Below are 108,472 nucleotides of genomic sequence, written 5' to 3' on the forward strand. Positions count from 1 at the left end.
ACGCGGAGCGGAAGAGTACGATCGAGCCGGTCTTCGGCCAGATGCGGACGCGCGGCCTGCGGACCTTCATGCTCCGGGGCAAGCGCAAGGCCGGCCTGGAGTGGTCGCTTTGGTGCGCCACGCACAACCTGCTGAAGCTTTGGCGCGCCCGTAATCGGCAGACAACGCCCGCAATGGCGTAAAAGCGCGGGCATGCGCGCTTTGCCCTGCCCTCGGCACCCTCCGCTGCGCCACCAGAGCGACGAATCGCCCTCCGCTCCACCCCGTCCCACCCCTGGCTCCGGCACTGACGCCGGTCGTCGCCCCGCTCTGCCCCGTATTAGAGGTTTGCGGGACACGCTCTCAAACAGCGGGAACCCCCGAACCCGCTGCTGGCGCATCCGGTTCGGGGCTTCAACTGCATCGGGAAAACAAGCCTAGTCCGCCGCAGTCCGCGCAGGCGGACTTCGTGTCTTTTGAGGCGCGGTTTCAACCGCCGGGCCGGAACCCGCCCCCCCACACCAACCTCTCCTCGTCACGAATCTGGGGTGTGCTCCCTCTCCCACGTCTGTTTGTGGGAGAGGGTCGTCGTGCGCAGCACGCGGGGTGAGGGCCACGAGGCGGTGGGCGCGCGCCGGTTGTCCGTTCCCTGCACCGGGGACGGTTGGCAGCTGATTCCGCCTCTCCGCACGAAGCCGCGGCCCGCGGTCCGCGCCCCGTTCTCCGCCTCCCCGCATCCCCGTCCGTCAACCTCCGCGGCACCCGCCGCACCGCCCCCGCCCGCCCATCCGCCGCAAGCGCGGGTGAACAAATGTGTTCGGCGTTCGCTGGACGGTTGAAAGCGGGCGCCCGTTGCGGTAAGTTTTCGGGATGGCAGAAGAAAACCTGATCGTCCGCGGCGCACGCGAGCACAACCTCCAGAACATCGACGTCGAGATCCCCCGCGACCAGCTCACGGTAATCACCGGGCTGAGCGGGAGCGGCAAGTCGTCGCTCGCCTTCGACACCATCTACGCCGAGGGGCAGCGGCGGTACGTGGAATCGCTTTCCGCGTACGCCCGCCAGTTCCTGGGCATGATGGAAAAGCCCGACGTCGACTCCATCGAGGGGCTCTCGCCGGCCATCTCCATCGAACAGAAGACCGCCGGGCGAAACCCGCGGTCCACCGTCGGCACCGTCACCGAGGTGTACGACTACCTGCGCCTGCTCTGGGCACGCGCGGGCACCCCCCACTGCCCCACCTGCGGCAAGCCGGTCGCCCGGCAGAGCGCGCAGCAGATCGTGGAACGGCTCATGGAGCTTCCGGCCGGCACCTGGCTGGAAGTGCTCGCCCCCGCCGTGCGCGGCCGCAAGGGCGAGTTCCGCGACCTGTTCGAGGAAATGCGCCGCAAGGGCTTTACCCACGCGCGCACCGACGGCGAGGTGCACCGCCTGGAAGAGCCCCCCGTGCTCAACCGCCGCTCCAACCACGACATCAGCATCTACGTGGAGCGCAAGGTGGCGGTGGATGGCGAAAACCGCTCGCGCATCGCCGACGCGGTGGAGCAGGCGCTGCGCTCCGCCGACGGCGTGGTGCAGGTTGTGGCGCACACGCCGGACGCCGTCGATCCGGAGCCGGAGCTGTTCAGCGAGCACTACGCCTGCGCGGAGTGCGGCGTCAGCATCCCGGAGCTGGAACCGCGGCAGTTTTCCTTCAACTCCCCCTACGGCGCCTGCACGGCGTGCGGCGGCCTGGGCACGCGCAAGGAGCCGGACCCGGACCTCGTCCTGGCGGACCGCTCGCTCTCCATCCTGGAAGGCGTCGTCCTTCCCTGGGGCGTGCCCCGCGGCCATCTGCGCGGGACGATCCTGGAAGGGCTGGCCGACGCGGTGGGCTTCGACCTCAACACTCCGTGGCAGGAACTGACGGACGAGGTGCGCCGCCTGCTGATGTACGGCGCGGACGACAAGGGCGCGCCCAAGGGTGGCAAGGCCATCAGCAAGAAGCTGAAGTGGGCCGGCATTCTGCGCGACGTGGAGCAGCGCTACAAGGAAAGCAGCAGCGACTCCGTGCGCGAGACGCTGGAAGAGTACATGAGCACCCTGGCGTGCGGCACCTGCCACGGCGCGCGGCTGCGGCCCGAAAGCCTGGCCGTCACCGTCGGCGGGCGCTCGCTGGGCGACATCGTGGCCATGCCGGTGGCGGAGTCGCTGGGCTTTTTTGAGTATGTGGACGGCCTGCCGACCATGTCGCGCGACATCGCCGCGCCCATCCTCAAGGAAGTGCGCGAGCGGCTGTCGTTTCTGGTCAACGTGGGGCTGGAGTACCTGACGATGGGCCGCTCGGCGGAAACGCTCAGCGGCGGCGAGGCGCAGCGCATCCGCCTGGCCACGCAGATCGGCTCGCGGCTGGTGGGCGTTCTCTACATCCTGGACGAGCCCAGCATTGGCCTGCACCAGCGTGACAACGAGCGGCTGCTGGAAACGCTCAAGCAGCTGCGCGACCTGGGCAACACCGTGCTGGTGGTGGAGCACGACGAGGACACCATCCGCGCCGCGGACTACGTCGTCGACCTGGGCCCGCGCGCGGGGCGGCACGGCGGCAAGGTGATCGCCGCGGGTTCGGTGGATGACGTGACCGCGGCGGAGGAGTCGCTTACCGGCGCTTACCTGCGCGGCGAGCGTCGCATCGAGATTCCCGTGGAACGGCGGATCCCGGTGGAGGGGCGCGAGCTCACCATCCGCAACGCGCGCGAGCACAACCTGCGCGGGCTGGACGTCAGCATTCCGCTGGGCTGCTTCGTGGCGGTGACGGGCGTGTCGGGATCGGGGAAGTCGACGCTGATCAACGACATCCTGTGGAATGTGCTGGCGCGCAAGTTCTACCGCGCCAAGACGGTGGCCGGCGCGCACGACTGCATCGACGGGCTGCAGCTGCTGGACAAGGTGGTGGACATCGACCAGTCCCCCATCGGCCGCACGCCCCGCTCCAATCCCGCCACGTACACCGGCCTTTTCACCGTCATCCGCGACCTGTTCGCGGAGCTGCCGGAAAGCAAGATGCGCGGCTACACGCCCGGGCGCTTCAGCTTCAACGTCAAGGGCGGGCGCTGCGAGGCGTGCCAGGGCGACGGCCTGGTGAAGATCGAGATGCACTTCCTGCCGGACGTCTACGTTCCGTGCGAGGTGTGCCGCGGCAAGCGCTACAACCGCGAAACGCTCGAGGTGTTCTACAAGGGCCACTCCATCGCCGACGTGCTGGAACTGACGGTGGATGAAGGGCTTGAGCTGTTCGACGCCGTCCCTCGCCTGAAGCGCTCGCTGCAGACGCTGTCGGACGTCGGTCTCGGCTACATTCACCTGGGCCAGGCCGCGACGACGCTTTCGGGCGGCGAGGCGCAGCGGGTGAAGCTGGCGACGGAGCTGAGCAAGCTGGCCACCGGGCAGACGTTCTACATCCTGGACGAGCCCACGACGGGGCTGCACTTCGAGGACGTGCGGATGCTGCTGGAGGTGCTGCACCGGCTGGTGGAGCGGGGCAACACGGTGCTGGTGATCGAGCACAATCTGGATGTGATCAAGACCGCGGACTGGATCATCGACCTGGGGCCGGAGGGCGGGCCCAAGGGCGGCGCGGTGGTGGCGGCGGGAACGCCGGAGCAGGTGGCGCAGGTGGAGGGATCGTTCACCGGGCGGTTCCTGCAGACGCTGCTGGGCAAGACCGCGCCCGCGGAAACACCGGCCGCCCCCGCGGAGCCGGGCACCCGCAAACGCGGCCGGCCGCGCAAAACTGAGAACGCGTGATGAACTGAGGGCCGCTCTCCGGAGCGGCCCTTCGCGCGTCCGGGGCAGATGGTCGTGAACAGCCGGTCATCGCCGTCCGATGGGGGCGGTGAAAGGCGGTCACGGCCGGCGCGGCTTGCGGCAGACGTTTTCGGCGGATATTCATCCGTTCCCGCTCCGGCCGCGCTTTCGGCCCTCCCTCGTCACCCGATTCTGATTCCATCCGTGCGATACCGCCTGCTGCTTCTGTCGAGCCTTGCCTTTGCCGCCGCCGCGCCCGGTGCGGCCTCCGCGCAGGATTCCCAGCTGCCGCTGGAGCCGGGCTGCGTGCGCGAGCGGATGCCGGCCCGCAGGGCGCGTCCGGACCGCCGCCGGCCGGAGGAGATCCGCCGCGACTCCACGAACAAGTCCATTCGCGACACCGTTCAGGCGCGCATCATGGAGGCGGCGCGGCAGGCCGGCGTCGCGGAACCGTACGGCGACCTGGTGGTGGAGTTCGTGAACCACCAGACCGGCGCCACGCGGGCGTTCGTGGACGCCAACGTGGCGGGCGACGTGGTGCAGGGCGTGCTGGACCAGGCCGCGCCTCTGCTGGCCACGCTTCCCGTGGAAGACGAGTACTTCGTGGTCTCCCTGCCCCAGCGCACCGAGCCGCCCCTGGCGCCGGGGACGGAATACATCGAGTGCCCTCCCGTTCCGGTGAACGGGCCCGCGGTCCGCGCCGCGTTTCAGCAGTTGATGCTGGCCAATCCCGGCATGGACGGCGCCATGAACCTCCGGCTCCGCTTTCTGGTGAGCCGCAACGGGCACGTCCTCTACAGCTATCTCAGCCGCGGCTCGGTGGACCCGCAGGTGAAGCCGGCCTTTGTGGAGCTGGCCCGGCTGTACGTTTTCCGCCCGGCGACGGTCAACTATGAGCCGGTGAACGTCTGGACGGAGCAGCCCCTGTCTCTGGTGAGCGAGCCGTAGCACCTGTGGCCGGCATCCCGGGCCCGGCGGGGCCCGGGATGCGCTCCGCTTCCGCAAGTCCGCCGTCCGCCGTAGCTTGTGCGCAGTGCCTCCCCGCGGTTCCCGCACCCCCGCAGTCCCCATGTCCAGCTCCCACCCGCTGCTGCGCGGATTCGTCCGCGTGCTTTCCGCCACCTCGTTTGCGCTGGGCGCGCTGACGCTCATCGGCTTCGTGCAGGAGGTCCGGCTGAGCGGCGCCGGCTTCAGCATCCATTTGCTGGTGATGATGGTGCTGCTGAGCGCGGGCGGGCCGGCGGCGGCCATGCTGGCGCTGGTGCTGGCGTTCCGCAGCTGGGACCGGCAGGACGCGCGCGTGCTGGCCACCTTTCTGGCCCTGCTCTCGTATCCGCTCGCCGGCGAATCCGTCTGGTGGATGCTGACGGCGAGCGGCCTTCCCCGCTGGGCCATGATGTCGCTGGACACGCTGCTCCCCCTGATGGCCGTGGCGGGAATGGCGATGCTCATCCGCTTCTCCGCCGTCTTTCCCCGCCCGCTGCACCCTGCGGACGTGCAGCCGCGCGCCCGCTCGCGCCCGGCCCGCGCCATCTCGGCCGCGCAGGCGTGGACGATGGATGAGCGGAACCTGCGCCGCACCGCCGCGTGGTTCTGCGCGATCGTCGTCGTCATCCCGCAGATGGTGAACATCGCGATCGAGGGTGGCGGCGCGCGACTGCGGCTGGCGGGCGTGGCTGCCCGGTATGCCACCGTCGCCGCGCTGCTCGCCACGCTGGTGATCGCCCTCGCCAACCTGCGGGCCAGCTACCGCCGCGCGGATGCCCCGGAGCGGCGCCGCATTTTCTGGGTGCTGGAGGGGTGCGTGCTGGCCGCCGCCGTCGCGCTCATCGCCTCGGCGCTCCGGCTGCTGCAGAGCGCCACGGGATACACGCCGCCGGTTCCCTACTGGTTCGCGCTGTCGCTGCTGGCGGGCTTTCTGGGGCTGCTGGCCTGCCTTGCGTTCGCCATGTTCGGCTCGGGCGCGCTTGACCCGGCGCTCGCCATCCGCCGCACCGCCGTCGCCAGCGCGGTGGGATTGATGACGGTGATTCTCTTTGCCACGCTGGAGCAGGTGCTGCAGGGCTGGGTGGGCGCGCGGCTGGGGCTCAGCGACCGGGCGGGGGGCGTGCTCACCGGTGTCGCCGTCGGGCTGGCGTTCGAGCCCGTGCGCACCCGCACCATCCTGCTCGTGGAGCGGCTGATCGGCGCGCCGAAGCCCGCGGCGGACGCGCCCGCCGCCGCGTCCACCGTCCCCGCCGTTCCCGCCGCCCTCGCGTGACGCTAACTCGCGCCACCGTACTCCGCGCCGCCATGCGCTATCTGCTCCTGCTGGGCCTGATCTACGCCGGGTTCTCGCTGCTGATGTGGGTGGCCGCGGACCGGCTGATCTTCATGCCGCCGGCCGCGCGCTACGCCCGTACGCCCGACATCCTGCTGCTGCCGCGCGACGGGGGCGGCGTGGTGGCGGCCGTGCACCTGCGTAATCCGGACGCGCGGTACACCGTGCTGTACAGCCACGGCAACGGCGAAGACCTCGCGCAGGACATGCCCTTTCTGCGCGACCTGCGGGACGCGGGCTTCAGCGTGCTGGCGTACGACTACAGCGGCTACGGCCTCAGCACCGGCCGTCCGTCCGAGCAGGCCGCCTACCGCGACGAGGACGCCGCGTTCGACTACCTCACCCGCGCCGCCGGGGTGCCCGCGGACCGCATCATCGTCCACGGCCGCTCGCTGGGCGGCGGGCCCGCGGCGGATCTGGCCGCGCGCCGCCCTGTCGCGGGATTGATTCTGGAAAGCACCTTCACCAGCGTCGGCGGGGTGTTCAGCCGGGTGCGGGTGCTGCCGTTCGACCGGTTCCGGACGGTCGACAAGCTCCCCCGCGTCACCGCGCCGGTGCTGGTGATTCACGGCACCTCGGACGAGGTGATTCCGTTCGCGCACGGGCAGCGGCTGCGCGCCCTCGCCCCGGGGAACGCGCGCGAGTTCTGGGTTCAGGGCGCCGGGCACAACGATCTCGTGTTCGTCGCGGGCGAGGCGTACTGGCACACGCTGCGCGATTTCGCCGCCTCGCTCCCCGCGCCGCCGCCGCGCTGAATCACTGGTGCGGTTGAGGGTGGATCGGCCGCGGCGTACTCCGAGGCGCCGACTGCCCGGATCACCCCGCCTGAAACCGTGGTGCGCATCCGCCCGTTCTGGATGCCGGATCGCGTCGCGCCCGGCCTGTCTCGGCCCGGCACCCGCGCGGCACCAGCGGGTACACATCCGCCTCGCCCCATCCCCGATCTTCCTGGAGTTCTTCCATGCGCCGTCGCGGTACGCTGTTCCCCTTTCTGGCCCTGGTCGCGTGCGCGGTTGCCGCGTGGCTGTACTGTACGCCGTACCTGGCCATCCGCGCCGTGCAGCGCGCCGCGGAGTCGGGCGACACCCAGCGGCTGAGCCAGCTGGTGGACTTCCCCGCCCTGCGCACCAGCCTGAAGGAGAACGTGCGGTCCGCGGTCTCCAATCAGATGGCCGGCCGCGCGGGATCGCGGATCGGCGCCCTGACGGGGTTCGCGGCAGGCGCGCTGGCCAGCCCGGTGGTGGACGCGGCGCTCACCCCATCCGGCATCGCCGCGCTGACGCAGGGCACCGCGCCCGGAAGCCGCCGCACGCGCGACGAGGATGACGAGCCGCTGCGCGCCAACCTGGACATCGACCGGGGCTACGCGGGCGCCAACCGCTTCGAGGTGCGCTACCGGGACCGCGATTCCGGCGCGGAGCGGCTCGCGCTCATCCTGCACCGCGACGGCCTGGGCTGGAAGCTGGCCAGCGTCCGCCTCCCCGGCGCCGACGTCGAGCAGTAGCTCACAGGTAGCCGGCGGGCGGGCTGATGACGTCCAGGTCCGTTTTTCCGAAGTCGTTCCCGATGTACAGCAGTGCACGGTCTTCGACGCGCGACATGGCATAGCTCAGGCAGTCCCCGAAGTTGAGCCGCGCTCCCTGGCCGCTACCCTTTCCGTAGCGCGCATACGCGGCGGCAGCTACGGGCCAGTGCCGCGACGCGAAATCGATCTCCGCGACTTCATGCCGGCTGAAGAACTCGTCCAACAGCGAGCGCCACTGTCCTTTCTTGCGGGTTACCAGGACGACGCCGCACTCGGCCAGAGTCGCCGTCCCGATGGCCACTTCTGACGCCATTTGCATTCTCGCGATCAGAAATCCGGCTTGCGGCTCCTGCAGGATGATCGCGATCACCGCCGAAGTATCCAGAATCATGCGGTGGCTACCTCCGATTCATTTCCGGACGAGGCTACGACCTCACGATCATTCACCAAGCACCTCCTCTTCATGCGTCTGCGTTAGTATCCGTCCGGGCCGTAGCCCAGGATTTCCTCGCGTTCTTCTTTGGAGATGATCGTCCCTCGAACGCCGGGCGGGAGCTTGGACCAGATGTTCCGCTCCATCCACAGCAGCGAATCGGCGATGTCGCGCGCCTGCTCGGGGCAGACGAGCAGCGCCTGACGGATCTCCGGGAGCTTGTCGGCACCCATCTCCCGCGCCACCTCCCGCGCGATTTCCTCCAGTGCGGGGTCCTGAAACGGCCGGGGCTCCGGCGCCGTGTCTACCGTGATGCACACCACCTCGCCCAGCATGTGCGCGCGCACCCCGCGCTCCGTGCTGCCGATGGTGGCCAGCGCGTCCGCCGTGCGGCGCAGCACGACGGCCCGGTCGCGCAGCACCGTCCGCAGCGCGTCGCCGGGCTCGGCGGACATCCCGCACGCGACCTCGGCGAGCAGCGCCTGGATCTCCTCATCCTCCAGATTCCACACGCATCCGCACGGCTCCACCGGATCGCGGCAGGGGACAAGATCCGGAAAGTGACGGTGCAGCGGCGCGCCGTACTCCATCCGCTCCGCCCGTTCGGCGGGGGAGAGAGCCGGGGGCGCCGGCTCACCGCGCACCCGTGCGCGCCGCCATTCCTCCTCGCGGCGGTCCAGGTACGCGGCCGTGTTCCGGGCCGCGTGCACCTTCAGGCGCAGGGCGGCGCGCAAGGCCTCCGTCCGGCACAGGCCGCTCTCCCGGGCCACGTGGCCGACAAGACACAGCGTTTCGCGGTCGTCGATCGTGATCATGGGGACACTCCTCCGGTTCATTCGGATCGCGCTCCGTCCAGTTTAACAGCGATCCGCTAACCGGTCCAGACCGTCCACAAAACCGGTCCGCAACGTGGCTCGGAGAGAGCGTCTGGCACCCCGCCGCCCGCGCGCCTATCTTGCCCGGCATGGTATCTCTCTTCGACATCCTGGGTCCGACGATGGTAGGTCCTTCCTCGTCGCACACGGCCGGCGCCTGCCGGCTGGGGCTGATTGCGCGCGCCGTTGCCGGCGGAACGCCCGACCGCGTGCGCATTCAGCTGCATGGTTCCTTTGCCGCCACCGGTGAAGGCCACGGAACGCACCGCGCCATCGTGGGCGGGCTCGTGGGGCTGGCCCCCGACGACCTGCGCCTGCGCGAAGGCTACGAGGAGGCGCGCGCCGCGGGCCTCACCTGGGAGTTCGAGGAGATCGACCTGGGCGACGAGGCGCACCCCAACACGGCCATCTTCCACATCGACCGCGCGGACGACAGCCTGGTGGTGCGCGGCGCGTCGCTGGGCGGCGGGCGGGTGGAAGTGTCGGAGATCGACGGCTTTCCCGTGGCGCTGGGCGGCGCGTACCACACGGTGGTGCTGCTGGCGCACGACGAGCCGGGGACCATCGCCGCGGTGGCCACCATCCTTTCCGCCCACCACGTGAACCTGGCCACCATGCGCGTGGACCGCACCGGGCGGCATCAGGACGCGCTGATGACCATTGAGGCCGACGAGCCGGTGAGCGACGCCGCGCTGGGAGCGATCCGGTCGTTTCCGTGGCTGCGGTGGGCTCGGGCCGTGCCGAGGATTGCGTAAAGATCAGGGAATAGGGAATGGGGAATAGGGAATAGGGGGTCCGGCGCGGGGGCCGGCCGGAGCACGGCTCCGACGGGAGGGCAGCCGATCAGACACCGCCGGGATGTCCTCGCACCGCTCTTGCAGCCTATTCCCCATTCCCTATTCCCTATTCCCTGCAGTTCCTCATGCACAAGTCCATCGAATCGCTGCTCCGCGACGCCGAACAGTCCGGCCGCCCCATTCCGCAGGTGGTGCTGGAAACGGAGTCGCGCGAAACCGGCGTTCCCGCCGAGCAGATCCGCGCCCGCATCGCGCACACGCTGGGCGTCATGCGCCGCGCCATCGACGAGGGGCTGGAGGGCAAGGTGCGCTCGGCGTCCGGGATGACCGGCGGGCGCGCCAAGCGGCTGTGGGACAACGGGCCTCGCATGCTGGGCGAACGCGTCACCATCACCCTGGCGCGCGCCATCGCCACGCTGGAGGTGAACGCGGCGATGGGGCTGATCGTCGCGGCGCCCACGGCGGGGGCCGCGGGGGTGCTGCCGGCGATCCTGATCTCGGTGGATGAGTTCGCGGACGGGCTGGGCGAGGAAAAGCTGATCGACGCCATGCTGGTCGCGGGCGGCGTGGGCGGGGTGATCGCGCAGCGCGCCTCGCTGGCCGGCGCCGAGGGCGGCTGCCAGGCCGAAACGGGGACCGCCGCCGCCATGGGCGCCGCGGCCGTCACCTGGCTGCACGGCGGCACGCCGGACCAGATCAGCACCGCCATCGCCCTCTGTCTTCAGGGCATGCTGGGGCTCATCTGCGATCCCATCGGCGGGCTGGTGGAAATTCCCTGCATCTACCGCAACGCCAGCGCGGCCATGCAGGCCATCTCCGCGTCCGAAATGGCGCTGGCCGGGCTGGACTTTCCCGTGAACGCCGACGAAGTGATCGACGTCATGGGCGAGGTGGGGCGGCGCATGCCCAGCGCCTACCGCGAAACCGCCATGGGCGGGCTGGCCGCCACGCCGTCCGCGCGCCGGCTGGTGCAGATCCGCCCCACCAGCCGTCCCTCCGGCGCCAGCTCCTGACCTTCGCCCGCCGCCGGGCGGCCGGCCGCGGGTGAAACTTTGCGCCGGGGCGCGACGTACCCCCGCTGCATGAGAAAACGGACATGGGAATCGTAATCCTGATCCTGGCCGTGGGGCTGGCGGCGCGCATGGTCATTACCGCGCTGCCCCGCTCCACCGGCGACTCGGACATCGCTTCGCGTGACGCCCAGATCCGTGGCCTGCGCGAAGAAATGGACACCCTGCAGTCCGAAGTGCGCCGCCTGAGCGAGGAACAGTCGTTCATGGTGGGGCTGCTTGGACAGGGCCAGACCCGTTCGCCCGGCGCGCTGCCCGCGCCCGGGCTTCCGACAAACAATCCGGAGAGCCGCTGATGGTGAACCGCGAGGACGTGGTGAACTTCCTGCACCGCATGGACCTGGAGTTCGAGGAAGTGGCCGAGGGAATGTGGACGGCCTACCCCGACGAGCAGGACGGCGGGGCGCCCCTGGTGATCAACCACGCGCCGCCGCTGCTGGTGTTTCGCCTGAAGGTGCTGGACGTGCCGCAGGACCAGCAGAAGTGCTCGGACCTGTACCGCGCCCTCCTGCGCGCCAACGCCACCGAACTCGTGCACGCCGCGTACGGGCTGGAAGAGGACGACGTGATCCTCACCGAGTCGCTGGAGCTGGAAAACCTGGACTTCAACGAGTTCCAGGCCACGGTGGATTCGTTTCAGATGGCGCTGGCCACGCACCTGGATTCGCTGGCGGGGTATCGCGACTGCTGATGCGCACGGCCGTTCTTTTCCGCTGACCAGGCACGTCCCCCCGGAGCCGCGCACGCGCGTTTCCGCCCGGGACCTACACGTTGGGATCCGATGGGAATCTTCCAGAAGCTGTCGACCCTTGTCCGGTCGAACCTGAACGACCTGATCGCCCGGGCCGAAAACCCGGAAAAGATGCTCGAGCAGGTCATCATCGACATGCGCGAGCAGCAGACCCGGGCCAAGCAGGAGGTCGCGCTCGCCATCGCCGAAGAGCGCAAGCTCAAGTCGCAGGTGGAGGCCGAGGCCAAGCAGGCGCAGGAGTGGGAGCGCCGCGCCATGCTCGCGCTGCAGCAGGGCCGCGACGACCTGGCCCGCCAGGCGCTGACGCGCCAGCAGGAGTACGCCCAGCGCGCGCAGAGCCTGCACGACACCTGGCAGAAGCAGGCCTCCGACACCGAAAAGGTCAAGGACGCCCTGCGACAGCTGCAGGTCAAGATCGAAGAGGCGCAGCGCAAGAAGAACCTGCTGGTAGCCAAGCAGAAACGCGCCCAGGCGCAGCGCCGCATTCACGAGACGATGGCCGGGCTGTCGGACTCGTCCGCGTTCGAAACGTTCGAGCGCATGGCGCAGAAGATCGAGCACAACGAGCGCCTGGCCCTGGCCGCCGCCGAAGTCTCGGAAGAGCTGAACGGCGATCCGCTGGAAAAGGAGTTCAAGGCGCTGGAAGCTGGCAGCAGCTCCGACGTGGAGTACCGCCTGCTGGAGATGAAGCAGCAGATGGGCATTCTTCCCCCGGCCGAGGCCGCGCCGCCGGCCGCGCTTCCGCAGTCCGGCGCCGGTTCACGGCGGCTGGGCGCGGGACAGGGAATGGGGCAGGACATGACGGTGCAGGACGCGGAGCTGGTGGATGACGACGCTGGCGCGCACACCGCCGCCGAGCGCACCGCCTACGCCCAGCCGGACGCCACCCGCGCGCAGCCGCCCCAGGCCGCCCCCGACGGCGACCTGGCCGCGCAGATCGACGCGCTGAACCGCGCCTGATCATCCGCTGAACGCGCCGCCGCCCTTCCGGGCGGCGGCGCTCCGGCGCGGCCCGAAGGGAGCACCTTTCCGATCAATCCTTTCCTATTCTTCACTTCTCCGGAGCCGCCATGAAGACCATTGCCGCAAGCCTGCTCGCCGGTGCCGTGCTCGCCGGCGCCGCTCCGGCCAATGCTCAGCCGAACGTGGTGCGCGTTCCCGGCAAGGTGGTGGAGGTGCTGGGGCTGGAAGACTGGACGGTACCCATGCTGGAGGAAGCCCTCCGCCGGAAGGGCGAGGTTTCGCTTGCTTCGCACGCGTGCGCGGTTGCGCTGCAGCAGATCGGCTTTCCCGCCGCGACCTCCTCCACGACGATGACGATGGGCGACACAGTCGAGTATGTCACTCTGACGCTGGTGGAGCCGGCGGACTCCGTGCGGGTGCGGCGCCTGTACCTGCCGGACGACACCACGAGTGTCCGGCAGGAATGGAGCGGGCTTCCGGCCCGGCTGCGCACGCAGCCGGGCCGGTACAAGGACGCATTGGAGATGATGGCGTGGGAAGGCCATCTCCCCGACATGTCCCGGCGGGACAGCCTGGAGATTCAGCGCGTCTGGGACTTCTGGAAGTCGCACGGCACGCCGGCGGACCTCGCCCTCGCCCGGCGGGTGCTGGCGGCGGACTCCGGCATGCTGAACCGCGTGGTGGCCGCCTCGCTGCTCGCGTACGGCCCCGCGACGGACGAGGTGCTGCACCAGTTGATGCACTCGGTCCGGGAACAGAACGACATCGTTTCGGGAATGGCGGCGTACTCGCTGACGACGCTTGCCCGCACGCCGCGTCGGGTGGACTGGGCGCCCGCCGTGGACGACATCCACGCCATTCTGCGCGGCACCTCGCTGTGGAACCTGGACGAGGTCATGAACGCGCTCGTGGCGACCGGGGCGGATTCCACCCACGCCGCGCGCTTTCTGGCCGGCGGCGGCGAGGCCGTACTCGCGCGGCTGGACAGCCGCTCCGAGGACGTATCCGGACCCGCGCGCCGCTTTCTGACCGCCCTGCGCGGCGAGGACCTGGGCGCCGACCCCGCGGCGTGGCGGGCGTGGGTGGCGTCGCTGCGCGCGGAGTAGGCGCGGACGGACGCTGGAGGGGACGCCGCCGTTGGCGCGGGGCGCTCCGGATTGATAGCTTGCGCGGGGCCGGCATTCTGCCGGTCCCGCTTTTCGTTTCACGGGACTCCGCCATGAGCGCCAACCCGCCCGCCCGCGAGCACGCCCAGCCCCGCCCGTCGCCCTACGCCGTGATGGGCGCGGCGGTGGGGACGGTGCTGCTGCTGTACTTTCTGTTCAGCGTGGCCGAGGTGCTGCTGCTGCTCTTCATCGCGGCGCTGTTCGCCGTCTACCTGAGCGCCATCACCGACTTTCTGGAAGACCGGCTGCGGCTGCCGCGCGGGCTGGGGATCGTGTCGGCGCTGCTGATTACCGCGGCGGCGGTGGCGCTGGTGGGGTGGCTGGTGCTGCCGCCCGTGGTGGCGCAGACGCAGGCGCTGATCACCGCGCTCCCCGCGCAGATCCAGATCCTGACGCAGACGCTGGTGGACCTGGGCGAGCGCTATCCGCTGGTGAAGGCGGTGCTGCCGCCGGAAAAGATCACCGCGCAGCTCAGCGGCGTCGCGGAAAACGCGGGCCAGTTCGCCACGGGGCTCTTTCCCTTCGTGTTCGATACGCTGCACACGTTCGTGAACCTGGCCAGCGTGTTCGTCATGGGCATCTACATGGCGCTGCGCCCGCAGATGTACAAGGAGGGCGCGGTGTCGCTGGCGCCGCCCGTCCACCGCGAGCTGGTGCGGGACATTCTGAGCGACCTGGGCGTGTCGCTGCGGGCGTGGATCGGCGGGCAGCTGATCGCCATGGTGTGCCTGGGCGTACTGACGTGGATCGGGCTGCTGGTGCTGCACGTGCCGTTCGCGCTGGCGTTCGGCGTGTTCACCGGCGTGGTGGTGATGGTGCCCTTCTTCGGCAGCCTGGTATCGACGCTGCTGCCGGCGCTGTTCGTGTTCGGGCAGGGGAACATTGCCCACGCCATGGGCGTGGTGCTGCTGGGCGTGGTGGTGCACATCATCGAGGGCAACTTCGTTCATCCCATGGTGATGGAGCGGCGGGTGCACCTGCCGCCGGTGCTCACCATCATGAGCGTGCTGGTGATGGCGCACCTGCTGGGCGCGTTCGGCCTGGTCGTCGCCGTCCCCGTGCTGGCGACGGTGATGGTGATTACGCGGCGCATCTACGTGCACCGGCTGCTGGAGGGCAAGGGCTTCCGCCGCTTCGTGCGCGACGCGCCTTCGGAGGTGCGCGTGCCGGAATCCGCCGTGCGGATGGACCCCGGCCCGCTCAGCATTCCCGCCATCCTGGAACAGGCCGGCGCCGCCCCACGCTGATCATACGGGCGGGCGGCCAAGCCCGGCTGCTGGAGCGACTGAAGTTGCCGCTTCAACAGCGGAAAGCCTCACGGTAATGCTGTGAGGCTTCAACCGCGTAAACCAGCAGGCACCCGCGCGGGCTCCTCGGATGCGCGGAACAGAAGCCGCACTGCGGCCGTTGTTTGTCATCCTGAGCGAAGCGCCGAGCAGATCTGTCCGGCACGCCCGACTCTGGCGCGAAGTCTAAGGATCTTGCCACGGCAGATGTGGCGCGCTCGGCAGGCGGGGTCCGAGCCAGACTCGAACCGGGGTGCTCGTGGCCGGCCATGTGGCAAGATCCTTCGACTCGCTGCAACCAACGGTGCCGCCGACACCGCCGTATCGCCGCTCGCTCAGGATGACAAGAAGGGGCACCGTCTCCACCTTCGCCACGAAGCCCGTTCGATGTCATTCTGAGGAAGCGTGCGCCGCTCTCTCCGCCGCGCCGGATTTTGCGCGACCGAAGAATTCCGCTCCGAACCGTGAGCCGAGCCGCTGTCCGGCACCGCGCGTCCGACCGTCCGCCGCGCCTGCCGCTCTGGAGGCGAGTGCGATCCGGCGATCGCGGGCCAGTGTGGAGCGGGATTCTTCCGTCGGCGCCACAGTCTGAGCAGGGCGAATTGTGTCGCGCGGCGCCTCGTTCAGAATGACATGGGACGAGTGAAGCACATTCCAACAAACAAGCACTGGGCACTTGGTACCGGGCCCTGAGCACTTCCCTTCTCCGCCACGTCTGGATGCAGCAGCCTGACCTCACCACGTACCGCTACCTGGTTCTCGCGGAGGGCCACTTCGGCCCGCTGACCAGCAAGACCGCCAACAGCGCCGTCCGCTTCCTTCCGGACCGCGTGTTGGGCATCGTGGATTCCACGCGCGCCGGGCAGACGGTGCAGGACGTCCTGGGCTTCGGCGGCGAAATCCCCATCATGGGATCGATGGAAGAGGGTCTGCGGCTGAACCCGACGGCGCTGCTGATTGGGATCGCGCCGCAGGGAGGCGCGCTCCCGCCCGCGTGGCGGCCCGCGTTGACGGCCGCGATCCGCGCGGGGCTGCACGTGGTGGCGGGCCTGCACGCGTACCTGGCCGACGACGCGGAACTGTCCTCGCTGGCCGCGGAGCACGGCGTGCGCATCCACGACCTGCGCCGCCCGCCCGCCGGCCTGCCGGTGAGCAAGGGCCACGCGCGCAACATCGGCGCGTACTCCGTGCTGACCGTGGGCACGGACTGCAACATCGGCAAGATGACGGCGGGGCTGCGCATTCGCGACGCGCTGCGGGCCCGCGACGCCAAAGTGGGATTTGCCGCCACCGGCCAGACGGGAATCCTGATCGAAGGCTGGGGAATCGCCGTGGACGCCGTGGTGGCGGACTTCATCGGCGGGGCGGCGGAAACGCTGGTCCTGAAGGCGGCGGAGGGGAACGACATCGTGATGGTGGAGGGCCAGGGCTCGCTCGTGCACCCCGGCTACAGCGGCGTCACGCTGGGCCTGCTGCACGGCTCCATGCCCGACGGGATGATCCTGTGCCACCAGCCCACGCGCACCTGCCCGTACGGCGCGGGCAATCCGTACTCGTGGATGCCGCTGCCCAGCGTGCCGGAGATGATCCGCATCGTGGAGGGCGCCATCGCGCCTCTCCGTCCCTCTCCCGTCATCGGCGTCTCGCTGGTGACGTTCGACATGGACGAGGCGGCGGCGCGCGACGAGGTGGCCCGTATCCAGGACCTCACCGGCCTGCCGACCACCGACCCGGTCCGCTTCGGCGCGGAGCCGCTGGCAGACGCCATTCTGCGGGCCGCGGCGCGGAAGAAGGGCAACTGATCATCTCACGCAGAGCAGCAGAGGAGCAGAGGAAAAGCTGTTCTCTGCTCCTCTGCTGCTCTGCGTGAGGCCTTGCCCTGAAAGCAGAACGCCCCGCGAAAGCTCGCGGGGCGTTCCGGTCCATCGAAAAGAAGCGCTACGGCAGGCCGGCTACCACTGGATGGTGCCCTGCTTGCTGGTATCCACCTGGTCCGCCTCGCCGCCGAACAGAAACTTCTCGGTCTGTTCGTACAGCATGGTCTTGGCTTCAGGATCGCGTACGTTGAGGCCGTAGTGGTTGATCAGCATGGTCTGCTGCTTGAGCCACTGCGCCCAGCAGTCCTGGCAGATGGACGCGTGAATGCGCTTGCCCAGGTCGTTGTTGTAGGGCGCAAACGCCAGCCCGGGCTTCGTCTGCCCGCAGCGCGCGCAGGTAACTTCGGCCATCGGTGGTCATCCCTCGCGAAAGTGTGTCCGCGCCGCGCGGGCGCGTTGCCGCCCCGAATCTAACCACGCACGCCGCGCGCGGCCAATCGCCCGTGCCAGGAGCCATGCCCGAGCCCATTCCCGCCCGCCTGAGCGACGACGGCCGCACCGCCACCTGGAACCCCGCCGCCACCTTTGCCGCGCAGGTCCTGGTGCGCGTGCGCGGCGCGTCGGGAGACACGGAGGAGCGCCGGTCGATGAACAGCGGCCGCGCCCGCGTCCGCGACGGCGAGCGCATCGAGGCCATTCTGGCGGATGAACGGCTGTAGCGGGCGATGATCGAGGCGAGGCGCGCCGGTCCGCGATGACCATCGCGCGCTCATTTGCGCCCGGACCTTGCGACGGGGACGCCGGAAGCCGAACTTGCGCGGTTCCCTCACGACCGGCGACATGGATTACGAACTGATCGAAGACCCCGAACGGCTGCGCACACTCGTAAGCGAACTGCGCGCCGAGCCGCTGCTGGGGGTGGATACGGAAGCCGCGGGCTATCACCGCTACTTTGACCGGCTCAGCCTGGTGCAGGTGTCGTCGCGCACGACGCACTGGCTGATCGACCCGTTCGCCGTGGGCGACCTGTCGCCGCTGGGCGAAGTGCTGGGCGACCCGGCGATTGAAAAGATCTTTCACGACGCGGATTACGACGTCCGCATTCTGGACCGCGACGCCGGCCTGCACCTGTCCGGCCTGTTCGACACGCAGATCGCGGCCGCCTTTCTGGGCGAAAAGCAGCTCGGGCTGGGCAACATCGCCGAAAAGTACCTGGGCCTCAAGCTGCCCAAGGAGTTTCAGCGCGCCGACTGGGCCGAGCGCCCGCTGTCCGAGGGGATGAAGCAGTACGCCGCCTCCGACACCGCGCACCTTCCCGAACTGCGCGACCGGTTGCGCGCGGCGCTGGAAGAGCGCGGCCGCCTGCACTGGGCGCAGGAAGAGTTCATCCGCCGCGAGGGGACGCGCTGGACGGAGCCGGAGGACGGCCGCGAGGCGTACATGCGCACCAAGGGCGCGCGCGACCTCACCCCGCGCGGGCTGGCCATTCTGCGCGAGCTGCACGAGTGGCGTGAAGGGGTGGCCCGCGAGCGCGACCAGGCCACCTTCCGCATCTTGGGCAACCAGGCGCTGCTGGAGATGAGCGCGTCGCCGCCGCCGAGCGCGCGCGACCTGCCCTCGGTGAACGGCATCAGCGAAGGGCTGGCGCAGCGCCGCGGCCGCGACATCATGGCGGCGGTGCAGCGCGGGCTGGACGTGCCCGAGGCCGAGCTTCCGCGCTGGCCCCGCTCGCCGCGGTGGGAGCGCGACCCCGAGCAGGAGGCGCGGGTGGAAACGCTGCGCGACGTCCGCGCCCGCGCCGCCGAAACGCTGGAGCTGGACCCCGGCTTTCTGATGTCGCGCGCGCTGCTGGACGAGCTGGCTCGCGTGCAGCCGCGCACGCGCGAAGAGCTGGAGCGGGTGCCCGGAATCCGCGCCTGGCAGGTGGAAGCCGTGGGCGACGTGATGCTCAAGGCGCTCAGCCGCTGAATTCGAACTGACCACGAGAGACGTGAGATGAGAAGCATCAAGGACGATCACGGGCGCGCCTGGGAAGCGGTGGCGCTCCCCATCAAGGTGGCGCACCTGCGCGACGGCGCCCAGCTGGCGTTCCGCCCCGAGTCCGGCGAGCCGGTCACGGCGCCCATCGACTTCAACAGCATCGAGGCGGCCAACTTCGCCATCAGCACCATGGGCGAAAAGGAACTGCGCCGCCGCCTGGAGTGGGCCAAGACCGCCGCGGGCGTAGTCTGAGGGAACCGCAACACCGTTTCACGCGGAGGACGCGGGGGTAGCGGGGGAACGCGGGGGAAGGGCAACAGAAAAGGACCGGGGAACGGGACGAGAGCCATCGTCCACGTTTCCCGGTCCCTTTTTCCGCCGATGCTGTTTCCCCAATGCCGTTCTTCAAAGATACCGTTGCCGTCGATGAAAAAGCCGCCCGCGCCCTCCCCTCCCCCATCCGTTCCCCCGCGCACCTCCGCCACCCCCGCGTCCTCCGCGTGAAACGGTGTCTGCCGAACCGTCCGCCCGACGAAAATCAGCCCCGGCGAACGAGAGTCCGCCGGGGCTGATCGTCATCATCCTGAACAAGGATCAGCGGGAGACCGGCCGGCGGTCCAGCACGTCGATGTTGGCGGATGACGGGCCGCGCTGGCGCTGAATGCGCACGGCCGTCTGCTCCGCGGCGCGCATGGCCCGCAGCACGTTGCCGCCCAGGATCTTGCGCACGTCCGCATCGCTGTAGCCGCGGCGCAGCAGCTCCACCGTCAGGTACGGAAAGCGCGACACGTCTTCCATCCCCTCCGGCAGCGACGTCACGCCGTCGAAGTCCGACCCGATCCCCACGTGGTCGATCCCCGCCGTCTTTACGATGTGGTCGATGTGGTCCGCGATGGTCGCCACCGAGCCGCGCGGCAGCGGGTGCGCCGCCATCCACTCATCCAGCGCGCGCTGCCGGGCCTGCGGATCGTTCGGATACTGCGCGGTGAGCTGCTGCTGCACCGCGCCCAGCCCGGTGATCTGCCGCGCCGCCGCGGGATCGATGAAGCCGGAGTAGAAGTTCACCATCACCACGCCGCCGTTGGCCGGCAGCAGGCGCAGCACGTCATCGGGCACGTTGCGCGGCATGTCGGCGATGGCGCGCGCCGAGGAGTGGCTGAAGATGACCGGCGCCTCCGCCACCCGCAGCGCGTCCTTCATCGTCTCCGCGGATACGTGGCTGAGGTCCACCAGCATCCCCAAGCGGTTCATCTCCCGAACCACCTCTTCGCCGAACGCCGTCAATCCCCCGTGCTTCGCCGAATCGGTTGCGGCGTCGGCCCAGTCCAGCGTGTTGGCGTGCGTGAGCGTCATGTAGCGCACGCCCAGCTCGTGAAACTGGCGCAGCACGTCCAGCGAGTTGTCGATCGCGTGCCCGCCCTCGATGCCGATCAGTGAGGCGATGTGCCCGCGCCGGTGGATGGCGACGATCCCGTCCGCCGTGGTCGCCATCTCCAGCTCCGGCGACGCCTCCGTCATCCGCTTGATCAGCCCGATCTGCTGCAGCGCAAAGCCCGCGGCCTCGCGCCCGGTGCGGTCCACGGGAACGTACGCCGCCCAGAACACGCCGCCTACGCCGCCCGCCCGCAGCCGCGGAATGTCGGTGTGGTTGGCGGGAAGCGAGCCGCGCGGGTCCATGGCGCCCAGGTCGCCCTGCGCCTTTTCGCGGATTTCCCACGGCAGGTCGTTGTGGCCGTCCACCAGCGGCGTGCCGCGGTGCAGGCGAAGGGCGCGCGCCATCAGCGGATCGGCCGCGTTCTGCGCGTGCACGCCGGCGGGCAGCGCCAGGAGCGCCGCCGCCAGCAGGATCGTCTTGTTCATGAACCGGGGGGAAGAAAGGCGGGGCGGTGGCGGGGCGTCAGCGGCTGACGACCCCGCGGAAGATGCCGGCCGGACGCAGCGCCAAGGCCTGCGTGGGGCCGATCCACTCGATGAGGCCCACCACGCGGTGGCGCTCCACGAAGGCGTCGTTCACCACGGGCGTGGCCGCGAACTCGCGCGCCCGCGCCGGCGGCACGATGAGCAGAAAGTCTTCGCGCTGCGTGTCGCGGGTGCTGCCCCACTTGCACTCGGCCGCGGGGATGCGGCCTTCCTGGATCAGGTCGCCCAGCGCGCGGCGCACCGTGTCGCCGCTGACGATGGTGAAGTTTTCCGGCGCCTCGCAGTACAGCTCGGCGCGCACCATGCGCCCCACCGCGGCCTGCCCCTCCACGATGAGCCGCTCGTAGCCGGCCTGCCCGTACGCGTCTTCCGGCGCGCGCCCGGCGGACGCGGCCGGGCCGTCGGACACCGGCGGCTCGATGGCCGCGGTGGAGGTGTTGAGCTGCTCGTCGCGCGCCACTCCCTTGTCGCCGCCCCCGCGCAGCCCGCCCAGCGCAATCACCAGCGCCAGCGCGCCCAGCACGCCGTACGACACCAGCGCCCACGGCTTGCGCCACAGGGGGACGGGAAGACGGCGGTCGGTCCTTCTGCGGTCGGTTCCGCGGCGGTCGCCGCCCCGTTCTCCCCGCGGCCCTTGATCTTGCGAATCGGTCATGACCTTGCGTTGCGTGTGCCTTCGGGAGCGGCCGTCACTCGGCGCGCGAGGGCGAGGCCGGCAGCGTGAGCCGGAAGGTGCTGCCTACGCCCAGGGTGGACGCGGCTTCCAGGGTGCCGCCCAGCGCCGTCGCCAGCCGCCGCGCGATGGACAGGCCCAGCCCGGTTCCCTCGCGCCCGGCGGTTTCGGTGTTTTCTTCGCGCCCCAGCTGCACGAATTCGTCAAAGATGCGCCCCAGGTCTTCTTCGGCGATTCCCGGGCCGCCGTCGGTGACTTCCACCACCAGCCGCCCGGTTCCCGCCCAGGCCAGGTGCACCCACACCGGGGCGCCCGCGCCGTACTTGAGGGCGTTGCTCAGCAGGTTCAGCAGAATCTGCCGCAGCCGCAGCGGATCGGTCACCACGGTGCCCACGTCGTCGCCGCTCAGCCGGCGCATGTCGCTGCCCGCGTGCGCGGCCAGGGGGCGCAGCGTGTCGAAGATCTCGTCCACCAGCCGGGCCACGTCCACCGGCTCCGGCTCCACCTCCGCGCGGCCGCTTTCCAGCCGGGAGATGTCGAGCACGTCGTTCACCAGTTCGCGCAGGTGGCGCGCCGCCCGCTGCGACCGCTCCACCGCCAGCTCCTGCTGCTCGCTCAGCGTGCCGTACACCTCCGCCAGCAGCAGGTCGTTGTACCCCATCACCGCGTTGATGGGGGTGCGCAGCTCGTGGCTCATGGCCGCGTAGAAGCGGTTGCGCGCGCTCAGGGCAATCTGCAGCTCGCGGGTGCGGCGCTCCAGCTGGTGGTTGGACGAAAGAAGCTGCTCCTGCCCGGCGTGCAGCTCCTCGGTCATGGCCAGCAGCTCTTCGTTCTGCGCCTCCATCTCCTCGTTCTGCCCCTGCAGCGTGCGGGACAGGCGCTCGTTTTCCTTGAGCTCGCGCTCCAGCTCGCCCAGGGCGCGCGCCAGGCGCGACTTTTCCTTGGCCAGCTGGCGCTGCGTGTTGGCCTGCTCGCTGTTGACGGCCGCCAGCTCCTCGTACAGCGCGTCGAAGCGGGGGTCGCGCGGGCTTTCCACCAGGTACAGGTGGTCGCCCTCCTCGTCCCACACGGGAAAGAAGCTGTGGGGCGCCACGGTGTCGCGCCCCTCCAGCATGAGCTCCCACGCCTGCGCCGGCACGAACCCGTCCGTGGCTTCGGGGCGCGGCTGGCGGGCCAGAATGGCGTCCAGCTTGCGGCGCGAGGGCCCGTCCAGCACCGAGCCCAGGGGGTGCCCCACCACGCCCCGCTCCAGCTCGCGCTCCAGCCGGCCGTTGGATTCCACGACGACGCCGTCGCGGCGCAGCTCCAGGACCATGCCCGGAAAGCCGCGCAGCGCGGGGTGCACGCCGAGAGCGGTGAGGTTCTTCATGCGGCGAACTTCTCCTTCAATCGCTCGGCCGCCTCCACCGCGTCACGCGCGGTCATGTCGGCGCCAAGGCGTTCCGCCAGCGAGGGGTCGTCCAGAAACGGGCGCCCTCCAACGGCGATCAGCGGTCCGTCCACGGGCACGGCCTCGCGGATGGACCGGATGGTGTCGGCCACGCGCGCCAGGTGCGGCGCGATGGAGGCCGACAGCGCCACCACCTGGGGACGGCGCTCGCGCACCATGCGCACCAGGTCGTCCGTGGGCACCGTGGCGCCCAGAAACAGGGTGTCCCACCCTTCCATTTCCAGCACGTCGCAGATCATCCGCAGACCCAGCTCGTGCCGCTCCTGGTCGGTGCACGCGGCGATCAGCAGCGGCCCGGGAAGGGCGGCGCCGTGAAACAGCTCGTCGTACAGCCGCGCCATGGCCGCCTGGGTGATGGCGGTGGCCAGGTGCTCATCCGCCACGGTGATGCGGTTTTCCTGCCACAGCCGCCCGATGTCGCGCATCACCGGCTGAAACACGTCCAGGTACAGCTCGCGGAGCGTAAAGCCCGCCTCGTGCGCCTCGTCGATGACCTCAAAGGCGGCGCGGCGGTTTCCCGCCACGAGCGCGTCCAGGTAGCGCTCCCGCGCCGCTTCGCGCGTCACGCGGCCTCCCGCGCGGCGCTCAGTGCAGCCACTCCGGCTCGCGGCGCGAGTCCATCAGCACCTCGAACGCCTCGTGGCGCACCTCCGTCCGCCCCATGATCTCCCCCGGTTCGCGCGCGTGGGATTCGGTGTGCTCCCGGCTGCGCATGTACGCGCGAAAGGCCTCGCGCGTTTCCCACGCCGTAAGGAACGTGTGCGTGGCCCCGCCCGCCTGGGGCCGCATCAGCTGCAGGTACAGAAAGCCGGGAAAACCGTCCACCAGCCCCGCGCGCTCCCGAAAGTGCGCCTCCAGGCCGGCCCGGTCCGCCTCCGGCACCGTCAGGTGGGAGATGAATACGAACATCGTACATCATGACGCAGGGGAATTCGCTTCCGGAAGTAAGCGTCCGCGCGCCCGCCGCGCAAGCGTTCATCCGTCTGCCCCGGCACCGGGGCGGCCGCTCCACTCCCACATCGCCAGCGCCGTGGCGACGGGGGCGGAATCGGCGTCGCCGCGCAGAACGCGCTCGCGCAGCTCTTCGGGACGCAGCAGGCACACGCGGGTGTCCTCGCCCTCGTCCAGTTCCTTTTCGCCCACGGGCCGCGCATTGGTGATCAGCACGGTGTGCAGGCGGGTGGTCTGCCAACTGGGGTTGAGCGCCACGCTGCCCAGCAGCCGCGGCGCGTCGCCCTGGTACCCCGTTTCTTCCCGAAGCTCCCGCGCGGCGCCGGCTTCCGGGGCCTCGCCCTCTTCCACGATCCCCGCGGGAAGCTCCAGCGTCACGCGCTGCAGGGGATGGCGCCACTGGCGCACCATCACCATCCGCCCGTCCACCGCCAGCGCGATGACGAGCACACCGTCCGGCGCGTCGGCGACGTGAAAGGTGTGCTCGGAGCCGTCCTCCGGCGAGCGGGCGCGGATGCGGCGGGCGCGGAACACCTCAAAGTCCCGCAGCGGCGTCTCGTCCAGCACCGGCCACTCGCGCGGCGCGCCCTTTTCTTCCCCCTGCATTCCCGCGCTTTCCTGGTTCCGTGGGAGAAGATGCGCCGCCGCCCGGGGCGTCCCTCCGCGTGCTGATCTGCCCGCCCTTGTGCAACACGGGGGCCGGGCTCCCCCGGCGGACAGTTGCCGCCACGGGAGGGACCTGTTCAGCCTTCGGTGACGGGGGTGAGTTCCTCGTCCACGCCGCAGACGCGCATCCCCCACTGCATGGCCGGGCCGATGCCGAAGGCGAACAGGAGCGTGCCCACGCCCACCGGCCCGCCCAGCATCCACCCCACCGCCAGCGCCGACACCTCCACCAGCGTGCGCACCAGGAGGATGGAGCGCCCGGTGCGCAGGCACAGGCCCACGATGAGGCCGTCGCGGGGGCCGTTGCCCATTCCCGACGCCATGTAGAAGCCGGTGAACAGGCCGCAGATCACGATTCCCGCCACGTGCATGACGAGTCCCACGCCCCAGCCTGGCGCGGGCGGCATCACGCCCAGCATGAGGTCGATGAACAGCCCGATCAGCAGCATGTTGGCCAGGGTGCCCACGCCGGGGCGCACCCCGATGAACCAGGATCCCGCCACGATCAGCACTCCCACGAGAATGCTCGCCGCCCCGATGCTGATCCCCATCCGCCGCGACAGGCCCACATGAAAGGCGTCCCAGGGGCCCAGCCCCAGGCCGCTGCGCACCATGAGCGTCACCGAGAACGCGAATCCCGCCAGCCCCACGATCAATTGCAGCCACGCGCGCCACGAGCGCACCGGGCTCTCCGGCCCATGCCGATCCGCCATCCTCACTCCGTACTGTCGTCGTGAACCGGTCAATCTGTTCGCCCCGGCGGCACCGCGCCAGCGTGCCCGGGCGCGGCTTGTGCAAGCGGGAGCCCGCTCGGGGATGGCTTTTCTCTGCACCGGGAGACGGCGATGCACAGGGTACGCGTGGTACGCTCGTTTTACGCCCAGTCCGAGCCGTACGTGGGGCGCGTGGGCGAGGTGATCGGGCACTGGGGCGCGGACAGCAACGAGGACGCGCGCGACGGCTACATGGTGGAGTTCGATGACGGAACGGTCATCGGCGTGTCGGAAAACGAGGTGGAAGAGGCCGCGGACGAGGGTGTTCCGGCGGAAGAGGGCGGCGCCGCTCCCGCGGCGGAAGCCTGACCTTGGAAGCCTGACGGCACTCTCCCCCTCAGCGTCCGCCGTCCCTCCGGCGCGTGGAGCCGGGGCGGATGAGCAGAGTGCATCCCGTCCTCGGCTGAAAAAGGGCTCGTCCTCCGCGGGCCCCTCGCGATGACGCTCCGCCCGGATGCCCGGGAGGAGCGTGATTCCGTCCCGCCCTCCACCCGGAAGCCATGCGCCCGCCGCCATTCCGGATCCTGCTCGCCCTCATACCCGTTCTGCTCGTTCCGGCCTGCATTCCGGTGGTGACGCACGCGCCGCGCGTGCATCCGGGGCTCGCGGTGGGGACGGTGGCGGCGATCGCGACCGATCCCGTGCTGACGGGCGAAGTCCGCACGGGACAGAGCACGGTCACGCCCGTTATCGCCCCGTCCAGCGTGTTCGCGCGGGTGGGATGGACGCCGGACAACTCCGGCGTTCCACTGCCGGTGTCGCTGGGCGTGTCCGTCCCGATCGCGCTTCCCTTCTCCGTCATGCACCCGGAAGCCGACGCATACGTGCAGCTTTCCCCCGCGTCGCACCCGACGCTCGCGGCCGGCGCGGGCGTTCTGCTTTCCCGCAGCTACACGACGCCGTATGCGCAGATCGGGCGGGATCTGGACGATGACGTCAGTCTGTACACGACACAGAGCGTCGCCTTCTTTCATGGCGGAGACCGCGCGCCGGACGCCACACTCTGGATGCCCGCCGCCGCGTTGAAGTTTTCTGAGTATTCCGTGTTCGTGCAGGCGGGGCTTGGGCGCGAGCGGCTGGGCGCGGATTCCACGCGCGCCGTGCGGTTTCTGATGGTCGGCGGCGCGGTGGAACTCCGGGACCGCGCGATCCCCCGGTTCTGAACCGCTCCACGAACGCAATCACCCCCGGTGAGATGGTCTCGCCGGGGGTGATTTGTTTGTTATCCGCCACGGACGACGATCAGCTCGCCGGGATCGTGAGCTTCTGCCCCGGCTGGATGGCGGCATTCTCGCCCAGGTCGTTGGCGCGGCGCAACGCATCCACGGTGATCTCGTACCGCCGCGCGATGCCCCACAGCGTCTCCCCATCCGCCACCGTGTGCTGCCGCGCGGACGTGCGCGATCCAGTGGCCGAAGCCGCGGGGCGCGTGGAAGCGGTGCCGGTGGAACGCGTTGCGGTGGATGACGATCCCGCCGCGGTGCCCGACGGCCGCGTGCCGGCCGATCCGGTTCCCGCCGCGCGCGTCTCTCCGCTGGAACGCGTGGTGCCCGCGGCCGCCGGGCGGGTCGCGGTGGATCCACTTCCCGCCGCCGCTCGCGTTTCGCCGGAGGTGCTCGCGGTGGACGAAGCGCGCGGAATGCGCAGCGTGCGGCCGGGCTGCAGCGACTCGGACTCGCTCAGGTCGTTGGCCTCGCGCACCGCGGCGACGGTCACGTCGTAGCGCCGGGCAATTCCCCACAGCGTCTCCCCTTCCGCCACCTCGTGCGTACGTCCCGCGGGCCGCGAAGCCGTCGTTCCGCTGGCGCGCGGCGTCTCGGACGAGGCGCGGGAAGATGCGGACGACGACCGCGCCGACCCTTCCGTGCGGCTGGCAGACGGACGCTCGGATGCCGATTCCGTACGGCGCGCGGCGGACGACGATCCACTTTCCGCCGGGCTCGAGCGTTCCGACGACGATCGCGTGGACGACGACGAGCGCTCGCCCGTGGCGGATGTGGAGCGGGATGACGCTCCCTCCGATGCGCGGCTGGCCGACCCTTCCGACGAAGCCCGGCGCGTCGCCGATGATCCTTCAGACGAGCGGCTGGACGCCGATTCCGACGAACGCGCCGCACTTCCCTCAGACGACGTCCGGCGAGTGGACGATCCACTTTCTGACGCACGCGTCGAAGAGCCCTCAGAGGAGCGCGACGACGATCCCTCGGACGATGCACGGCGCGCGGACGAGGAGCCTTCCGACGAGCGCGACGAGGAGCTTTCCGTCGTGCCGCGCGTGGCGGACGAACCGGAGGCGCGGCTGCCGGACGACTCGCCATCCGACGAGCGGCTGGCGGATTCCGTGCGGCGCGCGGCCGGGCCTTCCGACGCGCGACGCGTGGCCGAGCCCTCCTCCGAAGACGAGCCAGACGACCTGGCGGACGACGACTCCGACGAGCGCCGGGAGGACGACGAGCCGTTGGTGGAGGCCTCACGCGTGCGGCTGCTGGCGGATTCCGCGTCGGACGAGCGGGCGGGCGACTCCTTTTCCGCATCGCCCGGCACCGGCGGATCCCCCAGCACACGCGGGCGACGGCGGCCGGTGCTGCTGCTCCGCTCCGATGTTTCCGCGCGCGCCACGCGCGGCATGGGGCGCTCGTTCAGCACGCGCGCGGCGTCCGCGAACAGGCGAAGCTGCTGCCCCGGCTGCACGGTCTCGCCCATGGACAGGTTCAGCTGGCGGATGCGCTCCGCCGGGAGTCCCGAAAGCTCGGCGAGGCGGTCCAGCGAATCGCCCTCGCGGACGCGGTACGAATCGTATCCCCCGCGCTGGCGGAATTCGGATGCCGCGTACGCCGGCTGCAGCGCCGCGCCCTGCCCCGCCGGCACCCACACCCAGTAGCGGGGCGGCGCCACCTGCCGCAGCAGGTGCGGGTTCAGCTCCACCAGGTCCGGCAGCGGAATGTCGCCCACCGACGCCAGAACGCTCAGCGGCGTCGCCAGGTCCACGCGGATGCTGTCGAAGCCGAACGACCGCTGCGGTCCGCGCGCCGGCAGTCCGAAACGCGTGGGGTCCTTGGCGATGATGGTGACCGCGTACAGGCGGGGAACGTAATGCTTGGTTTCCTCCGCCAGGTCGCCGCGCTGCGCCAGATCCCAGAAATTGGTGGCGCCGAACCGCCCCAGCCCGCGGCTGATGCGCCCCGTGCCCGCGTTGTACGCGGCGGCGGCCAGCGCCCAGTCGCCGCGGAACTGGCGGTTCAGGTCGCGCAGGTGGCGCGCCGCGGCGTGCGTGGAGCGCACCGGGTCCATCCGCTCGTCCACCAGCTCGTCGATCCGCAGCCCCATCCCCCGGCCCGTCGCCGGCATGAACTGCCACATCCCGACAGCGCCCGCATGGCTGCGCACCGTGGGGCGGTATCCGCTCTCCACCATCCCCAGGTGGCTCAGGTCGCGCGGAATGCCGTACGACGCAAAGACATCGCGCACCCACTCGCCGTAGCGGTCCGCCGCCGTCATCCACCCGGCCACCACGGGACCGCGCTGGTTCACCAGAAAGTCCACCTCCTGGCGCACCCACTCGTTTGCTTCCACCGGCAGGTCGTACCGCGCCGTCCCCAGCAGGTCCGCGCCCACCGCGGCCGGGCGCTCCGCAGGCAGCGTAAAGCCCTCGCCGATCGCCTGCACGGTGTCCGCGGGCGCGGGCGGCGGGGCCTCGGCGGGCACGGGCGCGGTGGCAACGGGCTGGCGGCCGGGCCCGCACGCGGCGGCTCCCAGCGCAACCAGCACCAGAAGGCCCGGAGAGGTCTTGCTGTGCATATGAATTCAGTCTTGGAGCGACGAACCGGTCGCGGTACATGGGCGCAGAAGCGCCGGAGGGTCGAACGTACTACCGGGCGCGGACTTCGGCCAGAGTCATGACGCGCCGCATTGCAGAGGATGGAGCGCCTCAGCCCGGGGTGCCGGGCGAGGTGCGCGGCTCCGCGCGGCGGTCCGGCACGGCGCCCTCCGCCCGCCCCGCGCCGCACAGTTCGCAGAAGCGGCGCAGATACTCGGCATCGCGTTGCGCGTCCGCCTCCGGCCCGAGCGTGATCCCGCGCGCCACCCGCCACCGGTGGAACGCGAGTTCGCTGGCTACGCGGTGCATTTCCCGCCGCGCGCGCCAGTGCCGCAGCCCGCCCCGCCGCCAGGCGCGCGCCGTGGCCTCCAGCCGGGTGCGCACCACGCACAGGCATTCCAGCTCCTCGCCCGAGAGCACGCCGTCCTCCACCAGCGAGGCCAGGTGCCGGCGCACGATGCTCCCTTCGCGGCGCAGCGAACGGTAGATCATCCACAACACGCCAAGGAACGCCGGCACCATCACCATCATGTACAGGATCAGAAACCAGCCGTCGAGGCTGGCCGACAGGTTCCACAGCGCGTGCAGCCCCATGGCTCCGGCCAGCCCGGCCGCGGGCCCCAGCCAGCTTCCGCGCTGTCCGTGGTGCTCGCGGCGGTAGCCCAGCCCCATTCCGAAGATGCTGGTGAACAGCGGGTGCGCAAAGGGCGACATCATCCCCCGCAGCACGAAGACCGCGGCGGGGCTGTCGGCGCCTCCCTCGGCGAAGGCGGCGCCGTAATACTGCACGTTTTCGATCATGGCGAAGCCCAGCCCCACCATGGCGGCATACACCACGCCGTCCACGACGCCGTCAAACTCGTCCCGGAGTTCGCGATACAGCACGAACAGCGCGAATCCCTTGGCCAGTTCCTCCACCATGGGCGCGGTGATCACGCTTCCCAGCAGCGCCCCCGCCTGCGGCCCCAGCACGGCGCCGATCAGGTCCTCGGTGACGTTGTTGGCCACGTACGCCAGAAACACGGCAAAGGTGGCGCCCCACGCAAACGTCTGAAACAGCGTGCGCGGCGGCTCCGGCTCGTACCGGTCCAGCCACAGCGCCAGCGCCACATACAGGGGAACGGGGAGCGCCGCCGCCACGAAGCCCAGAACGAAAGGCTTCCACTGCAGGTCCATGGCGATCAGCGTCAGGATCATGACGCCGCACACCACCGCTCCCCAGGTAAGGAGGCGGTGGCGTCGCCCGCGCAGCATGGCGGGAATGGGCGGAGCGGAGGCGTGAAACGATTGCATCGGCGCGGGAGCGGACCGTTCTACAGGGTGCCGAAGCGTTCTTCCAGCACGCGGCGGCGGTGGCTGAAGATCTGCTCCAGCCGCGGCGTCACCAGCCACTTGCGCGCCACGCCGCCGCCCGGCGGCAGCACGTAGCTCACGATGTCGCGCATTTCCACGCCGCCCTCGATCTCGCGGAACAGGTGCTGGTGGTGCCAGAAGCGGTACGGGCCGAACCGCTGCTCGTCCACGAACAGCCTGTGCTCATCCACATGCGTAATTTCCGTCACCCACGTTACGGGCACGCCCAGCAGCGGGCGGACGCGGTAGGTGACGAGCATCCCCGCGTACATGCGGTCCGGCAGCGCCGACGTGACCTCAAACCCCATGTCCGGCGGGGTGATGCGCTCCAGGTTGCGCGCGTCGGAAAAGAAGTCCCACGCCTGGGCGACGGAAATGGGCAGCCGCTGGATCTGGTCGAGCGTGTGCAGCTTCATCGTGCGTTTCTCCTCATCCGGCTCCGGCCTCCATGGCCGCCGCGGCGTAGCGCCGCCCCTTCCACGTCACCGTTCCCCGCCGCAGCAGGCTCGCCAGCAGAATGCCGCACATCACCAGCGCGCCCAGCGGGGCCAGCGCGGCGTACAGCGGGTTGTGCCCGTCGCGCCGGTACATGCCCGCCCAGAAGCCGACGGATACGGCCTGCGCCACGACCGCCGCGGGAACCCACGGCCATCCCGCCATCCCCAGCGCGCCACGGACGAGCACCAGGGACGGAAGCAGCCAGAAGAAGAACAACCCGCTCAGAATCAGCCACGGAACCAGCAGGGCCAGCGGCCCCGGCGCGGTGCGGCCGGAGGAGCGCGCCAGGTTCTTCCCCCACCCCTCCACGATTTCCGCCAGCGAGCGGTACATGCGCACGCGCAGGTGCGGTTCGGCGTGCACCAGCAGCGGCGCGTGCCCCAACGCGTGAAAGCGCTGTGCGATGGCCATGTCTTCTGACACCTCGTGGCGCACGGCGTGGTGCCCGCCCGCGGCCTCGTACGCGTCGCGGCGAACCAGAATGTAGCCGCCGAGCGCGATCTTGTCGCGGGTGTGCGGCGAACGGTTCACCCGTTCCGGGTCCGGATAGCGCATCAGGAACAGCATTCCCACCTGCGCCATCACCACGCGCTCCCAGAAGCCGCCCAGCACCTGGCGGGGGATGGCGGACAGCAGCGCCGCATCCCTTTGCGCCAGCGCGGCGACGGTGCGGCCCACCAGTTCCGGCCCGGCGCGCATGTCCGCGTCGCAGAAGGCGATCCGCTCGCCGCGCGCGAGCCGGACCCCCTGCTCGCACGCCCACGGCTTGCCAAACCATCCGGCCGGGAGCGGTTCTCCGTCGATCACCCTCACCCGCGGGTCCCCCTCCGCCGCGGCGCGGGCCCGTTCCCCGGTGCCGTCCTCCGAACCGTCGTCCACCACCAGGATTTCCAGGCGCGGATACGTGGATGACCGGAGCGCGCGCACGCAATCGCCGATGTTGTGCGCCTCGTTGCGCGCCGGAACGATGACGGACACCAGCGGCGCATCCGCCTTCGCGGCGGGGGGCCAGCCGTCCAGCACGGGACGGCGGCGGATGAAGGCGGCAGCCAGCACGGGAAGCAGGAGCCAGGGCAGCGACCAGAGCAGCGGAACGAGCAACGGCGACACGGGTGCGAGAGAAAGAGACAGGCGGCAAAGCTATCGGCTGATTGGAGTTGGTGAAAGTGGGCAACGCGCGCCGGGGATCATGATCCGCGCGCCCCGTGGCGGCTTGGGGGACATTTTCCGGCGGAGAAACACAATGCTTGCATCTTCGGATTTTGTTCGGTACATTGAGCGCTCGATTGCAGGCGGACACCGGGCACGGATGGAGGAGCGATGCCGATGATGGGGAGCGAGTGCGGCGGATACGCACGGCAGGGCGGGCGCCCCGATGCGGCCGTCACGTTGGTCGTGGAGCGGGTGTTCGCCGCGCTGCTCACCGGTTCGCCGCCTCCGGAAGCGGCGGATCGTTCGGCCGAGCGCGCCGCCAGGGCGGTTCGGGGCGCACCGGCGCGCGTGCCCGCGTACGCCGCACGGCCGTCCTGGGCGGTGGAACACGAGGAGGATCCGCGGCGCGCCCTCGTTCCCAGCGGGCGTTGAGGTCCGCGCGGTGAATCCTCGAGCATCCGTTGCGCTTTTCCGCCGCGGGTCCGCCGGGGTTCTCCTTTCCGTCGCGTGGGGATCGTCCGGCCCGCGGCGGCGGATGCACGCGCCTTGCCTGCGGATGCGTCCGACCGGAGATTTCCCGCGCCGTGTGATGCCGTGCGGCGCAACCCGAAGCTCGAGGACGGATGGCAAGCAAGACGCTGCTGGTGGGGCTGGCGCACCCGGACGATGAAGTCGGCGCCGCCGGGACGATGCTCGCGCAGCGGGCGCGCGGTGACCGCGTGGTGGTCGTGTGGCTTACGCGCGGGGAAATGACGGAGGCGTTCGGGCCCATTCCGTCGGACGAGGTGGCGGCCATCCGCACGGAGCACGGCCGCATCGCCGGCGAAATCCTGGGTGTGGAGACGCGGTTTCTGGATTTCCACGACTGCTCCGTCCACGCGGACCCGGCGGCGGCGCGGCAGGTGGCGCAGGTGATCGCGGAGTTCCGTCCCGACGCACTGATCACGTGGGGCGATGCGTGGGGACGCGGAATGCGGCATCCGGACCACCAAGCGTCGGGCAAGATCTTTCGTGACGCCATCACTCTGGCGCGCATTGCCAAGGTCGTGGGCCCCACGGTGCCGCACCGGGAGGCGGTTCCCGTCTTTACCTACCGCGGGGCGCACTCCACGCTTCCGGCGGTGGCGGTGGACGTGTCCGCGTATCGCGACCAGATCCACGAACTCGGCCGCTTCTACCGCGAAAGCATCGGCTTTGGCGACGCGGACTGGATCGACCAGCGGCTGCGGATGTCCGGCGAGCCGTTCGGGTTGCAGTACGCGGAGGTGTACGATGCGTGGGAAACGCGCGGCGGGCTCTTTCCCAGCCTGCTCCCCGCCGAACTGGAAGGCGAACTCCGCCACCCGGACCGGCCGCTCTGACCGAGCCGGTCCGCCGCGAGGCATCCGTTCATCGGGACGAAGCGGCGGGAATCCATCCACGCGAGGGATCGGCAATCCCGTCCTGTCCGCGGCGCCGGGCCTGGGTGGAGCACACGGGACTGACGGCAAAGAGACCCTGATCGCGCTTTGTGCGGACTTCGGTGCGCCGCACGGGGCGGCTGGCCGGGACCGTTCGCCGCCGGAGAAGCGAGGTGGGCGCGGACTCAGACCGTGTGCTGCGTTGCCGTGTTTCCTAACAGACGCGATCAGGTGGTGTGCCGGACAGTTCCGCTCAGGGATGCGGGATTGGGTGTCCCCGAAAAAATGCGGATGAACTCAGCGCCTCCTCAGAGGACGGCAATGCGCGCCGTCATCCTCGCAGCGGAGATTGGGAGCGCGGCTGAGGGCCGACGAAGCGGGACGGCAGGATGCCTGGGCAGGATCGCAGGCTGAGATGGCGGGCGGCCAGGGGAATGGCAGGGGATGATGAACCGCGGCGAAGCCCGCGGCTGTGCGTGAGGGATTCGCGCCCGGAGGGCCGAGAGCCCGGTTCGCGCGTGCTTCGATTTCGCTCGGCGAGGTCAACCATGGCGCGAACCGGGGGCTCGGCGCCGTTGGCAACAGCTGTATCGTTGCCTACGGCGCGCGAAGCCCGGCCCCGCGCAGCGGGGACACGCCCAACTCCCGCTCTCGGTCCGTAAGACCTCGACCATCAACAGAACCTTCGTCCCGCAACGCAGAAGAGGCGGCCACAAGGGCCGCCTCTTCAGAAAACCACTCTACCGCAACCGAAAGAATCAGTTGTTGTGGCGGTTGTAGACCAGCCGGTAGGTCAGCGGCTGCGGAAGCCGCGGGCTGGTGATGGTGACGTTCATGTTCATCGTGTTTCCGTCGGGGCTCAGCGTGTACACGTTCACGCGCTGTCCGTCTTCGGCGGTAAAGGTCTGCGTGATCTGGTTGCCCGTGGTCGTCGAGGTCACGCGCACGCAGTCGCCCTTGAGCTGCGTGCAGGTGCGGCCCGTCTCACGCTGCCACATTACCGGGGTGCCGGTGCTGGGGCTGGAAACCGACGGACGGCCCTGCATGTCCACGCGCACCGTGTTGTTCTGCGTGAACACCGACAGGTGCGGGTACGCCGTGTTGGTGCTGCGCAGGCGGGGACGGGCAATCTGCCGCACCACCAGGTTCATGCGCGCCACCGTGGTGTTGATCTTGGCGTTGATGTCGTCACTCTGCTGACGGTTCAGCATCCACGAACCCGTGAACTGTGCCTGCGCCTGCAGGGCCGAAGGAAGCACGCCGGCCAGCACGGCCAGAAGCGAAAGGCTCAGGATGCGTTGACGTCGCATGGCGGATTCTCCAAGATGCAGGAAAGTTGAACAGCGGCGTGCGCTCCCGAACGGTGCGCAGCGGGACTTCGGTCGAACGTTCGGATGGAACCAGGGTGCCAATCTACGGCCCGCCCCGCCCATCCGGAAGGGCGGAAACATAATTTTGCGAGCTTCCGTACCCCGGCACACCCCGCCGTTGTTCCCGCGAGCCGCTGAAACCCATCGCCGCGCGCGACGTATGCCGCGCTGGGGACGCACGCCCGCGTCCCCAGCCAGACCTTCCCAGGCCTCACCGACCATGACCGATCCGGCGCGCGCCACGCGCATTCTTACGCAGATCGACCCGCGCAGCTGGGAGCACCCGGCGGACCGCGCCGCGCTCAACGCCCTGCGCCGCATTCCCGTGTTTGACCAGGTGCTGCGCACCCTGTTCGGCTTCTTTGGCGAAAAGCCGCTGCGGCTTGCGTTCCTGTCCGGCAGCGTGCGCGTGAGCGAAACGCAGTACGGGCGCGTGCACCGGCTGTACGCCGACGCGTGCCAGACGCTGGACGCGCCCCGTTATCCGCTGTACGTGCAGCAGAACGTGGAGCTGAACGCCTTTGCCTTCGGGATGCAGCAGCCCTTCATCGTCCTCAACAGCGCCACGGTGCAGGCGCTGGACGACGATGAACTGCGCTTCATTCTGGGCCACGAGGTGGGGCACGTGCTCAGCGGCCACTCGCTGTACCTGACCATGATGCGCATCCTCATTCAGCTTTCCCACGTGGGATTTCCCATCGTGGGACTGGTGGCCACGCCGGTGCTGCTGGCGCTTCAGGAGTGGCACCGCAAGGCGGAGCTGAGTTGCGACCGCGCCGGCATCCTGGCCGTGCAGAACCCCGAGCCGGCGCTGCGCACCATGATGGCGTTCGCGGGAGGCAAGAACGCCACGGGCAACCTGGACGAGTTCATGCGCCAGGCCGAGGAGTACCGCGAAACCAGCGACATCGCCGACCAGGTGTTCAAGGTGCTGAACGTTCTCTGGCTTTCCCACCCCGCGCCCGTGCTGCGCGCGGCGGAGATGCGGACGTGGTTCGAGTCGGGGGGCTACGAGCGCATTCTGGCGGGCGAGTACCGCCGCCGCGGCGAGCCGGATTCGGCGTACGCGGAGGATCTGCGCGCGGCCGGGCAGAGCTACCGCGAGGCGGCCAGGGAAGGCTTCACCAACGCGCAGCAGGCGGCGCGGCGGGTAGTGGATTCCTTCCGCCAGGGGTTCGGCGCGCGCGAGTAAGTGCGGGCGCCCCACACGGGGGCGCCGCCGCCGCACGCCGCGTCACGCCGGGCGGAACGGAGACGTGCGGCGCCGATCTCTTTACGCCATGCGTGCGGCCGGATCGGGCCCGTCCGGACGGGGATTCTCCCCGGCTGCAGCGGGACCCGGAGGACGGGCGTGAATCCAGCAAGCCTGCCTGTGGCGGGCACTTAGCCCATCACGGGACCGTGCCGGAGCGCAACTGGACGGGGTGCGCGGCGCGGGCGGGTGTGCTCCTCGTGCACCGGACGGCGTAAAGTCCAGCAATCACGCCGCCGGATGTGGAACCGCCCTTGCATCAGGTCCGTTCGGCGAGCCGAGCGGCGCGCTTCTTCTCAACCGCCCACGCGTGGAGAGCACCAATGAACAAGGCGCAGTTCATCGACCAGGTCGCGGACAAGGCACAGTTGAGCAAGGCGGCGGCGCAGCGCGCGGTGGACGCCATCTTCGATACGGCGGGCGGCGCCATCTCGGAGACGGTGCACTCCCTCGGCGAGCTGAGCATCCCCGGCTTCGGCAAGTTCACCAAGAAGACGCGGGCCGCCCGCACCGGACGCAACCCGCGCACCGGCGCCGAGATCCAGATTCCCGAGCGCAGCAGCATCGGCTTTACCGCCGGCAAGAACCTGCGTGAAGGCACCATCAGCGGACGCCGCAAGGCGGCGGGCGCGGTGGCCGGGGCGGCGCTGGGCGCGGCCGCGGGTGCGGCGGCGGCCACCGCCGGCGCTCCCAAGAAGGGCGGCGTCAACAGCGGCGCTTCCGCCGAGGCGAGCACGGGCGACACCGCTTCCTCCGGCGCCAAGGCGTCCGGCGGCGCCAAGGGCACCGGCGCGGCCAAGAGCGGCGGCACGGCGGCCAAGGGCAAGTCGGGCGGCGCCAAGGGCGGCAGCGCCAAGAGCTGAGGCTTTCCGGCGCAGGCACACGAGGCCGCGTCCCGTTTTCGGGGCGCGGCCTCGCTCGTTTTCCGCCGCATGCGGGACGGCCATCGCCCGCGGCACGGAATCCGCCTGTGAGCCCGCGCCGCCCGGAATCTGTACCGTGCGGCCGATTTCGCATGGACCCGCGGACCGGAGGTATCCCCTGCCGCAGTACGACGAAAAACCAGAGCCCCGCATTCCCGACATCCAGATCCGCCGGGTGATCTGGAGATCCGCCGACGTGGCGCGGATCTTTGTGATGGGCATCATCTTCACGTTTCTGTGGCGCTTCTTCTGGCTGGTGCACAACGCCATCTTCATCGCCCTGCTGGCGGTGCTGATCGCCATCGTGCTGCACGCGCCGGCCAAGTGGCTGTCCCGGCGGGGGATCCCGTTCGGCGTGGCGCTGCCGATTGTGATGATTGCGTTCGTCGGCAGCCTGGTGGGGCTGCTGATCGCCATGATTCCGCAGATCGCCGAGCAGGTGCGCCTGCTGGCGGGCGAGCTGCCCAAGACCATGGCGGCGGCGCAGGTGTGGCTGGGCCGGCAGACGGGCGAGGGGCCCAACTCCGAGCTGGGGCGCAGCCTGGGGCAGCAGGCCACCGAGTTCCTGGGCCGCTTCGTCCCTATGGCGTTCAACATGATCAGCACGGTGCTGGGCTCGTTCGCCATCGTGGTGCTAGCCGGGTTCTTCGCCGCGCAGCCGGAGCTGTACCGCGGGCTGATCCTGCGGATGATTCCGCCCGATTCCCGCCCCAAGTGGACGCGCATCTACGACGAGGCCGGCACCAACCTGCGCAACTGGGTGCTGGGCAAGGCGCTTACGATGGCGTTCATCGGGCTGGTGACGTACGTGGGACTGGTGCTGTTCAAGATCCCGGGGGCGCTGGCGCTGGCCGCGTTCGCGGCGATGATGGAATTCATCCCCAACTTCGGGCCCACGATCGCCGCGGTACCCGCGATGATGGCCGGGTTCGCCATGTCGCCCATGACGGCGGTGTACGTGGGGATCTTCTACTTTCTGTTGCAGCAGGTGCAGAACGCCATCACCGTTCCGCTGGTGGAGCGCAAGGCGGTCAACATTCCGCCCGCCGGGCTGCTGGTGTGGCAGCTGATGCTGACCGTGGGGTTCGGGCTGCTGGCGCTGTTCGTGGCCACGCCCATGCTGGCGGTGATCGTGGTCGCCGTCCGCGTGCTGTACGTGGAGCCTTCCGAGGAGCGCCAGCAGTGGGACCGGCGTGAGAACAGCGGGCCGGGCGCGCCCGCGGATACGCTGCTGGAAGAGGCGGAGCGCGCTTCGGAGATGGCGATTGCCGAGCGGGAGCGTGCCCCGAATCCGCCGCGCGAGATGCCGGGATGAACACCAACTGCCCTCACGCGGAGGTCGCGGAGGTCGCGGGGGTCGCGGGGGTCGCGGGGGTCGCGGGGGTCGCGGGGGTCGCGGGGGTCGCGGGGGTCGCGGGGGTCGCGGGGAGCCCGGTGCGGACTCGGACTCCCGAGCGTTGAGACGGATTGTGGATGGACGCGAATCGCCGCCTGTACGGGCGGCGATTCCTGTTTCCGGCACCTTCCCACGACTCGAACGGACGGACGGTCGAGTCCTCTCGGGGCGACGCTTCGATCGAAAACAGTGTAACCTATTGGGGACGATAGGCTTGAGCCTCTCCTGCATCCGCTCTTCCTTGCAGGCGATCGCGCACCATCCCGCGGATCACGACTCCGTCCCGCGGCGGACGATTCTTTACAGGTGCACGCGGAACGCGGACCACCGCGAGGTCCAGTTCCCTCCGCAGGCCGTCCAGCATGGTGCGCGGAACGGAATGCCGTCGCTGTCGCGAAGGCGAAGGAAGAGCTGAATTACGTACATCAGTTGCAGGAGCAGGGGGGGGAATGCACGACGGGGCCCCGCGATGCGCGGGGCCCCGTACGTTTTCCGTCTGCCGCGCGTCAGGCGCGGATCTGCACCGGCACGGGGTCCGAGAGGCCCACCTCGGTGGTGGAGCGCACCCGGTTCAGCACGCGGTGCCACCAGTTGGGCGGCCGCGTAGCCCCGCCGTGCGCCATCACCATGCGCCCAAGCTCGATCACGTCATCGTTGCGCATGCGGATGCAGCCGTGGCTCTCCGCCTCGCCCAGTGAATCGGTGTCGCGGGTGCCGTGGATGTAGTAATCCGGGTTCTGGAAGAAGATCTTGACCTTCCCCATGGGATTCCGCGGATCGCCCGGCTCGCGCGGCTGCTTGTTGCGCGCCCACGCGGCATCGGGCGGAACCCACCGCGGGTTCCAGACCATCCGGCGCACCGCGAACGAGCCGCGCGGCGTGGGGTGCCGCGGCTGGCCGATGGCGACGGAGTACGTTTCCTCCACCTCGTCGCCGTGCATCACGTACAGCTCGCGCTCCGACAGATCGATCACGAGACGGAAGCCCGGAGCCGCCGCGGTCGCGGCCACCGGCTCGGAAGCCTCGGCCGGGGCAACGGTCGCCATCCCGCCCCCCGCAAGCGCGCCGGCCATGGCCGCGGCAAGCGTGAAATTTCTGACCTTAAATGCCCGCATGTCGCCTTCCTTCAACGAGTTACCCTCGACTGATGGAGAAGGGACAACGGAAAGATCGTGCCAAACATCCGGCGCGGACCCACCCGGGTTGCCGGGCGGAGTTGCCGGATCGTTCAACAAACGTCCGCGCGTCCGATCCGCATGCGTGCACGCGGATCAGACGCGCGGGCGGGCGCGCATAGACCAACCGCCAGCCCCGAATAGGCCACATCCACCATCACCTCATCCGCCATCCGCGAGCACGAGGCGCATCACCACGGCGCTTGCGGGACACACGTCGCGGAACTCGCCGGATTCCCGCAGCTCCGCGGGCGCATCCGCCCGCTCCACCCGCGCGAAGCCCAGGCGCGGAAAGAAATTTTCCGCCGTCGTGGTCAGCAGGTAGAGCGCGTCCAGCCCCGCTTCCCGCGCCCACCGCACGCGGTCGCGGGTGAGCGCCTGCCCCAGCCCGGTGCCGCGTGCCTCAGGCGCGACGGCCACGGAGCGGAGCAGCCCGGCGCACCCGTGCACCTCCACCCCCGCGACGCCGGTCACACCATTCCCGTCCGTGGCGACCACGTACGCGTCGCCCCAGCCCTCCCGGATGCCGTCACCAGGGAGCGCGGCGTCGCCGGTCAGCCGCAGCACCGCCTCAAGGTCCTCCGCCCGCGCGGGGCGGAGGGTCCACTGCGTGGCCGCCATCAACCCGTTCCCGTCAGCAGCAGTCCGGACCGGAGCACGCGGGGCCGGACAGGCCAAGCGTGACGAACGCCTGCCGCGGCTTGGTCGCGCGCACGAAGGCGCTCATGAAGCGGCCGTCGATCTCGGTGGAGATGGTGTCCGCGTCCAGTCCCGATTCCGCCAGGAACGTCCGCGCATCCTCCGCCCGGTAGATGCGGGTCGGCTCGATGTCCACGCCCTGGAAGCCGGACTCCGCCAGCAGCCGCGCAAACTCTTGCTCCTCCAGCGCGCCTGCCACGCACCCGACCCACAGCTCCATGCTGCGCTTCATCTCCGCCGGCACCTCGCCGCGCACGACCACGTCGCTCACGGCGAAGCGGCCGCCGGGCTTGAGCACGCGAAACGCCTCCTGCAGCACGCGCCGCTTGTCGCCGGACAGGTTGATGACGCAGTTGGAGATGATGACGTCCACCGAGTTGTCGGGAAGAGGGATCTCCTCGATGTGCCCCTTGAGGAACTCCACGTTGGTGGCGCCGGCTTCGCGGGCGTTGGCGCGCGCGAGATCCAGCATCTCATCCGTCATGTCCAGCCCGAACGCGCGGCCGGTGGGGCCCACGCGGCGCGCGGACAGCAGGACGTCGATGCCCCCGCCGCTTCCCAGGTCCAGCACTGTCTCGCCCTCCTTCAACTCCGCCAGCGCGGTGGGGTTGCCGCAGCCGAGCGAGGCCAGCACCGCCTGCTCCGGGAGCAGCGCCGTCTGCCCGTCCGCATACAGGTTGGAGGTGATGGGGTCGCAGCTGCCGTTGAAGGCCGCGCCGCCGCAGCAGGAGTTGGCGCCGCCCGCCGCCACCCGCAGCGCCGCCTGGCCGTACTTTTCGCGAACCGTGTCGCGGATTGTGGTGTCGCTCATCGCACTCTCTCCTGACAAGAAATGTTGATGGATCACGGTAAAAAAACCGCGGCCTACCCGCAGCATCCGTCCGCGACGGTCCAGCCGTGCTGCGCCTGCGCATTGGCGGGCTTCAGTTCGGCGGCGACGGCGGAGATGGTTTCCAGCGCTTCCGGATTGATCTGGTAGTACACCCACCGGCCCTGCCTGCGGTCGATCAGCACGCCGGCGTCCTTCATGGCCCGCAGGTGAAACGACAGCCGCGACTGCGCCGCGTCCAGAATGCCGGTCAGCTCGCACACGCAGCGCTCCCCGTCCACCAGTTGGCGGAGGATGGCGAGCCGCGTTTCATCGGCCAGCGCGTGAAAGAGGCGCGCGGTGCGGCTCAGGTCGGTGAGGAGGGATGTGCTCATGGGAGAATAGTATCAACAAAAATTGATTCGTCAAGGCAGGCTCCAGGGCGGCCCCCACCCGGGCCGGCACCACCGGCCCACCCTCCCCCAAAAAAGACTGGGGGAGGGTTGGGAAGGGCGGATGGTTCGGCGTGCGGGGCGGAGTTCGGCGCGTAAGCGGGTTTGTTCAAGCGAATAAATCCGCCGCTCAAACAGCGGTAAGCCCCGACACCGGCCGCTGGCGCGTCCGGTTCGGGGCTTCAACTGCATCAGGGGCAACAGACAGCGGAGATCGCGTCGCGAGCCGAAGCCCGATCCCGCGCCGAACGGCTCCCCCTCTCCCGCTTGCGGGAGAGGGGGCTGGGGGGTGAGGGCTGCCTCGGCATGCGCCGAACTCTCCCCGGCGCACCACCCTGACCCGCCCCGCGGCAATCCTTCCGATCGCTTGAAATCGCTTCAGTACGTAAGCAGCGAGTGGACGGGGTGTGGCGCCAGCGCCTGTCGGCCCTGCAGAAAGAGCAGCTCCACCACGAACGCGATCTCGGCGACCGTCGCGCCCACGTCCTGCAGCAGCGCGGCGGCGGCCGCGGCCGTCCCGCCTGTGGCCAGCAGGTCGTCCAGCAGCAGCACGCGCTCGCCGGGGCGCGCCGCGTCCACGTGCATCTCCAGCGTGTTGGTGCCGTACTCCAGCGCGTACTCGCGGCTCACCTTTTCCCCCGGCAGCTTGCCGATCTTGCGGATGGGGATGAAGCCCACGCCCAGCGCCATCGCCAGCGGCGCGCCGAACAGAAAGCCGCGTGACTCGATCCCCGCCACGGCGTCGATCCCCTGATCCCGGTAGCGCGCGGCCAGGGCCCCGATCACCTCGGCAAAGGCGCCGGGATCGCGCAGCAGCGGGGTCACGTCGCGAAACATAATTCCCCGCGAGGGAAAGTCGGGCACGTCGCGGATGAGCGCCTTCAGGTGCTCCATCGGCCTGTCCTGGGCTCAGTGAGTTCGGCGGGAGAGGGTGGCGCGGGGAATGTACGTTCAGCGTTTCGCCTCCAACAGCGTTGACCGGCCGCCCCGCGCGCCGTATCCTGCGCCAGCACCCGCACCGGTCTGAATGCATGTTCTTTTATCGCATCACCGAAGGCATACGCATCACCGTCACGCCGTTCTTCCTGGAACCGCAGTCCGATCCGGGCGAGCCGCGCTACGTGTTCGCGTATCACATCCGCATTGAAAACGTCGGCTCCACCGCCGCGCGCCTGCGCCGCCGCCACTGGCTGATTCACGATCCCGTGGCCGGCGACAGCGAGGTGGAGGGCGAGGGCGTGGTGGGCCAGGAGCCGCTCCTGGAGCCCGGCGGCGTGCACGAGTACCAGAGCTTCTGCGTGCTGCGCGGCCCCGAAGGCCACATGGAGGGTTCGTACCTGATGGAGCGGCCGGACGGAACCACCTTCCGCGCCGTCATCCCGCGCTTTCTTCTTCGTCTTCAGACGCACTGACCCGTGAAGGCTTTCGCCGCGCTCGGCCCCGTTCTGCTGCTGGCTCTGGCCGCATGCCCCACCGCGAGCCCCAACTCGCCCGTGGTCATCATGCGCACCACCATCACCCCTTCCGACACCGTGCGGATGGGAGACTCGCTCAAGATCACCACCTGGCTCAAGAACCCGGAAAAGGAGCCGCTGACGATGGTGTTCGAGGACCAGTGCGAGGTGGAGCAGTACGTTCAGACGCCCGACAAGACCATCGTGTACCCGCCCGGCGGCGGCGCCACCTGCATCAGCGTGCCCACCACGGTGCGCGTGGCCGCGGGAGATTCGGTGCGCTTCGACGCGGCGTGGCTCCCCATGTCGGCGGTGGACGGCGAGTTCATCGCGTACGGCGTGCTTTCCCAGCACCAGCTTACGCGCGGGGACCGCAAGCCGGAGCTCAAGATGGGGCACCGCAGCAACATCGCGATTTTTCACGTGGCGCCGAAGCCCTGAGGGAACGGCCGTTTCACACGGAGGCCACGGAGGATGCACGGAGGGCACGGAGGAACGGATCAACAGATCATCCTCACGCAGAGCAGCAGAGAGGGGACAGAGGACGGCAGAATGTGGCGCCTTGTGTCCTGATCGGGATGGAGGGTGACTGGGAAAGGGTGGATGATGATCAGCCTTCGGCGATGGTGCCGGGGGCTGATTTTTCGTTTTGCGCCACAGCCGGTGCGCGCGGGGGCGCGGCAGCGATCTGCACCGGAAAACGGGCGCGAGCGGGACGATGGGGACGGTATTCGGGGGAATGGAAATGGTTGTGAGGTAGAACAAAATCCCGCGTGGTTGCTGGGCCTTGACCGGGGATGGCGGTATGCACAGTGTAGAGCGGCCGCTCCGCCGCGGCGCGCACGGATGCCGCGACGTCCGTCCGGTTCTTTCCTCCCGCTCCTTCCCTGCCCCGCCCTGCACACCGCCGGAGACGCGTGCCCGAAGTCGCTCATCCACTCGACCAGATTTCGTTGGGAAAGATTGTCCAGATCAGGGAGCGCCTGATGGACGCGGCCGCCACCGGAACGCGGGTGTACCGCTTTGAATCCGGCGACCCCAACTTTTCCCTCGCGCCGCACGTGCGCGACGCGGTGGGCGCCGCCGCCGACGCGGGACGCACGCACTACATCCCCAACAACGGCATCCCCGAACTGCGCGCCGCCCTCGCTCACAAGGTGCGCACCCGCAACGGCATCGCGGGCGTGACCACGGACGACGTCTTCGTGACCAACGGCGCCATGCACGCGCTGTTCGTCACCTTTTCGTGCCTGCTGCGCCCCGGCGACGAGGTGATCGTCCCCGATCCCATGTGGACGGAAGTGGTGGAAAACGTGCGGCTGGCGGGCGGCGTCCCCGTCGGCATTCCGCTGCGCGCGGAGGATGAGTTCGCCTATCCGCCGGAGGCGATCGCCCGGGCCATCACCCCGCGGACGAGCGCGATCTTCATCAACACGCCCCACAACCCCACGGGGGCGGTGCTCAGCGAGGAGCGGCTGCGCGCCATCCTCAACATCGCCCGCGAGCACGGGCTGTGGGTGATCTCTGACGAGGCGTATGAGGACGTGCTCTTTGCGCCGGCCACCCACGTGAGCGTGGCCAGTCTGGCGCCGGACTACGCGGAGCGCATCGTTTCCATCTTCTCATTCTCCAAGAGCCACGCCATGAGCGGGCTGCGCACCGGCTACATCGTGGCGCGCGACCCGGTGCTGCGCGACCGCATTCCCAAGCTGCTGCGCTGCACCATCAACGGCGTCAACTCGCTGGCGCAGTGGGCCGCGCTGGCCGCCGTCAGCGGGGACGGCGAGTACGTGCGGGCCATGGGCGACGAGTACCAGCTGCGGCGCGATCTGATGCTGGAAGCGCTCTCCGGCATCCCTGGCGTGCGCCCGTTCGTGCCGCGCGGCACCTTCTTTCTATGGGTGGAGCTGGATCCCGCGCTGTACGCGCGCCTGGGCGTGAGCGGCGCGGACGAGCTTTCGTCCATGCTGGCGGCGCGTGGCATCGGCAGCGCGCCCGGTGACGCGTTCGGGGAGTCGTGCGCGGATGCCATCCGCTTCGCCTTCAGCTGCTCCACCGAGATGGTGCGCGAGGGGAGCGCCGTGCTGCGCGCCGTGCTGCTGGGCCAGGCGTGAGCGCGCCGCTGCGGGTGGCGCTGGGCGAGTACGACACCGGCTGGCACGATCCCGCCGCGTCCCTCGCCCGCGCGGCGGAGGTCGTCGCTCGTGCGGCGGAGGCGGGGGCGCGGCTGGTGGCGCTTCCGGAGATGTGCACCACGGGCTTCACAATGGAGTCCGCCGCGCAGGCCGAGGCGCTCACCGGGCCGTCCGTGGCGGCATTGGCGGATCTGGCGCGCCGCCACGCCGTCCACCTGCTCGCGGGCGTATCGACGCGGCGGGCGACGGCGGATGGCGAGGCGTTCTTCAACTCCGCGCTCCTCTTCGGGCCGGATGGCGAGCTGAGGGCGGAGTACCGCAAGCAGCGGCTGTTCGGCTACGCGGGCGAGCGCGAGGCGTACTCCGCGGGCGAGGGGCCGCTGGTGGTGGAGGTGGATGGAGTGAAGCTGGCCGTCTTCATCTGCTACGACCTGCGCTTTCCCGAGTTGTTCCGCGCCGTGTCGCCCGGGGTGGACGGGATCGTGCTGATCGCCAACTGGCCGGCGGCGAGGCGGCCGCACTGGGACGTGCTGGTGCGGGCGCGCGCCATTGAAAACCAGTGCTACTTCGTGGCGGTGAACCGCACCGGCAGCGGCGGCGGGCTGGACTACGACGGCGGATCGGTGGCGTACGATCCCTGGGGCGACCCGCTGCCGGGGCTGCTGGCGGACGTCGATCCGGCGGAGGTCACGCGTGTCCGCGACCGCTACCCGTTCGTCACCGACCTGCGCGATCGCGCCGGGTAGAGCCTCCGATCGAACGCGTTCGAGTGCCCTCCGCCTTTGTGGGCAACTGCCGTTTCACACGGAGGTCACGGAAGATGCACGGAGGTCACGGAGGAACGGAGCGGAGGACGCGCACCGAAGCTCGTCGCGCGAGCCGAACGGCTCCCCCTCGCCCGCTTGCGGGAGAGGGGGCTGGGGGGAGAGGGCTGCCTCCGCATGCGCCACATTCCATCGAACCCCGAACCTGGTTGCCTTGCACTTGAGGGCGGGCGGAAGGCCACGCTGGCGGGGGTTGCGCGGACCGGCGCGGGTGGGTTACCCTCCGGGAGCAGGACGAATCATCCAACTGAACGACGGACCATGCGCGCTACCGGCTGCACCCTGAACAACAACAATAATCGGAACCCCCGCACCCTGTGTGCGCGGGCAGGGTGCGACGTGTAGCGCTCTTCCGATCGAGCGCTTCCGAGCCCCCACCTGCCACACGGCAGGTGGGGGTTTTTTCGTTTTCCGTCATCCACCGCACCAGAGAGACCGGCCCATGTGCTCCATTCTCGCCATCCTCGCCATCCGCAGCGATCCCGCGCCGCTGCGTGCCCGCGCCGTGCGGCTGTCACGGCTGCAGCGCCACCGCGGCCCCGACTGGAGCGGTGTGTACGCCTGCGACCGCGCCGTGCTGGCCCACGAGCGCCTGTCCATCGTGGACGTGACGCATGGGGCGCAGCCGCTGCGCAACGAGCGCGGCACCCACGCGCTGGCCGTCAACGGCGAGATCTACAACCATCGCGAACTGCGCGAATCGCTCGCGGCGCCCTATCCTTTCGCGACCGAGTCGGACTGCGAGGTAATCCTGGCGCTGTACGCGGAACGGGGGACGGAGTTCATCGACCAACTGGAAGGGATGTTCGCCTTCGTGCTCTACGACGCGGACCGCGACCGGTACGTGATCGCGCGCGACCACATGGGCATCATCCCCCTCTACAGCGGCTACGACGAGCACGGCAACCTGCACGTGGCGTCGGAGATGAAGGCGCTGGTCCCCGTTTGCCAGACGGTGGCGGAGTTTCCCCCCGGGCACCTGTGGGACAGCGAAGTGGGCGAGCCGCGCCCCTTCTACCACCGCGCGTGGCGCGACTACGAGGCAGTGGCGGGGCGGCCCGCGGAACCGGCGGCGGTCCGCGCGGCGCTGGAGGAGTCCGTGCGCAGCCACCTGATGTCGGACGTGCCGTACGGCGTGCTGCTTTCGGGCGGGCTGGATTCATCCATCATCGCGGCGACGGCCAAGCGGTTCGCGGCGCGGCGCGTGGAGGACGACGGGCGGAGCGAGGCGTGGTGGCCGTCGCTGCACTCGTTCGCCATCGGGCTGGAGGGCGCGCCGGACCTGGAGCACGCGCGCGCGGTGGCGGAGCACATCGGCACCATCCACCACGAATTCCACTTCACTGTCCAGGAAGGGATCGACGCGCTCAGCGACGTCATCCATCACCTGGAGACGTACGATGTTACGACGATCCGCGCCGCCACGCCCATGTACCTGATGGCGCGGCGCATCCGGGCGATGGGGATCAAGATGGTGCTTTCGGGCGAGGGCGCGGACGAGATCTTTGGCGGCTACCTGTACTTTCACCGCGCCCCCGATGCGCGTTCGTTTCACGAGGAGACGGTGCGCAAGCTGGACCGGCTGCACAGCTACGACTGCCTGCGCGCCAACAAGGCGATGGCCGCGTGGGGCGTGGAGGCCCGCGTGCCCTTTCTGGACAAGCGCTTTCTGGACGTGGCGATGAGCATTGACCCCGCGGCGAAGATGGCGGGGCCGGGCCGGATGGAGAAGCACATCCTGCGCGAAGCCTTTGAGGACGTGCTCCCCGCGTCCGTCGCGTGGCGGCAGAAGGAGCAGTTTTCGGACGGCGTGGGATACGGGTGGATCGATGCGCTGCGCGAGCACGCCGAGGCGCAGGTGGGCGCGCGGGAGATGGAGAACGCGCATTTCCGCTTCCCCTACAACACCCCGCCGACCCGGGAGGCATACCTGTACCGCACCTTGTTCGCGGAGCACTTCCCGTTGCAGTCGTGCGCGGAGTGCGTGCCGGGCGGCAAGTCGGTGGCGTGCAGCACCCCCGAGGCGCTGGCGTGGGATGCGTCGCTCCTGGCCGTCGTGGATCCGTCCGGCCGCGCGCTTCAGGGCGTACACCAGGCTGCCTATGGTGCGGCCGCGATCTGAACTGCCGTTTCACACGGAGTACACGGAGGATGCACGGAGGTCACGGAGGAACTGCAACTGAACGCATCACGCAGAGCAGCAGAGCAGCAGAGCAGCAGAGGAAAAGAACAGGACAAGATCAATCATCTGTTTTGCTGTTCTCTGCTCCTCTGCTGCTCTGCGTGAGATTGTTGTTGATCAGTTCCTCCGTGCCCTCCGTGCATCCTCCGTGACCTCCGTGTGAAACGGCAGTTCACCGAGAGTTGGATGCTGAACGACAAAGGGCGCCCCGCGAAGGAGCGCCCTTTCTCATCCGTCAAAGAACGGAACCGGATCAGGACTCGAGATGCGCCTCGAGCTGGATGTCGACGCCGGCCAGCGCCTTGGAAACCGGGCAGCCGACCTTGGTGGCCGCCGCGATCTCCTGGAACTTCGCGTCGTCGATGCCGGGAACCTGCGCGCGCACCTGCAGCTTCATGGTGGTGATCTTGAAGCCCTCGGCCACCTTGTCGACCGTGCACGCCGCCTCGGTCTGCACGCGCGTGGCCGGCGTTCCCGCCTGCTCCAGCCCCACCGCCAGCGCCATGCTGAAGCACGCCGCCTCGGCCGCCGCCAGCAGCTCCTCGGGGTTGGTGCCCGCGGCGTCGCCAAAGCGCGTGCCGAAGCTGTAGCCGCCGCTGATTACGCCGCTTTCGCCCGCGAAGCTGCCCTTGCCCCCCTGCAGCCCGCCCTCCCAGGTCGCGTTCGCCTTCCGTGTCGGCATCTCGGTCGTTCCTCTCGCTGAAATGATCCGCGGCACCCGCGCCGCCCGGAGGCATACTAGGGCGCCGCCGGGCGGGGCGAAAGGCGCCGCGCCGCGATCATCCCCCCGCGCGCACCGGATCGTCGGCCTCGTCACCGGCCTCATCCTCCGCCTCCGGGCCGCCCACCGCCGCCGTGCGGGGAACGTCGCCGGCGTCAAAGGCGGTGCCCTCCTCGGTGCCGCGCGCCAGCTCCGAAAGCCAGGGCGGGCACGACTCGGCGTGCGTGCTGTACAGCCCGCGCAGGGTGTCGATGAGCGCGTACAGCGCCGGCTCGCGCCGCTCCGGGGCCAGGTCGCGCACCAGAGAGCCCAGCGCGGCCGCCATTCCGTCCACCGCCAGCCCCGACGGCAGATTGCTCCGCTCGCGCTGCAGCCAATCGAACAACTTTCGTCGGCTCTTGGCATAGGGGGTCCCTCCCGACAGGAACTTGTCGAGCCCGCTGGGACTCATTCCCACCTGCCGCGCCACGGACCGCAGCGAGGTCGCCTGCACCCGCAGCGACACCGCGTCGCGCAGCCGATCCACCGAAGTCTGCGGCCGCTGGATGTTCATCCCCCACCCTCCCGTCTGTGGACATTGTAGACAGCGATCGCGCATAGTCTACTTTGTCCACTCCAATCGCACAAGTCCAGATGTGTGCACACGGTGGCGAATGCGGGGCGGTCGCATTCGCATGTAGACGGAGTAAACACAAGCGCTTAAAATGAGCCGGAAAGAATGGGCATGCGGCGGCCGCGCCGTGCCGCCCACCCTGTCCGCCCTTGATTGGAGGCCCCATGGATCCGCGCCCCCCCCGGCCGCCCCGCATTACCGAGTTCACCTCGCCGCTCACCATCCCTGGAGGGGGCGTGGCGGGGGCGGAGATCGTTCGCGAACTGCCGCCGGAACTGGCGCTTCCCGTGTGGCAGGCGCTGCGCAGCGTGCTGATGTGGGCGGCCGAGGAGCCGGGCGCGCGCGCCAGTCTGTTCGACCCGCGCGCCATGGAAGACTGGGAGTGCGAGCTGCTGCAGGGGACGTTTGATGCGGACCTGCGCTACCCGCTGGCGGTGCTGGTGGGCGAGCTGGGGCGCGGCGGCGAGGCGCGCAGCGAGCCGGTGGCGCGGGCCTGCCTGTGCGTGACGGAGTGGGCGCTGCCGCGAAAGGCGGTGTCGACGGCGCTGGCGTTCAGCGAGGCGGCGGCGCTGGCGTGGCCGGAGCACCCGCGGTACGCGTGGATGACGGGAAAGCTGCTGCGCCGCTACGGCCGCCTTCCCGAGGCCGAGGCGTGGGTGCGCCGCGCCGTCCGCGTCGCCATCCGCATCGGCGACCCGGAGGGGCACGCCCAGGCGCTGCACAGCCTGGGCGACCTGTTCTACCAGCTGGGGCAGTACGGACGGTCGTCGGAGAAGCTGCACCAGGCCCTGCGGATCGCCCGCAGGCACCGGCTGCGCGACCGCGAAGGCGAGATCCTTCACGACCTGATCGCCTCCAGCGTGGACCGCGGGCGCTATGACGAGGCGGAGCAGTACGCACGCGGGGCGCTGGAGATCTACGGCGACCAGCACCCCGCGCTGGCGCGGCTGGCCTACGACGTCGCCTTCATGTGGGTGCGGCGGGGGTACTTCGGGCGGGCGCTGCCGGTGCTGCTGGAGCTTTCGGTTCTGTTCGACGAGCCGGACGTGCGCGCGCGCGTTCTGGCCTCCACCGCCCGCGCGGCGGCGGGGTGCGGCGACCAGGCGCTGTTCACCCGGCTGTCCACCGAAGCGGTGTCGACGCTGAGCGAGGCGCCGCGCGACCAGAACGGGTTTGCGTACGCCTTCATGCAGCTGGGGATCGGGGCGTCCAGCCTGTCGCTGTGGGACGATTCGCGGGAGATGCTGAACCGGGCTCTGGCGCTGGCCCGCGTACGGTCGGAGTCGGACGTGATCGTCCAGGCGGAGGCGGCGCTGGACGCGGTGAGCGAGCGCCGGATGCTGGATCCGGCGCTCGCTTCATCGGATGGCTTTGCCGCGGAGGACGAGGCGCTTTCTACCCGGTTCGTTCACATGCTGCGCGCCGCGCCGGCCGGGCCGGGCGAGGTGTTCGCCCCGGGAGCCCTCTGCTGATCAGCCCCCGCCGGAGCCCAGAAAGCCGCCGCCCGTGCGCCCGCCGCCCGATCCCAGGAACCCGCCGCCGTTGTCGCCGTTTTCGTCGGTCGGCAGGGTGTCGCCGGGGACAGGGTCCGGGGTGAGGGTGCCGGAGCCGAGCGCGCCGCCCCAGTCGCCCGGGGTCTCCACGGTCGTGCGGCGGGAAGCATCGGGCGCCGCGGTGGCGGTGGGCGACGAGGAGCAGGCACCCAGGACCAGCAGAGCCGCGATGGCGGCAAGGGAAAGGGACTTCATCGAGATCAACTCCTGCGGGTTGCGGAACGTGCGGAAAGAAACAGCCCTGCGCGATAGTTTGTCGTCCACTTTGGCTGAAAACAATCATCCACCCGCCGCAGATGACCGCCCCTGACGGGTCAGCGCTGATACTTAATCCGCGCAAACGCATTCCCCTGCTGGCCCTGAGCCCCGCCCTGCGCACGTTGATGAGCACCGCGGGCGTGCCGTACGAGGTGGCGCAGGACGTGGGATGGGAGGAGCTGGAAGAGGAACTGCGCCTGGCGCCGCCCTCCGCGGTGGTGGTGCTGGACCCGTACGCGGGCGAGCCGTACGGGGCGCTCTTTCCGCGCATCCGCGACCTGCTGCGGCGCTTTCCATCCGTCCCCGTGGTGGCGGCGGTGGAGCTGCGCCCCGAGCTGACGGGCGATCTGCAGACGCTGCTGGAGTGGGGCGTGTCCGAGGTACTGTCGCTGGGGCCGGAATCCACGCCGCGGGCGCTGCGGGCGCGGCTGCGGCAGGCGCACGCACGGCCTTTCAAGCGGGCGATGGAGGCGGCGCTGTCTCAGTACGTGGGGGCGGAGGCGCGCGTGGTGCTGCGGGCGGCGGCGGAGGTGGCGGTGGAGAACGGGCAGGCGCCGGACCTGGCGCGCCGCCTGGGAGTCACGACGCGCACCCTCACCTCGCGCTGCCCGCGCGTGGACCTGCCCGCGCCGCGGCAGACGCAGGCATGGATGCGCGTGCTGCTCGCCTGCATGCTGCTGGATGATCCCGGGCGCACCGTGTACAGCGCCGCCTACGCCAGCGGCTACAGCACCGAGCGGTCGCTGCGGCGGGCGATCACGAGCTTTCTGGGCGTGGACAGCACGGCGCTGCGGCGGGCGGGCGCGTTCGTGACCGCGGCCGCCGCGTTCAACGACCGGCTGCGCGAGGTGCGGGAGCTTGGGCGGGAGCGGCGCCGGCTGCGGAGGGCGCGGGCGGAACTGCAGACGGTGGCGCCCGGAGAGTAGGCGCGCTCACGGCGGCTCCTGCGCGCGGGGATGCCCTTACACCGTTTCACGCGGAGGACGCGGGGGTGGCGGAGGAACGCGGGGGAACTGCGGGGGGGGAACTGCTGGAACTCAAGGGGATCTGGGGAAGAAGGGAAACACGCATCCTTTCCTCCTCGCTTCCCTCACCTGTCCCCGGCCCCGCGCCCTGTGCGATCGCGACGTGCGGAAGCCCGCGGCGGCCCCCCGCGCCCCCCCGCCACCTCCGCGTCCTCCGCGTAAAACGGTTTTCAGCGCGGCGGCCGGCCGGAGCACGGAGGACGCGGAGGAACGCGGGGGAAACACGAACAGGGACCGTCCCCACGGCACATGGCCGCGGGGACGGTCCCCGATCAAGATCAAACTTCCGTGCGGACCGGACTACTCGGAGTACTGCGTCCGAAGCGCCGGGATCCAGGCGGGAATCGGCGTCTGCGTCGAGACGCACCGCCCCTCCACCACTCCGAGCACGTCCAGCATGGCGCCTCGTCCCTGCTCCGGGGCAAAATGCCCCACCAGCAGCTTGAGCGCGTTGTTGGCCGCTTCCGAAGACACGGCCTGCACGTTTCGCTGCGCATCCCGCAGATACCACGCCCGCAGTTTCCGCTCCGTCTTTACGTACGGATCGGCGCCGTCCAGAAATCCGCGGAGCCCCGTGGGGCTCATGCCGATGTCACGGGCAGCCTGGCGAAGCGAGGTGGCATCCACAAAGGTGCGCGCAGCCTCGCGAAGCGTCTCTACGGACGCGGCATCCTTACGCGGCGGCACGTCCCGTCCCCTGTTTTCTGGTGTGGCGCGGCCAGCCAGTCTGACCGATTGGGGGACAGGTTACAGCACGACCCGTCCCTGGACAAGAGGGAGGGAGCCGTTTTCCGTCACAAGCGGTCATTTCCGGCCCCAATCAGCGGGACAGCGCACCCGGACGGGGCATCGGGGCCTCCGGGACCCCTCACCGGCACCGTCCCGCGAGCGCCGGACCGACGTTGCGCACCCGCCTCGCCGCGCCTGCACACCGCGCCGCACGCCGCCAGGGCCGCCGCCGCCCATCCCGCGGGGTTCAATGCTTGATCTTTTCAGCCATCGCGCGTCACTCCGGAGCGGGGCGTCCCCGGCCGCCCGCACGGCTCCGGCGCGCGGGCTTGCGCGTGCGTCGCGCCACGTCGAGTGCCTTTTGCATCCACGGCCGCAGCGCGTCGGGATCTTCCAGCAGTTCGGCGGGAAGCTCGTGGTAGCTCATCAGCATCCGCCCGTCCCCCCACGGATCGAAGGGGCCCATGCCGGCGGCCTCGTAGTCGGGGCGGTTGGTGTCATCCACCTTCAGAAACACCGAGCCGCCGCTGATGAGCGCAAAGAACACCCCCTCGCTGCGCACGCCCACCCCGCCGAACATGGACTTTCCGCTCACCGGCGCCACGCGGCCCATCTGCTCCAGCACGAACTCGCGAAAGTCGGGGCTTACGGCCATGGTGCCTCAGCGGTTCCAGAAGTAGGCGTGCTTGGTCCGCGGATCGATGGCAAGAAAGCCGCGGTCCGGTCCGGTGGTGATTTCCCACACCTTCAGGTACTCGCCCTGACCGCCGGAAAAGGTGCGCGAGCTCAGCGGCCACCACTTGCTCCACCCGGGCGACGGCACGGTGAGTGACTTCTGCCGCTCCGCCGAAACGGGGCGCATGCCGTCCGTCAGCGTGGAAAGCGCGTCGTCGGTGTAGGTGAAGCGCACGAAGCGCTGGTCGCGGTCGCGGTTGAAGCGGGTGTAGATCTCCGTCGCGTTGGCGGGGACGAACGATGGAAGCAGTCCCCGGTCCGTGGCGCGGGCCTCCTGCGCCTCCTGGAATGACCCGAAGTTCTCCTCGGGCGCCTCCATGCGGCGCAGCGAGGCGGGGATGAACGCAAAGCCGATCAGCGCCAGGGTGACGAGGATCAGCGTGCGGATGTTCTTGCGGCGCTGTACCGGATCGTACGGGTCCGGAGCGCCGGGAGCCACCTGGGCCATGGTTGTCCTGACAGACGGATGAGGGCACGGCGGATGAACCGCATCCGCCACGCCGCAAGATAGGGATGCGCCCCGCGCGCCGCGAGCGGGAAATGCCCTACGTGCGGACCGGGTGGCCGCGAGAGGGCCGGCTGGGGCGACTGAAGTCGCGGCAACAACGGCGCGAAGTCCGCCTTCGCGGACTGCGGCGAAAGGTTCGCGCGGCGCCTCGCCATCGGGACTCGCGGGACAGATTCTCGGGTGGCGGGGATCGTGCTACTCGCGATCCTCCGACGGGGCGGCGCACCATCCGCGATCTGCCCGGATGAGCCTGCTCCCGATCACGCAGACGACGGACGGAATGAGATGAGCCAGGATCTGAAGATCCGGTTGGGCGGCGTGCTGTCGATCGTGATCGCAGGGGTTGTTGGGTGGTGGGCCATTCTGCTGCCGCTGCAAAAGGCCCGCGCGGGCGCGCCGGAAGTGTCGATGCAGCTCAAGGCGGCGTACGTGCTGGTGCCGCTCGCGCTGGTGTTCGGCGTGGCGTTCGTGGCGCTGGGCTCGCGCATGCACTACCGGGACACCACCCGCACCCCGCCCACGCTCACCCCGCTGGGCTGGACGCTGTTCGCCCTGGTCGCGGTGCTTTCCGGCGTGCTCTTCTGGGTCGTGCAGAGCCAGCTTTCCGCGATGGGCTACCGCTGACCCGCGCGCCGATGCCGACGACGTCTGCTCCCGCCGTCCGGGGTGGCGGAACGAAGCGGATTCACCCCGCGATCGAGGCCGGTTGAACCCTCACGCCTGTCCGTGAGGCTGTCCGCCATCGTCGCGGCGACGGCGGTTCTCCGCGCCGGGCTGGAACGCGGTGGAAGGACGCAAAGAGGGCCGGGCGGGAGCGAATCCCGGCCGGCCCTCTCCTTCATCCACCCGATGCGCGTCAGTCGGTGCGGACGGCGCGGGTGCTGTCGGCGGTCACGCGGTCGCAGTCGTCCGGCTCGGCGCGCTTGGCCTGCAGCATTTCGCGGAACGCCACCGCGCGGCGGTACATCCCCATGTGCCCGAACATCCCCTCATCCGTCACGTCCGCGCGAACGGTGATGAAGATGGTGCCGTACTCGTTCTCCACCAGGTCGCGGTAGCTGGCGGCCACCGGCCCCGCATCCGTCACCCACCAGCCGGTGCCGCCCATCCGGGGGCCGCGCGCCTGGCCCGGCACGCACGGACTGAAGCTCTGCTGCTCCCAGCTGATGGTGTAGTAGCCGGACACCAGCCGTTCTCCGAACACGTACCGGCTCCCGCCCAAGCTCGAGCTATCGCCCAGCGTGCGGTTGCCGGCCAGGGGAAGGGCGAGCAGCGGGAGCAGGGCGGAAAACAGGGTGCGGATGCGCATCTTTTCCTGCGGCAAGGGGTTGAGCGGGTCGTACACCCCCGTTGGAAGCCGGGTCCGCGCGCAGGGTTGCCCTACTCGCCGCGCTCGATGGCGCGCCGCGCGATGCGGTCCACCACGCCGGGGGCAATCAGCTTGATCCACTGCCCCACCTTGGCGCGCGCCGTCATCACCACTTCCCGCCGCCGCCCGGCCATGGCGGCGATGATGATGCGCGCGCACTCCTCCGGCGTCATCACCCGCGCCTCGTGGACGGGGCTGGATTCCAGCGCGGTGCCGTCCGGCCCCATCGCCCGCTCGCGGATCGCCGTGGATACGAATCCCGGATACACCATCGTCACCGTGACGCCCTCGTCCGCCAGCTCGATGCGGAGCGAGTCGAAGAAACCGGCCATGGCGTGCTTGGTGGCCGCGTAGCCGCTGCGGGTGGGCACGCCGGCGCGGCCCGTGAGGCTGGACACGCCCACGATGCGTCCGCGCGACTTCTTCAGGTGCGGAAGCGCGTACCAGGTGCAGTACACGCTTCCCATGTAGTTCACCCGCATCATCCGCTCGAACGGCTCCAGCGTGGTGAGCTCGTCGAAGCGCGCCCACATGCTGATCCCCGCGTTGTTGACGAGCGTGTCGATGCGCCCGAATTCCGCCACCGCCCGCTCCATCAGCGTCTCGCACTGCGCCTGCACCGCCACGTCCGTGGGGACGACCAGCGTCTGTCCGCCCAGCTGCCGGCACCGCGCGGCGACGGCCTGCAGCTTCGCCTCGTCGCGCGCGGCCAGGACGATGCGGGCGCCCTGCGTGGCCAGCTGCAGCGCCATCTCGGCCCCGATCCCGTCCGAGGCGCCGGTGATGACGACGACGTTGCCGCGAAAGGGAGGACGTGCCATGGACCGCCTGGAGTTGGGAGTGGATCGCGGACGGATCAGCGGCCGCCGGGCGTGGGCCACTCCGCGGCTTCCTGCACACGCTCCATGATCCGGGGCATCAGCGCCTGCATGTACGGGCCCATGATCGTCTGGCTTCCGAGCGAAAGCTCGGCGGTGGTTTCGGCGACGCGCCGGCCGACGGGGGTCTGGTGCCAGGCCGTCATCGCGCGCAGTTCATCGTCCGAGAACAGCCCCGCGTACAGGGCGCTGATCTGCGGCTCCACCTCGGCCCACTTGAACTCGTCCCGGAACGCCTCGCCGACCATGGTCATGAGCTCGGGGGTGGCGGAGTCCCCCGCGCCCTGGCGCACGCCGAGTTCAAACGCGCGGTAGATGCCTTCTTCCACGCGGGCCACGCGAAGAAGTTCGCGCGCCAGGGCCAGCGACTCGGGGCCGGGCTGGCGCACGGTGGCGGCGGTGGCGGCGGTGGCGGGCGCGGCGGCGGGCTGGGCCCACGCGGGGGCGGCGGCCAGCACGAGAGCGAGGAGCGCGAGGATCAGCTTTCTGGTCATCAAGAACACCTGCGGGAAGGGTGCGCCGGGGCGGCGCGGGGAAAAGAGGCGGGCGGGGACCCCGGATAGCGCGATCCCCGCCCGGTTGCGGTGCATCAGCCGCGGCGGCGTTCCAGCAGCAGCAGCATGAGGATGCTGAGCGCCGAGATCCCCTCTTCTTCCGGGGTCAGTTCGGCGAGCTTGTCGATGGCGTACTTGCCTTCCATGAACGCCGGCTGCTTGCTGGCGCGCATCACCACCTGCCCGTCGGGGCGCGTGACGATGTACTTGGGATGAAAGACGTAGCCGGCAAAGATGCCCAGCACCGGGATTTCCGAGAAGAGCGCGTCGCCCACCTTGGCCCAGGGATTTTCTTCGCGCAGATTGAAGGCGAGCTGGTCGCCGTTCATGATCTCGTAGTGCGCCTTCCACAGCGAGCGCATTCCCTTGCGCCGCACCGCGCCGATGGGCGTGCCGTCGGGCGTGGTGAAGTTGTACTGCGCCGACCAGTCGATGACCTTGTTGGCGCGGATGTGATACAGCTCCTGCGTCATGCTCTCATTGGCGAACACCACCACCTGCTCCTTGAGCTTCATGAGCTTCTGCTTGACGTACATGCGCACCGTGCCGGTGGAGTCGCGCACGTAGATCTGCGGAGCGAGGGCAAGCAGCTTGAAGGAGAGCTGAAGGGGATACTGCATCGTCGTGTGTCCTGTGCTGGTGTGTCTGGCGGGTCCCGCGGCGGGAGCGGACACGCTAGCCCGCCGGCTCGCAAACCGCCAGCCCCGGCCAGTGTTTCTGCGCGTGCAGAGCTTTGACGGAACTGCCGTTTCACACGGAGGTCACGGAGGATGCACGGAGGGCACGGAGGAAGGGCAACAGCAATCTCACGCAGAGCAGCAGAGCAGCAGAGAACAGACAGGGACAGGGTTGATGGTGTCCGTGCGTTTCCTCTGCTGCTCTGCTGCTCTGCTGCTCTGCGTGATGAATCCGTTGTTGATCAGTTCCCCCGCGCACATCCGCCACCCCCGCGTCCTCCGCGTGAAAGGGACGAAAGGCATAGGACAAAACGAGAATCGCGGCGGACCGATGGACGGTCCGCCGCGATTTATGTCATCCACCGAAAACCGCCGGGGAGCTTACCGGGCGGCCGCCGGAGCCGCCGCGGGGGTGCGCGGGCCGGCGTTCTTCACGTAGCGGTCCATCCAGTTGATCATTTCCGCCAGCGTGTGCATGGTGCTTTCCCGGGCCCGGTAGCCGTGCGGCTCCAGCGGAAGCACGACGTAGCGCACCGTGGCGCCCTGCCCCTTGAGCGCCGCGTAGAAGCGCTCGCTCTGGATGGGGAAGGTGCCGCTGTTGTCGTCGTTGGCGCCGTGGATCAGCAGGATGGGCTCGTTGATCCGGTTGGCGTACGTGAACGGGCTCATGCGCGTGTACGTGTCCGTCGCCTCCCAGTACGTGCGCTGCTCCGCCTGGAAGCCGTACGGGGTGAGCGTGCGGTTGTACGCGCCGCTCCGCGCGATGCCGGCGCGGAACAGGTCGCTGTGCGCCAGCAGGTTGGCCGTCATGAACGCGCCGTACGAGTGGCCGCCCACGGCGATCTTGTCGCGGTCGGCCACGCCCATCTGCACCACCTTGTCCACCGCGGCCTGCGCGCTGGCCACCAGCTGCTCGATGTACGTGTCGTTGGGCTCGTTCTGCCCCTCGCCCACGATGGGCATGGTGGGGTTGTCGAGCACGGCGTACCCCGCCAGCAGCATGAACAGGTGGCTGATGCCGCCCGGGCGCGAGAAGCGGTTGGGCGAGTCGCTCACCTGGCCGGCCGCCGCGGCGTCGCGGAACTCCGTGGGATACGCCCACATCAGCAGCGGCAGCGGGCCGTCGCGGCGCTGGTCGTAGTTGGGCGGCAGGTACAGCGTGCCGCTCAGCTTGACGCCGTCCGCGCGCTCGTAGCTGATGAGCTGGCGCTGGATTCCCGCCAGCTGCGGCGCGGGATCGGCAAAGCGGGTGATGGCGCGCGGCGCCCCGCCCGACAGGCTGCGCACGTAGTAGTTGGGCGCCTCGGTGATGCTTTCGCGCCGGGTAAGCAGCTGCGTGCCCTCCGGGTTCAGCACGGCCACCACGTTCTCGTAGTACGGGTCTTCGGCGCGCCACAGGCGGCGGCTCTGGCCGGTGCCCAGGTCCATCACGTCCAGGAACGGATAGTCGCCGCGCTCCGAGGCGCCGCCCGAGGTCAGGTACACGCCGCGTCCGTCGGCCGTCATGAGCATGACCGGCGCGCCCGCGGCGTTGGTGGTGAACATGGGCGAGCCCGGATCGCCGTAGCGGTCCTCGTAGCTGCGCTCGCGCAGCAGGCGCGGCGCGGTGCCCGGCGACGACGGGTTCACCACCCAGCGCTTTTCGCGGCGGGTGTTCACCCAGCGCGACCCCACCAGCGCCAGGTCGTCGCGGCCCCAGAAGATGCCGCCGAAGCGCTGGTCCAGCTCGGCCAGCGTCACCGGCGCGGCGGTGAACGGCGCGGTCTGCATGACCACGCGGTCGCGCACGGCGGAGGTGCGGCGCGGGTCGCCGCCGTCCTGCGCCTCGGCCCACACCAGGGTGGCCGGCGCGTCGGAGCGCCACTGCACCTGGCGCGGCCCCGGACGCACGGCGTCAAACGACGACGGCAGGTTGTCGGTCAGCGGGACGTCGGCGATCATCTTGACCGCGCGGCCGTTGCTGGCGTCGAGCACCGCGATTTCCTGCGGAAAGTTGCCCGCCGTCACCACGTAGCTGTACGGCTTCTTGACGCGCGTGACCAGCAGGTGCTGCCCGCCAGGGGCGATGTCGAAGCTGGCGTAGATGCCGGGCGCGCCCAGGTCCGTGCCCCGCCCGCCGGCCAGCGGCACGCGGGTGAGCTGGCTGGTGAAGTAGTAGTCGAACAGCGCCTCGTCGGTGGCGTTGGTCAGCAGGTCCTGGTAGGTGCGCACCGGGGCCGAGCGGCCCAGGTTTTCCTGGATGATGGGGCCGGTGGGCACCTCGGAGGCGCGCGGCGCGGCGCCGCGGCCGGGGCGCACGCGCGCCACGATGAAGCCCGAGTTGTCCGGCAGCCACTCGTACGGCGTGCCCATGGTGGCGTTGAGCTCCGGCCCGGTCACGCGGCGCGGCTCGCCGCTGGCCACGTCCGTCACCCACAGCTCCAGCCCGCCGGTGCCCACGTTCACAAAGGCGAGCCGGCGTCCGTCGGGCGACCACGACGGGTAGCTGATGCGCGCGCCGGCCGGCAGGCGCACCACGCGGGTGGTGCCGCTGGCCAGGTCCTGAAAGGTGATCCCGGTGCTGTACGAGGCGCGGGTGCTGCTGATGCCGTTGGTGCGCGGGCTGATGCGGAACCCGGCCAGCCGCAGTTCCGGCTCGGCCATTTCGGCGATGGTGGGCATCCCCTCGCGGGCCAGCAGCGCCAGCGTGCGGCGGTCGCGGCCCACGAGCACGGCCGGGGTGGGCTGGGCGTTGAGGATGGCGGGGATGGGATCGGGCGGCGTGAGGTAGCCGCCCTGCGCGGCCGCGGGGCCGGCCCCGGCCAGCGTGGCCGCCGCCAGCAGCACGCCCCGCAGGTGAGTGCGCGTGGAGAACATTCGGTACACCAGGATGCGGGTGATTCGAGCGCCACCGCCGGTGGCGGCCCTGGGTTCGCGGACCGGGGACCAGGCCAATCTGCACCGCCCTTGGCGGGTGCGAAAGGAGTAGCACTCCGGGCGCGGAAAGAGGTTGGTATGCGGGTACGACACGCGGCCGGGCGTGAGTGCTGGGAGGAGGGGAAGTGCGTGAGTGCGGGGTGCGGGGTGCGTGAGGGTGGGGATGGTGCCGGTGCGTCGGGCGGGCTTGAGGGCGGCCCCCACCCGGGCTCGTACTACTCGCCACCCTCCCCCAAAAAAAGACTGGGGGAGGTTTTCCCGGCCAGGGCATGCAAGCACTCTCTCTCCCGCTAAGTTGCATGCAATTTGGCCGGTTACACCCTCTCCCCCGGAGCGCGCCAGAAAGGGGGGTGTCAATACTCGGTGCAAAAGACCCTTTCAGGCCATCCGGCGCTGATCGGCAAGGATTTGCATTGCCGTTGCAGCACCTCGTACGGTACTTCGTCGTAGACTTCGCGGAGAATTTCGTGGCTCGTGCGGGGAAAAAGGCGCCTGCGAGCGAAGCGAAGCACATAGGCGCCTTTTTCCCCTTGCTGGCTCCCGGTGTTCGCCGCCCTTTCACGAGGTACCGTGACGCGCGCCAAAGCGTTCTGTCATTGCCCGGCACGTGCGCCGTCCTAACCATGGGTCACACCATCCTCTCATCCGGATTTTACGTGTGGCCATCCACCGCCAACGACAAAGCCCTGTCCCGAAATGCGGGACAGGGCAGGCAGTTGTGCGTTACAGATCTGTATGGTTCAGAGACGGCGCGTGCGATGGCCGGAATGGCTTCCGACAGGCTGCAGGGCACGTCGCGTTAGGCTCGTGTGGTGACCTTTCCCACCCTCGAAAACCCATTCTATAGGCACTGGCGGGTGCGTTCTCTCCGGCGTATTCTGTCGGATAGTGACCTTTTGCCGACGTTTAGGAGCCACCCCCAATTCCCCGGCGGACAATGGCCGACAAACGGCTTATACCGGTGCCCCCTCGCCCACGGCACCGGGAAGGGGAGATCCTGCAGGAGCTTCCGGAACCGCTGGCGTTGGTGCTCTGGCAGCAGGTGAGACACCTTCGCGATTGGGCTGCTGCGGATGAAGTGGTTCGCGGTAAACTCTTTTGTCCAGCGACACCGGACGTCGTAGCCAAGCGGCGGGACGCGTACTCATCCGCACCAGAGTTGTCGCCGCACTTGGATGTGATCTTCGGTGTGCAGCGTGATCCGCTCACCGTGGACGTTAGCCGGGTCGGTGCTGCCTGCGAATCGCTCGCCAGTTGGGCGCTCACGGGAGAGCACGAACAAACCGCTATCGAGTTGGCGGAAACTGGCGCGCTCATAGACGACACCAACCCGAAACTCGCTAACTTAGCAGGGCGCCTCACGCGGAATGCGCACGCCTACGACCGGTCGGAAATCTGGTTTCAGCGCGGAATTAGTTTGGCTCTTGAGCGAAGGAATGTGGTTGAGCGGGTATGGGGGCATCTCGGCTACGGCAGACTGTTTCAGGAGCTAGGCAGGGTGCCAGGGGCACGGAAGCACTTGAATGCGGGTTCACGCCTCGCTTACAAGCACGGGCCGCCTTCACTCGCGGCATCAGCTCAGCACGACTTGTGCGCTCTGTTGATCGTGCGGGGGCACTTGGCGGAAGCAGCGGTCAGAGCACGACGGGCCTTGCTTTGGTATCCGAAGAATCACCCACGGCTTCCGTTGTTCGCAGCGGATGTCGGACTCCTGCTCATCCTAGCCCGCCATTACCGCGCTGCGTCCTGGCTGTTGAAGCGTGTTCTCAAGGTGGTGGATCAAGGGGGAGCACGTGCGGCAGTTGTTGCGCTGGCGGCACGTGCTTCTGCCGGAGCGGGAGACGTGGAAGAAGCAGTCGTGCTGCGCCGCCGCGCTGAAAAGCTCGTCTCCAATCATCCCGTCATGGAACCCGCCGTCCGATGGCACCTCGCGGATTCCCGCCGCCTTTTAGGGGATTGGGATTCTGCCGCGCGAGACGCGGAATCCGCGTTGACGGTCGCACTAACCCGGAACGACAAAGAGGCCGTGCGACTGATTAGACAACTGACGCGGATGGTAGAGCAGCGCACCGTGTCGCCCCCCAAGCAGGGTGTCAGCGGAGAGGTTCGGGACTTCGTTCAGCAGATCGGGCACCGAATTTCGATCTGGTCCCCACGGGTCGGCCCGTGGCCGCCACCGTGGGGAGAGGCTCGGGCCGCCTGAGGCGAAGCAACACCCCTTTAACTGCCAGACCCAAAAGTGACGCCATTTCTGGCCGCCGATCCCGAATCGGCGGCCGTTCTGTTTTCTGAGGTGTCCCCGTCGGAGCGACTTCCGGAGCCGAACGTTACTCCATTGTCGTAAACAGCGCGTGAATCGGGTTCTGCGACGCTCGTTGGAGCGCTGCTGGAACAGCCGTTCAAAATCAAACCGAGGCCAAGTAGCGATACACCCCAAATGCGGCGAGACAGCGTTTTCATGAGCTTCCTCCTGTTTTTCGGGCGCGTAGCTGGGCAGATAGCTGTTTGGGTACGATAGCAGTCCCATACATATTCCGCCAGCTTCGGGGGGTCAAACTGAGGTCATATGCCCCCGTCCGCTGGCGCCCAGCGGTTTGGCTTACAAGGAGCGGCCCTTTAATTTCACGAACAGGAAAATTGCCCGGACGGCGGGCGCACACCGCCATAGGTTCGGTGTGCGGAGCGGAAAAACGTGTCAGAACAGCCGTAGCGGCGAGGAGATTCACAAAGATGGTGAATGACGCTAAACCTGTTGCCCTACACTCAAAGCCGACCAGCGAAGCCCCTGTTGTTCTTGAGCCGGAACAAGAACCGAAGAAAAACTCGCCAGTCAGCGAAACAGGTGACGACCGGCTATCGCCCCGGCTCTACAAGGGTTTGTGGTATTTAGATTTCCCGGAAGACAGGGGCGGGTTTTTCGGGAGTGGCAACTGACAGTCTGGACCGGACGCGGAGACTTCCGAAATGGATGACCCGCCGCAGACAAATGCAATCGCGCCACGACCGCGTAAACGCTCTCGTCAGAGGCAGCACGGTACTCCGCGCAGCTGGTGCGTGCCGCCCGCCATCCTGCACGATCCGGCCGAGACGATGGAGGGCGCCCACGTTCTGTGGGAGTGCAGGGGCGAACTTGGTCTAGTTCTCTGGCGCACGGTGCGGGACCTGTCACTGTGGGCAGCCACCCCGCCCGACAAACGGGGGCATCTGTTCACGATGGAGAGCGTGGTCCGCCGCGTGGAGGAACTGACGGATACGCTGCTGCCAGACGCCATCGCGTCTCCCGTGGATACGCTAAACGGAATGCTGACCCTCGGGGTGGGGGCCGATGCCAGCATCGTCACGATCTGCTGTCTGGAAGTCGCTACCTGGGCGCGTCGTGAGCGGCTGGCACATACGGCGATTGCGTTTGCACAGGCGGGGGCGCTGGTCTGCCCGGATTTCGCGGAAGCGGCGCTTTATACGGGCGTCTGCGCGTCGGAGGCAGAGCAGGACGCCCGCGCCGTGTCGTGGCTCCGTCGTGCCTTGACCCTCGCCCGACGGGAAAAAGACGGGAGAGCCTACGCGGCGAGTCTGGCGGCACTCGGCGCCATATACGAACGCGTACCGGCCGGCATCTCACGGGCTGAATGGTACTACCGCAAGGCGTTCAAAGCGGGGCGGCGCTTCGGTTCCCGTGACGCTCGCGTGCAGGCGCTGCGCGGCCTGCGTCGTATCGCGCTGGCACGCGGTGATGATGACGGCGCCGAATGGTTCGCACTGGCCGCGCGTCGCCAGAGACGGCCCCGCTCGGGCAGTCCCGACAGCTTCCGCGAATCCGCAGACGATACGGAGCACGAGCAGTGACGGAGTTTGACGCAGCTACCTGCGCCAATTGCATCCGCATCCTTCTTAACGGGATGGCAGAGACGCAACGGGACCACGCTGCCGCGTTCCTCATGGCCGAAGTTGAAAGGCTGTACCTGGCCGCCGGGGTCGCACCTCCACCGTGGATCGGTCAACTTCGGAGGCATGCAGACTGGAGTGCCCCGACTCCGCCGCCGCACTCCAGTTAGGCACCGGTTTCCCCGCACGGCAAGACAAACCGTTTTACCCCGGCCCACGCGCGCCGCCTCCCATCCGCTCGGTTGGCGAACTCGCGTGCTGCCGTTCATCCGAAATCTAGCGCGGAGTTGCGAGAAGAGAGCAGCGTAAGCCGGGTATTCTCAATCGATGTGAAGTACGCCCATTTACCTTTCCACGCGGAACGTGTACAATGCAGATGAGATTGCGCCATTTCATTGCAGTCGTCGGATTACTGTCCGCCACGGCTTGTGCGGACGCAGTGACAGCGCCGGAATCGGTTGCTTCCGGGGAGACAAGCGGGGCGGTTGCTCAGCGGGCGGGGGGGGTGCGTTACGTTCCGCAGGGGCAGGCGGAATATACGTGCGAGTTCCAGATCAAGGACAAGACGGGCGTTTTCCGCACGCGCGAAATGCGTGTCCCGTTCCCCACTTCTGAGGTGCATCCGACTGGCGCGGAGCGTGGGTACATCTACCGGGGCTACGCTGGTCGTGAAGTGGTGGTTTTGGCGCGGTGCACGATTCCGGCAACGGATGCTGCGCTTGCGCGCATGAATCGCTGGTTCAAGGTGTCCAGCAAGCAGCAGGCGCAGCAGCCCGCACCGACTCACATGTCTAACCTCGGCACCGGTGATTGCTGCACGCTTCCCACGGTGGTGGTGACCGGGTGCCAGTACGGCGGATTGTCTTACGAGGACGGGGGCTGCAACTCACCATCGCAGCCAATAGAGGACTACACCAACTGCTATTATTTCGGTGAGTGTGGCGGGGGCGGGGGCGGGGGCGGGACAGGTTCGGGAGGCGGGGGTGGTCCGTCCCAGCCGCCCACAGTGACCCCCTACGAACAAGGCCCGGTCGCATTCGCGATCTGCGTTCTCGGTGCGCTCGGGTCATTGGCGGCTTTCGATGCCGTAGCAGGATCGTTTTCCGAATGGTGGTCAGCCCGCCAAGAATACGATTCGGCCCGGCGGATGCTGGATATGATCTACGCAAATCCCGACTACTTGGAGCCCGGAGCAAAAGGACTCTGGGAATACAGGGTAGAACAGGCTAAACTCCGGATGGATGCTGCGATTGGTGCAGTACGGTCGGCGACGGGAGTCAGCTTCATCACCTTGGGGACAGCGGCTACTGCATGTGGCGTCGCCATCGTCCTTCCCACCATCTGATAGCTGAGGAAAAGGATGACTCGTTATCTGGAGCACAGAGCGGAGCCAGAGAACGCAGCAGATGGCCGCAAATGGCGCTATTTCCGCCGTGTGATGTGGGCGGTGGGCGCGGCTTCCATCATCGGGATCGCCGATCAACTCCGCGCGTTAGGCTGGCTCGCTCTGGAGAAGGCGGCGGGTAGTTCCGAACCGTGGAGCGCGACAGGTTGGCCACTGCTTTTCCTTGCAGGGTGGGCACTTCTTGCTTTCTCAGCCTATCGGGTGGTGCGCCAGAACAGGGTGCCTCCCACGTGGGGCCTTGTGGCGCTTCTTGTTATCTCGTACGTGGCGCTGGGGCTCCAGACATTCAGGCGGTGACAGGAACTCAGGCCGTGCATTTCGCGAGAAGTGCGCGGCCTGCCAGTTTCAGAGCTATAGAGCGCCCGCCGCCCGTGAGATGGCGCGTGGCGCCGAACGGCCACGCAATAAGCCACGGCAGGCGAGCGGGGGCTTGTCCCCCCCAAGCCTGCCGTTCCGATTTTTCCGCCTTTCGGTTTCTCGCCGTCGCACGTAAGGCGTCCAGCCTATTCCGGTCGGAATCACTCGTCCGATGTGCCACCCTCACCCTGACGGAATACAGGCGCCAGCACCGAACCCGTGCTAGACGGAAACGGCTACCTGGGAAACGGTGGTCGGAGCTACGACGGAAGTGCGGGCGGCGGATATATCGGTGCGGGGCGGTCTACCGATCCCGGAGCGCCGACAAGCTCCGAATCTGGACTGTCTGACAACGGGCACGGGTTCGGTTCGGGCAATTGACACCGGACACACCAGCCCAGCGGTGCTGCCCGCCGGGCTGGTGTCAACGGAGGTGTCAGTACGCCCGTGCAGGCTGCTTAGAACGGAGGATTTCAGCGTGCAGGTTGCGCGTGCGCCGCAGAAAATTCGTTCTCCCGCCTGCATGTTGCTCCTTTGGCTGCTCCGGTGTAACCTCTGGGGGAGGGTTGTCGGCGGCGGGTGGCCCGGCGTGCGGGGCGGAGTTCGGTGCGTGGACGGAATGGGTGGAACAAAGGAATCCGCCGCTCCGAAAGCCGAAAGCCCCGAACGGCGCGAATCGCGCCGTTCGGGGCTTCAACCGCAACAGACGCGCGGCGGATTGCGGGCGGAGTTCGCTCGTCGCGGGGAGCATGGCGCGCCGCAGGACCGATCGCGGACGAGAAGGTGGCGGGCGAAGATCGATCGCGGACGAAGAGGTTGCGGACGCAGGATGGCACCCCTCGCGGGCGCTCCTGACGCAGTTGAAGCCCCGAACCGGACGCGCCAGCGGCCGGTGTCGGGGGTTCCCGCTGTTCGAGCGGCGGATTCATTCGCTCAACGGGGTTCGCTCACGCGACGAACTCCGCCCCACACGCCGGCCCATCCGCCCGCCGACAACCCTCCCCCAGTCTTTTTTGGGGGAGGGTGGGCGAGTAGTACGAGCCCGGGTGGGGGCCGCCGTGATGCCCGCCCCGACGCACCGGCATCCATCCCCGCCATCCCTCGCACTCACGCACTAACGCACCCCGCACTCACGCACTTCCCCTCCCTCCCTACAGCCAGAACCAGATATACGACGGCTCCGGCTTCTCCGGGCGGCGGCGGCGCGATTCGGCCGTGCGCGGGGCGCGCGCCACGGTCAGCAGGTTCTGCCCCGCCGGCAGCCCCTGCACCGGGATGTGGGCCACGATGCCGCGAATCCCCGTTTCCGGGTCCGTCGCGAAGCGGAACGCCGGCGCGATCGGCTTTCCGTTCAGCGCCACCGGCTGCAGCCGCGTCCAGCACGCCAGCAGCGCGCCGGTCCGCCCGGGTTCCACCGGCACCGCGCGCCCGATCCGGACCCCGCCCTCGTTCACCGGCCGCACCCCCGGGCACTGCTCCGGCAGCGATTCGCCGTGCAGCATGGGAACGTAGGGGATGAACAGCCGCACGTACGGGCCCTCGATCACCTCCGACTGGATGAACGGCGCCCGCTCCCGCACCTCGCCGGGCACGCGCTGGTCGGCGTAGAAGGCGCCCGTCACCGCCATCTCGCCCGCCTCGTCCGGATAAAACGGCGAGCCGCCCACCCGCAGCAGCCCGTACCCGATCATCACGTCGTGCGCGAACACGTAGGCGAACAGCAGGCCCACGCCGGCCATCAGCATCGGACGCCGCATCCCGCGGCGCGCGTTGCTGTACAGCGTGATGAACATCACGCCCACCGCGGGCATGGCGCTCAGGTAGTACACGGCCGCCGCCAGCCCGCGCAGCCCCCGGTGCGCCGGCCCGTCCGGCTTCGCCGCGGGGCCGTACCGCCGGTCCAGCAGCAGCAGCATCGCGGGAAGCACCGCGAGCAGCGCGCCCACGCCCAGAAACACCGGCGCAAACGCGGCCGGAACGCCCATCCCCTTCGAGGCGAGATAGGCCACCCCCGCCAGCAGCCCCATCACCAGCAGGCTGTACAGGCACAGCGACACCAGGGAGAACGCCAGCGGAAACAGCACGCTGCAGAAGCGGTCCGCCGCATCAATCTGGGACTGGATGCGCCCCATCCACCGGCGGTACAGCTCCGTCGACACGGGGCCGTAGGTGGTGTTGTCCCAGTTGATGCCGCGCGGGTACACCGACTCCAGCCCGATCAGCCCCACCCAGTACCCGCGCGCGGCCAGGTGCGTCAGAAAGAAGATGATGAGCGTGTACAGGGCCACCTTGATGTACACGTACAGCATCATGGCGCCCAGAAAGGTGCCGCCGTCCGCGTGCACGCGCGTGCGGTAATACTGGCCGTCCACCCACCCCGGCAGCTGCAGCAGCGAAAAGACGACGGCGCCGGAAATGAGCAGTTCCAGCTCCCACGGGCGCACCTGCGGCTCGTGCGGAGAGCTTTCGGGGAACGAGGGAGCGGCGGGATGGCCGGAGGCGGCGTCCGGTGTCGGGGTCTGCATCGGGATGGGATGGGACGGCGGAAGGGGAGGCGGATTGTACAGGGTTTGCACGCCCCGGTACGAGGCTTGCCGCCCGGCCCCGCTCACCCTGGACTCGGGAGGCGCGGATGGCGGATGAACTGAAGCCCGGCGATCACGTGGAGTGGAACACCTCGCAGGGAAAAACCACGGGGCGCGTAGAAAAGAAGCTGACGCACGAGACGCACGTCAAGGGGCACAAGGTGGCCGCCACGGCGGAGGAACCCGAGTTCCTGGTGCGCAGCGACCGGTCTGGCGCCGAGGCCGCCCACAAGCCCGAAGCGCTGCGCAGGATCTGACCGCCGCGCCGTGGCCGGATGGAGTTTCTCGCGCGGAGCTGCGGAGCCGCGCGGGAGGGAAAAGACGGAAAATTCCCGTCCTCACTTCCCTCCCCGTGTCTCCGCGGCTTCGCGCGGAAGCCTTCCGGGACGGCGCATCCGCCGCTTTTCCACCCTCCGCCCCGCGGGTATGTAAACGATAGTTCCACTGTCTGGACGCGCACGCGCCGGCCGGACGGCGGCACGTTCGGGGATTGCTCTGCGGCGCGCGGCGCGATAGTGTTGCGCCACTGTGCGCGAATCCGCCACCCGCCATTCTCCCCTGGCCCGCGCGGCCTGAGCGCCGTTCCGCCACCCGTTTCCGACCTGCGGACTGCCCTGCGCGGCGGGTCCGCTCGCCCCACTGACACACCCGCACTCCCGCCGAGCATGAGCGGCAACCCCAATCCCCCCCGCTGGCCCGCGGCTCCGCTTTCCCGTCGCGGCGCCCTTGCGCGGCTGGGATCGCTGGCCGGCGCCGCCTTGCTGGCCGGCTGTGACAGCAGCCCCACCGAACCAGAGCCGGTGGTGACCGAGCCCGGCGTGCGCGACGTGCGCGCCTACGGCGCAAAGGGGGATGGCACCACCGACGACACCCGCGCCATCCTTTCCGCCCGCAACGCCGCGGGGCCGGGGGGAATGGTCTTTTTTCCGCCGGGCACGTACCTGACGGGCGCGCTGACCATGCTGCCCGGGCAGACGTGGTCGGGCGCCAGCCGCCGCGGAAGCCAGCTCGCGATGATGGAGCGCGGGGCGCGGTCGCTGGTGGCCATGGAGGGAGCGGACTGCACGCTGCGCGACCTGGGGCTTACCACCCGGCACCGGGAACTCCCCGACGCGGCCCAGCACGCCGTGGGGATGACCGGAACCGGCCACCGCGTGCAGTCGTGCTGGATCGACACCGGCTTCTGGTGGGGCGTGTTCATCTACGAGCAGGCCACCAGCTGCGGCGTCGTCGACACCGAAATCGACGGCACGGTGGGCGCGCACTGCGTGGAGATCAACCAGAGCAGCTACTGCTTCGTGGAGCGCTGCCACCTGCGCAACAGCCTGCACAACGGCGTGGAGATCTATCCGCAGGCCGAAGACGGCTGCTACGGCATCCGCGTCGTGGGCAACCGGCTGGAGAACTGCGTCGGCGCGGGCATCGCCATGTTCGGCGGGCACGGGTGCCTGCTGGACGGAAACTCGGTGGTGGGCAACCAGACGCACGGCATTCTGATGGACGCGGTGGAGCCGCGCCGCCCCGAGCTGTACCCCGCCACCGACAACCGCGTCACCAACAACCTGATCCTGAACTCCGGGGTGGACTCCGGCGGCTTCGGCCTGTGGATGGTGAACACCACGGCCACGCTGGTGCAGGGCAACACCGTGTCCGGCTCCGGCAACGGCGGGATCTACGCGGGCTCCAGCCTGCACTCCCTCATCGCCAACAACTGCACGCTCAACGGCCGCACCGGGATCGTGGTGAACGACTTCGTGACCGGCGTCACCATCATGGGCAACCAGTGCAACGACAACAGCGCGCTGGGGCCGGAGTTCGGCCACGGCATCTCGGTGGCGGGGTCCGCGCACACCGTCACCGGCAACGTGTGCTCCGACACACGCCCGGTGAAGCTGCAGGAGTACGGGATGGTGCTCAGCTGCAGTGACAGCGTGGTGACGGGAAACGTGCTGTCGGGCAACGTGCGGGGCGGGCTGTTCGATGGCGGGCAGGACAACGTCACCGTGGGGAACACCGGGTGATGCGCCCGCGGCGCCGCACGCGCGGGGGACGGCGGGGGCTTCTGGCGTGCGCCGCGCTGCTGTGCGCGTGCGGCGAGCCCACCACGCCGCCGGTTCCGGCCGCGCTGCCCATCGTCTTTGAGCTGGTGCGTCCCGGATCGCTCTACCGCCAGCTTTTTCGCACCACCGGCGACGGCGCGGCGGACGTGCTGCTGACCGGGGTGGGCGCGGCCCCGTCGCAGGCGGCGTGGTCGCCGGACGGCTTGCGCCTGGCGTTCAGCAGCCCGCCGCTGGACCAGCCGCTGCAGCCTTCGCGGCAGATCTACGTGCAGGACCTGGCGGGCTCCCCCGCGGTGCAGGTGACGGACGCGGCGTACGGGGCGCGGTTCCCCACGTGGGCGCCGGACGGGGCGCGCATCGCCTTCGTGGGCGGGGCGGGTGCGTTCAGCACCAGCGTGTGGATCACGGCCGTGGGCGAGGGCGCGCCGCGGCGGCTGCCCAACACGCTGAACGCGGAGACCAGCGCCATCTCCTGGTCGCCGGACGGGGAGTGGATCGCCTTTTCCATGGGCACCAGCCTGTTCCTGACCGACACCACCGGCGAGCGCACCGTGCGCCTCACCGCGCCGCGCCCCTGCGGCGACCGGGAGCCCGCGTGGTCGCCGGACGGCGCGCGCATCGCGTTCGCGTCGTGCGAGCTGGGGTCCAGCGCGGCGGACGTGGCCAGCCGGTCCGTGGTGGTCATGAACGCGGACGGCTCCGGGCGGCGCACGGTGACGCCGGACTCACTGCACGCGTACACGCCCACGTGGTCGGCGGATGGGGGATACCTGGCCTTTTCCGCCACGCGGCGCGGTGCCGGGCGGACGGACCTGTACGTGATCCCCGCGGCGGGCGGCGCGCCGGTGAACATCAGCCTGCACGGCGAGGGCGACAGCTTCTTTCCGCGCTGGAGCCCCGTCATCCCCGCCACGCCGGTTCCGTAGTCCGCGTCGCGGATGGCCGATCGCCGCCGTTCTCGATCGACCGTCGATCGTGGAGCATCGATCAGCAATCATTGATCGGCAATCATCGACCAGGATGGAGAAGAGGCCGCGCTCGTGTGAGTGCGGCCTCTTTTTTCTCGTCATCCACGATTTCGGAGGTGGGACCATCGGACCCGGTTCTGCTTCGGACGGTTTGCTCAACGCCGGCCGGGGAGGCCCCTCCCCCGGCCCCTCCCCGTGCAAACTGCCGCACGGAGAGGGGAGAACTCACACCGGAAACCACGTATTTCGTGAGGTGCGGGCTCACGGCTGGCCGTGACGGCTCCGCGGGTTGGTGCGGCGAGTTCTCATGCGCTCACGCACCTCAGGCCGTGGTTCGGCGGCGTGTGATGAGGCATGATGGGTCGGGGGCCAAGGCATGGCGCTGCGGCTCGGATGCGGGGCTCCGGCCGCTACCGGAGCAGCGGATACGGGTTCTGGTTGACGCCGCCCCAGTACTTCCGCGGGTCCGCCGTGGTGGACACCTCGAAGTGCAGATGATAGTTGCCCGGTCCCGCATCCCCCGTGTTGCCGACGTAGCCAAGCACGTCACCGCGGCGCAGCGCCCGGCCTTCCACCATCCGCGGCGCGTAGCGGTCCAGGTGCGCGTAGTAGTAGATGGTGCGCTGGTCGGGCGCCAGCTGGTACAGCGTAATGCCGCCGCGCTCGCTCTGAAAGCGCTTCATCACCACCCCATCAGCGGCCGCCACCACCGGCGTTCCGCGCGGCGCCATGATGTCGATGGCGTCATGCCGGCGGCCCTGCCCGCGCGACTGGTCGTAGGTGTTCACCAGATCCGCCGCCTTCACGCCCTGCACGGGAATCAGCAGCCGGGCGGTGCTCGCGACGGCCGCGGGCGCCAGCGGCTCCGCCTCCAGAGCGGCGACGGGCGGCGCGGCAGCGGGAGGCACCGCCGGTGCGGCCGGAGCGACGACGGCGGGAGGCGGCACGATCGGCGGCGCGGCGGCGATCAGCGGGGGCGCGTGCGGGGCGACGGCCGGCGCCGGTGCCCAGCCGAGCGCGACGTTCACGCGCCCGAACAGTTCCGGCACGGCCCATCCCGCGGCCATCACCGCCGCGAGCATGCAGAGCGCGCCGAGCGTGAACGGGATCAGGAACCGGGAGCTTCGCATCGGGGCATCGTCCTCACACTAGAACCGCCGGCAAGCTTCCCGGCCGGCCCGGCGCGTTCACGCCGGGCCCCATCGCACTCCATCGTCGGTGGACGGACTGACTTCCCCGCCCCACCGGCGTCATGGGCGAGGACCGGCGGTGGACGCGGATTATTGAACAGTTGGTAAATGAAAGGTAGTGCCCCGTCTCCGGATCACCAAGAAACTTCGTGGACGAGGGGAGCGCGCGTCGCGCCGGAGCCGGGCGCCTGGAGTGGCGGCTGGGCGGGCCCCCCGTCGATCGATCGGGAGGATGAGACTGGCGGCGGACGCACGTTCCGCCATCGACCGGACGAGGGATGCTTGACCGGATACATACATTTGCAACCGGCAGATCCGCTGGCGCGCCGGTTGCTCGGCGCGTGCACCGGCATCCACATGACGCGATGGGCCGCGGCGCACTCACGCACCCCGCACACCGCACTCACGCACTTTCCCCAACGAGTCATCCGTGTCCGATACGCATCTGTTTTCTCCCCTGCGCATGCGCGGCGTGGAGCTGCGCAACCGCATCGGGGTCAGCCCCATGTGCCAGTACAGCAGCAGGGACGGCTTCGCCAACGACTGGCACTACACTCACCTGGGCAGCCGCGCGGTGGGCGGCGCGGGGCTCATCATCACCGAAGCCACGGCGGTGACCGCGGACGGGCGCATCACCCCGGACGACCTGGGCATCTGGAGCGACGAGCACGTGGAGGGCCTCACCCGCTGCGCGCGGCTGATCGCGGAGCACGGCGCCGTGCCGGGCATTCAGCTGGCGCACGCGGGGCGCAAGGCATCCACCGCGTCGCCGTGGAAGGGCGGCAAGACGGTGCCGGTGGAGGAGGGCGGATGGGAAACGGTGTGGGCGCCCAGCGCCATCCAGTTCGGCCGCAGCAGCAAGGTGCCGCGCGAGATGGGCGCCTCCGAGATCCGCGACGTGATCCAGGCGTTCGTGGATGGCGCCACGCGCGCGCTGCGGGCCGGCTTCAAGGTCGCGGAGATCCACGCGGCGCACGGCTACCTGCTGCACACCTTTCTGTCGCCGCTGAGCAACCAGCGCACGGACGAGTACGGCGGCAGCTTTGAAAACCGCATCCGCATGGTGCTGGACGTGGTGGACGCGGTGCGCGCGGTGTGGCCGGAGGACCTGCCGCTGTTCGTGCGGATCTCCGCCACGGACTGGGCGGATGGGGGGTGGGACCTGGAGCAGTCGGTGCGCCTGTCCGAGGTGCTGCGCCAGCGCGGCGTGGACCTGGTGGACTGCTCCACGGGCGGACTGGTGCCGGGGGTGCAGATTCCGGTGGGGCCGGGCTACCAGACGGAGTTCGCCACGGCGATCCGCACCCAGACCGGGATGCCGACCGCCGCGGTGGGGATGATCACCGCGCCGGACCAGGCGGACGCCATCATCCGCGAGGGGCGCGCGGACGTGGTGCTGCTGGCCAGGGAGATGCTGCGCGATCCGTACTGGCCGCTGCGCGCGGGCAAGGCGCTGGGCCACGCCGCGCCCTGGCCCGTGCAGTACGAGCGCGCCGCGGATTGAGGTAAGGTGGAGGCAGGGCGGGCGGATGAGGGCCGGACGCATCGGCGCATGCGGAGAGTGGCCCCCATCCCCGACCCTTCCCCCAAAACCCCTGGGGGAAGGGAGACCTCAGCGTGTCGGCGGCATCGGTTCGCGCCCGCGGCCGTCGTCCAGCGGTTGCGACCGTGCTTTGAAACACACGAGGTCCGCCGCCGTGGACTGCGGACCGCGGATGCGCTTGGTCGCGGGTCGCGATGCGGTTGAAGCCCCGAACGGCGCGCGAATAGCGCCGTGTCGGGGCTTTCCGCTGTTGGAGCGGCGGATTCATTCGCTCAACAGGGCCAGGCGCGAGACAATCGTTTGGGAACGGCTCACGCTCTCAGCCGCGCCCCAACCCTCCCCCGGTCTTTTTCGGGGGAGGGTTGGCCGGTGGTGCCGGCCCGGGTGGGGGCCGCCCGTGAACCCGCCACCCGCACCGATCCCCGAACCCGCATCAATCCCTTCCCGACATCACGCCGCCTGCATGTCCATCACGAAGCGGTAGCGCACATCACCCTTTTCCAGCCGCGCAAAGGCTTCGTTGATCTGCGCGGGCGCAATCACCTCGATGTCGGCGACAATGCCGTGCTCGGCGCAGAACTCCAGCATCTCCGCCGTCTCGCGCGTTCCGCCCACGCCGCTGCTGGTAATGCGGCGGCGCCCCATCGTCAGCAGCACGGGGGTGAAGTCGAACGTGTCGGGAATGCCCAGCGAGCACAGCGTTCCATCAAAGTTCAACGCCAGGAGGAACGGGTCCATCGCGTACGTCGTGGACACGGTGTCCAGGATGAAGTCGAAGCGAAACGCCTGCGCCTTCATCTGCTCCTCGTCGCGCGAAAGCACCACCTCGTGCGCACCCAGCGCCATCGCCTCGTCCACCTTGGCCGCGGAGGTGGTGAACGCCACCACGTGCGCCCCCATCGCCCGCGCAAACTTGATGGCCAGGTGCCCCAGCCCGCCGATGCCCACGATCCCCACCGTCATCCCCGGCCCCACATTCCAGTTGCGCAGCGGCGAGTACGTGGTGATCCCCGCGCACAGCAGCGGCGCGGAGGCGGCGGGGTCCATCCCCTCGGGCAGGTGATACACGAAGCGCTGATCCGCCACGTACAGGTCGCTGTAGCCGCCGCGCGTGCGGGTGCCGTCCACACGGTCCACGCCATCGTACGTCAACGTGGGAAAGGCGCGGCAGTACGATTCCATCTCGCGTTGGCACATCTCGCACTCGCGGCACGAGTCCACGATCGTGCCGATGAGCACCTTGTCGCCCGCGGAAAAGCGGGTGACGTTCGCGCCCACCTCGGTGACTTCGCCCACGATCTCGTGGCCGGGCACCAGGGGAAACTCGTTGCCCCACTTCTGCACGGAGTGGATATCGGTGTGGCACACGCCGCAGTACAGAATCCGCACGGCGACGTCATCCGGACGGGTGGCGCGCCGCTCAAAATCGAAGGGCACGATGCTGCCGCCCTTTTCCATGGCGGCAAACCCGTGGGCGGGGCGTGCGGTGCCGGCCGGTGTCGCGGTCGCTTCCATCTGGTCTCCCGTTCGCATACGTTACACGTTGACGATCACTGTAAAGCAGTTTAACGGATTTACAGATCATGTCAAGTGTAAGCACCCGCTCCGCCGCGACGTCCATGGATCCCAAGGAACGCAGGATCACCGAGGCCGCCATGCGCCTCTTTCACCGCCACGGCTACCGCAAGGTGACGATGATGGACATCGCCGCCGAGTCGGGGATGTCGCGCCCGTCGCTGTACGCCGCGTTCGCCAACAAGGAGGCGGTCTTCAGCGCACTGATGGACGACCACTGCCGTGTGAACGCGGCCAAGGCGGACGCGGTCGTGGCGGGAATGGGCAGCCTGCGCGACAAGCTGGAGGCGCTGTTCGAGATCTGGATTCTGGAGCCGTTCGCATCCGTGGCGGGTTCGGAGAACGGCGCGGACCTGCTGGCCAACTCCACCGTCTACGCGCCCGAGGCGTCCACGGCGCTGTACCACCGGTTCCGCGAGCAGCTTCTGGAGGTGCTGCGGCCGGAGATGGCGGAAAGCGGGGGGATGAGCGCCGGGGACCTGGCGCACTTTCTCATGATGGCCGTCCGCGGATTGAAGGCGACCACCGCGACGGAGGAAGAACTGCGGCGCCTGACCACGACCCTGATCGCCATGGCCGAAGCGACGGCAAACGCCTGATCGCGATCGCGGATGCGCGCGCTGGCCGGATCGGGGAGGGTGATGGATGGATGAGATTGACCGCCCGGGTGGTGCGGATGAGATCCACCGAACGCGAGAAGGGCCGCCCATGCCGGGCGGCTCTTCTGCGCTCCATCCTGTCGATCAGCGAGGCGCGGCGGGCGCCGGCTCGGACGACGGCGGCGGAATGACGAACTCCGTCTCACGCTCCACGCCGTCGCGCCGGAACCGCACGACGAAGCGCGTGCCGGTCACATTGGACCCGTGGAACAGTCCGGGAGCCTCACCCGAGCGCCCGTTCACCGCCATGATGCTGTCCCCGACCTGGAGGCCCGCCCTGTCCACGGTAGAGCCCGGAACCACGTAGCTCACCCTGGGCCTGGTGGGCGCCGACGGAACGATGCGCCCGTCCGGCAGGGTCCGCGCGCTGCCAGTATAGCTGTAGTTCATCCCGAACCGCCGCGGATCCCGGCGCGGAGTGCTGTCCTGCGCGGGACGCGCCGCCTGGACGGCCGGCGCCGGAGCCGGAGCCGGTACAACGGACGCGGCCGGACGAGTGAACCGGACGCTGGCCGCCACCGGCGGGGCCGCGGGGCGCACCGGCGCCGCGTGCACCGCCGCGGGGGCGGTCCGCGTCTCGCGCGCGGGGTCCGCGGCCGGAGCGGCCGGCCGTGCACGGACCACCGCCCGCGGTGTCTGCGCGTCGCGGGCAGCCGTTGCACCCTCCGGCGGCCGCACCACGACCGTCACTTCGCGCTCCACGCCGCCGCGCCGCAGCCGCATCACGAAGCGCTCCCCCGTCACGTCCATCCTGCCGAACACCTCGGGCCGGCGCGCCTCGGCCCCGTTCACCGAAACGATGGTGTCGCCCTGCAGCACGCCCGCCTCTTCCGCGGCCGAGCCCGCCGTCACGTACGCAACGGTCGCCAGGTTGGGATACGACGGATACGGCGGCCCCGCGCTGATGTCGATGGGGCCCTTGAGCGCCCATCCCACGCCAAAGCGGCGCTGCTCCGCCGGGCTCGCCCCGACGCCGACCTGCACCATGCCGGTGCCGCCCTGTTCCCAGTACGTGGCCTCGTTGGCGTGGGTGGGCGGATTGGGGGAGCGGCGCAGCGTCTTCATGGTGGCGACGGGGCCGCGGCCGTCCGCCACGTCGCAGGCGATGACGACGGACGCGGCGCACAGCGCCAGCACGGGAAGGGCGCGCGCACGCATGCGGCGCGGTCGAGGGGTGGTCATGGCGGTGATCCTCTGCTCGAGGTGCGTGGCGGGCTCGCCCCAGGCCAGGGCGAGCGGGGACAGCCGGTGCGAGGCGCCGGCCGTTCGCAGCAGCGCGCGTCCGTACGCGCGCGGGGACGCTTCGCGGGCCAGCACCCGCGCGTCACAGTCAATCTCCAGCGCCAGCCGCAGCCGCCGGTGCTGCCACCAGAGCGCCGCGTTCCACGGTGCCAGCGCCACCAGCACCGCGCTGGCCGCCAGCACCCACGTGTCGCGCGCGGCCAAGTGCTCCTTTTCGTGCGCGATGATCAGGCGCCGCTCCTCGTCCGGCGCGTCCGCCACCCACCGCGGCAGCACGATGGCCGGGCGCAGCACGCCGATGACGGCGGGCCCCGCGCGATCCGCCAGCAGCACGGGCGCGCCGTCCATCACGGCCGGCGTCCACCGCGCGCGGGCCCGGTGCATCCGCGCGGCCGTGACGGCAAAGAGCAGGAGCAGCGCGCCGCTGGACATCAGCCACGCCCATCCCGCCACCTCCGCCGCCCGCTCCATCGCGGACGGGCCGTTGGGCGCCGGGGCCGCCTGCGCGGGGCCCGGCGCGTCACCCACGTCAATCCAGCCGCCGGTCACCGGCGCGGCCGCGGGTGCGCTGAAGCCGCAGCACAGCCGCGACACCTGCGGCAGCAGCGCGGGCGCCCAGAACGCCAGCGCGGGAACCATCAGCGAGCCCGCCAGCGCCCCGAGCCAGATCCACCGGCGCGGCCGGCCGCTCCACGCCGCCACCCGCTCCGCGCCCAGCGCCGCCATCGCCAGCAGAATTCCCACTGCCAGAGTGCGCACGAGGATCATGGGTTCTCCTCTTCTCCAAGGCGTTCATCCAGCAGGTCGCGCATGCGCTGCAGCTCTTCGGCGGGGAGCTGGCGCTCGCTGACGAGCTGGGCCAGCAGCATGGACGCGGAGCCGTGAAACACCTTGTCCATGATGCGGCTGAGCGCGCTTCCGCCCGCGTCCTGCTGCTCGATGACGGGATAGTAGCGGTAGGCGCGGCCTTCCTTTTCATGCCGCACGAAACCCTTTTCCTCCAGCGTCTGCAGGACCCAGAGCACGGTGGTGTAGGCCAGCGAGTCGGCGAACTGCCGCCGCACCTCGGTGACCGTGCCGGATCCGGCGCGCCACAGGATGCTCATGGCATCCAGTTCCCTTCCCGTCAGGCGTGTCTCATCAACCATCCGTGCTCCTCAGTTACGGGTCCTCCCGTAGATTAATCGCGGACGATTCCGTTGTCAACGGGTTTTCCCGTAGATGATGATCCGTCCGTCTCCCAAGGCAGTCCGCGGGTGAAGCCGGAGGCGCTGTTCGTGGTCTGGATGCTGGAGTCGTGCGGGTCCGGAGAACGGCGCGGACCCGCCGCACCGCGACGCACCCGAGGCGTCCGGGGCGCTGTATCAGCGCTCAGGGAGCCGCTATCGGAGGTGCGGAAGCCGGAGACGGCGGAAAGTGGAGGGCCGAGCGCGTCCGTGGCGTAAAGGGTGTCGCCACACCCGGGCGACGGGCGCTCACCCGGACGGCGCGGGCGCGCCAGGACTTCCGCGTCTCGCCCCGCGCGCGGTCAGCCCCGCGAACAGAAACGTCCACGCGGGCGCGCTGACAAACAGGAGCAGCAGCGGCGCGTACGAGGACGTGGCGCTCGCGGCCCGCCACTTCCACTCCGCCAGGTCCAGCGCCGCGGGCACCGCAGCCGCCAGCACGGCCGAGGCAATGGCGATCCGCCGCGCGGCGTGAGGCTCGCGCACACCCGGCCAGGCGCGCACCACCCGCCACGCGCATCCGTACCCGGCTGCCGGCACGGGGAGCAGGACCAGCGCGATGCTCGAGGAGATTGTCAGCGAGAGTTCCCTTCCGATCGCCTCGTCCCAGTACTCGAATCCGTACACCGCGATCACGAGCGCCACGGCGTCCGCGCAGGCCCAGGTGAGCGCAAACACGAGCATCTGCCGCCAGAACCGTCCACGAGCCATGGTCGTTGATCGGATGGAGGTGAAAGGGTCCGGGAGACGCGGCGTTTCAGCCCGGCGCCCGCCCGCCCTTGTTTGAGGCTGGATGCACGGCGGGAACGGCGGCGGCGATCAGGCGCGCCGCCATCGACAGCGCCAGCGCCGCGATCGCCGAACCGAAGATGAACCAAGGGATGAGCACGGCGTCCGGCACCGTCGGCGGCTCCATGAACGGCGGCACGCGCAGATGGTCGTTCACGGCGGGCACGAGCAGCCCCGCGCCGACGGCGATCAGCGCGCCGACGTAGTTGATCCGCGCGCCGGGCCAGGAACGCGCGCGCCACCACGCCGTCCCGAAGCCGACGATCGCAACCGGCTGCACGAACGCGACTTGAAAGAGCAGCGCCAGAGTGTAGCTCGCCGTTTTCCCCACGTCCGGATCGCCCGGGTTGTCGGCCAGCGTGATCGCCACCGATGCCGTGTACGCGATCATGAACAGCGTCACCTGCGGCCAGAACCGCCCGCGCACCACGCCGTTCCTGTCCCCACGCCGTGGGCCGATGGACGCCGGCGAGTGGATCACGTCCGTCGGCGGATGCGCATGCGCTGCGGCCGGCCCGGCGAGCGCCGAGCGTCCGCTCCGCGCCCCCCACGCCGCCGCCCCGGAAAGCATGAGCGCGATGTACGGCGCGGCCAAGAGCCCGAGCGGCGGAATCAGCGTCCCTCCATCCGGTCCATTCATCGCCCGGGACAGCAGCGGCGCCAGCACACCGGTGCCGATCACGATCATCCGGCCCGCGCGCGGATCTGCGGCACCGGGCCAGTGGCGGACGCGCCGCCAGACGATCCAGAACCCGCCAACCGCGATCAGCAGCACCGTCGCCATCCCGAGCGCGAGCCACGGCAGTTCGCCGCCCGACAGGCCGAGTGCCTCCTCCGGCACACGGAGGAGGAGAACGGCCGTCATGGCGGCGCGGACCGCCGCGTACACGCCGGCAAAGACGAGCAGATCAGACGACAGGCGCCGGGGCTGCATCATGCGTTCGCGTCTCGGAGGAGGTGCGGCGGGCGACAGGAGGTTGAGGTCCTGCGCGAAGTCCGCGATCCGTGATTCTACATGCCGGGCGCAGCACGGACGAGTCCCCGGCTGCACGGATGATCAGAGTGCCACTGGTTCGCCAAGGCGGCATCCTGAGGAGGCGCCGAAGGTACCTGCCTCCGCCCTACAGCCTGGCGCCGACGAAGGATCTGCTTTCCCCGCGAGAACGGGCGTGCGTCCCGCGACGTTGGCTCGGCGGAGAGCAGATCCTTCGGTCGCGCAGGACTTGGCGTGGTGGAGAGACCGGCGCGCGCTCCCTCAGGATGACGCCTTTCAGGCGGGGATTTGACGCGAGGGAGGGCTGCGGGCCGGTGCTCGACACGCTCTCGGGCCACGGGCGGGGGTTTGACGGGAGAGAGGGCCGCGGGCCGATGCTCGACACGCTCTCAGGCCGCGGGCCGGGGGCTCGACACGCTCTCAGGCCGCGGGCCGGACCTCGACACGCTCTCGAAACAGCGTGTGAGGCCAGTCCTGGCCAGCCGGGTTTCGCGGCACCCCTTGAGGCCGTCATCCACCCGCGCGTCACACGATTGCCGGTCCGGACGGTTGTACATACGTTTCCTCCTCCCTCCCGCTGCACCTTTCTCCAGATCTCCATGCGACATCTTGCCCGTTTCGCGGCCGTGCTGGCCGCGATCTCCCTTGCCGCGGCGTGCGATTCTCCCAGCGGCAGCGGCACTCCGCCCGCGCGCGAACTCAGCGCCGCCGCACCCATGGACGGCACCGTGCGCGCCGGCTCCAGCGGGGACGAATTCATCATCCGCTTTCCCGACACGCGGTTCCAGATTCAGCTGCAGGCCCGCAGCGGCAGCGCGGCCGACACGCTGGTGGCCGAACTGGTGAACGCCGCGGGCGCCTCCATGGCCCGCGTCACCAGCGTGGGCAACGCCACCGGGTTCGCCGGCGAGACGGCTGACCTGGTGACGCCCAGCGGCGAAACCCTGACGTGGAAGCTGCGCGTACGCGGCCAGAGCGCCAACGACCAGGGTGCGTACTCCGTGCGAATCGTCCCCTTCGCCAACGCGCCCGAAACCCTTTCGCCCACCGTGGTCTTCGGCCGGTGGCTCATCGGCGAAACGCTGGAGCGCGCCGACGACGCCGACGAGTTCCGCTTCTCGGTCACCGGCGAAGAAGACATCCTGCTCCACCTCGCGACCCCCGTGTCGGCGTCGGGACCGGTGCGCATGGTTCTGGTGAACCGCGGGACCGGCCAGGAGATCACCCGGTTGCTGATTGACGGCGGCCTCGCGAACGCCCGCACGCACAAGTATCAGCTGCTCCCCGCGGGAGAGTACGCGGTGCGCGTGTCGGCCTTCCAGCCCACCCAGTACATGGTGGGCACCGTCTACTCGCTGCGCCTGGACCGCATCAACCACGGCCCGGAAAGCGGATCGGGCGCCATCACCCTGGGCGCCGTCTTCGGCGACAGCGTAAACGTGCCGGGCGACATCGACGAGTACACGTTCACCGCGCGCGCCGGGCAGTACATCAACCTGATGATGCAGCCGCTGGACGGGCTGGGGCAGCAGCTGTACGGGCAGGACATCGGCGTGCGCATCCTGTTCAACGGCGCGCAGGTGGCGGAGCTTTCGCCGCGCGCCGCGGTGGCGTCGCTGGACGATTACGGCACCGGGCGCATCCGCCTGGAGCAGGCCGGCGTGTACACCATCCGCGTCGTGGGGCAGGACGAGATCATCCGGCCGGTAGACCGCGTGGGCCGCTACCGGCTGGAGCTGTACCCGGTGGATGAACGGCCGGAGAACGGGGTCCGGCTGCAGCTGGACGGCGGGCTGGTGGCCGGCGCCCTGGAGCGGGCGGGAGACATGGACGAGTACACGTTCACCGGCGCGGCGGGGCAGTACGTGATGATGCAGATCCTGTCGTCGGACACCGCCTCCGGGGCCATCCAGGCGGAACTGCTGGGGCCGGGCGGGGCCTCGATGCGGTGGGTGAGTACCCGCACTCCGCGCAGCCCCCTGCTGCCCGGCCACTACAGCTATCGCGTCCAGCTGGAGGCAGCCGGCACGTACACGGTGCGCGTCTCCAGCTTCCAGTCGTTCTACGCCCGCGGCGGCTATTCGGTGGAGGCCTACACGGTTTCCGACGCGCCGGAGCACATCCCGGCCACCATCCGCGTGGGCGAAACGCTCACGGGTGAGGTCATCGACCGGCCGGGCGACCTGGACATCTTCAGCGTGGTGGATGATCCGCGGCGCGAGGTGAACCTGTTCGCCTGGTACGAACCCGGCGGGTACTTCAGCGCGTACCTGATGATTCCCGGCGAGATCTTTCCCGTGTTTACGTATCGCGGCCCGGCGACTCTGGACGGAGAATCCACCGGCCGGGTGATCGTCCCGGCGGGCACGCGGCTCTACGTGGACCCGTCGGTGGCCGGCGGGCTGGAGGTGGCCCAGGAAATGGGCCGGTACTCCCTGCGGCTATTCAACATCAACCGGGCTCCGGAACGCCGGGCCGCGCCCATCGCCCTGGGCGAAGTGGTGGAGGGCGAGCCGCTGTACCCGGCCGGCGACATCGACGAGTTCATCCTGCAGATCACCGAAACCACGCCCGTGTTGTTCATGTGGGCTCCCGCGGAGGGCTCCGGCCTTTCCGCGATCCTGCGGGATGGGGTTACGGGGCAGCCGGTGTGGCACAGCCAGAGCAGCACCAATGGCGTACCGGAGCGCGAGGCGACGCTCGCCCCCGGCCGGTACCGTTTTCAGGTGCTGAACGAGAGCGTCATCGCTCGGTCCAACCACCACGCCGCCGCCACGCTGAACTACCGCTTTTCCGTCACCCGCAGGTAGCGGCGTGGCTGCTGGATGATGAAAAGCGCGGCCCGGTTTCCGGGCCGCGCTTTCTCGTTTCCTTCATCTCCATCGATCGCACCCATCGTCCACCGCGGCATCGCAACCGTTTCTGGTCGAGGCACCGCACACGCTCCACGGATTCCAAGCCGCCTCCATCTCCCGTGCCGAGCGCACAGTCCGCCGCGCGCGATCGACAGAAAAAGGACGCGCATCAGGTGGTCCGTCGGCCGGCCATGCGCGCCATCCCCGCCCACGATCAGTGGATGGGACGGGATCGCCGCCGGTCATCACCAGCAGAGCCGGCGATCTGCCCCGGGAAGCGCGATCATGCTCCTCCCAAAAAACCGCGATGAACTCCGCACGGGCGCGGAGGGCGGAGCGAACGCGCGCGGCCTCGGCACCCGGGTGAAGCGGTGATCTGATCGCGTCTGTTGGCGGATTCAGGGGCGCAGATGATCGATGCGGACCGGCTCCAGCTCCGCCAGCGCGTCGGCGATGAGGGTGCGATGGCAGTGCGCCGGATCGGCCTCGAAGCAGAGGAGGCATACGCGTTTTCCGCCACGCACTAGGTCGGCCAGGGTGTGCAGCTCCGCCTGCGCTTCCAGCGTGCCGAGGTGATCGGCAAAGATAGCGCGCATCTCGTCATGGCGGCCGGCGCGCGCGGCGGCGCGGCCGTCCCTGGGTGTGCCGAGGGCGCGCAGGTGCAGGTAATCGACCCCGATCCCCCGCACGTTCCCCGACAGCGCCGTCTTGGCGAACCCCGGCCGCCGCGAGCTCGCCACCGCCCGCACATCCACCAGCAGCTCCACCCCGCCCTCCCGCAGCGTCTCCAGAAACCGCTCCACGGTGGTGTTCTCGTACCCGATGGTGCAGACCGTCGTCATTCCGCGCCCGGTTCCGGTTGATCAGTCCCCCTATTCCCTATTCCCTACTCCCTATTCCCTATTCCCTGCCCCTCCGTCACGCCGGCCGCCGCTCCAGCCGGTTGCGGATGCGCGACACCAGTTCCGGCCCCACCACCGGCTTGTTCAGGAAGTCGTCCGCGCCGGCGGCGAACACGCGGTAGATGGTGTCCGCGTCCGACCGCGCCGTCAGGAACACGATGGGGACGTGGCGCCACTCCGGGTCGCTGCGCACCACGCGGCACAGTTCGATCCCGTTCAGGTGCGGCATGTCGATGTCCAGCACCAGCAGATCCGGCTTCACGGACCGCAGCTCCGTCCAGAACCGGAGGGGATCGTTGAGCGTGTGGACGGCAAAGTGCTGCGGCTCCAGGATGGCGCGCAGCCCGCCCGTGACCGCGGGATCGTCGTCCACCGTGAGGATGGTCTGCCGCGCCGCGCCGGCCACCGGCAGCATGCGCTCCAGCGATTCGCCCACGAACCCCGGCGCCAGCGGCGGATGCAGGATCGTGCGCGCGCCCATCTTGAGGGCGCGCACGCGGTCCAGCAGCGCGTCGCGGTCCGTGTACGCCAGCACGGGCACGCCCGGCGCCCGCCGCGCCGCCTTGGCGAACGCGTCCCACTCCGCCTCCCCTTCCCCGCGCAGCCGCAGGTCCAGGAACACCGCGTCCGGCCGCAGCGTGCCGTCTTCCATCTCCGCGTCCGAGGCGGCGCGGAGCCCGCGCCCGCGCACCTCCGCGGACACCTGCTCCGCCAGCGCCTCGTCCGGCGTGGTGATCCACAGCACCGGCGGGTCGTTGGGCGCGGTGGCGACGACCGGGGCCGGTTCGGGGGTGGCCGTTTCGGCCGCGCGCGCCAGCACGTCCGCCTTGAGCCGCGCGGCCAGTTCCGCCATTCGTGGCGCGTGGCCCCGCCCCACGGGGCTGCCCAGGATGTGCTCCAGCTCGCGCGCCTGCACCGAGCCCTGCCCCAGCCCGAACGTCCCCAGCGCGCCGGCCAGGCGGTGCGCCTCGCGCCGCGCGCCCTCGCGCATGGGCTCCGTGAGGCGGTCGCCGGCCACGAACTCCGCCGCGCGCTCCAGCACGGCGATGCGGTCCAGCACGGGGCCGCGCGCCCGCTTCCACACCTGGGCGAGGGCGTGGCTCAGCCGCTCCTGCGTGCCCTCCGCGGAATCCAGCGGCACGCTGGGGCGCTCGGCGGGCGTCACCTGCACCAGCCGCGACACGGCGCGCAGCAGCTCCGACCGGTCCACCGGCTGAAAGAGCAGTTCATCCACGTGCAGGTCCGTCACCAGCCGCCGCAGATCCGCTTCCTTCACCGACGATGCATCCAGTTCCATCGTGTACAGCACCGGCAGGTCCTTGAGCCGTTCGTCGGCGCGGATGCGGCGCACGACGGCGGCGGCGGCGGGATCTTCCACCGAGGCGTCCAGCACCAGCAGGCGCCCGCCGTCGGTGCGGAGCATGTCGAGCGCTTCCTGGCCGGAGAAGGCCATTTCCACCGTCACGCCGGGAAGGCGCTGCGCCAGCCAGTTGGCGGCGCTGCCGGGAAGGCCGGCGATGAGGATGCGGAGCATGGATGCACGGTGAGCGGGAGAAATCGGGCGGCGGGCGGCGCGCGCCCGGAAGGCTGCGGAAAGAGTACGGGTCCCGCGCCGCGCGCGAAAGGCGCGCCCCTCTCGCGCCGCGGGTGAATGAGCACGCCGCGGCGGCGGAATCGGTCGCCACCCGGTCGCGGGCGGAGCTCACGGCGGCCCCCACCTGCGAGAGCGGATGAATCCGCCGCTCAAACAGCGGTAACCCCCGACACCGGCCGCTGGCGCGTCCGGTTCGGGGCTTCAACCACAACGGAGCGCCGCGCTTCGAGCCGCAGTCCGGCGTGCGCGCTGAGGTCTCCCCCTCTCCCGCTTGCGGGAGAGGGGGCCGGGGGGAGAGGGGTGCCGGCCGCCACGCCAAACTGTCCGGAGCACACGTCAATGCAGTTCTCTCCCCTCTCCGTGCGGCAGTTTGCACGGGGAGGGGCCGGGGGAGGGGCCCGCCAGGCCGCCGACGGGCCGACCTTCGCCACTCGGGACGATCCTGGGGTGTGCTCGGGCACCGGACCCGTCGCATGCACCTCATCCACCCGATCGCGATCCCGAAAACCCTCCTCCGCACCCGGTCCGCGCCCCTCGAACAAACGTTCCAGCGCATACCGGTGTCCTATCCGCGTCCCTCCACACCCCCGCACGTTCCGGCACGCCCCACGGCGGAGCCGCGCGCGGGGGCGGCGCGCCCGCCGTGCGCGCGGAGACTGGCCGCGAAGACATCCGCGGCGTACCATTCGGCATCATCCCCCTAACCCCACTGGCAGATCGTGCGAAGCATTCTCTGGCTCGGCCCCGTGGCCGTGGCGCTGGCCGCGGCGTCGTGCGCGCCGGCCACCCGCGGCACACCGGCTCCCGCCCCCCGTGCGGGCGCTCCGGGCGCGGCACAGGCGGGCGCTCCCGCGGCGGGCGGCGCGGCCTCCGCGGCCGGCGGCCCCGGCGGCGGCGCAGGCGCCTCCACCCCGCGCGCCCCGCGCCCCTACGCGCAGGTCATCACCTCGCGCGCCAAGTCCGACACCGGCGGCATCACCGTGCACCGCGTGGACGAGCGCTGGTTCATGGAGCTCCCCGACTCGCTCATGGGGCGCGACTTCCTGCTGGTGGGCCGCGTGGCCGCCACGCCGGAAGACTTCGGCGCGTACATCCCCGCCGGCGCCACCGTGCAGGAGCGCATGGTCAAGTGGGAGCGCCAGGGCGACCGCGCCATTCTGCGCGCCGTGCCCACCGCCGCCTTCGCGGACGACTCGCTCCCCATCGCCCGCTCCATCGCCAGCAACTACCTGGGCGCCATTCTGGCCGCCTTTCCGGTGGCGGCGTACGGCAGCGACAGCAGCGCCGTCATCGACGTCACCGAGTTCTTTGGCGGCGACACGCCGGCGCTCAGCGGCCTGAGCCAGCAGCAGCGCGACCAGTACAAGGTGCGCCGCCTGGACCCGTCGCGCAGCTTCATCAACACCATGCGCAGCTACCCGCTGAACGTGGAAGTTCGCCACACGCAGACCTTTGAGGCCACCGCGCCCCCGTCGGACCGCACCGGCGGCACGGTGACGCTGGAAATGCGCGAGTCGCTGGTGCTGCTGCCCCGCACGCCCATGCGCCCGCGCTTCGCGGACCCGCGCGCCGGCTTCTTCGGGGTGGAGCGCATCAACTACGGCCTGGACGAGCAGAAGGCCGCCACCGAAAACTTCATCTCGCGCTGGCGCCTGGAGCCCAGCGACCCCGCGGCGTACGCGCGCGGCGAGCTGGTGGAGCCGGTGAAGCCCATCGTGTACTACATCGACCCGGCCACCCCCATGCAGTGGCGCCGCTACGTGCGCGAGGGCGTGGAGCAGTGGAACAGCGCGTTTGAAAAGGCCGGCTTCAAGAACGCCGTCCGCGCCATGGACCCGCCGACCGCGGCGGAAGATCCGGACTGGGATCCGGAAGACATCCGCTACTCGGTCGTCCGCTGGGCCGCCAGCACCACCCGCAACGCGCAGGGCCCCAGCACGGTGGACCCGCGTTCCGGCGAAATCATCGAGAGCGACATCGTGTGGTACCACAACCACATGCGCTCGTACCGCAACCGGCTCATGATCGAGACGGGCGCCGCCAACCCGGACGCGCGCTCGCTCAACATCCCCGAGTCGCTCATGGGCACCACCATGCGCGAGGTGATCACCCATGAGGTCGGTCACGCGCTGGGGCTGCCGCACAACATGATCGCGTCCGCCTCGTTCCCGGTGGATTCGCTGCGCAGCGTGAACTTCACGCGCAAGTACGGCGTGTCGGCCACCATCATGGACTACGCGCGGCAGAACTACGTGGCGCAGCCGGGTGACGGCCTGCAGCCCACGGACTTCATCCGCCGCCTGGGGCCCTTCGACGACTTCATCATCGAGTGGGGCTACCGCGTGTTCCCGCAGGCCGCCACCCCCGAGGCGGAGCGCCCCATTCTGGACCGCATGCTGAGCACGCAGAGCGGCCCGATGGCGTACCGCTACCTGCCGCAGTACCTGTCGGGGATCGATCCGCGCGCGCAGACGGAAGACCTGGGCGACGACCCGGTGGGCGCCACCACCTACGCGGTGGCCAACCTGCGCCGCGTGGTGCCCAACCTTCCCGCGTGGACGGCCCGCGCCGGCGAGGACGACTCGGACCTGACGGAGCTGTACGGCGAGACCGTCGGCATCTGGACGCTGTACATGCGCCACGTGACGTCGGTCATCGGCGGCATGACGGTGGAGCCGCGCACGGCGGTGCAGCCGGGCGCGGTGTACTCGCCCGTCGCGCGCGCCCGGCAGCAGCGGGCGCTGGCGTTCCTGGCGGAGAACGTGGTCCGCACGCCGGAGTGGCTGGAGCCGTCGGCCATCACGCAGCGCACGGGCACGTCGCCGCTGGCCAACGCGCAGTCGGCCATCGTCCGCGATCTGCTGGACGCGCGCCGCCTGGACCGGCTGAGCATGAGCACCGAGATGAGCGCGTCGGCGTACTCCCCCGCGGAGTACATGGCGGACCTGCACCGCGCGGTGTGGAGCAGCCGCGCGCCGGACGCCAACCTGCGCGGCATGCAGCGCACGTACGTGGACCGCCTCGGAGTGCTGGTGAACCCGCCGGCGCCCGCGCCGGCGATGTTCGGCGGTGAGGGCGGCGGCGCCATTCCGCCGCTGCTGGCGCCGGTGAACGTGATGCGCAGCGACCTGCCCGCGCTGGCCCGCATGGAACTGCGGAACATCCGCGCCGAGGCGGACCGCAACGCGGCCGCCACCAGCGGCATGCAGCGCGCGCACTGGATGGACGTGTCGGCCCGGGTCGACGAGATCCTGGACCCGACCACCCGCACCGCCGCCCGGTAAGCTCCGGCGGTTTCCGGTGGATGGATGAAAGCGGGTCCCGGGCATCAGCCCCGGGACCCGCTTTCTCGTTGCTGCCCCGGCCGCGGGTGACGGCGGCTCATCCGTATCATTGCGGCCCCGGGCGCTGGCGGTTATCGTCCCGATCAGAGCGGTTCTGCTCCATCATACTTCGTCTGTACCCGGGCTGCGCAATGGTGACACGCTCCGCGAGAGGCGCACAGCGTCTTGCGCGACCCCTGGCGGTTCTTGCGCCGCTGCTCGTGCTCGGTTGTGAGAAATCCCTTGGAGGCGAAGTGATCCTTCCGCCCATCCCCATGACGATCCGCCTCGAAACCCCTGACGCAACCTTCCGCCTTACCCCCGAAGAGCGGGCGCGGGTGCGTCCCGATCTGGATGTCGACGCTCTCGAGCAACTGCTGGCGCAGGTGACATCCGATGTCCGGCCCGTTCTCCTCCAGATGCACATGGCCCAGCAGGGTGAAGGGGTGGAGGGTCTGCGCCCCATGCGCATGGGCGATCCGGCTCTCCAGCCTTTGCTCGACGAGGTCTGGGCCCCCGTATGGATGGCCGCCGGGATCGAGGCCATCCGTCGGGAACCGCGGGACTTCCCCGGAAAGGAACTCGCCCGCCAGCGGTTGCAGGATCCGTCCAGTCCGATCAACCGGCCGTAACACACATCCATCGGCCACAATGACCCGCCTGATAACGTCGCCGTTGCTCCTCCTTGCCTGGGTGCTGACATGGCCGAGTACCGGATCGGCCCAGAGTGCCACAGGTCAGGGAGATTACTGGATCGAGACCTCGGCCGCGTGCCCGTACCGTCTCGAACCGGGGTTCAGCGGGCTGTATTATGGCTACGAGCATGAAGGGTTTGCCTGGCCGGCGGCGTGGAAGCGGGAAACTGTCCGCAGTGCTGCCTACGACATCGCCGACTACATCCCGCTGAGATACGACGGATACGGCGGGGGGCTCGGAAATGGCTACTATGTTACGTCGCGGGATCGGATGGCCCGCTGGTACAATCCTGAAATCACGGTCGTCTGCTCGGAACGAACACTCTTCAGTGCATTCGGCTATCCTATCGTCTCGGCTGAGTCCTACAAAGTGGTTCAGAACCGCGGGAACGTAGTTCCCTGCGCCCCAGGTCCGAGCCTGGACGAGCACATTCAACCGTCTGAGTACGATTCGTACTCAGACGTGAGTGTACCAGGGAGGGTGAGCTGCGGGTTCGCCGATACGGGGGGCAGTGAGACAGGCACTGGCGAACCGACCACGTGGTACGAGGACTACCTCGGTGTCACCTTTCAATGCCATTATTCCGTCACCCCCGACGGGTTGCGCGTAAAACACTGCGAAGCCGTGGACGAATGAAAAGAGCGCTGCCGGCCAAGATCCGAGGCCGCTCGGCGATCCTACCGCGCTACTCCGCCTGATCAATGACGTCAACGCCGGGAATCGGAGACGACATGAACGAGCCGTCGAGCATTCTTGAACCCGGCACATGCCGGACTCGGCGTGCGAGCGCGGTGGATGATGGAACGCCGATCGGAAAAACTGACCGGGTGATGACGAACGGGCCCCGCGCGTAATGCGCGGGGCCCGTTTCTGTCTCCGGTAGACGCGCGCTCAGATCGCGGCGGAGGGCGGCGTCTGCGGCGCAGGCTCCGCCGGCGGCTCCACGACGATGCGGGGCGCATTGGCGCTGGCGGCCACGTCGTGCCGTGCCCAGCGATCGCGCGCCGGCCGCTTCACCCAGCGCACCGTCATGTCGGTCGCGACAATGGGAACCACGAGGACGGCCAGAAACAGCAGCAGCACCCACGAGTTGTCGGTGTGCTGCACGGCCTTGTACACCAAGACCTCCGCCACGATGGTGGCACTCCAGACCACGATCAGAAAGATGCGGGTGCGGGTCCAGAACTGGCTCATGGCGTCCTCCGGGGTGTGGCGGTGCCGCACACTCCCCCACCGACCGGCGGAGTGAACATGCGGCGTCCCGAAGGCTAACGGCGGCAGGCACGCGGGCGCAATGCGCGCCCTCCGGAGCACCACGCGCAACACGGGTCGCGTTCATTCCGCAGCGCGGGCCGCACGACGAGGGATTACCTGCCGACCATCTTTCACCCACACTCTTTCCGCACATCCTTGACGAAACAACGGGCGGCCGCCACATTCCTTCTGTCCCCTCGCATGCGCTCGCATGGATACAGCAAGCGATGGAAGGCGCCGGAGGATTATACCCGGCTCCATCCGCGTCACGCGTGTTTCGGGTCCTTGAGCAGGAAAGATCGATCGCGGTGGCGGATCGCCCCGCGAATCGCACCAAGGCGGGGGCTGACGGTCTTCCCCTCGATCGTGATCCGGTCCGCACGGCAGCGGATGGCTCACGATCCACCGAACCACATTCCGGAAACCATCGCCGTGCGCTCCCGGCGATTGCCGTTCGTCGGCGGCACGGCAGCGTGCTTCCGTTCGGGCCGGACCCGCGACCGCGGCCGGCAGCCTCATCGCACTCCCGGAGGATGTCATGCGCAGCAAGCTTCAGCTCAACCTGGACCAGCTGGAAGTGGACACGTTCCAGACCGTGACCACCGCCGGCGAGGCCCGCGGCACCGTGCAGGCCAACGACGACTACGGCGCCCAGACCGACTCGGGCTACGAGTTCTGCACCATCAATGACGCCACCTGCCGCGGCTACGGCACGTGCGGCAAGTACCCCTGCAAGCCGGTTCCCTGAACCACGGCTCCGCAACACGCAGGGCGTCTCCTACGGGCGGTGGATGACGAGCCCCGGTGCATCGCGCGCCGGGGCTCGTTTCGTCGATCAAACCCTCCGCGTGTTTGCCGGATGACGACGGGCGACGGCGATTCTCGTCTGATCGATGAGAGCTGGCCGGATCGTGCACGATCGTTTGTATCAAAGTGGAGCGACGCGAAGTGGGAGTCCCGGGATCGATCACGCCGCACGTACGCTGATCCCTCGGGATGGATGATGAACGAGGCGGCGCGATCTGCACGCTCCGTTGATAATCCGGCAGCCCGCAACGGTTTTCGGCGATCCGGAGCGGAGAAAGTGGCTCGTGCGTTGCATTCGGGCCCGTTGCGGCAGGATCTGATACCGCGATGCGTATCAACCAAACCCCGCCGCATGGATCCCCAGCCTCCGCAACCGCCCATGCTCCGCACGCATCTGCGCTCGATCCTTGTCGGCGCCTGCCTGGCCGCCCTCGCCGCGTGCTCCGGCGACCGTCCCACCGCCACCGCGCCCGACGCCTCGCTCCAGAGCAAGTCCACCAGCACGGGGCTGCTGCTGGTGAGCGGCGGCGGCCAGTCCGGATCGCCCGCCACTCCGCTGCCCGAGCCGGTGATCGTGCGGGTGCTGGACCAGCGCGGGGCGCCCGTCCCCAACGCCAACCTCAACTTTCTGGCATCCGCCGGCGTCGCCTTTCCGCGGCAGACCCGGACAGATGCGGACGGCTACGCGCAGACCGTGTGGACGCTCGGCCCGTCCGCGGGCGAGCAGACCCTGCGCGTGTCGGGCACCGGCGGTACGCTCACGCTTTCCGCCAACGCCCTGATTTCGTCCAAGCTGCAGAAGGTGAGCGGCGATTCGCAGACCGCCACCGCCGGCACGCTGCTTCCGGCGCCGCTCATGGTTCGGGCGGTCACCCGTGACGGCAGGCCGGCGGCGGGGGTGACCGTGCTCTGGACGGCGGGTGGCGGAGGCTCGCTTTCCCCGCTCCTGGCGCGGACCGGCGCGGACGGCATCGCCAGCGCGCGGTGGATGCTGGGGGCGGAGGGCGCGCAGACGGCGCGTGCCACCACTCTGGGCGCCATGGGCCTGATCTCGGTGGAGTTCCGCGCCACGCTGGCGGCAAAGGTGGCGCGTGTGCAGGTGGCGCCGGACCCGCTGGCGCTGCTTACGGGGCGCACCGGCGTGCTGGTGGCCACCGCGTACGACGCGCAGAACCGGATGATCACCGGCCGCCAGGTCGCGTGGACTTCCTCCGCTCCGGCCATCGCCAGCGTGGCCGCGGGCGGCGTGGTGACCGGCGTGGCGGCGGGAAGCGCGCGGGTGACGGCCACGGTGGACGGCGTCGCGGGCTCCGCGGCCGTGCAGGTGACCGCGCCGGTGCCCGGAATCGCGTCCGTGCGGGTGACGCCCGCCACCGTCAGCGTGGCGGTGGGCGGGACGGCGGTGCTGGCCGCCGTCGTGACGGACTCGGCGGGGCGGACGGTCACGGGAAAGCGCGTCACCTGGGCCAGTGCGGCGCCGGGCATTGCCCGGGTAGACACCGCGGGACGGGTTACGGGGGTGGCGGCGGGCTCGGCCCGCGTGAGCGCGACGGTGGAGGGCAAAGTGGGGTACGCGGACGTCACCGTGACGGCCCCGGCCTCCGGCACGGGGCCGATCATCGGCGGAATCCAGATCAACACGACCAACCCGGCCCGTCCCCGGGACCGGTTCATCGTCCAGATCTTCGCCGTGCAGGACCCGGACGGCGTGATGGCCGTCAGCGTGACCGCGCGTTCCCCGGACGGACGGCAGACGGCCACGTGCAACATGCTCCCCTCGCAGTCGTACGCGGTTCAGTTTCCCGGCCCGCCGCACATGCCGTGGAACTGCTACATGCAGCTGCCGGAAAACGCGCAGCACGGGCGGTGGACGCTGGACCCGGTGGCGGCGCGCGACAGCAAGGGCAACGTCACCACGCTCACGGGCGCGGTGCTGGTGGCCACGCGCCAGTTGAACACGGTGACGTTCGAGGTGGAGAACCTGGCATACGACAAGGTCCCGCCCGCGATCAACGGCATGTCGCTCAAGGTGACGCCGTACAGCAACGCGTACAATCACGGCTGGGAGTTCGAGGCGCGGATGCCGGCGTCCGACGTGGGGGCGGGCGTGGCGGGGGGCGGCATGGAGATCCGCAGCCCCGGAGGCGCGCTGAGCCGCATCTTCACCTGCATTCCGGAAACGTTCGGATCGGCGGTGCTGGTGTGCCGCATGCGGGTGCTTTCCACCGAAGCGGCCGGAGAGATCGTGGTGTATAGCGCGTCGGTTAGCGACAAGGCGGAGAACTGGCGTTCGTACAGCACCGCCCAGCTTGAATCGGCGGGCTACCAGGCGCGGATCGCGATCCCCTGACCTGGTTCGCCCTCTGTGATGGAAAGCGCCCTCCCGGCACAGGCCGAGAGGGCGCTCTGCGTTCCGTCTTTCCGGCCCGCGGCGGGATGCCACTGACGCGGGCGTGCCGATCCAGCAGCTCGTCATCTCATCGTGCTGATGATGACACCGTCTGACCCGGATGGGGAAGCTTCGAACGTTGCGCGCTCCCGGCGGGCGATCGCCTGGGGACAAACATCAACCGTGGTCCAGTATTCGCATTTCCGGACAATACTGCCGACGGATTGTACGTCTCACATCGAGGATGCCCGCGGCGGCCGGGTCCGAGCACTTCCGCGCGGAATCCATTTCACGACTGAGGTTTGGAGAATATCATGAAGAAGCTCTCGCTGAACGTCGACACCCTGCGCGTGCAGTCCTTCAAGGTCGGCGAAACGGCTCTGGACATGCCGGCCTCGCCCGCCGCGGCCGCGCTGTACGGCACGTCGCGCTGCGCGTACACCGACTGCACCTGCCCGCCGTACTGCGTCGAGACGGTCTGACGCTGGCGGACTGCTGGCACGATCGCCCCGTGGATCATGATCCACGGGGCGATCTTCATGGCCGAGGCGGCGTTCCTCTTCCGCCTGCCAGCTTCCACCGGGCGCGACGCTGCCCGGCATGAAGTCACGGGACGCAGCGGCGGGTCCATGGGCCTGTTTCCGTCCGGTGGTCCGTCGATGCCGCTTCCAGCACACAGCCGGCGGGCGAGGGATCGGACGCGGTCTCCCCCGTCCGGATGTAGGCGCCGCGGTCAGGATTCAGGACGAGCCGGGCATCGTCCTGCCCGACAAGAAAGCCGCGCAGCCACTCTGCCTCACTCGTCAATGTGCGGACCCGGCCGGTGCGCAGGCTGAGCGCGTACACGTCTCCGGGCCCGTAGCCAACCAGCCACTCCGGGTCCTGCGCCAGTTCCGCGACCTGCACCTCCGGCCCCGTCTCCAGTCGGCCGTCCTCCATCCGGAGCCGGGCGAGCCGGTACACCGTCGGAGTCCCGCGCGGAATACTGTCTGGCAGGACGAGCGCGGCAATCCACTGTGCCCCGTCCACCATGACGCCGCCCAGCCAGCGGTCGTCCAGGTACAGCGTGACCGGCAGATGGATCTGGGCGCGGGTGACCGGGTCGAAGATCGCGGAGTGGTCGCCGCACCGGAGCACCACGCGCGCGACGCCGGGGACGGCCGACAGCTCCGTGCACCCCGCCGGCAGCGCGATCGCCTCGCCCGCGGCGCTGAACAGCCGCGCGGAATCCGGCACCGCGTACGCCTTTTCCCCCAGCGTCACGGGGTAGCCGGCCACGGGATGATGAACCCCGTCCGCCCCCACCAGCACGGTGCGGAAGCGGGCGCCCTCCCACCCGGAATACGAGTAGCTGCTGGCGAACAGGTTGGAGGCGAGCGAGGCGCAGCTAGTGAGCTGAACCGGAAAGGCCGCGCTGTCCGCCGCGGTCGCCGGCGGATCGGTCTCCATGAGCAGCGTCCAGCCGGTGTCGGCCGGGAGCCCCGCCCGCCACAGGACGCCCTGCCCCGCCCGCACCACGCGCTCCCCGCCCGTGGCCAGCGTGCGCACCACCAGTTCCGCCGGGTCGCCGCGCAGATACGCCAGGCGGCGGCCATCATCCGAGAACGAAAACTGGCGCGGGGTCATGCACCGGTTTCCATCGTCCGGAGAACCTTGCAGTTCCGCCATCTCACGCGCCTCCCCGTCGTGCGAATCCAGCAGCACGGGGCGGCCACCGCGCAGCAGGGCCATGTAGCGGCCGGCTCCATCGCCCGCGAGAAGGTCGTCGTACACGGCACTGTCCCCATCCGCCAGATCGTACAGCCACAGGTCCGGCCTGTCGCCCAGCATCTCGCCGTGAATTCCCATGCGGGGCTCCACGCGCCCATCGCCGTCCGTGTCGCGGGTGAAGCGGTAGATCGCGGCCATCCGCCCGTTGGCGCTCAGCCACACCACCCGGCCGCGGACCGCGCCTCCGAATTCCGCAGACACCACGGGCTGCACCCTGCGCAGCGGGACGCCGGGGGGCAGTTCCACCACCTGTGCCTGCGCGAGCCGGCAGGTGTTCAGGCTGAGAAGCGCGCCGAGCAGCGCGAGTGGGCGAAGGAGGCGCATGCGGGGAGATGCGGTTCGGGATGAGGGATGAGCCGTGCCGTGCGGTGTGCCAGGGGAACGTACGGGACGCGCGGCGTCTGTCAGGCGAGGAGTTTACCAGGATCCGCCGGATGGCGGGTCCGCGCCATCCATCAGAACCGGTGATCGCGATGGACGGATGATCGCGGATGATGGACGTGATCGGATTCGCCATCACGATTGCGGTACCCGCCGCCGTCGAGGCAGCGAATCATCCCACGAGGCCCGCCGCGATCACACGCATCGGCGATGCGAGGTTCAAGGCGCGGCGCGGTCATCATCCGATGATCGGGCAGGGCCGTCCATCCACCCCGCCTGGTGATGGGCTGCGGGCGGATGATGTGCAGCACCAGCGAGATCCGGCGGATGCGCGGCGTTGACCAGAGTAGCTGGACGGGCTACCATGGCGGCGGATTTCCCCTGATCAGAGTGCTCTCATGGCCGAACGGCTCGATCCATACATTTCGCTCCGCAATCCGGCGTTCCGGTGGTACGTGGCCGCGCTGGTGGCCATGACGCTGGGGACGCAGATCCAGGCCACGGTGGTGGGCTGGCAGGTGTACGCGCTCACCAAGGATCCGCTGGCGCTGGGGCTTGTGGGACTGGCGGAGGCGCTGCCGTTCATCAGCGCGGCGCTCTTTGCCGGGCACGTGGCCGACCGGCACAACCGCAAGACGCTGGCGATGTACAGCACCGCGCTGCAGGTCCTCTGCGCCGGCGCGCTGCTGATGATCACGCTGAGCCCGTCCGTGCTGGCCGGCGGGCGCGAGTGGCCCATCTTTGCGGTGGTGTTCGTCAGCGGGATTGCGCGCAGCTTTCTGCAGCCCGCGCGCACGGCCATCAGCGCCGAGATCGTTCCGCGGGAGCAGTACGCCAACGCCATCGCGTGGCGGTCGTCCATGTGGGAGGCGTCGGCGGTGCTGGGGCCGGCGCTGGGCGGCGTGCTGTACGGATTCGCCAGCGCGCGGCTGGCGTACACGGTAGAGGCGGTGCTGTGCGCGCTGGGCCTGCTGGGGCTGGGGATGATGGCCTACACGCCGCGCGTGCGCGAGATCGTGGCCGGCGAGGAAAGCATCTGGCAGAACCTGACGGTGGGCATCCGCTTTCTGTTCACGCAGAAGGAGCTGCTGGGCGCGCAGGTGCTGGACCTGTTTTCGGTGCTGTTCGGCGGGGCGGTGGCGCTGCTCCCCATCTTTGCGGCCGAGCGGCTGCACGTGGGGCCGCAGGGGCTGGGCGTGCTGCGCGCGGCGCCCGCGGCCGGCGCGGTGCTGATGTCCGTGGTCATCGCGCACCGCACGCTGCGCAAGGCGGGGCCCAAGCTGTTTCTGTGCGTGGCGGGATTCGGGCTGTGCTGGATCTTCTTTGCGCTGTCGCGGTCATTCTGGCTGTCGCTGGGGCTGCTGGTGATCAGCGGCATGCTGGACAACGTCAGCGTGGTGATCCGCAGCACGCTGCTCACTGTCCGCACCCCCGAGCACATGCTGGGGCGCGTGTCGGCGGTGAATCAGATCTTCATCGGATCAAGCAACGAGATCGGCTCGTTTGAGAGCGGCGTGATGGCGCGGTTGCTGGGGGTGGTGCGGTCCATCGTGGTGGGCGGGGTGGCGACGCTGGCCGTGGTGGGCGTGACCGCCTGGCGCGTCCCCGCCCTCCGCAAGCTGGACGAGCTGAGCTGAGCAGGCGAGCGGGGCGCGGAGTCACGACGAAGACAGGAACTACGCGCAGCAGTTACGTGATCGGAGAGCGCCGGTAGTCGCGTTGAGCCGCAAAGGCCAGCACGGCGCGGATGTCCTCCGCATCCAGATCGGGGAAGTCCGCCAGGACTTCCCCGATTGTCATTCCGCCCGCGAGGTACTCCAGCACGTCGGACACCGCGATGCGCGTTCCACGCACGACCGGCTTTCCGCTGCGCACGGCGGGGTTCGAGGTGATTCGCTGATCGATCTCAGTCATCACTCCTCCCGGCTTGGTCGCGATAGCTGGACTAGCCCTGCAGTTCACGAGCAAGCCGACGCAGATCACGCACTCGCGCCTCCAACTCGTCCGCGTGCTTCTCTGCCAGATCCGCCACAACGGGCTCCCAGCCCTTCGGGGCCGTGCGCGCGTTGGGTCCGCTCATGCGCGCACGACGGATCGTATGGGGATCCTTCCCGAGCCGTTCGGCCATGTCTGCCGCGGTCACGGGCTGAGTTCCCCAGAGGATGTCTGTGGCCTCTTTGAAGTCCATCGCCGACGTGGTACGTGGTTATTGACAAAACGCCACTGCGGTACTAGGTTATTTCCACGCAGGGCGAAAAGAAGGCTGGCCGCTCTCCCGCCAAGAAGAATCGACCAGCCTCACGAGAACGACCCGAGAGCCGTCCGCCACAACGGTAGCCCTGCCGGGCGGCGCGGGTCAAGAGGATTGGAGTTCACCATGCTGATGGAACCCCGCGCCGTGCGCCGGCCCAGGCTGGAGGAGCACTCCGGCTACACGATCCAGAAGCAGGACCACAGCCGTTGGTGGGAGGTGCGCGATCCGGCGGGCGAGCTGGTATGCCTGACGGTGTACAGACGAGGTGCGCGGGAAGTCGTACGTAGACTGGTGTTCACTGCCGCGTGAGTACTACGGGGCCGCGTGCAAGCCTAGCACGCGGCTCCCCGCCGAGACCTATGCGATTCCTACGTGCGGAGTAACTCTCGCGCAGCGCATCGGGCAACTGCGAGGGCGAGGTTCTTGTCGGTATTCGGATATTTAAGTTGCCTAACTGCAAACGAATATGCGTTCGCGAAAACGTCACGCCGAGCCGCAGCGAGCCGGATGGCATTGGCTCTACAACGGCGCACGAATTCAGGGAATGGGCAGTCGGCCACGTACACATCAAGATCATTCCATCGAGCGGCTTGCTCCACAGATGGCCAATCACCGCGAACGGCAACTGACGTGGGGTGGAACAGGAGGCTTAGTTCAAGGACGATCATGTCGTAACAGGCGCACCAGATCCCTACATCCCCATAGTCGATCAAGACCGGGCGATTCTCGCCCGAAACCAGGATATTAAGCCCGTGCAAGTCACCGTGCTGCGGGCATTGTCTCACGGTAACCCGGCACCGCTCTACTTGATCGAGCGGGATGAGTGCCCGGACCGAATCGGCGTATGGGATGAATTGATCATCGCTGATCATTGAGCGACGCAGATCTTCTACCCGGATTTGTTTAGAAGCCCACGAGGAAGTCCAAGGCCGCTCAAGTTCCACCAATCGATCTAGAACTAACAACGCGTCCCTCTCGGATCTCGCGAGCACATCAAAGAAGCTCGTTTGATATTCCTCAGCGAGTGTATAAAACAGTCCGGCGACGCTCCCCGCACCGGCACGGATCTCATCCGAAAACGATGTGAAGCTCCCTACCCCGAGCAATGGCGCGATGTGCTTACGGTAGCGTGTCTCCTCATCCGTTACCGACTCGAGTGAACCAAGCTTTGCTACAGCTACTGCACGCGTAACAAGTCCAGAATCCTGTACTTGGACACGTAGTGTTTTTGATTGGGAGAGCCCTCCACTTAGTGGTAGGACATCGATGATCGCCCCGTTATGTCTCTGAGCGAAGATTCGGAGAAGCCGCCGCTCGGCGGACGTAAGTGCAATGCCTCTTTCTTGGATCTCAATCGTGTCATCCATCTGTTGTTGAGCCCGCGCGAATTCCACCAGTGACAGAATGCAGTCATCCAGATTGACCTTCCGTATCAACCGAGTAAGCGCCATCGGCCTGCGCATCCCGAACAGATCCTCGCGGGGAGCTTCTTGGATTGCTGTTGTGACGAAGTCGATCTGCTCTTCGCTGTGTCCGGTCAGGATCAAGATTTGAGTGCCCGGATGTAATTTTCGGGCCTGCTGGTACACGGAAATCCCATGTATCACATCCTCATCTAGGGCGCCGTCAGTGGATGGGATGCTGAGGTCGCAAAGAATGGTGTCGTATTCGGACGACCCGAGCGCGGCTACCGCACCCTCCCTACTCCACGCGTGGAGACAGTCGATTGAGGGTTCAAGGTCTTGCAGAGCATTCGTAAACGCCGACGCGAATGCCTGGTCGTCTTCGATAAGCAAAACTCGCATTCATCTCTCCGTGAATGGGCGGGGCCAACGAAAGTGGAAAGCAGCACCCACCTCTTCGCGTCTGTTTAGTACAATTTCACCACCCAAAGTCCGAGCCGCGCGATAACAGATGGCGAGACCCATCCCTAGATGCTCCGATTTCGTAGTTGTTCCGATTTCGTAGACTCGGCCTGCACTGAGCGGAAGCCCGACACCGTGGTCGATTATGCTAAACCAGTACTCCTTGGGCGTACTACCCCAGTTAACCACGACCGGGAGGTGGCTTCGCCCCCCGGCCAAAGTGGCTTCAATCGCGTTCCGGATGCCGTTGGCGATCACAATCGAGAGAATGGTCGGATCGCTAACGGCCATGAGAGGAGCAATACCCGCAAATTCTACCGCAGCCTGCGCACTGAATGCTTCTGATTCGCTCACCGACCGAATTAGATCTGCAAGGTCGAACTCACGAGCTTGTGGAACTCTTGCAACCTTCGCGAGCACGGAAACAGCCTCAATGGTATCCGCGAGGCGAAATAATGCGCTATACGTCCGACTGTTGCCGAAATCTGGAACTTCCAAAGTAGCATGGAGGCGAAGAATCCCCACAATCGGTTGAAGCTCATGGACGAGCCGTCGAGTAGTATCCTCGACAGCACGTGCATACGCTTCGTCTTCGGGTTCAACGTCATCCCAAATGCGTGACGAGATCGCATTGGGAGCAGTTTTGACTCCCGCTGTTTCGAGCGCTTGCTCGAGGGCACGACGTACCCAGACGACGGACTCAACTGAAAGAGCTGCGGTTAACTTCGGGAAATCGTCGCGTTGCGCTGTGTGTCGAAGGTGGCGTGCACCCTTCAACCTCTCATGCATACTTGAAGAATTCAGCGCGTCAAAGGCCTCCTCTCGCGTCATCTCGATTCAGCGTTGTCGCCGTAGAACTCTGCACGACGATGAAAAGCTTCGAGACCACCTTCCATTACAGTTGTGATCGCTTCTACGCTTTCTGGATGGTCTAAAGGTCGCGCGTGTCGGACGAACCCGTTTCGACCATCGGAGCCCATCAGAACGATCAGGCTTGCCTCGCCCAAGACCGGGATGTTGGGATTATGCGTAGAGAAGATCAATTGCCCGAATTGCTTTCGCTTTCGAATGGCTTCAATAGCCGTCCCGACTATGAACCCATTATCAAGGTGATCCTCCGGCTGATCGACAACAAGAACCCGGTCCTCTTTCGCCAAGAGAATCGGGAGCACAACAGTGCAGCGCTGACCAGTGGACAGGTGCTCCGTGCTCTTGTATTCACCTCCGTCAAGCAGGCTAAGGGTGACTGAATCCTGTAATTCGCACGTCACCAACTCCTCGGTTCCAGTCTTGCTGAGTTCAGCAACCAATCTTGCAGCACGATCGACCGGGATCCCCGCAATGCTACTCAGAGTTTCGTAATCCTGTGATTCTACCGCGTCAAGAACCTCCCGCGGGCTCATCTTCTCAGCGAGCATGGGAGCAAGGGTATTGTAGTGGAGACCCGTTCCACGAAGGACATTACGAATGGTGTTGACATACTCCGTATGGATACCGAACCGCTGAACGGTAATTCGAATTGTTGGGCCAAGTTGTCGGTTCAAACGTGCTGCGACGTCCGCACGCTCCTCATACTCTCTCTCGCAGAGGGAATCGAGTTCGTCGAGTAAGGTATCCCTGCTATCGCGAAGAGTAGTCCATGCCTCGAGCTTCTTCATACGAAGCGGGGTCAGGGCATCGAGTTGAGCGATCTGCTCACGGAGGCCTGAGATCCGCTTTGAAATCACAGTCCCACCTTTCTGCAGTTGCTCCAAGGAATTCCGCAGATCGCGAGATTGCTGCTCGGTCTCAATCTGCTGAGCCTTGTTCGCACTCCGCAGTTCCTCGATTCCCTGAACACGCGACGCCAACACATCGATCGAGGCAGTAACGCTTGCCATCGCGTCAACTACTGACGCCCGAACCGCAGCTATCGGATCAGGACCTCCTGCAGCCTCGGGCCAGTCCTCAACGTCAGGCTTGTTACGGACTAGAGTAGCTGCCCTCTCTCCCCACGTTTCTAAGCTGCGTACAACTCTGTCGTACACGCCGTCTCGCACTGCGAGTTGTGCTGCAGTAGACGTTAGGGCATCCAGTTCTGCCCAGCGTCCCTCGGCATCCCCTAGGGACTGGATGACTCCTAGCTGCTCTTCCTCGGCAGCTACTAGCTGTTCTCTTAGCCCTTCCGCTCCGCCGGCTCGCTCCTCCAACTCCGTAATTTCCTGAGCGAGAGCGCGCATCTCGCTCATCAGGGAACGAACTTCGGCGCGCGCGTGGGTAGCACTCTCGCGCAACTTGTCCCGGTCTGTGCGAAAGAAATCAATCAAGTTCAAGCGGCTGGACGCTATGAGGCCGATTGTTTCGATCTCATTTTGAGAGAAGATGAGTGGCTTCTCGAACCTGCCCGACACGCGTGGCTCGGCGTCACTTGCGGTTCGGACGACAGTTGCAGGGCCTTCGTCCGTTGACAGCGTGATCGTTACTTGCCCACTGCCAAGCACCGACAGAGCATGTTCTTTGGCTTGTGCTTTGGAGCGATCAGAGAAGCCGGGAGCGGCAAGACAAAACCGGACCAGCTCGATAATAGAGGTTTTACCTGCTCCCCGCGGTCCGATCAATACGTTGAGCCCGTCCGCGAGGCGGAGATCAAGACCATCCAGAAATCCCTCATCCACTTGGAGTCGTTCGATCCGCATAAATCCTTGTTCAGAGAAGGTGATTTCACTGCTGGACGGAACGAAGGGCCCCCAACAATCCGGAGGCCCTCCCACTCATCACCCGGGACCACCTAGCCGCCCCAACTCAAACCGCCAGCCCGGGCCCGCGCCATCCCAATGTCCCGCGATCACCCGCACTCGCTGAAGCCGCAGGCGTGGCACTTCTTGCAGCCCTCGGCAAACTCCAGCTGGCTGCTGCAGTCCGGGCAGGTGCCCATGAACACCTCGGCCTCGGCCGCGTAGTTCATCAGCGAAAGCTGCGGCTGCTCCAGCACCTCGGGCAGCTTCACGTCTTCCGTCTTGCCGCCCACCGCCTCGGGAATCAGCTCCTGCTGAATGCCCGCCTTCTCGCGCTGGTGCCAGCCCAGCGCCTGGGCGATGGCGTCGGGCACCGAGAGCACCTTGTTCTCACCGAAGCCCACCGCGCGGTCCGAGCTGATGCCGCGGAGCTGCTGGTAGATGTCGCCCACCGGAATGCCGAAGCGCAGCGCCATGCTGATCAGCCGGCCGATGGCCTCCACGTCGGCCATGGCGACAGAGCCCGCCTTGCCCAGCGTGGCGAACACCTCGAACTCGTGCCCTTCGCGATCCTCGTTGATGGTGACGAACACGTCGCCCAGCGGCGAGTTCATCTTGCGCGTGGTGCCGCGCAGCACGTTGGGGCGCTTGCGCTTCTGCCGGCGCGCCTGGGCGTTCACGTGCTCCGCTTGGCTCAGGTCCGTCCGCAGCCGCGCCACCTCGCGCTCCAGCTTGGCGATGCGCTCGGCGCTCTCCGACACCTTGGCCTGCGCCTCCGCGACCTTGCTCGCGTCCTCCGCCTGCTGCGCCGGCGTCTTGGTGGCGCCGGTGCTCAGCACCTGTCCGTCGCGGCTGCCGTCGCGGTACACCGTCACGCCCTTGCAGTTGAGGTCGAACGCAAGCTCGTAGATCTTGCGGACGTCATCCACCGTGGCGCCGTTGGGGAAGTTGGTGGTCTTGCTGATGGCGCTGTCGCAGTGCTCCTGGAAGGCGGCCTGCATGCGCACGTGCCACTCGGGCGTGATGTCGTGCGCCGTGCTGAAGGCGCGCTGCACGTGCTCCGGCACCTCGGCGAAGTGGATGTGCCCCTCGCGCGCGATCCGCTCCATCAGCTCCGCGCTGTACCAGCCCTCGGCGTGCGCGATGGCGGTAAAGTCCTCGTTGACGTCCGGCATCAGGCTGCCTGCCTGGTTGCGCATGAACGCCACCGCGAACAGCGGCTCGATCCCCGACGAGCAGCCCGCGAAGATCGAAATCGTCCCCGTCGGCGCGACGGTCGTCACGTTGCAGTTGCGCATGGCGCGCACCGGACGGATGCGCTCACCGTTGGGCGCGCGGGCGGCCGTTTCGTCCGGGCCCCAGATGCTCTGCTCCCACTCGGGAAACACGCCGCGCGTCTGCGCCAGCCGCTCCGACTCGCGCTTGCTTTCCTCATCCAGAAACTCCATCACCCGGCGGCCGATCTCCACGCCCTCGGCGCTGTTGTACGGCACGCCCAGCCGCACCAGCAGGTCGGCGAAGCCCATCACCCCCAGCCCGATGCGGCGGATGCGGTTGGCCAGGTCGGTGATTTCCGGCAGCGGGTACTGGTTGGCGTCGATGACGTTGTCCAGGAAGTGCGTGGCAAGGCGCGTGACCCGGCGGTACTCCTTCCAGTCGATGCGGTCGCTCCAGGCCTCGCCCGCGGGCACGTCGTCGCGCACGAAGGCGCCGATGTTCACCGAGCCCAGGTTGCACACGTCGTACGGCAGCAGAGGCTGCTCGCCGCACGGATTGGTCGCCTCGTACGAGCCCAGGTGCGGCACCGGGTTGTAGAAGTTTGCCCGGTCGATGAAGAACACGCCCGGCTCGCCCGTGCGCCACGCGTTCTGCACGATCTTGTCGAAGATGGCGCGCGCGTCCTTCTGCCCCACCACCTGCTGCGTGCGCGGGTTGATGAGGTCGTACTGCTCGCCCTTCTGCACCGCGCGCATGAACGCGTCGGTAATGGCGACGGAGATGTTGAAGTTGGTGATCTTGGTGATGTCCTGCTTGCAGTCGATGAACTCTTCCACGTTGGGGTGGTCCACCCGCAGGATGCCCATGTTGGCGCCGCGGCGCGTGCCGCCCTGCTTCACCACTTCCGTGGACGAGTCGTACAGCGACATGAAGCTGATGGGCCCGCTGGCCACGCCCGTGGTGCTGTTGACCAGGTCGCCCTCGGGGCGGATGCGGCTGAAGCTGAAGCCGGTGCCGCCGCCCGACTGGTGCACCATCGCCATGGACCGAAGCGTGTCGTACACGCCGCTCTGGCCGTTGCTGAGCGCATCGTCCACCGGCAACACGAAGCAGGCGCTCAGCTGCCCCAGCGGGCGCCCGGCGTTCATGAGCGTGGGCGAGTTGGGCTCGAACAGCCGGCGCGTCATCAGCAGGTAGAACTCGCGGGCCAGCGCGCGGATCTGCTCCTCACCGGCGCCGTACTTGGCGTCGGCCTGGGCGATGGTGTAGGCCACGCGCCAGAACATCTCCTCCGGCTCCTCGACGGGCTTGCCCTTTTCGTCCTTGCGCAGGTAGCGCTTGGCCAAGACGATGCGGGCGTTGTCGGACAGCTCGGCACGCGGCAGGTCCAGATCCGCGATGGGCGAGGTCGGGGCGGAGGAAGGGGTCATCTGGGTACTCCTGGGGTCCGTTGCGTGTTGATTGACGGCGAAAAACAAGGCAGAACAAGAGCTTGGGACGGGTACGCCGCCGCGCCGCTGCTCAGGCGCGCTGTGTACCACATCTAGCGTGGAGTGCAGTATAGACCCCTACATGTAGTGGGTCAAGTGTCTTGTGAGCGGTCGCAACGTGTGTGCCGGAAGCGTCCACGAAGGCCGGTTTGGCGGGATTTTCCAGCAGTGGCGCGGAGGTTTTCCGGATCGTCCCGCGCAGCCGGACGGAGCGGACGCGCGAGGGGCACCACTACCGGTTGTGGAGGGGTGGTACTAGGGGTTGTGGTGCGGGGTGGGCGGGCGGCCCCCACCGGGCTCGTACTACTCGCCCACCTCCCCCAAAAAAGACTGGGGGAGGTTGGTCCGGCGGACGCATCGGCGCGGATCGGACACACCAGCGCGCCGGATCCTTATCGGGATGGCAGATGGTCAGGCGCGGGCCGGACACATCAGCGCCGTTGAAAGCCGGATCGGTCCGGGCGGAACGCATCCGCGCGGGCCGGAGAGTACCCGGCCGGCGCGATCATCGTTGAGCGAATGAATCCGCCGCTCAGACAGCGGGAACCCCCGACACGACGCCTACAGGCGCCGTTCGGGGCTTCAACCGCATTGTGGGATGCGGGCGATACTGGGGTGTGCTCCCTCTCCCACATCCGTTCGTGGGAGAGGGTCGTCGTGCGCAGCACGCGGGGTGAGGGCCACAGCCGGCGGCCGCACGGTACTCCGCAACGCCCTTCATCCCCGCCCCGCCAGCCGTTCCACGCGACCAAACTACACCATCGCGAACGCCGGGTCAGGCCCCCGCGTGAAAGAGGCCAGCCCGGCGCATGCCGGTCTGGCCTCTCCGTCCACCCACGTCCCGATCACGCCGCGAGAGCGGCGTTCACGAGCGTTCTGCCATCACGGCATGTCCGTCTCACGCCGGTCTTTGTGCTCTCCCGGGCGCCCGCCGTACATGCTTTCGTCATCGATCTTCGACGGCGCCTTGTCGGCCTCCACGAGATCCTTGCCGTGCGCGTTGGCCGGCGCGACGGGAACGGTGTTGGGGGCCGTCGTGGATTCCTGCACCTGGGCGCCTTCGTCGTTCTCGGTCGCGTGCGGCGGATGCACCTGCGACGAGGCCGCCGTCCCCACTTCCTTGCGCGGGCCGGGTCCGGCGGAGCGCTCTTCCGTCATCCGCCCACCCCTTCTTCGCGGGGGTCGGTGTTGCCGCGGGCCTCGCGCGCCTTGCCCGCGTCGTCCACGCTGGAATCGCTGTCCTTGTGCAGGCCCGCGTTGGCGTGAACCGAGGGTGCAGGCTTGCCCGGGTTGTGCGGGATGCCCGACGCCGCGGCCTGCTCGGCAAGCTCCTGCTTGTCCTGCAGCACGGTGTCGTCCTCCGATGATCCGGCGCGGGTGTTCTGCGGGAGATTCTTGTAGTCCGTCGCGCCCGCCTCGCGCGGGTCGATGTTGTACTGATCGGGTCGCTTGCCGCCCATGGTCACCTCATCCGTGTGTAGGAGTGCAAACCGTTGGGCGGCATGGTTGTTCACGATCCGTGCCGGGGAAGGAGGGGAAGTGCGTGAGTGCGGGGTGCGTGAGTGCGTGAGTGCGACTGCAGGAGTTTGGGGCGAGTGGCCGAGGGTCGTGTGGCGGCCGGCTGTGGCCCTCACCCCGCGTGCTGCGCACGACGACCCTCTCCCACGAACGGATGTGGGAGAGGGAGCACACCCCAGTGCCGTGCGTTCCGGATGGCTCGGTGCGACGGCGGGCTCCCCCCTCCCCCCAACCCCATACGCGCTAACTTATTCGGCTAAGTAGTGATAAGCCAGTTAGTTGCAGCGCTCGTTTTCGTGGCCGCTCACGCAGTCGCCGGCTCAACTCGCGGCCGCGGCGCAGCAGTTCGCTTGGCAGGCTGGG

The 108,472-nt window shown here is 68.9% G+C and carries 100 protein-coding genes; 51 read left to right on the plus strand and 49 right to left on the minus strand.

Annotation, left to right across the window (positions count from 1 at the left end):
• The 6 genes from HNQ61_RS23080 to HNQ61_RS23105 all read left to right on the plus strand — a co-directional run.
• The coding region (locus tag HNQ61_RS23080; RefSeq protein ID WP_183685813.1) for a transposase at positions 1 to 182 on the plus strand (182 nt) is incomplete at its 5' end.
• 667 nt (positions 183 to 849) lie between these two features.
• Complete coding sequence (uvrA, locus tag HNQ61_RS23085) at positions 850 to 3,762, plus strand: excinuclease ABC subunit UvrA (protein WP_170035153.1); 2,913 nt, start codon at positions 850 to 852, stop codon at positions 3,760 to 3,762.
• A gap of 204 nt (positions 3,763 to 3,966) precedes the next feature.
• Entirely contained in the window at positions 3,967 to 4,710 is a 744-nt protein-coding gene (locus HNQ61_RS23090) for a hypothetical protein (RefSeq protein ID WP_170035152.1), read from the plus strand.
• 121 nt (positions 4,711 to 4,831) lie between these two features.
• Positions 4,832 to 6,022: a hypothetical protein gene (locus tag HNQ61_RS23095; RefSeq protein ID WP_170035151.1), complete on the plus strand. Its 1,191-nt coding sequence runs from the start codon at positions 4,832 to 4,834 to the stop codon at positions 6,020 to 6,022.
• A 32-nt stretch (positions 6,023 to 6,054) separates the two neighbouring features.
• Positions 6,055 to 6,837, plus strand: a complete 783-nt coding sequence (locus HNQ61_RS23100) for an alpha/beta hydrolase (RefSeq protein ID WP_205761556.1) — start codon at positions 6,055 to 6,057, stop codon at positions 6,835 to 6,837.
• Between the two features lie 206 nt (positions 6,838 to 7,043).
• Positions 7,044 to 7,586: a DUF2939 domain-containing protein gene (locus HNQ61_RS23105; protein ID WP_170035150.1), complete on the plus strand. Its 543-nt coding sequence runs from the start codon at positions 7,044 to 7,046 to the stop codon at positions 7,584 to 7,586.
• Between the two features lies 1 nt (position 7,587).
• Here the strand turns inward: HNQ61_RS23105 and HNQ61_RS23110 are convergent, their stop codons facing one another.
• Positions 7,588 to 7,998: a type II toxin-antitoxin system VapC family toxin gene (locus HNQ61_RS23110; protein ID WP_170035149.1), complete on the minus strand. Its 411-nt coding sequence runs from the start codon at positions 7,996 to 7,998 to the stop codon at positions 7,588 to 7,590.
• Positions 7,999 to 8,081: 83 nt separating this feature from the next.
• Entirely contained in the window at positions 8,082 to 8,855 is a 774-nt protein-coding gene (locus tag HNQ61_RS23115) for a hypothetical protein (protein ID WP_170035148.1), read from the minus strand.
• 149 nt (positions 8,856 to 9,004) lie between these two features.
• Here HNQ61_RS23115 and sdaAB point away from each other — a divergent pair, with 149 nt between their 5' ends.
• The 8 genes from sdaAB to HNQ61_RS23155 all read left to right on the plus strand — a co-directional run bounded on the left by sdaAB (position 9,005) and on the right by HNQ61_RS23155 (position 16,750).
• On the plus strand, positions 9,005 to 9,670 hold the full coding sequence (gene sdaAB, locus HNQ61_RS23120) for an L-serine ammonia-lyase, iron-sulfur-dependent subunit beta (RefSeq protein WP_170035147.1): 666 nt from the start codon (positions 9,005 to 9,007) through the stop codon (positions 9,668 to 9,670).
• Positions 9,671 to 9,837: 167 nt separating this feature from the next.
• A complete protein-coding gene (gene sdaAA, locus HNQ61_RS23125; protein WP_170035146.1) occupies positions 9,838 to 10,725 on the plus strand; it encodes an L-serine ammonia-lyase, iron-sulfur-dependent, subunit alpha in 888 nt (295 codons plus the stop codon).
• 83 nt (positions 10,726 to 10,808) lie between these two features.
• Positions 10,809 to 11,078, plus strand: coding sequence for a hypothetical protein (locus HNQ61_RS23130; RefSeq protein ID WP_170035145.1), 270 nt, complete (start codon positions 10,809 to 10,811; stop codon positions 11,076 to 11,078).
• A complete protein-coding gene (locus HNQ61_RS23135) occupies positions 11,078 to 11,473 on the plus strand; it encodes a CesT family type III secretion system chaperone (RefSeq protein ID WP_170035144.1) in 396 nt (131 codons plus the stop codon). The genes HNQ61_RS23130 and HNQ61_RS23135 overlap by 1 nt, the downstream gene beginning before the upstream one ends.
• A 90-nt stretch (positions 11,474 to 11,563) precedes the next feature.
• Positions 11,564 to 12,493 (plus strand): PspA/IM30 family protein, encoded by a 930-nt coding sequence (locus HNQ61_RS23140; protein ID WP_183685815.1) that lies wholly within the window; start codon positions 11,564 to 11,566, stop codon positions 12,491 to 12,493.
• A 110-nt stretch (positions 12,494 to 12,603) separates the two neighbouring features.
• Positions 12,604 to 13,602, plus strand: coding sequence for a hypothetical protein (locus HNQ61_RS23145; protein WP_170035143.1), 999 nt, complete (start codon positions 12,604 to 12,606; stop codon positions 13,600 to 13,602).
• A 113-nt stretch (positions 13,603 to 13,715) separates the two neighbouring features.
• Complete coding sequence (locus tag HNQ61_RS23150; protein WP_170035142.1) at positions 13,716 to 14,909, plus strand: AI-2E family transporter; 1,194 nt, start codon at positions 13,716 to 13,718, stop codon at positions 14,907 to 14,909.
• A gap of 758 nt (positions 14,910 to 15,667) precedes the next feature.
• Complete coding sequence (locus HNQ61_RS23155) at positions 15,668 to 16,750, plus strand: N-acetyltransferase DgcN family protein (protein WP_170035141.1); 1,083 nt, start codon at positions 15,668 to 15,670, stop codon at positions 16,748 to 16,750.
• 150 nt (positions 16,751 to 16,900) lie between these two features.
• On the opposite strand, the gene HNQ61_RS23160 is transcribed toward HNQ61_RS23155, so the two are convergent.
• Positions 16,901 to 17,176 (minus strand): oxidative damage protection protein, encoded by a 276-nt coding sequence (locus HNQ61_RS23160; protein WP_170035140.1) that lies wholly within the window; start codon positions 17,174 to 17,176, stop codon positions 16,901 to 16,903.
• Between the two features lie 104 nt (positions 17,177 to 17,280).
• On the opposite strand from HNQ61_RS23160, the gene HNQ61_RS23165 reads away from it, so the two are divergent.
• From HNQ61_RS23165 to HNQ61_RS23175, 3 genes are all read left to right on the plus strand, one after another.
• Positions 17,281 to 17,484 (plus strand): hypothetical protein, encoded by a 204-nt coding sequence (locus tag HNQ61_RS23165; RefSeq protein WP_170035139.1) that lies wholly within the window; start codon positions 17,281 to 17,283, stop codon positions 17,482 to 17,484.
• Positions 17,485 to 17,605: 121 nt separating this feature from the next.
• Entirely contained in the window at positions 17,606 to 18,733 is a 1,128-nt protein-coding gene (locus HNQ61_RS23170; protein ID WP_221305277.1) for a ribonuclease D, read from the plus strand.
• Between the two features lie 27 nt (positions 18,734 to 18,760).
• Positions 18,761 to 18,997, plus strand: coding sequence for a hypothetical protein (locus tag HNQ61_RS23175; protein ID WP_170035137.1), 237 nt, complete (start codon positions 18,761 to 18,763; stop codon positions 18,995 to 18,997).
• Between the two features lie 342 nt (positions 18,998 to 19,339).
• On the opposite strand, the gene HNQ61_RS23180 is transcribed toward HNQ61_RS23175, so the two are convergent.
• The 7 genes from HNQ61_RS23180 to HNQ61_RS23210 form a co-directional block, all read right to left on the minus strand.
• The gene (locus tag HNQ61_RS23180) at positions 19,340 to 20,605 is read right to left on the minus strand and encodes a dipeptidase (RefSeq protein WP_170035136.1); all 1,266 of its coding nucleotides are present in this window, start codon (positions 20,603 to 20,605) and stop codon (positions 19,340 to 19,342) included.
• Between the two features lie 37 nt (positions 20,606 to 20,642).
• Positions 20,643 to 21,320, minus strand: coding sequence for a hypothetical protein (locus HNQ61_RS23185; protein ID WP_170035135.1), 678 nt, complete (start codon positions 21,318 to 21,320; stop codon positions 20,643 to 20,645).
• A 34-nt stretch (positions 21,321 to 21,354) separates the two neighbouring features.
• Complete coding sequence (locus tag HNQ61_RS23190) at positions 21,355 to 22,707, minus strand: sensor histidine kinase (protein ID WP_170035134.1); 1,353 nt, start codon at positions 22,705 to 22,707, stop codon at positions 21,355 to 21,357.
• Positions 22,704 to 23,354 carry a B12-binding domain-containing protein gene (locus HNQ61_RS23195; protein ID WP_170035133.1) on the minus strand — a complete coding sequence of 217 codons (651 nt, stop codon included), beginning with the start codon at positions 23,352 to 23,354 and terminating at the stop codon, positions 22,704 to 22,706. Before HNQ61_RS23195 ends, HNQ61_RS23190 begins: the two co-directional genes overlap by 4 nt.
• A 19-nt stretch (positions 23,355 to 23,373) precedes the next feature.
• Positions 23,374 to 23,697, minus strand: a complete 324-nt coding sequence (locus HNQ61_RS23200) for an antibiotic biosynthesis monooxygenase family protein (protein WP_170035132.1) — start codon at positions 23,695 to 23,697, stop codon at positions 23,374 to 23,376.
• A gap of 66 nt (positions 23,698 to 23,763) precedes the next feature.
• Positions 23,764 to 24,345 carry an NUDIX hydrolase gene (locus HNQ61_RS23205; RefSeq protein WP_170035131.1) on the minus strand — a complete coding sequence of 194 codons (582 nt, stop codon included), beginning with the start codon at positions 24,343 to 24,345 and terminating at the stop codon, positions 23,764 to 23,766.
• A gap of 137 nt (positions 24,346 to 24,482) precedes the next feature.
• On the minus strand, positions 24,483 to 25,118 hold the full coding sequence (locus tag HNQ61_RS23210) for a YczE/YyaS/YitT family protein (protein ID WP_170035130.1): 636 nt from the start codon (positions 25,116 to 25,118) through the stop codon (positions 24,483 to 24,485).
• A gap of 132 nt (positions 25,119 to 25,250) precedes the next feature.
• On the opposite strand from HNQ61_RS23210, the gene HNQ61_RS23215 reads away from it, so the two are divergent.
• Both HNQ61_RS23215 and HNQ61_RS23220 read left to right on the plus strand, forming a co-directional pair.
• Complete coding sequence (locus HNQ61_RS23215) at positions 25,251 to 25,487, plus strand: hypothetical protein (RefSeq protein ID WP_170035129.1); 237 nt, start codon at positions 25,251 to 25,253, stop codon at positions 25,485 to 25,487.
• 191 nt (positions 25,488 to 25,678) lie between these two features.
• Positions 25,679 to 26,341, plus strand: a complete 663-nt coding sequence (locus HNQ61_RS23220) for a hypothetical protein (protein WP_170035128.1) — start codon at positions 25,679 to 25,681, stop codon at positions 26,339 to 26,341.
• 79 nt (positions 26,342 to 26,420) lie between these two features.
• Here HNQ61_RS23220 and HNQ61_RS23225 read toward each other — a convergent pair whose 3' ends face one another.
• The 4 genes from HNQ61_RS23225 to HNQ61_RS23240 form a co-directional block, all read right to left on the minus strand.
• Entirely contained in the window at positions 26,421 to 28,976 is a 2,556-nt protein-coding gene (locus tag HNQ61_RS23225) for a LysM peptidoglycan-binding domain-containing protein (RefSeq protein ID WP_170035127.1), read from the minus strand.
• A 130-nt stretch (positions 28,977 to 29,106) separates the two neighbouring features.
• Positions 29,107 to 30,288 (minus strand): PrsW family intramembrane metalloprotease, encoded by a 1,182-nt coding sequence (locus HNQ61_RS23230; RefSeq protein WP_170035126.1) that lies wholly within the window; start codon positions 30,286 to 30,288, stop codon positions 29,107 to 29,109.
• A gap of 20 nt (positions 30,289 to 30,308) precedes the next feature.
• Positions 30,309 to 30,764: an SRPBCC family protein gene (locus tag HNQ61_RS23235; protein ID WP_170035125.1), complete on the minus strand. Its 456-nt coding sequence runs from the start codon at positions 30,762 to 30,764 to the stop codon at positions 30,309 to 30,311.
• A 13-nt stretch (positions 30,765 to 30,777) separates the two neighbouring features.
• A complete protein-coding gene (locus HNQ61_RS23240; RefSeq protein WP_170035124.1) occupies positions 30,778 to 31,956 on the minus strand; it encodes a glycosyltransferase in 1,179 nt (392 codons plus the stop codon).
• Positions 31,957 to 32,166: 210 nt separating this feature from the next.
• Here HNQ61_RS23240 and HNQ61_RS23245 point away from each other — a divergent pair, with 210 nt between their 5' ends.
• Positions 32,167 to 32,430, plus strand: a complete 264-nt coding sequence (locus HNQ61_RS23245; RefSeq protein WP_170035123.1) for a hypothetical protein — start codon at positions 32,167 to 32,169, stop codon at positions 32,428 to 32,430.
• Positions 32,431 to 32,621: 191 nt separating this feature from the next.
• Positions 32,622 to 33,359: a PIG-L deacetylase family protein gene (locus HNQ61_RS23250; protein WP_170035122.1), complete on the plus strand. Its 738-nt coding sequence runs from the start codon at positions 32,622 to 32,624 to the stop codon at positions 33,357 to 33,359.
• 797 nt (positions 33,360 to 34,156) lie between these two features.
• On the opposite strand, the gene HNQ61_RS23255 is transcribed toward HNQ61_RS23250, so the two are convergent.
• Positions 34,157 to 34,708, minus strand: a complete 552-nt coding sequence (locus HNQ61_RS23255; protein ID WP_170035121.1) for a hypothetical protein — start codon at positions 34,706 to 34,708, stop codon at positions 34,157 to 34,159.
• Between the two features lie 280 nt (positions 34,709 to 34,988).
• Here HNQ61_RS23255 and HNQ61_RS23260 point away from each other — a divergent pair, with 280 nt between their 5' ends.
• The 3 genes from HNQ61_RS23260 (at position 34,989) to HNQ61_RS23270 (ending at position 38,258) form a co-directional block, all read left to right on the plus strand.
• Positions 34,989 to 35,960: a M48 family metallopeptidase gene (locus HNQ61_RS23260; RefSeq protein ID WP_170035120.1), complete on the plus strand. Its 972-nt coding sequence runs from the start codon at positions 34,989 to 34,991 to the stop codon at positions 35,958 to 35,960.
• 383 nt (positions 35,961 to 36,343) lie between these two features.
• On the plus strand, positions 36,344 to 36,883 hold the full coding sequence (locus HNQ61_RS29915; protein ID WP_205761552.1) for an HU family DNA-binding protein: 540 nt from the start codon (positions 36,344 to 36,346) through the stop codon (positions 36,881 to 36,883).
• Between the two features lie 136 nt (positions 36,884 to 37,019).
• Complete coding sequence (locus HNQ61_RS23270; RefSeq protein WP_170035119.1) at positions 37,020 to 38,258, plus strand: AI-2E family transporter; 1,239 nt, start codon at positions 37,020 to 37,022, stop codon at positions 38,256 to 38,258.
• 587 nt (positions 38,259 to 38,845) lie between these two features.
• Here the strand turns inward: HNQ61_RS23270 and HNQ61_RS23275 are convergent.
• The 5 genes from HNQ61_RS23275 to HNQ61_RS23295 form a co-directional block, all read right to left on the minus strand.
• Positions 38,846 to 39,454, minus strand: coding sequence for a L,D-transpeptidase (locus HNQ61_RS23275; protein ID WP_170035118.1), 609 nt, complete (start codon positions 39,452 to 39,454; stop codon positions 38,846 to 38,848).
• Between the two features lie 222 nt (positions 39,455 to 39,676).
• A complete protein-coding gene (arsN2, locus tag HNQ61_RS23280) occupies positions 39,677 to 40,135 on the minus strand; it encodes an arsenic resistance N-acetyltransferase ArsN2 (RefSeq protein ID WP_170035117.1) in 459 nt (152 codons plus the stop codon).
• Positions 40,136 to 40,148: 13 nt separating this feature from the next.
• On the minus strand, positions 40,149 to 41,024 hold the full coding sequence (locus HNQ61_RS23285) for an arsenite methyltransferase (protein WP_170035116.1): 876 nt from the start codon (positions 41,022 to 41,024) through the stop codon (positions 40,149 to 40,151).
• 53 nt (positions 41,025 to 41,077) lie between these two features.
• Positions 41,078 to 41,416, minus strand: a complete 339-nt coding sequence (locus HNQ61_RS23290) for an ArsR/SmtB family transcription factor (RefSeq protein ID WP_170035115.1) — start codon at positions 41,414 to 41,416, stop codon at positions 41,078 to 41,080.
• A gap of 435 nt (positions 41,417 to 41,851) precedes the next feature.
• Positions 41,852 to 42,367: an adenine phosphoribosyltransferase gene (locus HNQ61_RS23295; protein ID WP_170035114.1), complete on the minus strand. Its 516-nt coding sequence runs from the start codon at positions 42,365 to 42,367 to the stop codon at positions 41,852 to 41,854.
• A 137-nt stretch (positions 42,368 to 42,504) separates the two neighbouring features.
• Here HNQ61_RS23295 and apaG point away from each other — a divergent pair, with 137 nt between their 5' ends.
• From apaG to asnB, 5 genes are all read left to right on the plus strand, one after another.
• A complete protein-coding gene (gene apaG / locus HNQ61_RS23300) occupies positions 42,505 to 42,885 on the plus strand; it encodes a Co2+/Mg2+ efflux protein ApaG (protein ID WP_170035113.1) in 381 nt (126 codons plus the stop codon).
• Positions 42,886 to 42,888: 3 nt separating this feature from the next.
• The gene (locus tag HNQ61_RS23305) at positions 42,889 to 43,368 is read left to right on the plus strand and encodes a BsuPI-related putative proteinase inhibitor (RefSeq protein ID WP_170035112.1); all 480 of its coding nucleotides are present in this window, start codon (positions 42,889 to 42,891) and stop codon (positions 43,366 to 43,368) included.
• A gap of 512 nt (positions 43,369 to 43,880) precedes the next feature.
• The gene (locus tag HNQ61_RS23310; RefSeq protein WP_184430775.1) at positions 43,881 to 45,041 is read left to right on the plus strand and encodes a pyridoxal phosphate-dependent aminotransferase; all 1,161 of its coding nucleotides are present in this window, start codon (positions 43,881 to 43,883) and stop codon (positions 45,039 to 45,041) included.
• Positions 45,038 to 45,808 carry a nitrilase-related carbon-nitrogen hydrolase gene (locus HNQ61_RS23315; protein ID WP_170035110.1) on the plus strand — a complete coding sequence of 257 codons (771 nt, stop codon included), beginning with the start codon at positions 45,038 to 45,040 and terminating at the stop codon, positions 45,806 to 45,808. The genes HNQ61_RS23310 and HNQ61_RS23315 overlap by 4 nt, the downstream gene beginning before the upstream one ends.
• A 520-nt stretch (positions 45,809 to 46,328) precedes the next feature.
• Positions 46,329 to 48,008 carry an asparagine synthase B gene (gene asnB / locus HNQ61_RS23320; protein WP_170035109.1) on the plus strand — a complete coding sequence of 560 codons (1,680 nt, stop codon included), beginning with the start codon at positions 46,329 to 46,331 and terminating at the stop codon, positions 48,006 to 48,008.
• Positions 48,009 to 48,321: 313 nt separating this feature from the next.
• Here asnB and HNQ61_RS23325 read toward each other — a convergent pair whose 3' ends face one another.
• Both HNQ61_RS23325 and HNQ61_RS23330 read right to left on the minus strand, forming a co-directional pair.
• Positions 48,322 to 48,750 carry an OsmC family peroxiredoxin gene (locus HNQ61_RS23325; protein ID WP_170035108.1) on the minus strand — a complete coding sequence of 143 codons (429 nt, stop codon included), beginning with the start codon at positions 48,748 to 48,750 and terminating at the stop codon, positions 48,322 to 48,324.
• A 97-nt stretch (positions 48,751 to 48,847) separates the two neighbouring features.
• Positions 48,848 to 49,342, minus strand: coding sequence for a hypothetical protein (locus HNQ61_RS23330; RefSeq protein WP_170035107.1), 495 nt, complete (start codon positions 49,340 to 49,342; stop codon positions 48,848 to 48,850).
• 224 nt (positions 49,343 to 49,566) lie between these two features.
• Between HNQ61_RS23330 and HNQ61_RS23335 the strand changes: the two genes are divergently transcribed.
• Complete coding sequence (locus tag HNQ61_RS23335; protein WP_170035106.1) at positions 49,567 to 50,874, plus strand: tetratricopeptide repeat protein; 1,308 nt, start codon at positions 49,567 to 49,569, stop codon at positions 50,872 to 50,874.
• Here HNQ61_RS23335 and HNQ61_RS23340 read toward each other — a convergent pair whose 3' ends face one another.
• A complete protein-coding gene (locus HNQ61_RS23340) occupies positions 50,875 to 51,150 on the minus strand; it encodes a hypothetical protein (protein ID WP_170035105.1) in 276 nt (91 codons plus the stop codon).
• A gap of 188 nt (positions 51,151 to 51,338) precedes the next feature.
• Here HNQ61_RS23340 and HNQ61_RS23345 point away from each other — a divergent pair, with 188 nt between their 5' ends.
• Entirely contained in the window at positions 51,339 to 52,139 is an 801-nt protein-coding gene (locus HNQ61_RS23345; RefSeq protein WP_170035104.1) for an AraC family transcriptional regulator, read from the plus strand.
• 399 nt (positions 52,140 to 52,538) lie between these two features.
• Here the strand turns inward: HNQ61_RS23345 and HNQ61_RS23350 are convergent, their stop codons facing one another.
• From HNQ61_RS23350 to HNQ61_RS23360, 3 genes are all read right to left on the minus strand, one after another.
• Positions 52,539 to 52,925 (minus strand): hypothetical protein, encoded by a 387-nt coding sequence (locus HNQ61_RS23350; RefSeq protein ID WP_170035103.1) that lies wholly within the window; start codon positions 52,923 to 52,925, stop codon positions 52,539 to 52,541.
• 319 nt (positions 52,926 to 53,244) lie between these two features.
• A complete protein-coding gene (locus HNQ61_RS23355) occupies positions 53,245 to 53,622 on the minus strand; it encodes a TfoX/Sxy family protein (protein WP_170035102.1) in 378 nt (125 codons plus the stop codon).
• 6 nt (positions 53,623 to 53,628) lie between these two features.
• Positions 53,629 to 54,150 carry a YbbD-related protein gene (locus HNQ61_RS23360; RefSeq protein ID WP_170035101.1) on the minus strand — a complete coding sequence of 174 codons (522 nt, stop codon included), beginning with the start codon at positions 54,148 to 54,150 and terminating at the stop codon, positions 53,629 to 53,631.
• A gap of 345 nt (positions 54,151 to 54,495) precedes the next feature.
• Between HNQ61_RS23360 and HNQ61_RS23365 the strand changes: the two genes are divergently transcribed.
• Positions 54,496 to 54,834, plus strand: a complete 339-nt coding sequence (locus HNQ61_RS23365; protein ID WP_170035100.1) for a hypothetical protein — start codon at positions 54,496 to 54,498, stop codon at positions 54,832 to 54,834.
• Between the two features lie 232 nt (positions 54,835 to 55,066).
• Here HNQ61_RS23365 and HNQ61_RS23370 read toward each other — a convergent pair whose 3' ends face one another.
• The 5 genes from HNQ61_RS23370 to HNQ61_RS23390 form a co-directional block, all read right to left on the minus strand.
• Positions 55,067 to 55,519 (minus strand): hypothetical protein, encoded by a 453-nt coding sequence (locus HNQ61_RS23370; RefSeq protein ID WP_170035099.1) that lies wholly within the window; start codon positions 55,517 to 55,519, stop codon positions 55,067 to 55,069.
• A gap of 71 nt (positions 55,520 to 55,590) precedes the next feature.
• On the minus strand, positions 55,591 to 56,400 hold the full coding sequence (locus HNQ61_RS23375) for an SDR family oxidoreductase (RefSeq protein WP_170035098.1): 810 nt from the start codon (positions 56,398 to 56,400) through the stop codon (positions 55,591 to 55,593).
• A gap of 35 nt (positions 56,401 to 56,435) precedes the next feature.
• The gene (locus HNQ61_RS23380) at positions 56,436 to 56,951 is read right to left on the minus strand and encodes a DUF2059 domain-containing protein (protein ID WP_170035097.1); all 516 of its coding nucleotides are present in this window, start codon (positions 56,949 to 56,951) and stop codon (positions 56,436 to 56,438) included.
• A gap of 95 nt (positions 56,952 to 57,046) precedes the next feature.
• The gene (locus tag HNQ61_RS23385; protein ID WP_170035096.1) at positions 57,047 to 57,631 is read right to left on the minus strand and encodes an LURP-one-related family protein; all 585 of its coding nucleotides are present in this window, start codon (positions 57,629 to 57,631) and stop codon (positions 57,047 to 57,049) included.
• A 438-nt stretch (positions 57,632 to 58,069) separates the two neighbouring features.
• Entirely contained in the window at positions 58,070 to 60,544 is a 2,475-nt protein-coding gene (locus tag HNQ61_RS23390; RefSeq protein WP_170035095.1) for a S9 family peptidase, read from the minus strand.
• A 997-nt stretch (positions 60,545 to 61,541) separates the two neighbouring features.
• Here HNQ61_RS23390 and HNQ61_RS23395 point away from each other — a divergent pair.
• The 4 genes from HNQ61_RS23395 to HNQ61_RS23410 all read left to right on the plus strand — a co-directional run bounded on the left by HNQ61_RS23395 (position 61,542) and on the right by HNQ61_RS23410 (position 66,188).
• Positions 61,542 to 62,807 (plus strand): hypothetical protein, encoded by a 1,266-nt coding sequence (locus HNQ61_RS23395; protein ID WP_184430776.1) that lies wholly within the window; start codon positions 61,542 to 61,544, stop codon positions 62,805 to 62,807.
• 851 nt (positions 62,808 to 63,658) lie between these two features.
• Positions 63,659 to 64,447, plus strand: a complete 789-nt coding sequence (locus tag HNQ61_RS23400) for a hypothetical protein (protein ID WP_170035093.1) — start codon at positions 63,659 to 63,661, stop codon at positions 64,445 to 64,447.
• 544 nt (positions 64,448 to 64,991) lie between these two features.
• On the plus strand, positions 64,992 to 65,831 hold the full coding sequence (locus tag HNQ61_RS23405; protein ID WP_170035092.1) for a hypothetical protein: 840 nt from the start codon (positions 64,992 to 64,994) through the stop codon (positions 65,829 to 65,831).
• A 15-nt stretch (positions 65,832 to 65,846) separates the two neighbouring features.
• Positions 65,847 to 66,188 carry a hypothetical protein gene (locus tag HNQ61_RS23410; RefSeq protein WP_170035091.1) on the plus strand — a complete coding sequence of 114 codons (342 nt, stop codon included), beginning with the start codon at positions 65,847 to 65,849 and terminating at the stop codon, positions 66,186 to 66,188.
• A 1,211-nt stretch (positions 66,189 to 67,399) separates the two neighbouring features.
• Here the strand turns inward: HNQ61_RS23410 and HNQ61_RS23415 are convergent.
• Positions 67,400 to 68,773: a hypothetical protein gene (locus tag HNQ61_RS23415; protein WP_170035090.1), complete on the minus strand. Its 1,374-nt coding sequence runs from the start codon at positions 68,771 to 68,773 to the stop codon at positions 67,400 to 67,402.
• Positions 68,774 to 68,880: 107 nt separating this feature from the next.
• On the opposite strand from HNQ61_RS23415, the gene HNQ61_RS23420 reads away from it, so the two are divergent.
• The 3 genes from HNQ61_RS23420 to HNQ61_RS23430 all read left to right on the plus strand — a co-directional run bounded on the left by HNQ61_RS23420 (position 68,881) and on the right by HNQ61_RS23430 (position 71,819).
• Positions 68,881 to 69,090: a hypervirulence associated TUDOR domain-containing protein gene (locus HNQ61_RS23420; RefSeq protein WP_170035089.1), complete on the plus strand. Its 210-nt coding sequence runs from the start codon at positions 68,881 to 68,883 to the stop codon at positions 69,088 to 69,090.
• Positions 69,091 to 69,498: 408 nt separating this feature from the next.
• Positions 69,499 to 70,854, plus strand: coding sequence for a right-handed parallel beta-helix repeat-containing protein (locus HNQ61_RS23425; protein ID WP_170035088.1), 1,356 nt, complete (start codon positions 69,499 to 69,501; stop codon positions 70,852 to 70,854).
• Positions 70,854 to 71,819 carry a TolB-like translocation protein gene (locus tag HNQ61_RS23430; protein ID WP_205761549.1) on the plus strand — a complete coding sequence of 322 codons (966 nt, stop codon included), beginning with the start codon at positions 70,854 to 70,856 and terminating at the stop codon, positions 71,817 to 71,819. Before HNQ61_RS23425 ends, HNQ61_RS23430 begins: the two co-directional genes overlap by 1 nt.
• Before the next feature lie 452 nt (positions 71,820 to 72,271).
• Here the strand turns inward: HNQ61_RS23430 and HNQ61_RS23435 are convergent, their stop codons facing one another.
• Positions 72,272 to 72,991 carry a M23 family metallopeptidase gene (locus tag HNQ61_RS23435; RefSeq protein WP_205761547.1) on the minus strand — a complete coding sequence of 240 codons (720 nt, stop codon included), beginning with the start codon at positions 72,989 to 72,991 and terminating at the stop codon, positions 72,272 to 72,274.
• A gap of 490 nt (positions 72,992 to 73,481) precedes the next feature.
• On the opposite strand from HNQ61_RS23435, the gene HNQ61_RS23440 reads away from it, so the two are divergent.
• On the plus strand, positions 73,482 to 74,555 hold the full coding sequence (locus HNQ61_RS23440; RefSeq protein ID WP_221239720.1) for an oxidoreductase: 1,074 nt from the start codon (positions 73,482 to 73,484) through the stop codon (positions 74,553 to 74,555).
• Between the two features lie 489 nt (positions 74,556 to 75,044).
• Here HNQ61_RS23440 and HNQ61_RS23445 read toward each other — a convergent pair whose 3' ends face one another.
• Positions 75,045 to 76,109, minus strand: a complete 1,065-nt coding sequence (locus HNQ61_RS23445) for an NAD(P)-dependent alcohol dehydrogenase (protein WP_170035086.1) — start codon at positions 76,107 to 76,109, stop codon at positions 75,045 to 75,047.
• 68 nt (positions 76,110 to 76,177) lie between these two features.
• Between HNQ61_RS23445 and HNQ61_RS23450 the strand changes: the two genes are divergently transcribed.
• On the plus strand, positions 76,178 to 76,768 hold the full coding sequence (locus tag HNQ61_RS23450; RefSeq protein WP_170035085.1) for a TetR/AcrR family transcriptional regulator: 591 nt from the start codon (positions 76,178 to 76,180) through the stop codon (positions 76,766 to 76,768).
• 144 nt (positions 76,769 to 76,912) lie between these two features.
• On the opposite strand, the gene HNQ61_RS23455 is transcribed toward HNQ61_RS23450, so the two are convergent.
• The 4 genes from HNQ61_RS23455 to HNQ61_RS23470 form a co-directional block, all read right to left on the minus strand.
• Complete coding sequence (locus HNQ61_RS23455) at positions 76,913 to 78,838, minus strand: M56 family metallopeptidase (RefSeq protein WP_170035084.1); 1,926 nt, start codon at positions 78,836 to 78,838, stop codon at positions 76,913 to 76,915.
• Positions 78,835 to 79,218, minus strand: a complete 384-nt coding sequence (locus tag HNQ61_RS23460; RefSeq protein ID WP_170035083.1) for a BlaI/MecI/CopY family transcriptional regulator — start codon at positions 79,216 to 79,218, stop codon at positions 78,835 to 78,837. The genes HNQ61_RS23455 and HNQ61_RS23460 overlap by 4 nt, the downstream gene beginning before the upstream one ends.
• Positions 79,219 to 79,545: 327 nt before the next feature.
• Positions 79,546 to 80,007, minus strand: a complete 462-nt coding sequence (locus HNQ61_RS23465; RefSeq protein WP_170035082.1) for a hypothetical protein — start codon at positions 80,005 to 80,007, stop codon at positions 79,546 to 79,548.
• Positions 80,008 to 80,053: 46 nt separating this feature from the next.
• Positions 80,054 to 80,869: a hypothetical protein gene (locus tag HNQ61_RS23470; protein WP_183685817.1), complete on the minus strand. Its 816-nt coding sequence runs from the start codon at positions 80,867 to 80,869 to the stop codon at positions 80,054 to 80,056.
• Positions 80,870 to 81,678: 809 nt separating this feature from the next.
• Between HNQ61_RS23470 and HNQ61_RS23475 the strand changes: the two genes are divergently transcribed.
• The gene (locus HNQ61_RS23475) at positions 81,679 to 83,889 is read left to right on the plus strand and encodes a hypothetical protein (protein WP_170035080.1); all 2,211 of its coding nucleotides are present in this window, start codon (positions 81,679 to 81,681) and stop codon (positions 83,887 to 83,889) included.
• 443 nt (positions 83,890 to 84,332) lie between these two features.
• On the opposite strand, the gene HNQ61_RS23480 is transcribed toward HNQ61_RS23475, so the two are convergent.
• Entirely contained in the window at positions 84,333 to 84,776 is a 444-nt protein-coding gene (locus HNQ61_RS23480) for a DUF488 domain-containing protein (RefSeq protein ID WP_170035079.1), read from the minus strand.
• Between the two features lie 76 nt (positions 84,777 to 84,852).
• Positions 84,853 to 86,370, minus strand: a complete 1,518-nt coding sequence (locus tag HNQ61_RS29335) for a response regulator (protein WP_170035078.1) — start codon at positions 86,368 to 86,370, stop codon at positions 84,853 to 84,855.
• A gap of 779 nt (positions 86,371 to 87,149) precedes the next feature.
• Between HNQ61_RS29335 and HNQ61_RS23490 the strand changes: the two genes are divergently transcribed.
• From HNQ61_RS23490 to HNQ61_RS23500, 3 genes are all read left to right on the plus strand, one after another.
• On the plus strand, positions 87,150 to 89,714 hold the full coding sequence (locus tag HNQ61_RS23490; protein ID WP_170035077.1) for a zinc-dependent metalloprotease: 2,565 nt from the start codon (positions 87,150 to 87,152) through the stop codon (positions 89,712 to 89,714).
• Positions 89,715 to 90,028: 314 nt separating this feature from the next.
• A complete protein-coding gene (locus HNQ61_RS23495; protein WP_170035076.1) occupies positions 90,029 to 90,385 on the plus strand; it encodes a hypothetical protein in 357 nt (118 codons plus the stop codon).
• A gap of 19 nt (positions 90,386 to 90,404) precedes the next feature.
• The gene (locus tag HNQ61_RS23500; RefSeq protein WP_170035075.1) at positions 90,405 to 91,085 is read left to right on the plus strand and encodes a hypothetical protein; all 681 of its coding nucleotides are present in this window, start codon (positions 90,405 to 90,407) and stop codon (positions 91,083 to 91,085) included.
• A 255-nt stretch (positions 91,086 to 91,340) separates the two neighbouring features.
• On the opposite strand, the gene HNQ61_RS23505 is transcribed toward HNQ61_RS23500, so the two are convergent.
• Complete coding sequence (locus HNQ61_RS23505; protein WP_170035074.1) at positions 91,341 to 91,643, minus strand: hypothetical protein; 303 nt, start codon at positions 91,641 to 91,643, stop codon at positions 91,341 to 91,343.
• Positions 91,644 to 92,241: 598 nt separating this feature from the next.
• Here HNQ61_RS23505 and HNQ61_RS23510 point away from each other — a divergent pair.
• From HNQ61_RS23510 to HNQ61_RS23520, 3 genes are all read left to right on the plus strand, one after another.
• The gene (locus HNQ61_RS23510; RefSeq protein ID WP_170035073.1) at positions 92,242 to 92,451 is read left to right on the plus strand and encodes a hypothetical protein; all 210 of its coding nucleotides are present in this window, start codon (positions 92,242 to 92,244) and stop codon (positions 92,449 to 92,451) included.
• Between the two features lie 438 nt (positions 92,452 to 92,889).
• On the plus strand, positions 92,890 to 94,860 hold the full coding sequence (locus HNQ61_RS23515; RefSeq protein ID WP_170035072.1) for an Ig-like domain-containing protein: 1,971 nt from the start codon (positions 92,890 to 92,892) through the stop codon (positions 94,858 to 94,860).
• A 353-nt stretch (positions 94,861 to 95,213) separates the two neighbouring features.
• Positions 95,214 to 95,381, plus strand: coding sequence for a hypothetical protein (locus tag HNQ61_RS23520; protein WP_170035071.1), 168 nt, complete (start codon positions 95,214 to 95,216; stop codon positions 95,379 to 95,381).
• A 124-nt stretch (positions 95,382 to 95,505) separates the two neighbouring features.
• On the opposite strand, the gene HNQ61_RS23525 is transcribed toward HNQ61_RS23520, so the two are convergent.
• On the minus strand, positions 95,506 to 96,993 hold the full coding sequence (locus HNQ61_RS23525; RefSeq protein WP_170035070.1) for a hypothetical protein: 1,488 nt from the start codon (positions 96,991 to 96,993) through the stop codon (positions 95,506 to 95,508).
• 167 nt (positions 96,994 to 97,160) lie between these two features.
• Between HNQ61_RS23525 and HNQ61_RS23530 the strand changes: the two genes are divergently transcribed.
• Positions 97,161 to 97,391 (plus strand): hypothetical protein, encoded by a 231-nt coding sequence (locus HNQ61_RS23530; RefSeq protein WP_170035069.1) that lies wholly within the window; start codon positions 97,161 to 97,163, stop codon positions 97,389 to 97,391.
• A 57-nt stretch (positions 97,392 to 97,448) separates the two neighbouring features.
• A complete protein-coding gene (locus tag HNQ61_RS23535; protein WP_170035068.1) occupies positions 97,449 to 98,687 on the plus strand; it encodes an MFS transporter in 1,239 nt (412 codons plus the stop codon).
• A 52-nt stretch (positions 98,688 to 98,739) separates the two neighbouring features.
• Here HNQ61_RS23535 and HNQ61_RS23540 read toward each other — a convergent pair whose 3' ends face one another.
• Positions 98,740 to 98,964 (minus strand): DUF433 domain-containing protein, encoded by a 225-nt coding sequence (locus HNQ61_RS23540; protein ID WP_170035067.1) that lies wholly within the window; start codon positions 98,962 to 98,964, stop codon positions 98,740 to 98,742.
• Between the two features lie 463 nt (positions 98,965 to 99,427).
• Between HNQ61_RS23540 and HNQ61_RS23545 the strand changes: the two genes are divergently transcribed.
• Positions 99,428 to 99,613 (plus strand): hypothetical protein, encoded by a 186-nt coding sequence (locus tag HNQ61_RS23545; protein ID WP_170035065.1) that lies wholly within the window; start codon positions 99,428 to 99,430, stop codon positions 99,611 to 99,613.
• A gap of 59 nt (positions 99,614 to 99,672) precedes the next feature.
• Here HNQ61_RS23545 and HNQ61_RS23550 read toward each other — a convergent pair whose 3' ends face one another.
• From HNQ61_RS23550 to HNQ61_RS23575, 6 genes are all read right to left on the minus strand, one after another.
• On the minus strand, positions 99,673 to 101,109 hold the full coding sequence (locus HNQ61_RS23550) for a response regulator (protein WP_170035064.1): 1,437 nt from the start codon (positions 101,107 to 101,109) through the stop codon (positions 99,673 to 99,675).
• Entirely contained in the window at positions 101,110 to 102,000 is an 891-nt protein-coding gene (locus tag HNQ61_RS23555; RefSeq protein ID WP_170035063.1) for a sensor histidine kinase, read from the minus strand.
• Positions 101,997 to 103,844, minus strand: a complete 1,848-nt coding sequence (locus tag HNQ61_RS23560; RefSeq protein WP_170035062.1) for an AAA family ATPase — start codon at positions 103,842 to 103,844, stop codon at positions 101,997 to 101,999. Before HNQ61_RS23560 ends, HNQ61_RS23555 begins: the two co-directional genes overlap by 4 nt.
• A gap of 149 nt (positions 103,845 to 103,993) precedes the next feature.
• A complete protein-coding gene (locus HNQ61_RS23565) occupies positions 103,994 to 106,531 on the minus strand; it encodes a vitamin B12-dependent ribonucleotide reductase (protein ID WP_205761545.1) in 2,538 nt (845 codons plus the stop codon).
• A 942-nt stretch (positions 106,532 to 107,473) separates the two neighbouring features.
• On the minus strand, positions 107,474 to 107,749 hold the full coding sequence (locus HNQ61_RS23570; RefSeq protein ID WP_170035061.1) for a hypothetical protein: 276 nt from the start codon (positions 107,747 to 107,749) through the stop codon (positions 107,474 to 107,476).
• The gene (locus HNQ61_RS23575) at positions 107,746 to 108,051 is read right to left on the minus strand and encodes a hypothetical protein (RefSeq protein WP_170035060.1); all 306 of its coding nucleotides are present in this window, start codon (positions 108,049 to 108,051) and stop codon (positions 107,746 to 107,748) included. Before HNQ61_RS23575 ends, HNQ61_RS23570 begins: the two co-directional genes overlap by 4 nt.
• Positions 108,052 to 108,472 lie beyond the last annotated feature (421 nt).

It is taken from the genome of Longimicrobium terrae, assembly GCF_014202995.1.
Taxonomy (GTDB): Bacteria; Gemmatimonadota; Gemmatimonadetes; order Longimicrobiales; family Longimicrobiaceae; genus Longimicrobium; species Longimicrobium terrae.

Bases quoted from the DNA above. Each gene is read 5' to 3' on its own strand.
- uvrA (WP_170035153.1), top strand. From the start codon at position 850: ATGGCAGAAGAAAACCTGATCGTCCGCGGCGCACGCGAGCACAACCTC.
- HNQ61_RS23095 (WP_170035151.1), top strand. From the start codon at position 4,832: ATGTCCAGCTCCCACCCGCTGCTGCGCGGATTCGTCCGCGTGCTTTCC.
- HNQ61_RS23100 (WP_205761556.1), top strand. From the start codon at position 6,055: ATGCGCTATCTGCTCCTGCTGGGCCTGATCTACGCCGGGTTCTCGCTG.
- HNQ61_RS23105 (WP_170035150.1), top strand. From the start codon at position 7,044: ATGCGCCGTCGCGGTACGCTGTTCCCCTTTCTGGCCCTGGTCGCGTGC.
- HNQ61_RS23110 (WP_170035149.1), bottom strand. From the start codon at position 7,998: ATGATTCTGGATACTTCGGCGGTGATCGCGATCATCCTGCAGGAGCCG.
- HNQ61_RS23115 (WP_170035148.1), bottom strand. From the start codon at position 8,855: ATGATCACGATCGACGACCGCGAAACGCTGTGTCTTGTCGGCCACGTG.
- sdaAB (WP_170035147.1), top strand. From the start codon at position 9,005: ATGGTATCTCTCTTCGACATCCTGGGTCCGACGATGGTAGGTCCTTCC.
- sdaAA (WP_170035146.1), top strand. From the start codon at position 9,838: ATGCACAAGTCCATCGAATCGCTGCTCCGCGACGCCGAACAGTCCGGC.
- HNQ61_RS23130 (WP_170035145.1), top strand. From the start codon at position 10,809: ATGGGAATCGTAATCCTGATCCTGGCCGTGGGGCTGGCGGCGCGCATG.
- HNQ61_RS23135 (WP_170035144.1), top strand. From the start codon at position 11,078: ATGGTGAACCGCGAGGACGTGGTGAACTTCCTGCACCGCATGGACCTG.
- HNQ61_RS23140 (WP_183685815.1), top strand. From the start codon at position 11,564: ATGGGAATCTTCCAGAAGCTGTCGACCCTTGTCCGGTCGAACCTGAAC.
- HNQ61_RS23145 (WP_170035143.1), top strand. From the start codon at position 12,604: ATGAAGACCATTGCCGCAAGCCTGCTCGCCGGTGCCGTGCTCGCCGGC.
- HNQ61_RS23150 (WP_170035142.1), top strand. From the start codon at position 13,716: ATGAGCGCCAACCCGCCCGCCCGCGAGCACGCCCAGCCCCGCCCGTCG.
- HNQ61_RS23155 (WP_170035141.1), top strand. From the start codon at position 15,668: ATGCAGCAGCCTGACCTCACCACGTACCGCTACCTGGTTCTCGCGGAG.
- HNQ61_RS23160 (WP_170035140.1), bottom strand. From the start codon at position 17,176: ATGGCCGAAGTTACCTGCGCGCGCTGCGGGCAGACGAAGCCCGGGCTG.
- HNQ61_RS23165 (WP_170035139.1), top strand. From the start codon at position 17,281: ATGCCCGAGCCCATTCCCGCCCGCCTGAGCGACGACGGCCGCACCGCC.
- HNQ61_RS23170 (WP_221305277.1), top strand. From the start codon at position 17,606: ATGGATTACGAACTGATCGAAGACCCCGAACGGCTGCGCACACTCGTA.
- HNQ61_RS23175 (WP_170035137.1), top strand. From the start codon at position 18,761: ATGAGAAGCATCAAGGACGATCACGGGCGCGCCTGGGAAGCGGTGGCG.
- HNQ61_RS23180 (WP_170035136.1), bottom strand. From the start codon at position 20,605: ATGAACAAGACGATCCTGCTGGCGGCGGCGCTCCTGGCGCTGCCCGCC.
- HNQ61_RS23185 (WP_170035135.1), bottom strand. From the start codon at position 21,320: ATGACCGATTCGCAAGATCAAGGGCCGCGGGGAGAACGGGGCGGCGAC.
- HNQ61_RS23190 (WP_170035134.1), bottom strand. From the start codon at position 22,707: ATGAAGAACCTCACCGCTCTCGGCGTGCACCCCGCGCTGCGCGGCTTT.
- HNQ61_RS23200 (WP_170035132.1), bottom strand. From the start codon at position 23,697: ATGTTCGTATTCATCTCCCACCTGACGGTGCCGGAGGCGGACCGGGCC.
- HNQ61_RS23205 (WP_170035131.1), bottom strand. From the start codon at position 24,345: ATGCAGGGGGAAGAAAAGGGCGCGCCGCGCGAGTGGCCGGTGCTGGAC.
- HNQ61_RS23210 (WP_170035130.1), bottom strand. From the start codon at position 25,118: ATGGCGGATCGGCATGGGCCGGAGAGCCCGGTGCGCTCGTGGCGCGCG.
- HNQ61_RS23215 (WP_170035129.1), top strand. From the start codon at position 25,251: ATGCACAGGGTACGCGTGGTACGCTCGTTTTACGCCCAGTCCGAGCCG.
- HNQ61_RS23220 (WP_170035128.1), top strand. From the start codon at position 25,679: ATGCGCCCGCCGCCATTCCGGATCCTGCTCGCCCTCATACCCGTTCTG.
- HNQ61_RS23225 (WP_170035127.1), bottom strand. From the start codon at position 28,976: ATGCACAGCAAGACCTCTCCGGGCCTTCTGGTGCTGGTTGCGCTGGGA.
- HNQ61_RS23230 (WP_170035126.1), bottom strand. From the start codon at position 30,288: ATGCAATCGTTTCACGCCTCCGCTCCGCCCATTCCCGCCATGCTGCGC.
- HNQ61_RS23235 (WP_170035125.1), bottom strand. From the start codon at position 30,764: ATGAAGCTGCACACGCTCGACCAGATCCAGCGGCTGCCCATTTCCGTC.
- HNQ61_RS23245 (WP_170035123.1), top strand. From the start codon at position 32,167: ATGCCGATGATGGGGAGCGAGTGCGGCGGATACGCACGGCAGGGCGGG.
- HNQ61_RS23250 (WP_170035122.1), top strand. From the start codon at position 32,622: ATGGCAAGCAAGACGCTGCTGGTGGGGCTGGCGCACCCGGACGATGAA.
- HNQ61_RS23255 (WP_170035121.1), bottom strand. From the start codon at position 34,708: ATGCGACGTCAACGCATCCTGAGCCTTTCGCTTCTGGCCGTGCTGGCC.
- HNQ61_RS23260 (WP_170035120.1), top strand. From the start codon at position 34,989: ATGACCGATCCGGCGCGCGCCACGCGCATTCTTACGCAGATCGACCCG.
- HNQ61_RS29915 (WP_205761552.1), top strand. From the start codon at position 36,344: ATGAACAAGGCGCAGTTCATCGACCAGGTCGCGGACAAGGCACAGTTG.
- HNQ61_RS23275 (WP_170035118.1), bottom strand. From the start codon at position 39,454: ATGCGGGCATTTAAGGTCAGAAATTTCACGCTTGCCGCGGCCATGGCC.
- arsN2 (WP_170035117.1), bottom strand. From the start codon at position 40,135: ATGGCGGCCACGCAGTGGACCCTCCGCCCCGCGCGGGCGGAGGACCTT.
- HNQ61_RS23285 (WP_170035116.1), bottom strand. From the start codon at position 41,024: ATGAGCGACACCACAATCCGCGACACGGTTCGCGAAAAGTACGGCCAG.
- HNQ61_RS23290 (WP_170035115.1), bottom strand. From the start codon at position 41,416: ATGAGCACATCCCTCCTCACCGACCTGAGCCGCACCGCGCGCCTCTTT.
- HNQ61_RS23295 (WP_170035114.1), bottom strand. From the start codon at position 42,367: ATGGAGCACCTGAAGGCGCTCATCCGCGACGTGCCCGACTTTCCCTCG.
- apaG (WP_170035113.1), top strand. From the start codon at position 42,505: ATGTTCTTTTATCGCATCACCGAAGGCATACGCATCACCGTCACGCCG.
- asnB (WP_170035109.1), top strand. From the start codon at position 46,329: ATGTGCTCCATTCTCGCCATCCTCGCCATCCGCAGCGATCCCGCGCCG.
- HNQ61_RS23325 (WP_170035108.1), bottom strand. From the start codon at position 48,750: ATGCCGACACGGAAGGCGAACGCGACCTGGGAGGGCGGGCTGCAGGGG.
- HNQ61_RS23330 (WP_170035107.1), bottom strand. From the start codon at position 49,342: ATGAACATCCAGCGGCCGCAGACTTCGGTGGATCGGCTGCGCGACGCG.
- HNQ61_RS23335 (WP_170035106.1), top strand. From the start codon at position 49,567: ATGGATCCGCGCCCCCCCCGGCCGCCCCGCATTACCGAGTTCACCTCG.
- HNQ61_RS23340 (WP_170035105.1), bottom strand. From the start codon at position 51,150: ATGAAGTCCCTTTCCCTTGCCGCCATCGCGGCTCTGCTGGTCCTGGGT.
- HNQ61_RS23345 (WP_170035104.1), top strand. From the start codon at position 51,339: ATGAGCACCGCGGGCGTGCCGTACGAGGTGGCGCAGGACGTGGGATGG.
- HNQ61_RS23355 (WP_170035102.1), bottom strand. From the start codon at position 53,622: ATGGCCGTAAGCCCCGACTTTCGCGAGTTCGTGCTGGAGCAGATGGGC.
- HNQ61_RS23360 (WP_170035101.1), bottom strand. From the start codon at position 54,150: ATGGCCCAGGTGGCTCCCGGCGCTCCGGACCCGTACGATCCGGTACAG.
- HNQ61_RS23365 (WP_170035100.1), top strand. From the start codon at position 54,496: ATGAGCCAGGATCTGAAGATCCGGTTGGGCGGCGTGCTGTCGATCGTG.
- HNQ61_RS23370 (WP_170035099.1), bottom strand. From the start codon at position 55,519: ATGCGCATCCGCACCCTGTTTTCCGCCCTGCTCCCGCTGCTCGCCCTT.
- HNQ61_RS23375 (WP_170035098.1), bottom strand. From the start codon at position 56,400: ATGGCACGTCCTCCCTTTCGCGGCAACGTCGTCGTCATCACCGGCGCC.
- HNQ61_RS23380 (WP_170035097.1), bottom strand. From the start codon at position 56,951: ATGACCAGAAAGCTGATCCTCGCGCTCCTCGCTCTCGTGCTGGCCGCC.
- HNQ61_RS23385 (WP_170035096.1), bottom strand. From the start codon at position 57,631: ATGCAGTATCCCCTTCAGCTCTCCTTCAAGCTGCTTGCCCTCGCTCCG.
- HNQ61_RS23390 (WP_170035095.1), bottom strand. From the start codon at position 60,544: ATGTTCTCCACGCGCACTCACCTGCGGGGCGTGCTGCTGGCGGCGGCC.
- HNQ61_RS23395 (WP_184430776.1), top strand. From the start codon at position 61,542: ATGGCCGACAAACGGCTTATACCGGTGCCCCCTCGCCCACGGCACCGG.
- HNQ61_RS23410 (WP_170035091.1), top strand. From the start codon at position 65,847: ATGACTCGTTATCTGGAGCACAGAGCGGAGCCAGAGAACGCAGCAGAT.
- HNQ61_RS23415 (WP_170035090.1), bottom strand. From the start codon at position 68,773: ATGCAGACCCCGACACCGGACGCCGCCTCCGGCCATCCCGCCGCTCCC.
- HNQ61_RS23420 (WP_170035089.1), top strand. From the start codon at position 68,881: ATGGCGGATGAACTGAAGCCCGGCGATCACGTGGAGTGGAACACCTCG.
- HNQ61_RS23425 (WP_170035088.1), top strand. From the start codon at position 69,499: ATGAGCGGCAACCCCAATCCCCCCCGCTGGCCCGCGGCTCCGCTTTCC.
- HNQ61_RS23430 (WP_205761549.1), top strand. From the start codon at position 70,854: ATGCGCCCGCGGCGCCGCACGCGCGGGGGACGGCGGGGGCTTCTGGCG.
- HNQ61_RS23435 (WP_205761547.1), bottom strand. From the start codon at position 72,991: ATGCGAAGCTCCCGGTTCCTGATCCCGTTCACGCTCGGCGCGCTCTGC.
- HNQ61_RS23445 (WP_170035086.1), bottom strand. From the start codon at position 76,109: ATGGAAGCGACCGCGACACCGGCCGGCACCGCACGCCCCGCCCACGGG.
- HNQ61_RS23450 (WP_170035085.1), top strand. From the start codon at position 76,178: ATGTCAAGTGTAAGCACCCGCTCCGCCGCGACGTCCATGGATCCCAAG.
- HNQ61_RS23455 (WP_170035084.1), bottom strand. From the start codon at position 78,838: ATGATCCTCGTGCGCACTCTGGCAGTGGGAATTCTGCTGGCGATGGCG.
- HNQ61_RS23460 (WP_170035083.1), bottom strand. From the start codon at position 79,218: ATGGTTGATGAGACACGCCTGACGGGAAGGGAACTGGATGCCATGAGC.
- HNQ61_RS23465 (WP_170035082.1), bottom strand. From the start codon at position 80,007: ATGGCTCGTGGACGGTTCTGGCGGCAGATGCTCGTGTTTGCGCTCACC.
- HNQ61_RS23470 (WP_183685817.1), bottom strand. From the start codon at position 80,869: ATGGCGACGGTGCTGCTGATCGCGGTTGGCGGGTTCTGGATCGTCTGG.
- HNQ61_RS23475 (WP_170035080.1), top strand. From the start codon at position 81,679: ATGCGACATCTTGCCCGTTTCGCGGCCGTGCTGGCCGCGATCTCCCTT.
- HNQ61_RS23480 (WP_170035079.1), bottom strand. From the start codon at position 84,776: ATGACGACGGTCTGCACCATCGGGTACGAGAACACCACCGTGGAGCGG.
- HNQ61_RS29335 (WP_170035078.1), bottom strand. From the start codon at position 86,370: ATGCTCCGCATCCTCATCGCCGGCCTTCCCGGCAGCGCCGCCAACTGG.
- HNQ61_RS23495 (WP_170035076.1), top strand. From the start codon at position 90,029: ATGACGATCCGCCTCGAAACCCCTGACGCAACCTTCCGCCTTACCCCC.
- HNQ61_RS23500 (WP_170035075.1), top strand. From the start codon at position 90,405: ATGACCCGCCTGATAACGTCGCCGTTGCTCCTCCTTGCCTGGGTGCTG.
- HNQ61_RS23505 (WP_170035074.1), bottom strand. From the start codon at position 91,643: ATGAGCCAGTTCTGGACCCGCACCCGCATCTTTCTGATCGTGGTCTGG.
- HNQ61_RS23510 (WP_170035073.1), top strand. From the start codon at position 92,242: ATGCGCAGCAAGCTTCAGCTCAACCTGGACCAGCTGGAAGTGGACACG.
- HNQ61_RS23515 (WP_170035072.1), top strand. From the start codon at position 92,890: ATGCTCCGCACGCATCTGCGCTCGATCCTTGTCGGCGCCTGCCTGGCC.
- HNQ61_RS23520 (WP_170035071.1), top strand. From the start codon at position 95,214: ATGAAGAAGCTCTCGCTGAACGTCGACACCCTGCGCGTGCAGTCCTTC.
- HNQ61_RS23525 (WP_170035070.1), bottom strand. From the start codon at position 96,993: ATGCGCCTCCTTCGCCCACTCGCGCTGCTCGGCGCGCTTCTCAGCCTG.
- HNQ61_RS23530 (WP_170035069.1), top strand. From the start codon at position 97,161: ATGATGGACGTGATCGGATTCGCCATCACGATTGCGGTACCCGCCGCC.
- HNQ61_RS23535 (WP_170035068.1), top strand. From the start codon at position 97,449: ATGGCCGAACGGCTCGATCCATACATTTCGCTCCGCAATCCGGCGTTC.
- HNQ61_RS23540 (WP_170035067.1), bottom strand. From the start codon at position 98,964: ATGACTGAGATCGATCAGCGAATCACCTCGAACCCCGCCGTGCGCAGC.
- HNQ61_RS23545 (WP_170035065.1), top strand. From the start codon at position 99,428: ATGCTGATGGAACCCCGCGCCGTGCGCCGGCCCAGGCTGGAGGAGCAC.
- HNQ61_RS23550 (WP_170035064.1), bottom strand. From the start codon at position 101,109: ATGCGAGTTTTGCTTATCGAAGACGACCAGGCATTCGCGTCGGCGTTT.
- HNQ61_RS23555 (WP_170035063.1), bottom strand. From the start codon at position 102,000: ATGACGCGAGAGGAGGCCTTTGACGCGCTGAATTCTTCAAGTATGCAT.
- HNQ61_RS23560 (WP_170035062.1), bottom strand. From the start codon at position 103,844: ATGCGGATCGAACGACTCCAAGTGGATGAGGGATTTCTGGATGGTCTT.
- HNQ61_RS23565 (WP_205761545.1), bottom strand. From the start codon at position 106,531: ATGACCCCTTCCTCCGCCCCGACCTCGCCCATCGCGGATCTGGACCTG.
- HNQ61_RS23570 (WP_170035061.1), bottom strand. From the start codon at position 107,749: ATGACGGAAGAGCGCTCCGCCGGACCCGGCCCGCGCAAGGAAGTGGGG.
- HNQ61_RS23575 (WP_170035060.1), bottom strand. From the start codon at position 108,051: ATGGGCGGCAAGCGACCCGATCAGTACAACATCGACCCGCGCGAGGCG.